The 112,163-nt window shown below is 64.9% G+C and carries 105 protein-coding genes, 1 tRNA gene, 3 pseudogenes and 1 riboswitch (1 of these 110 running past the window's edge); of the genes and pseudogenes, 37 read left to right on the plus strand and 72 right to left on the minus strand.

Annotated elements, in window-relative coordinates:
• Nucleotides 1-194: 194 nt before the first annotated feature.
• The gene (locus tag AB0323_RS11660; protein WP_366177452.1) at nt 195-770 is read right to left on the minus strand and encodes a TetR-like C-terminal domain-containing protein; all 576 of its coding nucleotides are present in this window, start codon (nt 768-770) and stop codon (nt 195-197) included.
• Nucleotides 771-862: 92 nt separating this feature from the next.
• Here AB0323_RS11660 and AB0323_RS11665 point away from each other — a divergent pair, with 92 nt between their 5' ends.
• Complete coding sequence (locus tag AB0323_RS11665) at nt 863-1,357, plus strand: DUF4188 domain-containing protein (RefSeq protein ID WP_366177453.1); 495 nt, start codon at nt 863-865, stop codon at nt 1,355-1,357.
• Between the two features lie 95 nt (nt 1,358-1,452).
• Here AB0323_RS11665 and AB0323_RS11670 read toward each other — a convergent pair whose 3' ends face one another.
• Nucleotides 1,453-2,937, minus strand: coding sequence for a PLP-dependent aminotransferase family protein (locus tag AB0323_RS11670; protein WP_366177454.1), 1,485 nt, complete (start codon nt 2,935-2,937; stop codon nt 1,453-1,455).
• 59 nt (nt 2,938-2,996) lie between these two features.
• Between AB0323_RS11670 and AB0323_RS11675 the strand changes: the two genes are divergently transcribed.
• A complete protein-coding gene (locus AB0323_RS11675; RefSeq protein WP_366177455.1) occupies nt 2,997-3,617 on the plus strand; it encodes a hypothetical protein in 621 nt (206 codons plus the stop codon).
• Nucleotides 3,618-3,710: 93 nt separating this feature from the next.
• Here AB0323_RS11675 and AB0323_RS11680 read toward each other — a convergent pair whose 3' ends face one another.
• From AB0323_RS11680 to AB0323_RS11730, 11 genes are all read right to left on the minus strand, one after another.
• Entirely contained in the window at nt 3,711-4,574 is an 864-nt protein-coding gene (locus AB0323_RS11680; protein ID WP_366177456.1) for a DNA-formamidopyrimidine glycosylase family protein, read from the minus strand.
• Complete coding sequence (locus AB0323_RS11685; protein WP_366177457.1) at nt 4,567-9,561, minus strand: crosslink repair DNA glycosylase YcaQ family protein; 4,995 nt, start codon at nt 9,559-9,561, stop codon at nt 4,567-4,569. Before AB0323_RS11685 ends, AB0323_RS11680 begins: the two co-directional genes overlap by 8 nt.
• 136 nt (nt 9,562-9,697) lie before the next feature.
• Nucleotides 9,698-10,354: a DUF4232 domain-containing protein gene (locus AB0323_RS11690; RefSeq protein ID WP_366177458.1), complete on the minus strand. Its 657-nt coding sequence runs from the start codon at nt 10,352-10,354 to the stop codon at nt 9,698-9,700.
• A gap of 104 nt (nt 10,355-10,458) precedes the next feature.
• Nucleotides 10,459-11,187 (minus strand): YcnI family protein, encoded by a 729-nt coding sequence (locus tag AB0323_RS11695; protein ID WP_366177459.1) that lies wholly within the window; start codon nt 11,185-11,187, stop codon nt 10,459-10,461.
• 85 nt (nt 11,188-11,272) lie between these two features.
• A complete protein-coding gene (locus tag AB0323_RS11700) occupies nt 11,273-11,896 on the minus strand; it encodes a hypothetical protein (protein ID WP_366177460.1) in 624 nt (207 codons plus the stop codon).
• Nucleotides 11,897-12,071: 175 nt separating this feature from the next.
• Nucleotides 12,072-13,301, minus strand: coding sequence for a cation:proton antiporter (locus tag AB0323_RS11705; RefSeq protein ID WP_366177461.1), 1,230 nt, complete (start codon nt 13,299-13,301; stop codon nt 12,072-12,074).
• A gap of 39 nt (nt 13,302-13,340) precedes the next feature.
• Nucleotides 13,341-13,736 (minus strand): hypothetical protein, encoded by a 396-nt coding sequence (locus AB0323_RS11710; RefSeq protein ID WP_364537664.1) that lies wholly within the window; start codon nt 13,734-13,736, stop codon nt 13,341-13,343.
• Nucleotides 13,729-14,301 (minus strand): SRPBCC family protein, encoded by a 573-nt coding sequence (locus tag AB0323_RS11715; protein WP_364537784.1) that lies wholly within the window; start codon nt 14,299-14,301, stop codon nt 13,729-13,731. The genes AB0323_RS11710 and AB0323_RS11715 overlap by 8 nt, the downstream gene beginning before the upstream one ends.
• 93 nt (nt 14,302-14,394) lie before the next feature.
• Nucleotides 14,395-15,546, minus strand: coding sequence for a sulfite oxidase (locus tag AB0323_RS11720; RefSeq protein ID WP_366177462.1), 1,152 nt, complete (start codon nt 15,544-15,546; stop codon nt 14,395-14,397).
• Between the two features lie 501 nt (nt 15,547-16,047).
• A complete protein-coding gene (locus AB0323_RS11725) occupies nt 16,048-16,905 on the minus strand; it encodes a hypothetical protein (protein ID WP_366177463.1) in 858 nt (285 codons plus the stop codon).
• Entirely contained in the window at nt 16,902-17,546 is a 645-nt protein-coding gene (locus AB0323_RS11730) for a SatD family protein (RefSeq protein WP_366177464.1), read from the minus strand. Before AB0323_RS11730 ends, AB0323_RS11725 begins: the two co-directional genes overlap by 4 nt.
• Before the next feature lie 147 nt (nt 17,547-17,693).
• On the opposite strand from AB0323_RS11730, the gene AB0323_RS11735 reads away from it, so the two are divergent.
• Together AB0323_RS11735 and AB0323_RS11740 are read left to right on the plus strand one after the other, a co-directional pair.
• Nucleotides 17,694-18,296, plus strand: coding sequence for a DUF1214 domain-containing protein (locus AB0323_RS11735; protein ID WP_366177465.1), 603 nt, complete (start codon nt 17,694-17,696; stop codon nt 18,294-18,296).
• A 1-nt stretch (nt 18,297) separates the two neighbouring features.
• Nucleotides 18,298-18,951, plus strand: coding sequence for a DUF1254 domain-containing protein (locus AB0323_RS11740; RefSeq protein ID WP_366177466.1), 654 nt, complete (start codon nt 18,298-18,300; stop codon nt 18,949-18,951).
• 57 nt (nt 18,952-19,008) lie between these two features.
• Here AB0323_RS11740 and AB0323_RS11745 read toward each other — a convergent pair whose 3' ends face one another.
• Both AB0323_RS11745 and AB0323_RS11750 read right to left on the minus strand, forming a co-directional pair.
• On the minus strand, nt 19,009-19,650 hold the full coding sequence (locus tag AB0323_RS11745; RefSeq protein ID WP_366177467.1) for a dihydrofolate reductase family protein: 642 nt from the start codon (nt 19,648-19,650) through the stop codon (nt 19,009-19,011).
• Nucleotides 19,651-19,738: 88 nt separating this feature from the next.
• Nucleotides 19,739-20,401, minus strand: a pseudogene (locus AB0323_RS11750) (isoprenylcysteine carboxylmethyltransferase family protein); the annotation flags it as partial.
• 190 nt (nt 20,402-20,591) lie between these two features.
• Between AB0323_RS11750 and AB0323_RS11755 the strand changes: the two are divergent.
• Entirely contained in the window at nt 20,592-21,062 is a 471-nt protein-coding gene (locus AB0323_RS11755) for a MarR family winged helix-turn-helix transcriptional regulator (RefSeq protein ID WP_366177468.1), read from the plus strand.
• Between the two features lie 10 nt (nt 21,063-21,072).
• Here AB0323_RS11755 and AB0323_RS11760 read toward each other — a convergent pair whose 3' ends face one another.
• The 11 genes from AB0323_RS11760 to AB0323_RS11810 all read right to left on the minus strand — a co-directional run bounded on the left by AB0323_RS11760 (nt 21,073) and on the right by AB0323_RS11810 (nt 31,582).
• A complete protein-coding gene (locus AB0323_RS11760) occupies nt 21,073-21,339 on the minus strand; it encodes a hypothetical protein (RefSeq protein ID WP_366177469.1) in 267 nt (88 codons plus the stop codon).
• Nucleotides 21,340-21,573: 234 nt separating this feature from the next.
• On the minus strand, nt 21,574-21,714 hold the full coding sequence (locus AB0323_RS11765; RefSeq protein ID WP_366177470.1) for a hypothetical protein: 141 nt from the start codon (nt 21,712-21,714) through the stop codon (nt 21,574-21,576).
• 104 nt (nt 21,715-21,818) lie between these two features.
• Nucleotides 21,819-22,616: an SRPBCC family protein gene (locus AB0323_RS11770; RefSeq protein ID WP_366177471.1), complete on the minus strand. Its 798-nt coding sequence runs from the start codon at nt 22,614-22,616 to the stop codon at nt 21,819-21,821.
• A 19-nt stretch (nt 22,617-22,635) separates the two neighbouring features.
• On the minus strand, nt 22,636-23,490 hold the full coding sequence (locus tag AB0323_RS11775) for a xanthine dehydrogenase family protein subunit M (RefSeq protein ID WP_366177472.1): 855 nt from the start codon (nt 23,488-23,490) through the stop codon (nt 22,636-22,638).
• A complete protein-coding gene (locus AB0323_RS11780) occupies nt 23,487-25,856 on the minus strand; it encodes a xanthine dehydrogenase family protein molybdopterin-binding subunit (RefSeq protein ID WP_366177473.1) in 2,370 nt (789 codons plus the stop codon). The genes AB0323_RS11775 and AB0323_RS11780 overlap by 4 nt, the downstream gene beginning before the upstream one ends.
• Complete coding sequence (locus AB0323_RS11785) at nt 25,853-26,365, minus strand: (2Fe-2S)-binding protein (RefSeq protein ID WP_366177474.1); 513 nt, start codon at nt 26,363-26,365, stop codon at nt 25,853-25,855. The genes AB0323_RS11780 and AB0323_RS11785 overlap by 4 nt, the downstream gene beginning before the upstream one ends.
• Before the next feature lie 91 nt (nt 26,366-26,456).
• Nucleotides 26,457-27,623, minus strand: a complete 1,167-nt coding sequence (locus AB0323_RS11790) for an XdhC/CoxI family protein (RefSeq protein WP_366177475.1) — start codon at nt 27,621-27,623, stop codon at nt 26,457-26,459.
• A complete protein-coding gene (locus AB0323_RS11795) occupies nt 27,616-28,770 on the minus strand; it encodes a VWA domain-containing protein (RefSeq protein WP_366177476.1) in 1,155 nt (384 codons plus the stop codon). Before AB0323_RS11795 ends, AB0323_RS11790 begins: the two co-directional genes overlap by 8 nt.
• A gap of 3 nt (nt 28,771-28,773) precedes the next feature.
• Nucleotides 28,774-29,682 (minus strand): MoxR family ATPase, encoded by a 909-nt coding sequence (locus AB0323_RS11800; protein ID WP_366177477.1) that lies wholly within the window; start codon nt 29,680-29,682, stop codon nt 28,774-28,776.
• Nucleotides 29,683-29,725: 43 nt separating this feature from the next.
• Nucleotides 29,726-30,787: a GTP 3',8-cyclase MoaA gene (gene moaA, locus AB0323_RS11805; protein WP_366177478.1), complete on the minus strand. Its 1,062-nt coding sequence runs from the start codon at nt 30,785-30,787 to the stop codon at nt 29,726-29,728.
• 108 nt (nt 30,788-30,895) lie between these two features.
• Nucleotides 30,896-31,582 (minus strand): DUF2848 domain-containing protein, encoded by a 687-nt coding sequence (locus AB0323_RS11810; RefSeq protein WP_366177479.1) that lies wholly within the window; start codon nt 31,580-31,582, stop codon nt 30,896-30,898.
• A 147-nt stretch (nt 31,583-31,729) separates the two neighbouring features.
• Here AB0323_RS11810 and AB0323_RS11815 point away from each other — a divergent pair, with 147 nt between their 5' ends.
• Complete coding sequence (locus tag AB0323_RS11815; protein WP_366177480.1) at nt 31,730-33,121, plus strand: MFS transporter; 1,392 nt, start codon at nt 31,730-31,732, stop codon at nt 33,119-33,121.
• Nucleotides 33,122-33,132: 11 nt separating this feature from the next.
• On the opposite strand, the gene AB0323_RS11820 is transcribed toward AB0323_RS11815, so the two are convergent.
• The gene (locus AB0323_RS11820; RefSeq protein WP_364537638.1) at nt 33,133-33,789 is read right to left on the minus strand and encodes a GntR family transcriptional regulator; all 657 of its coding nucleotides are present in this window, start codon (nt 33,787-33,789) and stop codon (nt 33,133-33,135) included.
• Between the two features lie 32 nt (nt 33,790-33,821).
• Between AB0323_RS11820 and AB0323_RS11825 the strand changes: the two genes are divergently transcribed.
• The gene (locus tag AB0323_RS11825; RefSeq protein WP_366177481.1) at nt 33,822-34,616 is read left to right on the plus strand and encodes a carbon-nitrogen hydrolase family protein; all 795 of its coding nucleotides are present in this window, start codon (nt 33,822-33,824) and stop codon (nt 34,614-34,616) included.
• An 11-nt stretch (nt 34,617-34,627) separates the two neighbouring features.
• On the opposite strand, the gene AB0323_RS11830 is transcribed toward AB0323_RS11825, so the two are convergent.
• Entirely contained in the window at nt 34,628-35,173 is a 546-nt protein-coding gene (locus AB0323_RS11830; protein WP_366177482.1) for a DUF2087 domain-containing protein, read from the minus strand.
• A 142-nt stretch (nt 35,174-35,315) separates the two neighbouring features.
• Nucleotides 35,316-37,769, minus strand: a complete 2,454-nt coding sequence (locus AB0323_RS11835) for a glycoside hydrolase family 32 protein (RefSeq protein WP_366177483.1) — start codon at nt 37,767-37,769, stop codon at nt 35,316-35,318.
• A gap of 357 nt (nt 37,770-38,126) precedes the next feature.
• Here AB0323_RS11835 and AB0323_RS11840 point away from each other — a divergent pair, with 357 nt between their 5' ends.
• From AB0323_RS11840 to AB0323_RS11855, 4 genes are read left to right on the plus strand one after another with little or no spacing between them, the layout of a single operon-like run.
• On the plus strand, nt 38,127-38,639 hold the full coding sequence (locus AB0323_RS11840) for a sigma-70 family RNA polymerase sigma factor (protein ID WP_366177599.1): 513 nt from the start codon (nt 38,127-38,129) through the stop codon (nt 38,637-38,639).
• Nucleotides 38,636-39,250, plus strand: coding sequence for a methylated-DNA--[protein]-cysteine S-methyltransferase (locus AB0323_RS11845; RefSeq protein WP_366177484.1), 615 nt, complete (start codon nt 38,636-38,638; stop codon nt 39,248-39,250). Before AB0323_RS11840 ends, AB0323_RS11845 begins: the two co-directional genes overlap by 4 nt.
• Nucleotides 39,247-39,981: a 2OG-Fe(II) oxygenase gene (locus AB0323_RS11850; RefSeq protein ID WP_366177485.1), complete on the plus strand. Its 735-nt coding sequence runs from the start codon at nt 39,247-39,249 to the stop codon at nt 39,979-39,981. Before AB0323_RS11845 ends, AB0323_RS11850 begins: the two co-directional genes overlap by 4 nt.
• A gap of 5 nt (nt 39,982-39,986) precedes the next feature.
• Nucleotides 39,987-40,259, plus strand: a complete 273-nt coding sequence (locus AB0323_RS11855) for an Ada metal-binding domain-containing protein (RefSeq protein WP_366177486.1) — start codon at nt 39,987-39,989, stop codon at nt 40,257-40,259.
• 581 nt (nt 40,260-40,840) lie between these two features.
• Here the strand turns inward: AB0323_RS11855 and mobF are convergent.
• On the minus strand, nt 40,841-44,533 hold the full coding sequence (gene mobF, locus AB0323_RS11860) for a MobF family relaxase (RefSeq protein ID WP_366177487.1): 3,693 nt from the start codon (nt 44,531-44,533) through the stop codon (nt 40,841-40,843).
• 287 nt (nt 44,534-44,820) lie between these two features.
• Between mobF and AB0323_RS11865 the strand changes: the two genes are divergently transcribed.
• Together AB0323_RS11865 and AB0323_RS11870 are read left to right on the plus strand one after the other, a co-directional pair.
• Nucleotides 44,821-46,050 (plus strand): IS110 family transposase, encoded by a 1,230-nt coding sequence (locus tag AB0323_RS11865; protein WP_366177600.1) that lies wholly within the window; start codon nt 44,821-44,823, stop codon nt 46,048-46,050.
• A 499-nt stretch (nt 46,051-46,549) separates the two neighbouring features.
• Nucleotides 46,550-47,065, plus strand: a complete 516-nt coding sequence (locus tag AB0323_RS11870; protein ID WP_366177488.1) for a hypothetical protein — start codon at nt 46,550-46,552, stop codon at nt 47,063-47,065.
• Nucleotides 47,066-47,573: 508 nt separating this feature from the next.
• Here the strand turns inward: AB0323_RS11870 and AB0323_RS11875 are convergent.
• The 4 genes and pseudogenes from AB0323_RS11875 to AB0323_RS11890 form a co-directional block, all read right to left on the minus strand.
• A pseudogene (locus AB0323_RS11875) lies at nt 47,574-48,135 on the minus strand (dihydrofolate reductase family protein).
• Between the two features lie 286 nt (nt 48,136-48,421).
• Nucleotides 48,422-49,678 (minus strand): MFS transporter, encoded by a 1,257-nt coding sequence (locus AB0323_RS11880; protein WP_366177489.1) that lies wholly within the window; start codon nt 49,676-49,678, stop codon nt 48,422-48,424.
• Nucleotides 49,679-49,748: 70 nt separating this feature from the next.
• Complete coding sequence (locus AB0323_RS11885; protein WP_366177490.1) at nt 49,749-51,011, minus strand: MFS transporter; 1,263 nt, start codon at nt 51,009-51,011, stop codon at nt 49,749-49,751.
• A gap of 233 nt (nt 51,012-51,244) precedes the next feature.
• Entirely contained in the window at nt 51,245-52,078 is an 834-nt protein-coding gene (locus AB0323_RS11890; RefSeq protein WP_366177491.1) for an IclR family transcriptional regulator C-terminal domain-containing protein, read from the minus strand.
• A gap of 194 nt (nt 52,079-52,272) precedes the next feature.
• Between AB0323_RS11890 and AB0323_RS11895 the strand changes: the two genes are divergently transcribed.
• Genes AB0323_RS11895 through AB0323_RS11910 form a run of 4 tightly spaced genes read left to right on the plus strand, consistent with a single transcriptional unit; the run spans nt 52,273 to nt 56,357 of the window.
• Complete coding sequence (locus tag AB0323_RS11895) at nt 52,273-53,556, plus strand: Rieske 2Fe-2S domain-containing protein (RefSeq protein WP_366177492.1); 1,284 nt, start codon at nt 52,273-52,275, stop codon at nt 53,554-53,556.
• Between the two features lie 49 nt (nt 53,557-53,605).
• Nucleotides 53,606-54,778, plus strand: a complete 1,173-nt coding sequence (locus tag AB0323_RS11900; protein ID WP_366177493.1) for a zinc-binding dehydrogenase — start codon at nt 53,606-53,608, stop codon at nt 54,776-54,778.
• 32 nt (nt 54,779-54,810) lie between these two features.
• Nucleotides 54,811-55,359: a hypothetical protein gene (locus tag AB0323_RS11905; RefSeq protein WP_366177494.1), complete on the plus strand. Its 549-nt coding sequence runs from the start codon at nt 54,811-54,813 to the stop codon at nt 55,357-55,359.
• Nucleotides 55,356-56,357, plus strand: coding sequence for a PDR/VanB family oxidoreductase (locus tag AB0323_RS11910; protein WP_366177495.1), 1,002 nt, complete (start codon nt 55,356-55,358; stop codon nt 56,355-56,357). The genes AB0323_RS11905 and AB0323_RS11910 overlap by 4 nt, the downstream gene beginning before the upstream one ends.
• 154 nt (nt 56,358-56,511) lie before the next feature.
• Here AB0323_RS11910 and AB0323_RS11915 read toward each other — a convergent pair whose 3' ends face one another.
• The 16 genes from AB0323_RS11915 to AB0323_RS11990 all read right to left on the minus strand — a co-directional run bounded on the left by AB0323_RS11915 (nt 56,512) and on the right by AB0323_RS11990 (nt 73,180).
• A complete protein-coding gene (locus AB0323_RS11915; RefSeq protein ID WP_366177496.1) occupies nt 56,512-57,657 on the minus strand; it encodes an XdhC/CoxI family protein in 1,146 nt (381 codons plus the stop codon).
• A 56-nt stretch (nt 57,658-57,713) separates the two neighbouring features.
• Nucleotides 57,714-59,183: an FAD-dependent tricarballylate dehydrogenase TcuA gene (gene tcuA / locus AB0323_RS11920; protein WP_366177497.1), complete on the minus strand. Its 1,470-nt coding sequence runs from the start codon at nt 59,181-59,183 to the stop codon at nt 57,714-57,716.
• Between the two features lie 117 nt (nt 59,184-59,300).
• Entirely contained in the window at nt 59,301-60,302 is a 1,002-nt protein-coding gene (locus AB0323_RS11925) for an NADPH:quinone oxidoreductase family protein (RefSeq protein ID WP_366177498.1), read from the minus strand.
• Nucleotides 60,299-61,954 (minus strand): class I adenylate-forming enzyme family protein, encoded by a 1,656-nt coding sequence (locus AB0323_RS11930; protein WP_366177499.1) that lies wholly within the window; start codon nt 61,952-61,954, stop codon nt 60,299-60,301. Before AB0323_RS11930 ends, AB0323_RS11925 begins: the two co-directional genes overlap by 4 nt.
• A gap of 32 nt (nt 61,955-61,986) precedes the next feature.
• Nucleotides 61,987-62,583, minus strand: coding sequence for an SRPBCC family protein (locus AB0323_RS11935; RefSeq protein ID WP_366177500.1), 597 nt, complete (start codon nt 62,581-62,583; stop codon nt 61,987-61,989).
• Nucleotides 62,584-62,634: 51 nt separating this feature from the next.
• On the minus strand, nt 62,635-63,630 hold the full coding sequence (locus AB0323_RS11940) for an asparaginase (RefSeq protein ID WP_366177501.1): 996 nt from the start codon (nt 63,628-63,630) through the stop codon (nt 62,635-62,637).
• On the minus strand, nt 63,627-64,562 hold the full coding sequence (locus tag AB0323_RS11945) for a hypothetical protein (protein ID WP_366177502.1): 936 nt from the start codon (nt 64,560-64,562) through the stop codon (nt 63,627-63,629). Before AB0323_RS11945 ends, AB0323_RS11940 begins: the two co-directional genes overlap by 4 nt.
• Nucleotides 64,559-65,509 carry a polysaccharide deacetylase family protein gene (locus AB0323_RS11950; protein WP_366177503.1) on the minus strand — a complete coding sequence of 317 codons (951 nt, stop codon included), beginning with the start codon at nt 65,507-65,509 and terminating at the stop codon, nt 64,559-64,561. Before AB0323_RS11950 ends, AB0323_RS11945 begins: the two co-directional genes overlap by 4 nt.
• 4 nt (nt 65,510-65,513) lie before the next feature.
• Nucleotides 65,514-66,032 (minus strand): 2Fe-2S iron-sulfur cluster-binding protein, encoded by a 519-nt coding sequence (locus AB0323_RS11955; RefSeq protein WP_366177504.1) that lies wholly within the window; start codon nt 66,030-66,032, stop codon nt 65,514-65,516.
• Complete coding sequence (locus AB0323_RS11960; protein ID WP_366177505.1) at nt 66,029-68,365, minus strand: xanthine dehydrogenase family protein molybdopterin-binding subunit; 2,337 nt, start codon at nt 68,363-68,365, stop codon at nt 66,029-66,031. The genes AB0323_RS11955 and AB0323_RS11960 overlap by 4 nt, the downstream gene beginning before the upstream one ends.
• Nucleotides 68,362-69,234: a xanthine dehydrogenase family protein subunit M gene (locus tag AB0323_RS11965; protein WP_366177506.1), complete on the minus strand. Its 873-nt coding sequence runs from the start codon at nt 69,232-69,234 to the stop codon at nt 68,362-68,364. The genes AB0323_RS11960 and AB0323_RS11965 overlap by 4 nt, the downstream gene beginning before the upstream one ends.
• A gap of 34 nt (nt 69,235-69,268) precedes the next feature.
• Nucleotides 69,269-70,255 carry an ABC transporter substrate-binding protein gene (locus AB0323_RS11970; protein ID WP_366177507.1) on the minus strand — a complete coding sequence of 329 codons (987 nt, stop codon included), beginning with the start codon at nt 70,253-70,255 and terminating at the stop codon, nt 69,269-69,271.
• A 46-nt stretch (nt 70,256-70,301) separates the two neighbouring features.
• Entirely contained in the window at nt 70,302-71,108 is an 807-nt protein-coding gene (locus AB0323_RS11975) for an ABC transporter ATP-binding protein (RefSeq protein ID WP_366177508.1), read from the minus strand.
• Complete coding sequence (locus tag AB0323_RS11980) at nt 71,105-71,884, minus strand: ABC transporter permease (protein ID WP_366177509.1); 780 nt, start codon at nt 71,882-71,884, stop codon at nt 71,105-71,107. The genes AB0323_RS11975 and AB0323_RS11980 overlap by 4 nt, the downstream gene beginning before the upstream one ends.
• The gene (locus tag AB0323_RS11985) at nt 71,881-72,681 is read right to left on the minus strand and encodes an ABC transporter permease (RefSeq protein ID WP_366177510.1); all 801 of its coding nucleotides are present in this window, start codon (nt 72,679-72,681) and stop codon (nt 71,881-71,883) included. The genes AB0323_RS11980 and AB0323_RS11985 overlap by 4 nt, the downstream gene beginning before the upstream one ends.
• Nucleotides 72,682-72,778: 97 nt before the next feature.
• Complete coding sequence (locus AB0323_RS11990) at nt 72,779-73,180, minus strand: PaaI family thioesterase (protein ID WP_366177511.1); 402 nt, start codon at nt 73,178-73,180, stop codon at nt 72,779-72,781.
• A gap of 134 nt (nt 73,181-73,314) precedes the next feature.
• Here AB0323_RS11990 and AB0323_RS11995 point away from each other — a divergent pair, with 134 nt between their 5' ends.
• The 5 genes from AB0323_RS11995 to AB0323_RS12015 all read left to right on the plus strand — a co-directional run bounded on the left by AB0323_RS11995 (nt 73,315) and on the right by AB0323_RS12015 (nt 76,452).
• The gene (locus AB0323_RS11995; protein WP_366177512.1) at nt 73,315-74,004 is read left to right on the plus strand and encodes a GntR family transcriptional regulator; all 690 of its coding nucleotides are present in this window, start codon (nt 73,315-73,317) and stop codon (nt 74,002-74,004) included.
• Between the two features lie 226 nt (nt 74,005-74,230).
• Nucleotides 74,231-74,413: a hypothetical protein gene (locus tag AB0323_RS12000; RefSeq protein WP_366177513.1), complete on the plus strand. Its 183-nt coding sequence runs from the start codon at nt 74,231-74,233 to the stop codon at nt 74,411-74,413.
• The gene (gene moaA / locus AB0323_RS12005; protein ID WP_366177514.1) at nt 74,410-75,543 is read left to right on the plus strand and encodes a GTP 3',8-cyclase MoaA; all 1,134 of its coding nucleotides are present in this window, start codon (nt 74,410-74,412) and stop codon (nt 75,541-75,543) included. Before AB0323_RS12000 ends, moaA (AB0323_RS12005) begins: the two co-directional genes overlap by 4 nt.
• 48 nt (nt 75,544-75,591) lie before the next feature.
• Complete coding sequence (locus AB0323_RS12010; RefSeq protein WP_366177515.1) at nt 75,592-75,858, plus strand: MoaD/ThiS family protein; 267 nt, start codon at nt 75,592-75,594, stop codon at nt 75,856-75,858.
• A 162-nt stretch (nt 75,859-76,020) separates the two neighbouring features.
• Nucleotides 76,021-76,452, plus strand: a complete 432-nt coding sequence (locus tag AB0323_RS12015) for a molybdenum cofactor biosynthesis protein MoaE (RefSeq protein ID WP_366177516.1) — start codon at nt 76,021-76,023, stop codon at nt 76,450-76,452.
• A gap of 283 nt (nt 76,453-76,735) precedes the next feature.
• Here the strand turns inward: AB0323_RS12015 and AB0323_RS12020 are convergent, their stop codons facing one another.
• Nucleotides 76,736-77,557, minus strand: coding sequence for an IclR family transcriptional regulator C-terminal domain-containing protein (locus AB0323_RS12020; RefSeq protein WP_366177517.1), 822 nt, complete (start codon nt 77,555-77,557; stop codon nt 76,736-76,738).
• Between the two features lie 421 nt (nt 77,558-77,978).
• On the opposite strand from AB0323_RS12020, the gene AB0323_RS12025 reads away from it, so the two are divergent.
• On the plus strand, nt 77,979-78,593 hold the full coding sequence (locus AB0323_RS12025; RefSeq protein WP_366177518.1) for a carbonic anhydrase: 615 nt from the start codon (nt 77,979-77,981) through the stop codon (nt 78,591-78,593).
• A 504-nt stretch (nt 78,594-79,097) separates the two neighbouring features.
• On the opposite strand, the gene AB0323_RS12030 is transcribed toward AB0323_RS12025, so the two are convergent.
• Together AB0323_RS12030 and AB0323_RS12035 are read right to left on the minus strand one after the other, a co-directional pair.
• Entirely contained in the window at nt 79,098-79,229 is a 132-nt protein-coding gene (locus AB0323_RS12030) for a hypothetical protein (RefSeq protein WP_366177519.1), read from the minus strand.
• Nucleotides 79,230-79,795: 566 nt separating this feature from the next.
• Nucleotides 79,796-79,999 carry a helix-turn-helix domain-containing protein gene (locus AB0323_RS12035; RefSeq protein WP_366177520.1) on the minus strand — a complete coding sequence of 68 codons (204 nt, stop codon included), beginning with the start codon at nt 79,997-79,999 and terminating at the stop codon, nt 79,796-79,798.
• Between the two features lie 47 nt (nt 80,000-80,046).
• Between AB0323_RS12035 and AB0323_RS12040 the strand changes: the two genes are divergently transcribed.
• The 3 genes and pseudogenes from AB0323_RS12040 (at nt 80,047) to AB0323_RS12050 (ending at nt 81,742) form a co-directional block, all read left to right on the plus strand.
• The gene (locus tag AB0323_RS12040) at nt 80,047-80,622 is read left to right on the plus strand and encodes a helix-turn-helix transcriptional regulator (protein WP_366177521.1); all 576 of its coding nucleotides are present in this window, start codon (nt 80,047-80,049) and stop codon (nt 80,620-80,622) included.
• Nucleotides 80,609-80,950, plus strand: a pseudogene (locus tag AB0323_RS12045) (Arm DNA-binding domain-containing protein); the annotation flags it as partial. The gene AB0323_RS12040 and the pseudogene AB0323_RS12045, both read left to right, overlap by 14 nt.
• Nucleotides 80,951-81,079: 129 nt before the next feature.
• Nucleotides 81,080-81,742 (plus strand): site-specific integrase, encoded by a 663-nt coding sequence (locus tag AB0323_RS12050; protein ID WP_366177601.1) that lies wholly within the window; start codon nt 81,080-81,082, stop codon nt 81,740-81,742.
• A 62-nt stretch (nt 81,743-81,804) separates the two neighbouring features.
• On the opposite strand, the gene AB0323_RS12055 is transcribed toward AB0323_RS12050, so the two are convergent.
• A tRNA-Ser gene (locus AB0323_RS12055) sits at nt 81,805-81,894 on the minus strand.
• A gap of 116 nt (nt 81,895-82,010) precedes the next feature.
• On the opposite strand from AB0323_RS12055, the gene AB0323_RS12060 reads away from it, so the two are divergent.
• From AB0323_RS12060 to AB0323_RS12070, 3 genes are read left to right on the plus strand one after another with little or no spacing between them, the layout of a single operon-like run.
• Entirely contained in the window at nt 82,011-83,030 is a 1,020-nt protein-coding gene (locus tag AB0323_RS12060) for a zinc-binding alcohol dehydrogenase (protein ID WP_366177522.1), read from the plus strand.
• Nucleotides 83,031-83,032: 2 nt separating this feature from the next.
• Nucleotides 83,033-83,428: a 6-carboxytetrahydropterin synthase gene (locus tag AB0323_RS12065; RefSeq protein WP_366177523.1), complete on the plus strand. Its 396-nt coding sequence runs from the start codon at nt 83,033-83,035 to the stop codon at nt 83,426-83,428.
• 49 nt (nt 83,429-83,477) lie between these two features.
• The gene (locus tag AB0323_RS12070) at nt 83,478-84,698 is read left to right on the plus strand and encodes a crosslink repair DNA glycosylase YcaQ family protein (protein WP_366177524.1); all 1,221 of its coding nucleotides are present in this window, start codon (nt 83,478-83,480) and stop codon (nt 84,696-84,698) included.
• 56 nt (nt 84,699-84,754) lie between these two features.
• On the opposite strand, the gene AB0323_RS12075 is transcribed toward AB0323_RS12070, so the two are convergent.
• The 3 genes from AB0323_RS12075 to AB0323_RS12085 form a co-directional block, all read right to left on the minus strand.
• Nucleotides 84,755-85,030, minus strand: coding sequence for an acylphosphatase (locus AB0323_RS12075; RefSeq protein ID WP_366177525.1), 276 nt, complete (start codon nt 85,028-85,030; stop codon nt 84,755-84,757).
• Complete coding sequence (locus tag AB0323_RS12080) at nt 85,027-85,413, minus strand: VOC family protein (RefSeq protein WP_366177526.1); 387 nt, start codon at nt 85,411-85,413, stop codon at nt 85,027-85,029. The genes AB0323_RS12075 and AB0323_RS12080 overlap by 4 nt, the downstream gene beginning before the upstream one ends.
• Before the next feature lie 69 nt (nt 85,414-85,482).
• Nucleotides 85,483-86,439 carry a LysR family transcriptional regulator gene (locus AB0323_RS12085; protein ID WP_366177527.1) on the minus strand — a complete coding sequence of 319 codons (957 nt, stop codon included), beginning with the start codon at nt 86,437-86,439 and terminating at the stop codon, nt 85,483-85,485.
• Between the two features lie 105 nt (nt 86,440-86,544).
• Here AB0323_RS12085 and AB0323_RS12090 point away from each other — a divergent pair, with 105 nt between their 5' ends.
• Entirely contained in the window at nt 86,545-87,702 is a 1,158-nt protein-coding gene (locus AB0323_RS12090) for a TDT family transporter (RefSeq protein ID WP_366177528.1), read from the plus strand.
• A 42-nt stretch (nt 87,703-87,744) separates the two neighbouring features.
• Here the strand turns inward: AB0323_RS12090 and tadA are convergent, their stop codons facing one another.
• Nucleotides 87,745-88,254, minus strand: coding sequence for a tRNA adenosine(34) deaminase TadA (gene tadA, locus AB0323_RS12095; protein ID WP_236815026.1), 510 nt, complete (start codon nt 88,252-88,254; stop codon nt 87,745-87,747).
• Nucleotides 88,255-88,277: 23 nt separating this feature from the next.
• On the opposite strand from tadA, the gene upp reads away from it, so the two are divergent.
• The 3 genes from upp to AB0323_RS12110 all read left to right on the plus strand — a co-directional run bounded on the left by upp (nt 88,278) and on the right by AB0323_RS12110 (nt 90,215).
• Nucleotides 88,278-88,913 carry a uracil phosphoribosyltransferase gene (gene upp, locus AB0323_RS12100; protein WP_236815028.1) on the plus strand — a complete coding sequence of 212 codons (636 nt, stop codon included), beginning with the start codon at nt 88,278-88,280 and terminating at the stop codon, nt 88,911-88,913.
• Between the two features lie 192 nt (nt 88,914-89,105).
• On the plus strand, nt 89,106-89,483 hold the full coding sequence (locus AB0323_RS12105; RefSeq protein ID WP_366177529.1) for a VOC family protein: 378 nt from the start codon (nt 89,106-89,108) through the stop codon (nt 89,481-89,483).
• A gap of 54 nt (nt 89,484-89,537) precedes the next feature.
• The gene (locus tag AB0323_RS12110; protein ID WP_366177530.1) at nt 89,538-90,215 is read left to right on the plus strand and encodes an HAD-IA family hydrolase; all 678 of its coding nucleotides are present in this window, start codon (nt 89,538-89,540) and stop codon (nt 90,213-90,215) included.
• Here the strand turns inward: AB0323_RS12110 and AB0323_RS12115 are convergent.
• The 13 genes from AB0323_RS12115 to AB0323_RS12175 form a co-directional block, all read right to left on the minus strand.
• Nucleotides 90,150-91,217 (minus strand): LacI family DNA-binding transcriptional regulator, encoded by a 1,068-nt coding sequence (locus tag AB0323_RS12115; RefSeq protein ID WP_366177531.1) that lies wholly within the window; start codon nt 91,215-91,217, stop codon nt 90,150-90,152. The genes AB0323_RS12110 and AB0323_RS12115 overlap by 66 nt on opposite strands.
• Nucleotides 91,214-92,491, minus strand: coding sequence for a neutral/alkaline non-lysosomal ceramidase N-terminal domain-containing protein (locus tag AB0323_RS12120; protein ID WP_366177532.1), 1,278 nt, complete (start codon nt 92,489-92,491; stop codon nt 91,214-91,216). The genes AB0323_RS12115 and AB0323_RS12120 overlap by 4 nt, the downstream gene beginning before the upstream one ends.
• Entirely contained in the window at nt 92,488-93,651 is a 1,164-nt protein-coding gene (locus AB0323_RS12125) for an amidohydrolase family protein (protein ID WP_366177533.1), read from the minus strand. The genes AB0323_RS12120 and AB0323_RS12125 overlap by 4 nt, the downstream gene beginning before the upstream one ends.
• Entirely contained in the window at nt 93,648-94,412 is a 765-nt protein-coding gene (locus AB0323_RS12130; protein WP_366177534.1) for a sugar isomerase domain-containing protein, read from the minus strand. Before AB0323_RS12130 ends, AB0323_RS12125 begins: the two co-directional genes overlap by 4 nt.
• A complete protein-coding gene (locus AB0323_RS12135; protein ID WP_366177535.1) occupies nt 94,409-95,158 on the minus strand; it encodes a 6-phosphogluconolactonase in 750 nt (249 codons plus the stop codon). Before AB0323_RS12135 ends, AB0323_RS12130 begins: the two co-directional genes overlap by 4 nt.
• Complete coding sequence (locus AB0323_RS12140; RefSeq protein ID WP_366177536.1) at nt 95,155-96,420, minus strand: AGE family epimerase/isomerase; 1,266 nt, start codon at nt 96,418-96,420, stop codon at nt 95,155-95,157. Before AB0323_RS12140 ends, AB0323_RS12135 begins: the two co-directional genes overlap by 4 nt.
• On the minus strand, nt 96,417-97,949 hold the full coding sequence (locus AB0323_RS12145; protein ID WP_366177537.1) for a sodium:solute symporter family protein: 1,533 nt from the start codon (nt 97,947-97,949) through the stop codon (nt 96,417-96,419). Before AB0323_RS12145 ends, AB0323_RS12140 begins: the two co-directional genes overlap by 4 nt.
• A gap of 123 nt (nt 97,950-98,072) precedes the next feature.
• Nucleotides 98,073-100,172, minus strand: a complete 2,100-nt coding sequence (locus AB0323_RS12150; RefSeq protein ID WP_366177538.1) for a glycosyltransferase family 39 protein — start codon at nt 100,170-100,172, stop codon at nt 98,073-98,075.
• Nucleotides 100,173-100,178: 6 nt separating this feature from the next.
• Nucleotides 100,179-102,230, minus strand: a complete 2,052-nt coding sequence (locus AB0323_RS12155; RefSeq protein WP_366177539.1) for a glycosyltransferase family 39 protein — start codon at nt 102,228-102,230, stop codon at nt 100,179-100,181.
• Entirely contained in the window at nt 102,227-103,597 is a 1,371-nt protein-coding gene (locus AB0323_RS12160) for a bifunctional glycosyltransferase family 2/GtrA family protein (RefSeq protein ID WP_366177540.1), read from the minus strand. Before AB0323_RS12160 ends, AB0323_RS12155 begins: the two co-directional genes overlap by 4 nt.
• 160 nt (nt 103,598-103,757) lie before the next feature.
• On the minus strand, nt 103,758-104,432 hold the full coding sequence (locus AB0323_RS12165; protein WP_366177541.1) for a hypothetical protein: 675 nt from the start codon (nt 104,430-104,432) through the stop codon (nt 103,758-103,760).
• 83 nt (nt 104,433-104,515) lie between these two features.
• Nucleotides 104,516-104,712, minus strand: a riboswitch (cyclic di-AMP (ydaO/yuaA leader).
• Between the two features lie 141 nt (nt 104,713-104,853).
• Nucleotides 104,854-106,332, minus strand: a complete 1,479-nt coding sequence (locus AB0323_RS12170) for a HAMP domain-containing sensor histidine kinase (protein ID WP_366177542.1) — start codon at nt 106,330-106,332, stop codon at nt 104,854-104,856.
• Between the two features lie 12 nt (nt 106,333-106,344).
• Entirely contained in the window at nt 106,345-107,085 is a 741-nt protein-coding gene (locus AB0323_RS12175; RefSeq protein WP_364537555.1) for a response regulator transcription factor, read from the minus strand.
• A gap of 239 nt (nt 107,086-107,324) precedes the next feature.
• Here AB0323_RS12175 and AB0323_RS12180 point away from each other — a divergent pair, with 239 nt between their 5' ends.
• From AB0323_RS12180 to AB0323_RS12190, 3 genes are all read left to right on the plus strand, one after another.
• Nucleotides 107,325-108,152, plus strand: coding sequence for a hypothetical protein (locus tag AB0323_RS12180; RefSeq protein WP_366177543.1), 828 nt, complete (start codon nt 107,325-107,327; stop codon nt 108,150-108,152).
• Between the two features lie 666 nt (nt 108,153-108,818).
• The gene (locus tag AB0323_RS12185; protein WP_284984188.1) at nt 108,819-109,688 is read left to right on the plus strand and encodes a winged helix-turn-helix domain-containing protein; all 870 of its coding nucleotides are present in this window, start codon (nt 108,819-108,821) and stop codon (nt 109,686-109,688) included.
• Between the two features lie 145 nt (nt 109,689-109,833).
• Nucleotides 109,834-110,364 (plus strand): histidine phosphatase family protein, encoded by a 531-nt coding sequence (locus tag AB0323_RS12190; RefSeq protein ID WP_366177544.1) that lies wholly within the window; start codon nt 109,834-109,836, stop codon nt 110,362-110,364.
• A gap of 84 nt (nt 110,365-110,448) precedes the next feature.
• On the opposite strand, the gene AB0323_RS12195 is transcribed toward AB0323_RS12190, so the two are convergent.
• A complete protein-coding gene (locus AB0323_RS12195; protein ID WP_366177545.1) occupies nt 110,449-111,408 on the minus strand; it encodes a LysR family transcriptional regulator in 960 nt (319 codons plus the stop codon).
• A 72-nt stretch (nt 111,409-111,480) separates the two neighbouring features.
• Between AB0323_RS12195 and AB0323_RS12200 the strand changes: the two genes are divergently transcribed.
• Nucleotides 111,481-112,163: the 5' portion of an EamA family transporter gene (locus tag AB0323_RS12200; RefSeq protein ID WP_366177546.1), read on the plus strand. 274 nt of this gene lie beyond the right edge of the window; only the first 683 of its 957 coding nucleotides appear in the window; it begins with the start codon at nt 111,481-111,483; its stop codon lies off the right edge, out of view.

The following is a 112,163-nucleotide window of genomic DNA, read 5'->3' on the forward strand; positions in this document are numbered from 1 at the left end:
CCGACGCGCCGGGAAGCTGCGAGAATCGACATCCCACCACACACCAAGTCCACAAACTCGTTGCGGGCACTCTGAGGAAATGACCTGACCATAGAGCGCTCCATCAATCAGAGCGTTGCTACGACCATATGACTTTGCCCCCCGCTAAGCGACAACAACTGCGAGTTAGTTGGGTTGGGGGAGGTGAAACCGGCTCAGGCTGCCCAGCCGCGTGCCACGGCATCCAACGATGCGGCGTAGATCCCTTCCCGGTCGGTCCCGGCGTCGTCCATGTTCGCCAATTCCAGGCTCACCAGCCCGTGGACCTGTCCCCAGATGGACATCGCGATCGTCGTGGCCTCGGCGTCTCGAAGGGTCCCCGTTTTCTGCGCGGAGGTCACCGCTTCCATGAGGGGACGCATGGCTTCCGAGGCGACTGCCGGCGTCGGGCTGCAGTCCACGTAGGTGGAAAGCGCGCCGCCAAACATGAGCCTGTACAAGGCCGGATGTTCCAGTGCCCAGGAGCGGTAGGCGAGGCCCAGGCCTCGGAGCCCCTCGCTTTCGGCGAGGCGTTGCGACTCGCCGAACGAGCGGAATCCGTCGTCGACGGCGGCCGTCAGCAACTGGGCCTTGCCGCCGAAAAGTGAGTAGATCGCAGTGGTCGAGGTCTGGGCGGCGGCGGCAACGTCCCGGAGCGTGAGTCGCGCGGGACCATCCCGGTCCACGAGTTCGGCCGTTGCCTGAAGAAGCCGCTCCCGGACGAGCTGGTCATGAACGATGGGTCTTGCCATGCCTTCAAGTGTTTCATAACATTGTTTCATAACAGCGTTATGAAACACGAAGAGCGGAACTCGAGCTATCGTGCCCAGACCGAAGGATTCACATGGCACAGGAAATCTTCCCCGGACGCTTCACGGCGGATACCGGGCGCGAGTCGGTGACCGTATTCCTTATCGGAATGCGGGCCAACCGTTGGTGGAAGATCGGCAAAGTGGCGCGCGTCGCCTCGGCGATGCCCACCATGCTCCGTCATCTTGCTGCACATCCGGAGTCCGGGATGCTCGGCTGCGAACAGTGGTTCGGGCGCACCACCATGTTGCTCAGCTATTGGGAGAGCCCAGAGCATCTAAGGCGTTTCGCGGCCGACAGGGATTCGCCTCACGTGGGGCCGTGGCGGCGTTTCATGAAGGAAGTCGCGGGAAGCGGAGACATTGGCGTGTGGCACGAAACCTATCAGGTGCCGGCGTCGGGAATTGAGGTGGTCTACAACGGCATGCCGCAGTTTGGCCTTGCCAGAGCCACCTCGCATGTCCCGGTCGGGCCGGGCACCAACACCGCCAAGCAGCGCATGGGCTCCTCTTCCGCGCCGCGAGAGTAGCCCCCGCACCGCCCAACTGACTCGCACTTAATGTCGTTCTGAGCCTTCAAAACGACAACAAATGCGAGCTAGTTGGGTGGGTGGGCGCGGGCGGGCTACGCGACCGCGGCGGCTTCCTTGGGTGCCTTTAGGGTCCTTCGCAGCTGCGGCGACGCGTCGATCCTGGCTTGGGCATCGCGCAGTGCCAGCACCGCCGTCTCGAGCTGGGCCGGCGCGAGGGTGTACGGGACACGCATGAAGTGCTCGAAAGCGCCCCCGACGCCGAAGCGCGGCCCGGCCGCCAGCCGCACGCCGAAGTCCGGGGCGACGACCGTGAGCGCCGTACTCGACGGCGTGGGCAACCTGCACCATGCCGTGAGTCCGCCGCGCGGACGTTCCACATGCCAAGCCGGCAGGTGCTCGGCCAGTAGACCAAGGAGCGCTTCCCGGTTCCGCCGCAGCTCCGCGAGCCTGGCGTCCAGAGGCTCGGTGAAGGCCCGGAGCAGTCGAGCCGCAGCCAATTGCTCGACGACGGGCCCGCCCAGATCCATGGTGGTCCGGGTCTGCACGAAGCGGCTGATCAGCTCCTCTTCAGCGCGGATCCATCCGGTCCTGAGCCCGGCCCAATGTGACTTGCTGAGCGAACCGATGGTCACCACCGCCGGACTGAACGCCGCGAGCGGCGAGGTGCTGACGTAGTCGAGGTTCAGCTCCCGCAGCGTTTCATCCACCACCAGGACAGTGCCCGTCCCTGCGGCCTCGCGGACCAGGCGGCGCCGCTGAAGGTTGGACATGATCCGCCCGGTGGGGTTGTGGAAGTCCGGCACGAGGTAGGCCATTGCCGGGCGTTGGTGCCGCATCGTGGCCACCATGGCGTCGATATCCCAGCCGCCCGAAGCCGGCTCCGCGCTATCGCCTGACGCCGGCTCCGCGGCAGGCGGCATCGGCACCGGAACCGTGCGGGAGCCGGAAGTGCGGATTGCGTCGAGCGCGTTGGGGTAGCTGGGATGCTCCACGAGGACCTTCTGTTGCCGCCCGGCGAGGGTCTTCAAGATGATGTTCAGTGCGTGCTGGGCCCCCGAAGTCACGAGTATCTGCGCGGCCGTCGTGGGAATGCCGGCCGCCGTATAGCGGTCCGCGATGGCTTCCCGGAGGGGCGGGAGGCCGACCGCGTCGTAGCCAAAACCGGGCAGCAGGGCCGGAAGGTCAATCAACGCATCAGCGAATGCGCGGTGCACCACCTCGCCCGTGGCCGGGAGTGAAGCGTAGGCGAGGTCAAGAATCCCCTCCGGGATGGCCAGTCCCGGTCCGCTCACGGGAACCGTCCGGTGCGGAATGCCCGTCCTGCCCCTGCTGCCCTGGCCGCCGCTGAGGAATCCTTGCTCGCGCAGGCTGGCGTACGCGGCGGTGACCGTGGTCCGGCTGACCCCCAGGGAGGCGGCAAGCGCCCGCTCGCTGGGCAGTGCGACGTCGAGCGGGATACGCCCGTCCATCACCAAAAGGCGCACGACGTCGGCAAGCTCGCGATAGGCGGGAGCGTGGCCAGTGTTCCACGGGCCAAGGAGACGCACCATGGCTGTGGGGTTCAGGGATCCGGGCATAAGACCAGTATTGCAAACTGGCTATGGAAAGCAATGCCAGTTTTCGGGAGCATGGTTTCATGATGACCCGCAGAATCACCCAGCTCCTGATCGGCCTCGCAATGTACGGGATCTCCCTGGCCATGTTCATCCGGGCCGGCCTTGGCCTCGACCCCTGGGATGTCTTCCATCAGGGCGTCGCGGGGAAGATCGGGTGGAGCATCGGCACCGTCGTGGTGGTTGTCAGCTTCCTGGTCCTTCTCCTCTGGATCCCGCTGCGGCAGATGCCCGGCGTCGGAACCCTCGCCAACGCCGTGCTGGTGGGTGTCTTCGCGGACATCGGGCTGGCGCTGATCCCCGCGTTCTCACACCTGGGTGGCCAGATCGCCATGCTCGCCGGCGCCGTAGTCCTCAACGGGATCGCCTCGGCGTGCTACATCGGCGCACGTCTTGGACCGGGTGCCCGCGACGGACTCATGACAGGACTTGCCCGCCGCACGGGCTGGTCCGTGCGCTTGTCCCGCACGTTGATCGAGGTTGTTGTGCTCGGTGTGGGTTGGCTGTTGGGTGGATCTGTCGGCGCGGGAACCGTGGTCTACGCCTTGGCCATTGGACCGGTCGTGCAACTGTTGCTGCCCCTGTTCACGGTTCCGGTAAAGGCTCCCAAGGCTGCCCCCGAAGCGGTGCCCGCCGCTCCGTGATGGGGATTCGTCCTGGCGACGCGCGAATTTCCCTACGCACTCGAATTCCGGTTTCGCTGGGGATTTCCCGCGTCGCCGGGGAATGGGGCGGGATCAGCGGGCGGGCTGGCACTTCGGGCAGAAGTAGATCGTCCGGTCTTCCAACCCCGACGCCGGTCCCAGCAGCCCGCGCCGAATGGGCGTTCCGCAGCGAAGGCACGGCTGGTGCTCGCGGCCGTACACCCAATAGCCTGAGCGGGGAATCCCTCGGACTCCAGGGAACGCGGTGCCACGTGTGATCCTTCGCCCGGGTCCTAAGTTGGCTTCGAGCAGGACTTTGGCCTCCCCGAGCATCCCCGCGAGGTCCGGCACAGCCGATACCGGCGCTGCGGGATGCACCCCAGCCAGGAAACACGCCTCGCAACGGTAAATATTGCCGATGCCAGCGAGGTTCCGCTGGTCCAACAGTGCGACGCCGATCGGTGTGTCCGGGGCGGCCCGCAGCCGACGAACGGCCTCTTCTGCGTCCCAACCCGGCCCGAGCACATCCGGCCCAAGGTGCCCTACTACGCGGGACTCGTCCGGGGTCGGGATTACTTCCAGGATTCCCAAGGAGAAGCCGACGACGTCGGCCGTCGCTGTGCGGAGGACGCACCTGGCCGTGTGGCCCGGTTTCCTCCAGCGGCCGCCGGGGGCATAGACCTGCCAGCTTCCCTCCATTTTCAAGTGCGAATGGATGGTCAAGGCGCGCCGGGGCCGTCCGGCCGCCGCCGAACCCGCCGCGTCCGGCGAAGCGACGGGCTCCAGCAAGCGCATGAGCAAGTGCTTTCCGCGCGGCACCACCTCGGACACGGTCCATCCGGCCAAGTTCAGCGTGGCAAACCTTGGCACGCGGAAGTCCGAGGAGACCAGCGTCTGCCCGGCAAGGGCACGGTGCAGCTCCGCGGCAGCCCGCCAGATCGAGTCGCCCTCAGGCACGGATCCTCAAACCCTTCGGCGTGGAATACGCCCCGGCAGCCGCCAGGGCAAAGGCCACGGGGGTGTCCAGGAGGTCATGACCGTTGACCTTTTCCATGATCAATTTGTCGACGGCTCCCCGGCGCACCACGCCTACGAGGGCCGCAGCGGCAGCCGCCAGGACGGCGTCGTCATCGCTGAAAGTGAGCAAGGTCTTCCCGCCGCGTTCGACATACAAAACCAAGGCGCCGTCGACCATCACCACCAGGGCCCCCGCTTTCCGCCCCGGACGGTGACCCGATCCGGCGTCGACTGCCAACGCGGGCCAAGGGAGGGCCGCGCCGTACGGGTTGGCGGGATCCGTTGAGGCCAGGGCCAACGCGACAGGCTCGGCCTTGGCGAGTTGGGCATCCTCCGTGAAGGAACGCAATCGGTCTACGGTCGCCGGCACGGCAAACTGGGCGGCTCCGAGGTGCTCGATGAAGTAGCCGCGGCGGCATCGCCCGGCTTCTTCGAGGCGCGCGAGGACCTTGTACATCAGCCCGAATCCGCCCACGATGTTCTCCACCATGACGGAGCCGCGGGTTACTACGCCGTACCTGTCGAGAAGGAGTTCGGCGGTTCCGCGCGCGTGGATAGTGGGGTCGAGCTCAGGAGCCGGCAATGCCGACCAGCGTCCAACGGCGAGCGGGGGAGTCGGAGCTGTTCCGGTGACCGAGCCGTAGCGTCCGCCCGTCAGCCCGGGCGAACCCATCAAGCCCGTTCCGTGCGAGCGGCCGAGCCTGCTCATGCGCAGGGACCTGGCCCGGGGTGGCCGGGCTGGCTGCTTGTGTGCCGTGCGGCCGCCCGCAATCATGGCGCGGATCGGGGCGAAGGTGTCGCCCGTGATGCGCCCGGCCCAGACGAGGTCCCACAGGGCGGCCACCACGGCGTCGTCGCTGAGGACTGCATCCATGCCCCCGGCGACCTCGGTGAGTTGCCGGAAGAAATAGGCGCCGCCCCCCTGCAGGTATTCCAGAAGGCGGAGCTGCGCATCGCCGGGCTCGTAATCAGGGTCCGGGTTGAGCGTCAGTTCCGCGGCCTCGGCCACATGGAGGCTGATCCATCCGTCGTTCCCGGGCAACGACCCGGCTCCGGACCACAAGACTTCGCCTGCGGCCATGAGCTCGTCCAACATGGCTGGCTGGTAGTCGGAGATACGGCTGGCCAGCACCAACGGCTCCCAGGCCGACGCCGGAACAGGCACGCCGGAGAGTTGATCGATCGCGGTCATGATGCCGTCCAGTCCGCGCAGCGCCGGGGCACCCCTGCCTCCAGAAGAACCAGGGCGGCCGGCAGCGGGAACGGACACGTTTTGCCAGGCGGGCAGGAACCGGCCATACGCAGCGGCGTCCACAGGCTCCACTTCCGCGCGAAGCGCGGCCAGCGAACGACGCCGGAGCTTGCGCAGCACTTCGGAATCGCACCATTCGCTGCCAAATGGGACTCCGTGGAGCGGGACGGCCGGCGCCTCCAACAACTCCGCAGCCGCATCGGGAACCGTGTCCGGTGCACTTGGGTGCGGCCGGAACTCGCCTTCAACTACGCGGCCGTCCGCCGCCAGGCGTTTCAGCGCGGTGCCCACGACGGCGACACCCAGCCCCAGCCTCGCAGCAGCTTCCTCGGCCGTGAACGGTCCGTGGGTTCGTGCATAACGGGAGACCAGATCCCCGAGCGGATCGTGGACGGGCTCGATGAAGGCGAGCGGCACTCCCATGGGCAGCGGAACGCCGATGGCATCCCGGAGCCGGGCCGCATCCTCGATGGCCGCAAATCGTTCAACGCCGCTGAGGGTCACGGTGAGGGCGCGATTGGCCTTGAGCAATGCGGCCAGATGCGATGCGGCCGCCGGATGCAACGCCGCCGGATCCGGGGAAGCATCCGGGGAGGCTTCCACTCCTTCGGGCTGCAAACGGGCAGCCACTTCTTCAACACTCAGGGGGCCCAACAGGCGCAGCAAGTCCGCGACGCCTTCCATGCCGCGGACCTGGCGGTCCGGTGCCAGGCGCTGGAGCTCGAGCTCGGTGGCCTCGATGACCTTCGCGTCCAGGAGTTCGCGCAGTTCCACCCTGCCGAGGAGCTCGTTCAGGAGCGTGGAGTCGAGGGCCAAAGCGGCGGCCCTGCGTTCGGCGAGCGGGGAATCGCCTTCGTACAAGTACTGGGCCACGTATCCAAACAGCAGCGACTTTGCGAAGGGTGAGGGCTGCTGCGTGGTGGTCTGCACCAAGCGCAGTTCCCGGCGCTCGATCGAAGCGGCAATGTCTTTCAGTGCCGGAAGGTCGTAAACGTCCTGCAGGCATTCGCGCACAGTTTCGAGCACGATGGGGAAGGAAGGGTATTTCTTGGCGACGTCCAGCAATTGCGCCGAGCGTTGCCGTTGCTGCCAAAGCGGCTGCCTCTTCGCAGGATTCTGCCGCGGCAACAACAGGGCGCGGGCCGCACACTCGCGGAAGCGGGAGGCGAACAGGGCACTGCCGCCAACCTCCGCCGTCACGATCTGCTCAAGCTCATCCGGATCGAACAGGAAAAGCTCGGCCCCGGGAGGTTCGTCCTCCATCATCGGCACCCGCAGCACGATGCCGTCGTCGGCGGCCATGGCGGAACCGTCCAGCCCGTAGCGCTGCTGGAGCCGCTGCCCGACGGCGAGGGCCCACGGTGCGTGGACCGGCATGCCGAAGTGGCTGTGCAGGACCACCCGCCAGTCGCCGAGTTCGTCATGGAACCGTTCGACCACGAGCGTCCGGTCATTCGGGACCACTTCCGTGGCCTGCTTCTGTTCGCCCAGATACTGGAGCAGGTTGCCGGCGGCGTAGTCGTCCAGCCCGCTCGCCTTGCAACGTTCCAGTGCTGGACCTTGATCCGAAGCGGAGAGCTCACGCACGAATGCTCCGAGTGCGCGGCCGAGATCCACCGGCCGGCCCAAGGAATCGCCCTTCCAGAAAGGGAGTTTTCCGGGTTGGCCGAAGGCAGGCGAGACAAGGACACGGTCGTGCGTGATGTCCTCGATTTTCCAGCTGGTGGCACCCAAAGCGAAGATGTCCCCGACGCGTGATTCGTAGACCATTTCTTCGTCGAGCTCGCCGACGCGTCGGCCGCCTTTGGCAGCGCGCGACGCCGGACTGGGCTCCTGTCCGGACGCCCCACCGCTCTGGCCGGAGCCAGAACCGGAACCAGAGGCAGCGCCCGAACCGGAGACTTCGGTGCCGATGATGTAGACGCCGAAGAGCCCCCGATCGGGGATGGTTCCGCCCGAGGTCACGGCAAGGCGCTGTGCTCCCGGGCGGCCTTCGATGGTGCCGGCGTTCCGGTCCCAGATGATGCGCGGCCGGAGTTCGGCGAATTCGTCCGACGGATACCTGCCGGCCAGGAGGTCCAAGGTGGCTTCGAAAGCGGAACGGGGCAGCGTCGCGAAGGGGGCCGAGCGGCGGACGGTGGCGAACCACTCCTCGACATCGATGCTTCCCAGTGCGGTGGCCGCGACCGTTTGTTGGGCGAGGATGTCCAGGGGGTTGGCAGGGACGTGGAGGCGTTCGATCTTTCCGCTCAGCATCCGTTCCACGGTGATGGCGGTGTGGACGAGGTCCGCCCGGTGCTTGGGGAAGAGTACGCCTTCGGAAATCTCACCCACCTGGTGGCCGGCGCGGCCCACCCGTTGCAATCCGCTGGCCACCGACGGCGGCGACTCGACCTGGATTACCAGGTCCACGGCTCCCATGTCGATGCCGAGTTCCAGGGAGGACGTGGCTACGACGCACCGCAGCCGGCCGGACTTGAGGTCGTCCTCGATGAGTGCCCGCTGGTCCTTGGACACTGAACCGTGGTGCGCGCGGGCCAGGACCGGGTCGGCCCCGCTCGTGCTTCCGGCTTGGGCCATCATGTGCGCCGGTGTCGCCGTCGAGGACGGCAGCCCCGAGGGTGTCGACCCTGCGGATGGCCCTCCGAAATCCGGCAGCCCGGAGTCTGCGACGGCTGAAAACACCTCCACCGCCATGAGTTGGCGCTCCGCGTAGATCTCGTTCAGCCGCGCAGTGAGTCGCTCAGCGAGACGCCGGGAGTTGGCGAACACAATGGTGGATTGCTTTGACAGCACAAGATCAACGATCTTCTCCTCGACATGCGGCCAGATGGATGCTTGCGGCTGGAGCCCGGAGGCTGGCCCGGAGTCGAAGGCGCCGGCCGCTCCCGCGAGGTCCGACATGTCCTCCACAGGAACGCTGACGCTGAGGTTCCAGTTTTTGTGCGACGGCGGTGCGACGATCTCCACGGGTGCTGAGCCAGCGAGGAACTGTGCGACGAGCTCGCGCGGCTCCACGGTGGCCGAGAGGCCGATCCGTTGGGCGGGTTTCGGCAGCAATGCATCAAGCCGTTCCAGCGACACCGCGAGGTGCGCGCCACGCTTGGTACCTGCAACCGCGTGGACCTCGTCGACGATCACGGTGTCCACCTCGCTGAGCGTTTCCCGGGCTTTGGACGTCAGCATGAGGAACAAGGACTCAGGCGTGGTGATGAGGATGTCCGGCGGGTGGCTGAGCAGCGCTCGGCGGTCCGCCGTCGTCGTATCTCCTGAGCGGACGCCGACGCTCACAAGCGGTGCTGGCAACCCGAGGCGTTTTGCGGTCTGCGTGATGCCGATCAGCGGGGAACGGAGGTTCCGTTCGACGTCGACGCCGAGTGCTTTGAGGGGTGAGATGTACAGCACTCGGGTCTTGCGCTTGGGGGCTTTGGCACGGGCGCGGCCGCTTGTTTCCTCAAGCCCTGGAAGGGCGTCGGCCGAAACATGCGGGGACACCGACAAGAGCCGGTCCAGCGCCCACAGGAATGCTGCGAGCGTCTTGCCGGAACCGGTGGGTGCAACCACCAGGGCGTGCGATCCGGAAGAAATGGCTTTCCACGCACCGTCCTGGGCAGGTGTGGGCGCGGAGAAAGCACCGAGGAACCACTCGCGCGTGGCACGGCTGAATCGGTCCATGGCCGTATTGCCAGGACCGCCGTTCCCTGGACCCTGTTGAGGCTCCTGCTCCTGCATTCCTCCATCATGCCTCACGGCACTGACACAATAAGGAACACCGCAAGACAAGGATCAGGGACTAAGCCCCCCCGCCGCCCTACCCCGCCTGGAACGCCTGGACGCTCAGGAGGTTGATATTGGTGTTGCTGCAGGCCGTGCGCTGCTGCGGGATAAACAGCGAGGCAGTGTCCTCGGGCGGGTAGACCCGGAAGCCGGCGGCAGGAACCTGGGTGCATTCGGGGTAGTTGCCGGCTTGGGTGTAGCGGAGCTGGGCGAAACCGGCCTTCCCCGGAGCGAGAACCACTTGTGTCACAGGCTGGGAGTCGTCGCGCGTGGCAGCCGCGCCGATCGGATCGCCCGTGGCTCCGGACGTGAGCGAGACGCCCGGGAAGCCATTCAGGACGCATGGTTCCGTGCCGGAGTTCGTGAGGATGAGTTTCATGTAGACGCTGCCGGCCGCGCCACCGCCTGCGGAGTCGAGGGAAGCTGTCAGCGAACCAGCCTTGCAGAGAGCGACGCCGGATGCCGTCGTCCCTGTGCTTGTTGGGGTGGAACCACCGCTTGAGGTCGGAGTCCCCGAGGTCGAGGTCGAAGCCGAGGTCGAGGCCGACGGTGACGACGAGGCCGAAGCCGTGTCGCTGGGCACGGCTGAGCCCGAGGGCTGGGCCTGGCTTTGGAAACAACCGGAGAGCAGGAATACCGAGGCTGCTGCCATCGTGAGCAGGAGACCGTTCTTGACTCGCATATTCGTCATGCGCACAGCTTTTCGTCGTCATTTGCCGGAGTCAACTGCGGCGCGGCAGCGGCGCCGGATTGGCGTCCGGATCGTAATGTTCCGGACGCCGACCCGCGGAACCGTTACTTGGACACTGAAGCCTTCGCGGAACGGCTGCGGAAGAAGGCCGCGCCACCCAGCCCCAGCCCTGCCACACCGGCGATCAGCCCGGCCCAGCTGCGCGCCTGTGATCCGTCGTCGGTCACGGAAGCTGCCTGCTCAGTGGAGATTGAAGCAGCCATGTGACCATCGCCCGCAGCAGCACCCGCGGCTGTGACTGCCACTGACGGAGCCGGAGCCTTCAGCGAGTGCGGGTCCTGGCCATCCTTCGGGATTTCAGCCCAGTTTGTCTGCCCTTGCTCGCAGTTCTGGAGCGTGGGGAAGTAAAGGGTCTTGCCAGCCGCGTCGGGCAGCTTCACGGACAGGACCAGCGCGTCGCGCAAGTGCGGGTCCAGCGGGGCCTTGGCCGTGTAGACGATCTGGCTGGTGCGTTTGGTGATCGATGTGCCGTCGGCCAGCTTCTTGGGCTCGGGCAGCGTCTGCGTCACCTTCTCGACGGTCCAGTTCGGGTTCACCGTGGGCGTGGCGTCCGTCAGTTCCTCGGGCAGGTTGATGGTCAGCTTGGTGGTGCCCGAGGTGTCGCAGCCGTGCGGGACGCCGAACGTCAGCAGGGCGTACGAGTTGGCCGTGGTCTTGTCCGGGTTGATGGAGACGTGGGCAGATGCGCCTGCGAGCCCGGCCATCATTAGTGCGGCGGTGCCGCCGACGATTCCGGTAGCGGAGAGGGCACGGCGGAGTGAGGACTTGGTCATTGTTGTTGCCTTTCAACGGGCGCGCGAAAGCGCGCCAAAGTGCGGGGATGTGCCCGTCACCAGTAGAAGGCGGTGCCGGGCGGAGTCAGGAGGGTACGACGACGGCGGGCGGGCCGCGTCTGCTGTCTTGCCTGAGGTTCCGCCATGGGCGGGGGATGAACACGGCAGGTCCGCTGAACGCAACGGCTGAGCTGCCGGCGTCGGGCCTGAAGATCAGGCGGAGGAGCTGCAGGAGGGGACGGAGCCAGGCCTCGAGCTGCCATAGCGCCTGCTCGCCCTTGGCAAGGAGCAATGCCGATGCGGCCGTGGCGAGGGCGTGCCCGGCCAGCATCAACCAGCTGAGGGGAGTGTCGACCTCGTGAAAATGCACTGTTTCAGCGCCCAGCGGCGGGGAGAGGTGCTCGGCCGCCAAATGGTGTGCCGGCGACCCCGGAGCCGGAACGGTGAGCGGACCGAACGCGGTGAAGGCTTCGTGCAGGACCAGCTGGCCGGCTCCCAGAAGTGCGGCAATGACCGGGAACCCGAGCCTGAACCGGGTGGCAAGAGTTGTGACGAGCCCGGTCAAGGCGAGGACGGCCAGCAGGACGGGCGCGACGGGAAGCACGCCGCCGGAGAGGACGTGGGCCCCTGCCGCGAGGGCAACAATGGCGACTGCAAGGGCGCTCGAACGCATGGCATGGAAGGGCGTCCGGGCATGCGATGCGCGCACGGGTTCCTCCCTCGGTAGCGTTCAAGCGGTGGTTGACCGTCGAGTTTCCGGCTGGTCAACCCGGTCATTCTACCGGTGGTTCGTGGCTGGTTGCCTGTCGGATGGGTCGTGTGACGCGCTTCCGCTAGCCACCGTGGACCGGGCCCGGTTCGAAGTCGTCTTCCATGGGCGGGAATCACGCAGTGATCGCCGGACCACCTTCCGACGGCTTGCCTGCCGGGCCTTTGCTCGCTGACCCCTCACCTGCTGACCCCTCACCCGCGGGGTCCGGCGCGGCTTCCGAAAAGCTGCGTGCCGCGCGCGAACCCGCGATCGTGCTTGCCCCGATGCTGATGAGGGCACCGAGGATCATGGCGGCGGCTTCACCCGGTTCCAGCAAATGCAATTGGGAGCCGATGGTCGCGGCTGCAACCGGCACTCCCAATTGGGACGAGGCCAGCACAGCGAGCGGCAGGGGTTGGCCGAGGGCCCGGAGGCTTCCATGCACCAGCAGCGTTCCAAAACCAAGGCAGATCCCGAGGAGAATCATTCTCGGGCTGCCCGCGAGCGTCCGCAGGTCAAGCGATGCGCCCAGCCAGACGAAGAACACCGGCCCCAGGAAACCATCGCTCACGGCGAAGAGTTGGTGCGCCAGCCGACGTGGTTCGCCCACCGCGGAGACCACCAGGCCGAAGGAGAACCCGGCCAGCATGATCGAGACGTGGCCCAGGACCGCGAGGCCGGAAAGCGCGAAGAGCAAGGCCAGTTGGATCCGCAGTTCCAACGCGAACTTCCGGTCCTCGGAAATGTCATGCAACCGTCCGCGGTTGCCGCTGTTCTCCAGCCAGCGAAGCACAAAGAACAAGACCAACGCGCAAGCCGCGACGACGGCAGCCCCCACCGCCGCCCGGCCAGCGTTAGGCGGGTCGACGGCTAGCGGAAGCGCCACAATGCATGCGATGTCAGCGATAGCCACTTGCGCCGTCGTCGTCAGGACCTTCGGCCCTGTCAGCCGGAGCGAGTCGACGATCGGCAAGACCAGTGCTGCGGAGGAGGAAGCGAGCAGAACGACGTAGAGAGGAGCATGTCCAGTACCGAAGGCAAAAGCGATGACGACTCCGACGACGGCGGCCAGCACCGCGGCGATGCCGGCGCGCAGGGCGCCGCTACCCAGGGCGGGACGGATGGCTTTGTCCCGCACGGGAACATGCGTTCCGGCGACGAACATGATGAGGGCGAACCCGACGTCGGCCACAAAGCTGAATGTGGGATCCGACGAGTCCACCAGGCCCAGCCCCGTGCGTCCGATGACGATGCCCGCCAGCAACTGTCCCAGCACAACGGGAAGGTGCCATTTCCGGGGGAGCGCCAGAAGCGGCCCGAGGAGCGCGACTGCGGCGATCAGCGCAAGCTGAAAGAACGACACGTTCCTCCTTCTCCGGGCATGGCGGTTGGTCTGCGGTGGTTACCGGGGCGCATCAGCCAGTTTCAGGGGGATGTCCGTGTTCTCGTCGGTGTAGTAGCTTGCGCACACGCGGTGATAGCCATCGGCCACCTGCGCGGCCATGCCCGTGGCCAGATCTCCGCGCACCATCAGGATGGGCGAGAGCTTCTTGCCCTCCTTGATCTTCTTCAGGTCCGAGGCAACGTGGGCGTTATCTTCCGGGAGCAACGCCAACCGGGCTGCCCGGAGGATGTCCTTGGCCTTGCGGTGCTGGATGGGCGCGGACCTGAGGGCGGCGACAACCGAGGCCACCACGTGGTCGGATTCCAGCAGGGAAAGGTAGTCTGCGGCGTTCGGATAGTCCTGGTCCTCGGGCTCCAACAACCAGCGGACTTCGCCCTTGTTCTCGTCAGGCATGCGTTGTACTCCTTGGCCAGCGGTATCGGCTTGCAAACGTTGGCGGCGCCGGACGGGGGACCTTGGAGAGGTCTGTGCCGGGACGTCGTCGTCGCAGTTCCAGGGCGAGGCTTTCTTGGCCGCGTGCCATCGCCCAACGGTGGTTCGCGGCGAAAGCGGGCTTGAGGAGCCAGCTTAGCCGCCGGAGCAGCGGTTTGGACGCGCTGACCCGCCAGTCATAGGTGACCACAGTTTCCGGGCCGTCCTGTTCGAAAGTCCAGCGCCCGGTTCCACGCAGGTCACCGCTCGCCGCGATCGCGAAGCCTCGCTCCGTGATGGGTTCGGTGACCGTGAACCTCCAGCGCAGGGTGTACGGCAGCCAACCTTTCGTGTGCAGGGAGAAGGCTTTTCCCGTACCGTCGGCATTTCCAGGATCCAGCGGAACAACCCTCAGATACACCGAAGGCCACCAGCGGGGCAGTGTTCCGGCGTCGCCCAGAATATCCATGACCTCATGCGGGGTCCCCGCGACGCGCCAGACGGTGAGGAACTCGTAGTCGGCCTTGCTCTTGGAAGTGCCGCCCATTGCTGCCTCCAGGGCGCGGATGGATAGTGGACTCACAGTACTCATGCCGTTGCACACGGTCAACGGCCCGGCTTCGGAGTGCCCGCGGGCCGGTTACTCCCGGACGGTCACAGTCAGCCGTTGGATGTCGTTGTTTCCCATGCCTTGGTAGTTCCACTCCGGCGTGTCTGGCTGGGTCTGCCCGGTGGAATCCGTTGCACGGCATGCCAATTCGTGGGAACCGGGTGTTGCGATCCACGTGAATGTCCATCCGCGCCACGCATGCCTGCCGGTCGGGGCTTGAAGTTGGGCCTGCTCCCAGGCCCCGTCCACGCAGACTTCCACGCTGTCTACGGTTCCCCTCCCGGACCAGGCCCGGCCGCTCAGCTGGACCGGTCCCGCGTCCACGGTGCGTTGCCGGGTGAAGAAATCGGGAACGCCGGGAGGAACCATGAGGGAACGGACTTTGATCCGCTGGACGGGCTCGCCGGGATCGTTTGCATCTTGGGTATAGCGGTAGGAGTGGAGCTGTTGGTAACCGTCGAAGCTGTGGACTATTGCCTGGATGGATTGCAGCCATTTGACGCTCGTCATCCCGTACCAGCCCGGCACCAGCAGCCGGACGGGATAGCCATGCTGCGGTGGTAGCGGCTGGCCGTTGACCTCATAGGCGAGCAGGACGTCGTCGGACATTGCTTCCGCGGGCGACAGGCTGCGTGCGTACTGATGCTCCACACCGCCCTGGATCCCGCGGTCCGCGCCCGTGAAGACGAGCTCGACGGCGTCGGGCGAGACGCCGGCGTCGAGCAGCAACGGAGCGAGCGGGGTCCCGGTCCACTCGGCGGTGCCCACTCCGCCCTGGTCCCATGGCTGGCTCACCGGCCGCGGTTCCAGCCGCGAGCGGCCGTTGCCTGCACACTCCATCGTGACTGCGTGGGTGCGGCGCTCGCGGTGCTGGAGGTCAGGCAGGGTGTACTCGTGCGGATGGTCCACGAGACCGCCGATATTCAGCCGCCACGAAACGGGATCGATCTGCGGAACGTCGAAATGGACCAGAAGATAGTGCATGCCCAGCGGTGTGACGGGCCATCGGAGCATCTCCAACGGCATGGCATGGTTGCGCGAAGCTAGTTGCAGTTCTTCGCGGGTAATCGGACCGGTTGTTGGAGTGGCCGGTGCGGTTGGTTCTGTCGGAGCAGCAGGGGCGGTGGGGGCCGGGGTGGCAACAGCGGCGCCTTCCGCTGTGCGGCGGGTGTTGACGCTCATGCTCCCAGTATGGGCGCCCGGGACTGCTTTTGGGGAAAGTATTCTTCTTTGAGTTGGTGTTCGGTGCTCGCGCTCCTGGACTGAGACAGATGAAAGAAGGAGAGCCTCCATGAAGATCCGAGCACCGCGAGTCGACGTGAGTGGCGTTCTACTTGTCTGGGCCCTGATATTCGGGCTTTGGCAACCATTTGTCTGGTGGCGCGGGATTATCGCTGCGGTATGTTTGATCGTCGCGGTGTGGGGTTTTGTTGCTTGGTACCGGCGTCGTTCCAGGCAAGCGCGTTAGCGCATTTACTTGCAGGGCGGCTGGCGGGTTACCTGTTTTTGACGATCTTCGATGGTGGGGAGTGGAGATGGTTCAGTCCCGGAAGCTGATTCTGATTGGCTATTGGTGGTTCACGCAAGTCGTGGTCCCTGATCTCCGGTTCGATGGGGTTATGCCACACAAAGCAGGCCCTCAAATTGGAGAATATTAGCCATTAGCTAATATTGATCACTCTATTAGCCATTACGCACAAGAGTCAGATAGAGAACTGCGATCGCCGACAGCGTCCAGCTCGCAAGGCTACCGACGAGAAACTCCTCCGCCTTGGAGCCTGAGCCGCGGTCTTCCGAAATTTCCGGGAAGCGAACGATTCCCTTCGCTGCTGCTAATGCGGCGATAATCTGTGGGGCGCCCGCGAAAGCGAGGACCACGATGAGCAGGCGCTCAATTGGCCCGATGAGGCGGCCCCCCTTAAGTGAAGAGCCAGGTTTAGTCTTTTCGCCGGGACGTATGCTGGCTACTCTGCTGCTTCGGATATACAGCTCCCACTTGCTGAGCTGTTCCGCTCCGGCTGGGTCCGCCTTGCCTCTGTCGGCGCTTCCTTGGGCTGCGTCTTCTTGGTGAGCACGACCGAGAGCTGCAAGTGTGACCAAATTGGCACTCTGAACCAGGAAGATGGCTACCGCCCCTGCACTGATAACGGTTTCAAGGGAGATGGACGATGCGGATTTCAGAGCGATCAACGAATAGGCATCAACAAGGAATCCTGCTGCTACTCCAGCGGTCCGGTCGTAAGCGGTGATTCCAAAAACAAGGACGAACAGCACGATGACCGGCCAAAGCCGGGGAGTGGCGAAACTCGGACTGACGTCAGTGGACCGTGCTGGTGGTTTTGAGGGAGACATGGCCAGCGTCCAGCCAAAGGCAAGCGCCGCGCATACGAGAACGGCTGCTGCGCACATACCGAACCCAGTAATCACTAGCACCGATATGGCCGCAAGGAACACCAGCCGGGCTATGAGAGAACGACCCAGGCGAACAGTGCGCACGAGATCCACCAGGCCAACCATAAGGAGAAGGGTGGGCCCGATCATTGCAATTGACCTTTCCGCAGTTCCTGATGCGCAGCCAAGAGCGCCGCTCCCCCCGAACGTCGAAGACTTTGCGACACCGCAGATTGCGTAACCCCCTCCTGACGCGCAAGTTCTGTTTGCGAGTATCCGAGCAGCGCGCCCGCAGTCAGTCGGCGATCACGTGGGCGCATCGAACTGATCGATGCGTCCCGGAGAAGCAGGAAGCCCTTGACGAGCGCCACTGTCCCCGATTCGCCTTCATTCGACACGAACCAGGAGCGTAGGTAAGGTTCGGTCCCATGCTCGCGGCGATGTGTTTCCTCGATTGCCTCTCGCGCGTTCCACCAAGCTGACCCGTCCTGAATGGTGCCGGGAGCCGATTCATCGACGTCGACCGTTTCGCCGCGCCCCAGGCCGAATCTGCAGTCCACGCCTTCGGGAAGCGCGAGGCGTACCAACGAGGTCGTTAGAAGTGCGTCGCCAAGGGTGAAGAATATGGCTTGGAACTCGTCTCCCACAGTAGGCCAGAGCGAACGGCGCATGGGGCGGTCATGGGATGCCCACTCGAAAGCTTCCCGGATGGAACGCTGCGCGCCAAGACGGTCCTTGAGCTCTCGAGATTTCACAATGTCCACTATGAGTGCAACCACTGACTCCGGCATGTAATAAGCATATAGCTTATTTCGAAGGAAATATAAGTTCGAGGACGCGCCCTCCTTTTGATCCTTTAAGGACGCCTCGCGGCGTCCTCACCCGCCGGATCGATGCCGAACACCCCCGCTCACATAGCCCAGTGGTAGTTTGCGGTTATGGCAAATGCCCTCGCGTGGTTCTCACAGTCCGGTGTGGTGCAAGGACTGATTCTCGGTGCCGTGCTGGCATTTTTGACGGCGATCCTCATAATGAATGCCGTAGGCAGGGCCATCACGACGACTGTCAACGGTTGGAGCGCCATCCGGAAATGCGGCCAGCCCGGCAATGGAGTCCTCGTGCGGGCCGCCTGCGCCAAAGCCCTTCCCGTCGTGAATGTGTTTGAAGAGGCCGCGTACTGGACCGCCACTGTGGATGGCTCAGGGCAAACGCTGAGCGGCGCGCATGGATACGTCCTGCATTTTCCTCCCGGGAAACTTCCCCCGACTGACGCCTTCTGGTCGCTCACTCCGACCGACACCGTCGGGTACATGGTGGGCAATCCGACTAACCGCCACAGCATCGGTGACCGTTCCACTCTCGCAGAGAACGCCGACGGTTCTATCGATATCTATCTCCAACATGAGGCGCCGGGCGGGCACGAGCAGAACTGGCTGCCAATTCCTTCCGGGAAGTTCATGCTGATGTTCCGCGTGTATCTGCCTGGCGCGGCGATTCTCGACGGCACGTACCAATTGCCGCGCATTGTCAGGGCGCATTGAAATGAACCGTCTCATCTTGAAATACGGACGTCCCCTTACGGCTGTCATTCTGGCGGTTTTCGCCTGGGTCATCTACCGGCGGATCGCCAACGGGGACGGGATCATTCCACTCGTCATAGCAGCAGTCATCGTCTGGGCGCTCGGCGCACCCGCGTTCATCTACTTCTGGCCGCGGCTCACGGTCAATGGATACAAGAGGGCGATCCTCAAGCATGGGTTCGGTGAAGGCCCGATCCCCGTCAACACGCTGTACGCCGTGCCCGGCACCTCTTCCCCGTCGACGTCGCGCGGGAGTCTTATGGCAACCGGAGCTGACGATTTGCTCTACATCGGCGGCTGGCTCGATGTGAGCAAGGGGCCTCAAGTCCTGCACGTACCGGACATGGCCGGGCGCTACTTCAGCGTGCAGTTCACCGACCCGTCGAAAAGCACAAACTTTGCGTACGTCGGCAAACGCACGACGGGAACCAAGGCCGGCGATTATGTACTCAGCGGGCCCGGTTGGAAGGGCACTGTGCCGGACGGGATGACGCAGATTTCTTCGCCAAGCCATTCCGCGCTCGTCATTGGCCGTGTCTTCGTCGAAAGCGACAGTGATCTTCCGACCGCTTACGCGCTTGCGAAGCAAATACAGCTCGCGCCGCTGAAACAGTAGCGGTCGACGGGACCAGTTCGGACGTACGACGGCGAACGGCTCGCCGCCGAGGTGGGGTTATCGCCGAAAGGTGACGTGGATGATGCCGCTTTCGGCGGTCTCTGACGTGACGGTGTATCCGCTTTCCAGCCCCCGGAGATCGTCCCAAAGCCGTATCCCACTACCGAGCAGGATCGGGGTGATTCCGACGTGCAGCCGATCGACAAGTCCGGCCCTGAGGTAGTCGCGCACCACGGTGGGACCCCCTCCGATACGTACGTCCATTTCACCCGCTGCGTTCAGCGCCTGTTCAAGCACTTCTTCCGGGCTGGCACTTACGAAGTTGAAGGTCGTGCCACCGGCCATAGTGAGGGCAGGGCGGGGCGTGTGAGTCAGGACGAACACCGGGACGCGGAAGGGAGGCTCCTCGCCCCACCAGCCCTTCCAGTCGGGGTCATCGGGGAAGTTATGGAACCCGAACATGCCGGCACCCATGATCTCCGCTCCGACCCCTTCGAAGTAGGCTGCTGCGTATCTGTCATCGACGCCGGTCGTTCCTTCTCCACTGGTGTCGTGCAAGACCCGCTCACGGAACGTGCGGGTGGACGTATACGCATCAACCAGGCGGCCCCAATCCGACCCGAACGGATTCTCCGGAGTTGCGTCGGTGGTCGTGGCGAAACCATCCAGCGAGATATTCAGGTCAACTCGAACAGCCATGGTGAAAGTCCCCTCAGATCAGTGGTTGCGTTACGCAACCACCTTACTGGCGGTGAGATCGTCATCACGGAGGAATTTCTGGAAGAATTCATCGTTTCTGAGGGCGCGGAATCTTCGATACCCGAGGTATCCAGCAGCGCACGGCGTCGCGGTATTGCCGGAATTCCTCGCCGAACCGTTCCTCCATGTCAGATTCCTCGAGCGGCCTGACAATGTAATTCCACACCAGCGAACCCACGACGGCGTAGGCCACCACCAGCCATGACTGCAGGATGACACCAACTGCTGCGCCTTGAAGAATGCCCGCGGCCGCCATTGGATTGCGGATCCAGCGATACGGACCTGCGATGACCAGATGGTTGGGCATTGCCGATGGCAGCGGCGTGCCGTCTCCCAACGTCGACATCACTATTGCCGCCGAGATGCCAAGGGCGCTGGCGAGTACCAGAACCGCGACCCCGACCGGAGTTGCAAACAACGGAAACGGCAGGGCTACCGCCCAGCGCTGTTCGAGAGCCGCTATCACAAACGGAACCATCGCCAGGAAGAACCCCCAGAAGAGGACAATTTGCCCGAAGGTTGAAGCCACGTGGGTTGCGGCGGTCGCCCGGGGGATTGCGGGACGGAATGCGAACGGACCGCGGATGATCCACGCGGTCGGTACGCGCCCTAGCAAAACAAGGCAGAGCGCGAGCAGCGAACCTGCCGTCGCAGCGCCCATGGTGAGTACGCCCCACCCCGCTTCGGTTGTGACCAAACAGCTCCGCCCCGCCGCCTCAAGGGCGTCACCGGCTCAACCCAAACATCAGTAGTCCTGTCGAAGGAAATTCTGGCCTCAGCCTACCGAATTCGAACGCTGCGTCCGTGTAGGGGTATGACCGACGCGCGAGTAGTTAACCCTCCGATCCCCACAAAATCTCCTCCCGGCTACAATGAGAAATATGCCGGACATTGAGCGTTGGCCCACCGGCCGGTTGTTGTCTACAGCGGCGCGGCTAGTTGAACACGCTTGGGATGAGAATCTCAGATCCATCGGCCTTACCCACGCCGGTGTGATTGCCCTTGAGGTCCTTTCAGCCACCGGCCCCATCACCCAGACCATGCTTGCGCAGATCGTGCGCGTGCAGGCCCAGACAATGGGTCAGACCCTCAGCAGGCTCGAAACCCACGGCCACATCAGTCGCCGTCGAAGTTCCGAGGACCGCAGGGTGCACGTCGTTTCTCTGACTGACGCCGGCAGGGAAGCGCTGGAGAGGGCGGTCGAATCGGAGCAACAGGTTCTCGCCCAAGTGTCCATCGATACGTCGATGTTCAGGCAGGAATTAAAAGTGGTCGTGCGCGAACTGGCAGGCCAACAGGCGCCCGGGCGTGTCGCTGCCGGCGTCCCTTATACCGGCGGGCGCGAAGACTAGTCCGAAACCGTCACTCGGGCTTCTCATCGAGGAGGCCCCAACGGGTCTTGGAAACGTCGACGGCGGACTGATCACCGCGCGTGGGCCCCTCACCGCGCGCTGCCAACTCGTCCAGGACCGCGTCGTACCAAGACTTGACCCCGAACTCAGGTTTCCCGACGTCGAGCAGCCTGAAGAGGGCATCAGCCAAGAAGTTGAGTTCGGCAACGGACAACTTCGCGAGCCCCTGCACCGGATCCAGCTCGCCTTCCAAGCATGAGGCCAGTAGCGCGTTCACAGCGCAGCTCCAAGCTTGGGGGTAGCCGCACAAGAAGACTTGGAATCGATGGGGGTCCGGCGGGTCATGGGGTTACTCCATGGAAAGAGTTCCGAGGGCCGGCTGCATAACCCACCTTGATGATATCGACGCTGTGAGGCGCGCCGCAAGCACGCCGCGCCGCGCCCGCGAAGCTGCCGTCAACGCAGACCAGGTGGCGCGTTCAAGGGATATAGGACAAACGTGTGTATGGGGTCAGGCGCTGGTGCCAAGCGAAGAAACGGCCGCGGGTGAGTAGCCTACCGGTGTCTGGGCTGCCGCCGTGGGATTCTGCTGGATCATTCTCTTCGCCGAATGTGCCGGTCCCGTGATTCCGCGGGCCCGGAATTTGTCCATTCGAGTGATTGAGCAGAATCCAACATCCGGGCGGAGCGAAGACGATCCCGGCACGGACATGACGCGCCCGGGATTCACACACGTTTTGTCCTATAACCGGCGGTTCAGTTCCTTCCACGTCGCCGGGCAAGCCAAACCACCACGGCCAGGACAGCGGCGGCGCAAAGCACGGGGCCGAAGCGGCGCACCAGCACCGGCCACACGGCCGAGCCCAAATCCAATTCCGGCGGCGACGCAAACGGCGCGGACACAGCCGCAGGTGCAGCCGCAGCCGCGGACACGGGCGCAGGTGCAGCCGCAGCCGTAGCCGCGGCCACCGGCGCCGCAGGATCCGCGGCGGGAGGACCGACGGCGGCAGGCCCGGCGGCCGGTTCCGCAGGCTCCGTCACCTCGGCGGCCGCCCCGGACTCTGCAGACGCAGCCGAGCCGCCAGCGTCGGGCTCGACATCGCTCGGAGCCCCGCTGCCCGCCTTAGCAATCACGCACTGGACAAACTGCTCCAGCAACTTGTCCGAGATGTCCTGGATGACGCCCCGGCCGAACTGGGCCGGTTTCCCGGTGACGTTCATGTCTGTGGTCACGTCCACGGAGGTGCCGTCGCCGTCCGGGGTCAGCACCGCTGTCACGGTGGCACCAGCCGTGCCGTTGCCGCGTTTGTCCTTCCCCGTGGCCGAAATGACCACCGTATGCGTCTCCTGGTTGCGCTCAAGGAATTCACCGGTGCCGGTGTAAATCATGGCGATCGGTCCGAGCTTGACCTTGACCGTTCCGGTGAACTGCTCTCCGCTCACGGACGTGAGGGTCGCGCCCGGGAAGCAGGGCGCGATGTCTTCCAATTGGTTGAAGGAATGCCAGGTGTCCTCCAGCGAACTGGGAACCACGAAGTGATGTTTGAGTTCCATGTCTTGCGCCTGGATTCCGCTAGAGCCCGGCGGCAGCGATGACGGCCCGCTTGGTCAGGACCCCGGCCAGGTGGCGGCGGTAGGCCGCGTCCCCATTGAGGTCGCTCGCGGGATCGGTCCCTTCGGCAGCGTGTGCGCTCGCGGTGGCAATCGCTTCCCGGGTCAGCGGGGCCCCCACCAGTGCCTGTTCGACGGCGGTGGCCCGCAAGGGCGTGCTGGCCATGTTGGTCAGGCCGATCCTGGCCTCGGCGATCGTGCCGCCCTCCACCCTGACCATCGTAGCCACCGCGACAATGGACCATTGCTGGGCCACCCGGGTGAATTTCTCGTGGTGCGCACCCCACCCGGCGTACTTCGGCACCCGAATATGGGTGAGGATCTCGCCGTCGTCGACGGCGGTGGTGAAGTACCCCTGGAAGAAGTCCGCCGCTGCTACCCGCCGTTCCCCGTTCGGACCTGCGAGGATGAACGTCGCGTCCGCGGCCAGCACCGGCGCGGGCATGTCACCCGCCGGGTCGGCGTGCACCAGAGCGCCGCCGAACGTGCCGCGATGGCGGACCTGCGGATCAGCGACCGTCGCCGCGGCCTTGGCCAGCAACGGCACGTGCTCGGCAATGAGAGGGTCGGTGGCTATCTGGTGGTGCGTTGTCATGGCTCCGATCAGCAGTGCATCGCCGTCGTCGCGGACCCCGGACAGCTCGCCGATACGGCCCAGGTCGACCACCATCGCCGGGTCGGCCAGGCGGAGCTTCATCACGGGGATCAGGCTTTGACCCCCGGCCAGCAGCTTCGCGTCGTCGCCGGCGTCGGCCAACACGCCCAACGCCTCCGCAACCGTAGCCGGAGCAGCGTAATCGAATGCGCTCGGAATCATTGCACACCTCCGGTCGTCTTGGCTTCTTCAAGGGCCGCCCACACGCGAGACGGCGTACAGGGCATCTTGATGTCCTTCACTCCAAGGTGCCGCACCGCATCCAGCACGCCGTTGACAATGGCGGGCGTCGAGGCGATGGTTCCCGCCTCGCCGACTCCCTTGGCCCCCAACTGGTTGGTGGTCGAAGGGGTCTCGGTACGCGCAGTCGTGAAGTGCGGCAGATCCGGCGCACCGGGCACCAGGTAGTCCACGAACGAGCCCGTGACCAGGGTGCCTGCGTCGTCGTGAACGGCCTCCTCGTAGAGGGCCTGCGCGATTCCCTGCGCCACGCCGCCGTGGACCTGGCCCTCCACGATCATTGGATTGACCACAACCCCGACGTCGTCCACGCAAACGTACTTGCGGATGGTGACCTGCCCGGTTTCGGTGTCCACTTCCATGGCGGCCAGATGGGTACCGTGCGGGAAGGAGAAGCTCTGCGGATCAAACGTGGCATCCGAGTCCAGATTGGGCTCAAATCCGTCCGGCAGGTTGTGCGCCGAGAAGGCGGCAAAGGCGATTTCACCGAATGCCATGGACTGATCAGTGCCTTTGACGCTGAACTTGCCGTCCGTGAACTCGATGTCCTCCTCGCTGGCCTCCATCATGTGCGCCGCCAGAACTTTGGCCTTCTCGATCACCTTGTCTGCCGCGGCCAGCACCGCCATGCCGCCGACGGCCAGTGAGCGGGAGCCATAGGTGTCCAGGCCCCGCTGGGAGATCTGGGTATCTCCATGCAGCACCTCGACATTTTCGAACGGCACGCCAAGCCTGTCCGCCACGAGCTGGCTCCACGCGGTTTCGTGGCCCTGTCCGTGGGGGGAAGTGCCGGTGACCACCTCGACGTTGCCAGTCGGGAGCACACGCACCTGGGCGTGCTCCCAGCCGCCGGCCGCGTAACTGAGCGCGCCAAGCACTCGGGACGGAGCCAGGCCGCACATTTCGGTGAACGTGGAGATGCCGATGCCGAGTTGGACGGGATCGTTGGCTTCGCGGCGCCTGGCCTGCTCTGCCCGGAGTTCGTCGTAGCCAAAGAGCTCCAGGGCCTTCGCGGTGGCCGCCTCGTAGTTGCCGCTGTCGTATTCGAGTCCGGTGACTGTGGTGAAGGGGAATTCCTCGTGTTTGATCCAGTTCTTCTTCCGCACTCCCAGGGGATCCATGCCCAGTTCCACGGCGAGTTCATCCATCAGGCGCTCTATCGCAAACGTGGCTTCCGGCCGGCCGGCGCCGCGGTAGGCCCCCGTCCACGCCTTGTTGGTGAAGACGTTGTTGCATTCCAGGCGGTAGGCCGGGAACTTGTAGATGGCGTTGTACATGAACGCGCCAAGGATCGGGATGCCCGAGCCGATCAGGCCCAGGTAGGCGCCCATGTCCGCCAGCAGCTGGATGTCCAGCCCGGTGACGATCCCGTCCTTCGTGGCCGCGAGCTTCACCTTCTGAACCTGTGCCCGCCCGTGATGCCCGGACTGCAGGGACTCGCTGCGGGTTTCAGTGTATTTGCAGGGCTTGCCGACCCGCCGGGCTGCCATAAGCGTGATGAATTCCTCCGGGATCACCGTCAGCTTTCCGCCAAAACCGCCACCCACGTCGGGGGCGATCACACGCACCTTGTTTTCCGGGATTCCCAGCGTCAATGCCAGAATCAGCCGCAGAATATGCGGTATCTGCGTGGACGACCACATCGTGATTTGCTCACTCGTAGGGTCAACCACGATCGAGCGCGGTTCCATGAAGGCCGGGATGAGGCGCTGCTGATAAAAGGTGCGCTCGATGAGGACTTCAGCGCTCGCCAATGCCTCGGCGATCGGCTTGCCTGTGCCGGCCTCGCCCGAGTCAAACACCCACGTCGCCGAGAGATTGGAGTCCAAGCCCGAATGGGCCAGCACCTTGTCCGTGAACGCCTCCTCCAGATCCAGGACCACCGGAAGTTCGTCGTAGCTGACGTCCACGAGTTCGACGGCGTCCCGCGCCGCTGCGGCGCTGCGGGCAACGATGCAAGCCACGACCTCGCCGGCAAATGCCACCTCGTCGACTGCGATCGATGGGAACGGGGGCGCCTTCTGGTCGGCGGTGACGGGCCAGACGTTGGGCAGGCTGCCTTGTTCCGCGGCCAGATCGGCTCCGGTAAGCACTGCGACGACGCCGGGTGAAGACTTCGCGGCGGAGGTGTCGATCGACGTGATCTTCGCGTGGGCGAACGGGCTGCGGACCATGGCCAAATGGAGCATGCCGGGGAGCGTCATGTTGTCTGTGTACCTGGAGCGTCCCGTGATGAGGTGGGCATCTTCCTTGCGGAGGCGGGGCCTGCCGACTTCGGCGATGGTCATGCCACACCTGCCGTTTCCGATTCGTCGCTGTTCGAGGAAACCGTGCCGTCCGCGGCGGCCTGCACCGCGGCAACGATGTTCTGGTATCCGGTGCAGCGGCAAAGGTTCCCCTCGAGGCCGTCCCGGATTTCCTGCTCGGTGGGGTGCGGGTTTTCGGCGAGAAGGGAGGCCGATTGCATGATCATGCCGGGCGTGCAGAAGCCGCATTGCAGCGCATGGCATTGGTGGAAGGCTTCCTGCAGCGGGGCGAGCTTGCCGTCCCGGGCCAGGCCTTCGATGGTGGTGACGTTGTGGCCGTCTGCCTGAACCGCGAACATGGTGCAGGATTTGACGCTGACTCCGTCCAGATGGACGGTGCAGGCGCCGCAGTTGGTAGTGTCGCAGCCGATCAATGTGCCGGTCTTGCCGAGCCGTTCGCGCAGGTACTGGACCAGCAGCAATCGTGGCTCGACATCGTCTGTGTAGCTCACATCATCGACTTCGACGGTGATCGTCTTGGAACTCGCCATTGGGATCTCCTGTCGCGTTGGAAGACGAGCACGACAGCCCGGCATCCAGTCCTGATGTGACACAGGTTACTCCTCGGAGGGGGCGAGCGCCCTAGCCCGGCTTGAGTTCGTACCCCGCATCCTCGTGGTCCGCTTCAACAGTGGGTTCGTGGTGGATCCGGGCCTCCATGGTGCTCAATCTTCCGCCGCCGCCACCCCAGTGCAAGGCAATGATTTCGGCGGCGATGGAGACGGCTGTTTCCTCCGGGGTGCGGGACCCCAGGTCCAGGCCGATCGGGCTGGAGAGCCTGGCCAATTCGACCTCGGTCAGGCCCGCTTCACGCAGCCGTTCCAACCGGTCGTGGTGCGTGCGCCGGGATCCCATCGCCCCCACATAGGCCACGTTGTGGCGCAGCGCCAACTCCAGCAGTGGCACGTCGAATTTCGGATCGTGGGTCAGTACGCAAATCACCGTGCGTTCATCCACTTGGCCTGCACTGATCTGCGCCTGCAGGTAGCGGTGCGGCCATTCCACCACTACCTCGTCCGCCTGCGGGAACCGGGCCGCTGTTGCGAAAACCGCGCGTGCGTCGCATACCGTGACCCGGTAGCCCAGGAAGGTGCCTTGTTTCGCGACGGCAGCAGCGAAGTCGATCGCGCCGAACACCAGCATCCGCGGCTGCGGGGCGAAACTGAGGGCGAAAACGCGCATGCCCTCCCCGCGCCGCTGCCCGTCCGGTCCGTACATGAGCGTGGCGTTGCGGCCTGCGGCCAGCAAGCCTTGGACGTCGTCGGACACCGCATGATCGGCACGCTCGCTGCCCAGCGAGCCGACGAACCCATCAGGGCGGACCACCAGATGGCGGCCCAGCCAGGCCGGATCGGGGTGTTCGATCACGGTGACGATGGCAACCGGGCGGCCCGCACCGACGTCGTCCGCCACTTGCGGCAATTCCGGGAAAATCTCGGTGGAAACCGGCTCCACAAAAATGTCCAGGATCCCGCCGCACGTCAGGCCGACCTCGAACGCGGCGTCGTCACTGATGCCGTAGCGCTGGAGTACCGGCTTGCCGGACTCGACCACCTTGGTGGCCAGTTCGTAGAGCGCCCCCTCAACGCACCCGCCGGACACCGAGCCCACCGCGCTGCCATCGGCGTCGACCATCATGGCGGCTCCGGCCGGCCGCGGTGCGGAGCGGAAGGTGCGCACCACCGTTCCGAGTCCTACTGTGTGGCCGGCCGCCATGGCGGCGACCAGATCGTCCAAGACCTCACGCATTGGCAACCACGTCCAACAACTCCTCGAAGCTCTGCATTGAGTGCCCCCCTATAAAGAAGTCAACGTGCGGCAGCACCGCCCTGATTCCCCGCTGCAGGGGCTCGTACCCCGCCTTGCCGCGGTGCGGATTGGACCAGATGATCCGCCTCGCCAGGTGGTGCAGCCGCTCGGCCTGGCGTCCCAGCAGTGCGGGGTCGCCCCGCTCCCAGCCGTCGCTGGCAATCACGACGACGGCGCCGCGCACCATCACGCGCTGGCCCCAGCGGTCGTTGAACGCTCGAAGCACCTCTCCAAGCCGGGTTCCGCCGGACCAGTCGGGGACTGTGCGGCCGGCGAGGGCCAGGGCATTGTCCGGGTCCGGCACCCGCAGGGCGCCCGTCACACGGGTCAGCCGGGTGCCAATCGTGAACACCTCCACCTGGCGCGGAGCGGCCTCCACTACCCGGTGGGCCAAGCGCAGCAGGCTGTCCGCGTACGGCGCCATCGAACCCGAAACGTCGATCAACCAGACCATCCGGCGGGTTTTGCGCGGCGCCCGGGCGCGGCGCAGCGGCCCCGGTTCCCCGCCGCGGCGCAACTGATCGCGCAGGGTCCGCACGCGGTCCACGTCGCCGTGCCGCTCGAGGTGCTTGCGCCGGGTCTGCCGGGTGGGCAGGCGCACCGGGAGCTCCTCGAACATCCGGTGAAGCACGGCCCGTTCCGCGTCGTCCAAGACGGCTACATCGCGGTGCCGCAGCAACTCGCGGCGGCTCGCGAGCGCCCGCAACTGTTCCCGACCACCTTCCGGACCGCCGTCGTCGCTATCCAAACTGGCAGCGCTGACGGACGTCGTGGAGTTCTCCAGGCGTTGGGCGGCAGAATGTTCCACGGCGAACCAGGCCTCGAACGTCCGCTGGTAGGCGGGCAGATCCTCGGGCGACGCGCACAGGGTGGCGCGGCCGGCCCAGAACACATCCGAGCGGCGGTCCAGTGCGAGCCTGCCAACGGCGTCGACGAAGCTGCGCGAGCGGTCCGCGGTCACCTTCACTCCGGCCGCGCGCACTGCGGCAGCAAAGGCCAAAAGGATCTCTTCGGCGCTGTGCTGCTCTGGTTTCCGACCTGCCGGGGTGCCCTGGCCGGCCAGTGGGCTCTGTCCTGCTGATGGCATGGCTCAGCCGAGTATCCGGGACAGGGCCGCCGAGACGCGCTCGGTGTCTTCGCGGTACTTGCAGAGTGCGCCGATGCTGGCCGCGGCCGAGGCTAGATCAAGCTCGGCCCGGCCAAGCTGGTGTAGAGCACGCGCCCAGTCCAGGGTTTCGGCCACCCCGGGAGGCTTGAGCACGTCATCGGTGACCCGGATCTGCTGGACAGCGCGCACCACCTGCTCGGCCAGGAGCGCGGGCACCTCGGGGAGCCGGGTACGCACAATTTCCACCTCGCGGGCCAGCCCGGGGTGGTCGATCCAGTGGTAGAGGCACCGGCGTTTGAGCGCATCGTGCAGGTCGCGGGTCCGGTTGGAGGTGAGCACTACAATCGGCGGGGTGTCCGCCTTGACCGTGCCGAACTCGGGGATGGAGACCTGGTAGGTGGAGAGCACTTCCAGCAGGAACGCCTCGAACTCATCGTCGGCCCGATCGATTTCGTCGATCAGCAGCACCGCCGGGCTCTGCTGAAGCGCCTTGAGGATGGGCCGGGCCAACAGGAACCGTTTGTCATAGAGCGAACTTTCCAGCTCGGCCACGCTCAATCCTGCGCCCATTCCCGCGCCCATTCCCGCGCCGCCGCTGGCCTCCACGCTGCGCAGGTGCAGGATCTGGGCGGTGAAGTCCCAGTCATACAACGCTTGCGAGGCGTCGATTCCCTCATAGCACTGCAAACGGATCAGCGGCAGCCCGAACCCTTCTGCCAGGGCCTCGGCGAGGGAGGTCTTGCCCGTGCCCGGTTCGCCCTCCAGAAGCAGCGGCCGTTCCATGCTCAGGGCCAGGTAGCCGATCGTGGCCAGGCCGTCGTCGGCGAGGTAGCCGGTGGCGGCAAGCATTTCGGCCAGCGCTGCGGCGGAGCTGATCGACGTCTGCGTCATGGCACCAGCATAGGGTCACTGGCCCGGCTGCGGTCTGCTTGGGCTACCCGCCGATGTACGACATTTCGATCTTGTGTGGCGCGGCGGGGTCTTTAGCTTTACGGGCGCCGTCTTGAGGGGTGTGGGCACCGCGCAGTTCCGAGTAGCGGTCGGTGCGGCCGCCCCAGAGGGCGGACAACGCCGTCGAAAGCTCGACGTCGGACGCGCCGCCTCTCAGGATTGCCCTCAGGTCCGTGCCGGCTGTGGCGAAGAGGCACGTGAACAGTTTCCCGTCGGCGGAGAGCCGGGCCCGCGTACATCCGCGGCAAAAGGCCTGGGTCACGCTGGAAATGACTCCGATTTCGCCGCTGCCGTCCGCGTAGCGCCAGCGATCCGAAGTCTCGCCGGGGTAGTTGGGTGCCGCGGGTTCGAGCGGGAACACCGCTCCGATGCGGGCCAGGATCTCGGCTGAGGGCACCACTTCATCCATTTTCCAGCCGTTGGACGCACCGACGTCCATGTATTCGATGAACCGCAGAATGAAGCCGGATCCCTTGAAATGGCTCGCCATGGGAAGGATGTCCTGGTCGTTCGTCCCGCGCTTGACCACCATATTGATCTTCACCGGCCCCAGTCCGGCGGCCTGGGCAACGTCCGCGGCGTGCAGGACCTTCGCCACGGGATAGCCGACGTCGTTCATGGCCTGGAAGGTCTCCTCCCGGAGGGAGTCCAGCGAGACCGTTACCCGGTTCAGCCCGGCATCCTTGAGGGCTTCCGCCTTCTGCGCGAGGACCGACCCGTTCGTCGTCATGGCCAGGTCCGGAGCCAGCCCGTCAGGAGTGCGCAGCCGGGCCAGCATCCGGACCAATTCCTCGATGTCCTTCCGCAGCAAGGGTTCCCCGCCGGTCAGCCGGATCTTCCGTACCCCGTGCCCCACCGCGATCGACGCCAGCCTGGTGATTTCCTCAAACGTCAGCAGCTGGTCCCGGGGCATGAAGACGAAATCCCGCCCGAAGATCTCCTTGGGCATGCAGTAGACGCACCGGAAATTGCATCGGTCCGTGACGGAAATCCGCAGGTCCCTCAGGGGCCGATGGAAGGTGTCGGTGATGGAATTGGCGTCCATGAGCGCCCTCTCAACGCGGTGGTAGTGCCAACCGCTTGTGCCTCTCCCAGCGTATGCCCGGTCCCGGGCGCCCACAATGGAGGAGGCCGAACGATGGCGGCACCGGACTTAGCCGATAGGCTCCGCCATCTGCTCCACAACATACTGGGCGTCCACCGACGTGCCGGTCGTTGGATCCGTCATTTCCACCCTCCAGCTGCGGGCAAACTGGTCAACCCCATGTTTCATTGCCACCGTGCCTGAAATGAGGACCGTGCCCGGCTGGTTCAGGCCGCGTTCTTCGAGGACCGCCAGCCAGTAGTCGGGGCTGAGGAGCGCCTCCAGCGAACTGTCCTGGATAAGGGTGTCCGGAGTTTCGCCGTCGCCTACCCAGCCCTTGAGCGTGATGGTGTCCAAATGGTCGCGCACATCGTCCAGGCGCCAGGCTTTGCGTCCCAGCACGTCCGGGCTGGCGTTCTTGCTCCAAGCCACGCCGTGGACTTCAAGCTCGCGGTCCGTGTGGTCGCAGGCCACGGTCAGGAGCACGTCTTCATCAGTGATCACCAGCGCCCATTCCGCTTCACCCGAGGTCCGGCCGTGCTGGACGCGGACTTCCGAGACCTGCTGGGCCAGGTACGGCGACACGGGGTACAGCGCCGGCGTGGTTGCGGGGCCGGGAACGCCGAGCTCGGCCAGCTCGGCGATGTGGGCCTGCACTTCTTCCTGCTCGCGCCCCGCGTAGCCGGCATTCAGGAGGTGCTTGACCTGGACGCTCCTTGAGGTGCCATCGGGAAGTTCAAAGTTCAGAGTCGTCATTTTCTGTCCATCCTTTACGTGTCCTGCTGGAGAAATTTTTCAAATCGGAAACCGGAAAAAGTCGCCAATGTACAACCAGTATGCGTAATGTATACATTTAACGCCAGTGTGGCAGGCGTCACCGTAAACTTCTCGTGGAGGAAACCCATGGCCAACGTCCCAGTTCCGGCTTCCGGCCCAATGCCGCGTCCGGGAAAGCCGATGCATCCGAAAGGCCTGTACAAGGCCTTTGCTGCAAGCCTCACCGGCACCGCGCTTGAGTGGTACGACTTTGCCGTCTACTCGGCCGCGGCCGCCGTTGTATTTCCCATTGTCTTCTTCCCGTCATCGGATCCCTTGACCGGGACTATCCTGGCGTTCTCCACCTACGCGGTGGGCTACGTGTCCCGTCCTGTGGGCGGCATCATTTTCGGCAGGCTCGGTGACCGCATCGGCCGTAAGAAAGTCCTGGTGACAACGCTGATGATCATCGGCGTCGCCACCGTGCTGATCGGGGTGCTGCCTGGTTACGGCAGCATCGGCATCTCGGCCCCGATCATTCTGGTGTTGCTGCGGTTCGCGCAGGGCGTTGGCGTTGGTGGCGAATGGGGCGGCGCAGTGCTGCTTTCCAGCGAATACGGCGATCCCCACCGGCGCGGCTTCTGGGCCTCCGCGGCCCAAGTCGGGCCGCCCGCCGGCAACCTCCTGGCCAACGGAACGCTGGCCGTCCTGACCGTCAGCCTCAGCGAAGCGCAGTTCATCAGCTTCGGCTGGCGCATCGCATTCCTGGTCTCGGCCGTGCTGGTCGGGTTCGGTCTTTGGATCCGGCTGAAGCTTGAAGATACCCCTATTTTCAAGGCCATCGAGGCGCACGGCGAACAGCCCAACGCTCCGGTCCGCGAAGTCTTCAGCACGGAACTCCGGCCGCTCGTCGCTGCCACCCTGTGCCGGGTAGGCCCGGACGTGCTTTACGCCCTGTTCACTGTCTTCACCCTGAGCTACGGAATCCAGGCCCTCGGCTATGACCGCAGCCAGGTCCTCACTGCCGTGTTGATCGGCTCGGCGTTCCAGCTGTTCATGATCCCGCTGGCCGGTGCAGTCTCCGACCGCTTCAACCGACGCCTCGTCTACGGGATCGCGGCAGTGGTAGGAGCCGCTTGGACTTTCATCTTCTTCGGCATCCTGGGCGGGCACAGCGAGCCGCTGCTGATAGCGGGAATTGTCCTGGGCCTCATGGCGCACTCCTTCATGTACGGACCGCAGGCCGCCTTCATCGTGGAGCAGTTCTCCCCGAGGCTGAGGTCCACGGGAAGTTCGCTGGCCTACACTTTCGCCGGCGTGATCGGCGGCGCCATTGCACCCTTGATGTTCACGCTGCTGCTGTCCCAGTTCGGCACGTGGATCCCGGTTGCCATCTATGTGGCCGTGGCCGCCGTCGTCACCCTGGTGGGGCTGGCGCTCGGCCGGGACTCGAACACGGTAGAGGACGAGGACTACCGTCTCCTGCTCGAAGGAACGGCGGCAGCAGGCGCGTCGTCCGCCGTCGCGGAATCCCGCTGAGGCTGACTACCTCAAGTGCGGAGCAGGATGTCCCGGGTCACCGCCAGGTGGTGGTCAATGGCTTTCTGAGCCTTCGACGCGTCGCCGGACATCAGGGCGTCGAGTATGTCCTGGTGTTCGGCGCACACCTGCTCGCGGCGGCCTCCGGTGCGGAACAGTGCGGAGACACCCACCAGAATCTGCCGGACGTGGAGCTTGCTGTACGTCCGGGAGATGAGCTCGTTCCCCGCCGCGTCAATGAGCTGCTGGTGGAAGAGGGTGTCCAGGCGGATAAACTCACGTGCCGCTTCCGGGCTCAGGTCCGCGGGAAGCTTTGCCTGCTGGTCAAGGGTTTCCTGCATCGTCCCGGCGGGCACCCGGCCCTGCTCGATGACCAGCCGGGCGGCGTGGCTCTCAAGGACCCCGCGCAGTTCCATCAATTCGGACATCTCCCTGCCGGTCACCGGGGGAACGTAAGCTCCGCGCTGAGGAATCAGTTCCACCAAACCGTCCGAGACCAGCAGCAAGAGTGCCTCACGCACCGGAGTGCGCGATACCCCGATTTCCGCGGCCAGTTCCTGCTCATTCAGGAATTTCCCCTGGACTTCGGGGTCGATCAGGATATTTTCACGCAGGTACGCGTACGCCTTCTCGCGGCCGGACGCCGCAGTCCCCGAACTTTTTCGCATACATCATGTATACAACAATCTGGAGTAAATTCATGCGTTTAGCCGTGGCACAAATCATCACGGGAGCCAATGTGGCAGCCAACCTGGACCTGATCCGAGAATACGCCACCCGGGCCAAAGCCGCTGGAGCCGAACTCGTGGTCTTTCCTGAAGCAGCGATGCGCGCCTTCGGCAACAGCTTGGCCGACATCGCCGAACCCCTGGACGGACCGTGGGCCGCAGCGGTCCGCAGCCTTGCGCGGGAGCTGGGCATCGCCGTCGTGGCGGGAATGTTCACTCCAGGCGAGGGCGGACGGGTTCGGAACACCCTTTTGGTCACCGGCCCCGGGGTGGACACGTCCTACGACAAGATCCACCTCTTTGACGCATTCGGCTTCGCGGAGTCTGATTCGGTCGAAGCCGGCGCCTCGCCCGTAACCTTCGAACTCAACGGCACTGTGTTTGGCCTTGCCACCTGTTACGACGTGCGCTTCCCCGCCCTTTTCACCGCCAGCGCCCGGGCAGGAGCACACGTCAACATCGTCTGCGCGTCCTGGGGCGCCGGCGAGGGCAAAGCCGAGCAGTGGGAACTGCTGGTGCGGGCCCGCGCAGTGGACAGCACCACCTTCGTAGTGGCGTGCGGCCAAGGCAATCCCGCGAGCATCGGCCTGCCCCCTGCCGGCACTTCGCCCACAGGCATAGGGCACAGTGCTGTGATCTCGCCGCTGGGTGCCGTGGTGGCCGCCCTTGGAGAAGTCCCGGAACTCGCCATCGTCGACATCGATACGTCCAGTGTCGAAGAGGTCCGGGGCAAGCTTCCGGTCGTGGCCAATGCCCGGGACCTTTAGCCGCGTGGAGACTAGCGGACGTCCTCGCCGTCGTCCTCTTTGAGGGCCAGCCAGTAGGCCGAGCCGTCGGGCGTGCGGCCCACCATACCGGAGTCAACAAGGTACCGCCGGAGCATTGGCACGTCTCCGGTGAACCGGGCGAGGCGTTCGTTGAGCTCCCGCTCTGTCACACGATCGCCTTTGTCCAGGATGCGCGCGGCCACCCATGCGAGAAGCCTGAGTCGGTCTGCCTCCCGTGCGGGGTAGCGGTCGATGCGGCCGTCCGCAGTCAGGAAGCGCTCGACGCCGGAGGGGCTGGGCGCCGGTGAGAGGCCTGCCAGTGCGTCCCGGAAGACATGTTCGCGAATGCGGTAACGGACGCTGCCTTCGGTCTCGACCGTCTCGACCAGCCCCGCTTGGTTGAGAAGCGTGAGCGCCCGTGCGAGTTTCGCTGGCGGGAGCGAGCTGCCCGGGGTTCCGCCAATGCTGATCTCAGCGAAGACCTTCCGGGCTTCGGCGTTGGCCAATGCCGCGAGGAGGCGCCGCGGATCCGGCGTCGTCAATGAGTCGCTCCCCATGGGCCCAGCATAGGCACAAATCGGCGCGCCGTCCTGACCTTCTTTGGTTTCGGAAAGCGCTTGCGACACGGCGAGTCGCGTCATTCCAGGCATTTCGCGCGGCAAAGAAGGTCAGGACGGACAGGCCGAACGACTCTTCGACTCAGGCGGCCGGGATGTCTTCGAAGGTGACCTGGTCCAACAGGACATGGCCCCAGCTTCCCGTGCCGTTATCGACCACCTGGAGCTGGGCGCTCTGACCGATGAGGTCGGAGACGTTCCACGACGTCCCTGCGAGGTGCTCGCTGTTCTGGCCCGAAGAGGTGCGAACCACCTGCCCGTTGACGACGAGATTCACCGTGGTCTGATGGTCCGGCTCACCGCCAAGCGCGTTCGGCACGCTGCTGAACACGATCTGGTCCACCATGATGTGGCCCCAGGATCCGGTTGCGTGGTCGATGACCTGGATTTGGGCCTTCTGCCCCACGAGCGTGTGGACGTCCCAGTTCACGTTCGACATCGTCGATGAGTACTGGCCCGTTGCCGTGCGGACAACCTGCCCGTTGACGAGGAGGTTCACCGCAGCGGCACCTGACTGGCCCCAGGGGTGGTTTCCTCCCGCGATGAGAAAGTCGATATAGTCCCGCGTGATCGTGAATGTCGGCGACGTAATCGCGCCCGTGGCCGCATCACCTCCTCCGACGTACGTATCGAGGACCTTGGAGCCGAGCTGGTTGGGGAGGGATTCCGCCGTCGGGCCTTGGCCAATGTAACTGCCTGAGGCGGTCCACCCCGCACCCCAGGCCGCGCCCTCGAAGTCGGCGAAGACGTCCGAGGGCCTCGGGTTGCTCCCGCCTCCTACGAGGAAGTTGACGTAGGAATGGCCGATGGTGAACGACGGCGAGGTCAGCGTTCCGGTCGACGCGTCGCCGCCGTTGAAACTGTTAACGAGCCTGTTCCCGAGGTAGCCCGTGACGGGCTGCTGGTTAGGGAGCGCCGCGGTGGCGGGCCCGGAACCGAAGGCCGCTCCCGCCGTCGTCCATGAACCATTAGCGCCGCCCTCGAAGTCCGCGTAGGGCGCCGCGGGATTCGCTTGCTCCGTGATGCTCGCGAATTCCGTGATCGAGAGGTTGGCGAAGTTGGCGCTGCCCCCGATCGTGTAAGGCGAAATCCCCGTGTCCGACGACGTGAAGAAGTCCTGGTTCGAGAGCGCGATCCGGCCGTCGTCGGCGAAGACCTCCACGCTGCCGCGGTCCACGAGGATCCGGAGGTGTACGGACGTTGCACCGGAGGCGAGCGGCGCCTGGGACTGCTGGTAGGTACCGAAGGAGTACGGCACTTGGTCTTGCGCGGAGCGGTCAACGTAGAGGTTGCCGCCGTAGACGCCGATGTTCGTGTGGCGGCTGCCGTCCTTGTTCTCGCCGATCGAGATGCCGACGTTGTTGAGGGTGGTCCAGCTGACGTCCGCGTCGAGCTCGTACGCCGAGCCGTGGTAGTCGAGGGCCGTCCGCCCATTGACGGTGGCGTTCGCGGGCTTCACGGTCTTGGTGGCGTAGTTGGCCAGGCTCGGCGTCGGCTGGGACAGGAGGGTGTAGATACCGTTGCCCTCGGACTTGAGGTTGAGCTGGCGCACCACGGACATCTGCCCGTTGTAGTTGTCGGTGGAGTCAGTCGGCACGGTGTGCGGCGCGTAATGCCAGTTGTTCATCCAGCCGATCGCGTAACGGGAAGTGTCGGGATTCGCGGCGTCCGGCCACGTCACGGAGGCGTACCAGTCATTGCCCCAGTCGAGCCACTGCGGATCCGCCTGGTCGGGGACGAACGCCGAGCCGTTCCACGTGCCGGTCCAATATGCGTATGTGTCCGGCTTGCCGCTGTAGTCGCCCTGCATGCTTCCGGCCATGATCCAATGCCACGAACCGTCGTCGGCCTTCATCTGGAAGATGTCCGGACACTCAACGCCGCCGATGTTCGGGCTGGTGTAGCTGAAGTCGGTCTGGTGGGTCCAGGTCTTGAGGTCCGGTGAGGTGTAGAACGTGATCTTCTGCTGACGGCCGATCGCTGCCACCCACGTCGAATGCGCCGCGTCCCAAACGATCTTGGGGTCGCGGAACCAATCCGAAGCGTCCGGGTTGGCGATGACCGGTGCGCCGTACTGCGTGAACGTTGTCCCGCTGTCGGCCGAATACCAGAGGTATTGCGATTGCTGGAACGCGTCGCCGTCGGTGGGCTGCGTGGCGAGCGCGACGACGGCGCCGGCTCCGAAGCCCGCGGTGTTGTTCGTATCGATCACCGAGGAGCCGGTCCACACGGGGAAATTACTCTGGAGCGGAAGGGCGTCGCCCTGGTCGTTGAACACCACAGTGTCCGACGACGTCGCATGTCGCCACCCGCCGGGGCCGTTGTCCTGGTTGCTGTGAAGGTAATACAGGTTGTACTTGCCGTTGAGATAGATGGGCCGCTGGGGGTCGCTCAGCCATCCCGACGGGGGAGTCATGTGGTACGCGGCGCGCATGGGCGGCGCGGTCGCGCTGCCGACGGCTCCCGCGCCCGGGAGGTCCCCGGCAACTATGGTGGTCGTGAAAAACATCGTGAGCACGGCGAAGAGGGCGAGCATGCCCGCCCTCTTCGACAGCCTCCTTGCTGAGTGGGCCATAAAATCTCCGGGTCTCGGTGAGGGCTACTCGACCGCCGATAGCTCTGCGTCGAGCCTCTGCACACGGCGTTGTTGAGCAGGTGGGGGAGTTCGTGGTGGAGTCGAGGACTTGTGATTAAACGCTTAATCACGGCAAGAATAGCTGGTGGTGGGTCTTTGATCAAGCGTTTAAGCGGAATTGTTTAGCTGGGAGCGCGGATGGCAATGACATCTCACGTTTTCAACCCGGTGCCCGTCTTCACAGCAGACAGAACGGCAGAGACGGAAGGAAAGAGCAATGAACATCACGACAGACTCGCCTTGGCCGTATTCAATGAGATGGACATGAAGGAACCGTTCGAGACAGTGGTCGTCCAGCACGGCGTTACCGTGCTTCGGGTCTGTCGTGCGCTTTTGGAGGTGCATGACGCGGATGACGCGTGGTCGGAGACATTTCTTGCCGCGATGCGTGCCTACCCGGAACTTCCAGAGACTGCGAACGTCGAAGCCTGGCTGGTCACGATCGCGCGCCGGAAAGCCATTGACGTCCACCGGGCCGCGAAGCGAATCCCCTTGCCGGTGGCGGAGCTGCCTGAGGCTCCGACCGCGTTGGGAATTCCCGGTGCGGATGACACCGACGTGTGGATTTACGTTGGCAAGCTCCCTGAGAAACAGCGGCAGGCGATCACTTTCCGCTATCTCGTCGGGATGTCGTACGCGGAGATCTCGACAATTCTCGGCGGTACAGCCGAGGCCGCACGAAGAGCCTCGGCCGATGGCCTCAAGAACCTCAGAAGGAACTATCCAGGCGCGCGGAGCCAGTCAGAGCTGGCGAAAGGGGCAAGATCATGAGTGACATCCAGGGTGATGACACCCTCACGGGCTTGGCAGCGCCCATCGACGCCGAGAAGTTGGCGGTGCTGCATCGCCGACTGGAGGTCGCGGCACACGCGGAGGGCCTCCTCGACGTTGCCTACACGACCGTGGATAGCCCTGTCGGGAAGCTGCTGCTCGTAGCCACGCCGACAGGACTTGTCCGGGTCGCGTACGCGGTCGAGGACCACGACCGTGTGCTCGAATCGCTGTCGGAGAAAATCAGCCCGCGCATTCTGCGTTCCCCGAAACAGCTGGAGGTCGTGGCACGTGAACTGGACGAGTACTTCGAGCACCGCAGGAAGCGCTTCGATGTGCGGCTGGACCTGTCGTTGTCACGTGGCTTCCGCCAGCTCGTCCAGAGGCACCTGCCGGACATCGGCTATGGCCAGACCCGCAGCTACAAGGAGATGGCCCAGATGGTCGGCAACCCGAAGGCAGTCCGTGCCGTCGGCACTGCTTGCGCGACCAATCCCCTCCCGGTCGTCGTTCCGTGTCACCGCGTGCTGCGCACCGATGGGTCCCTCGGTGGCTACATCGGCGGCCTGGAGGCCAAGACGATGCTGCTTGAACTGGAGGCTGCAGCATGACTGGCGGAGAAACCCGGGCGGACAACCCGTGGCGTGATCGAGTCGAGTCGGCCGACTGGTCGGTCGTCGCCGATGAGATAAACGAGTACGGCGGGGCGCTTCTCCCGCAGCTCCTGACGCCCGGGGAGGCCGCGGAGATTCGTGGCCTGTACGAGAGCGACGAACTGTTCCGCAGCACGATCAACATGGGTCGTCACCGTTTCGGCGAGGGCGCGTACCGGTACTTCCGGGCTCCCTACCCCGAACCCATCGAGCGGCTGAAGCAGGCGCTCTTCCCCCGGCTGCTGCCTATCGCCCGCGACTGGTGGACGAAGCTTGGTCGACCAACTCCGTGGCCGGACACTCTCGACGAGTGGCTGCAGATGTGCCACGACGCCGGTCAGACCAAGTCCACGGCGATCCTGCTGAAGTACGGCGAGAAGGACTGGAACGCGCTTCATCGCGACCTTTACGGGGATCTGGTGTTCCCGCTCCAAGTGGTCATCAACCTGAACGAGCCGGGCGTGGACCACACCGGCGGCGAGTTCCTGCTGCTCGAACAACGCCCACGCGCACAATCGCGGGGCACGGCGACCCTGCTGCCCCACGGACACGGCTACGTGTTCACCACCCGCGACCGCCCTGTGAAATCGGCTCGCGGCTGGTCCGCCGCACCAGTCCGGCACGGCGTCTCGGCCATCCGTTCCGGCGAGCGTCACACACTCGCCCTGGTATTCCACGACGCAGCATGAGGATAGTGAAGAACTACATGCTCACCGGGGCCGATGGCCGCCCCTACACATCTCCGATCAAGGGCACGTGGGGCGGTCACCGCGGTGGGAAAATCTACGGACGCCTCGATTGCCCCGCCGCTCTACGCGCGATCGCACGTGGCGGGTACGCCAAGAATCGCCTGTTCTTCTTCGACGAAGCCACCGCACTCGCCGCTGGTTATCGGCCATGTGGAGCCTGCTGCAAAGACCGCCACCAGGCATGGAAGAAAACAACGACCGCCGGGCCCTCGACCTAGTCGGGCTCCATGGCCTGGACGGTGGTTTTCCGGGTTCTGGGGCATTGATGGCGTGAGTGGTCTCTCCGGCAAAGCAAAAGGCCCCCGATTCCTTGTAAACAAAGGAAACCAGGGGCCTTTCAAGTGGCGGTGACGGTGGGATTTGAAACCTTTTCAGCCCCAATGAGGGCATGAAAAATCCCTAGAATTCAAGGATTCTGGTTACCTCAAATCACCCGTTTTTACATGGGATGTGCCCAAAATGTGCCCAAAAGTGCCCACGGGGGTGGCGCTTGATGTATCCGACGTGAGGTCCCGGCAGCCCTGAAACGCCCTGCCTCCAAGGCGGGGGACAAACATTGGAATGCGACAGTCTTCGCCAAGAGTTGCTGTTGCCGGGGAGCGCGCCCCGATATCTCATACGTGCCGTCCACGTGGGCTTTTGTAAGAGGCATCAAATGGGATGCGACCGATGGGCTCCAAAGCACCGACTCTGAGCACGGTCATTTCCGCTGTCGTGAGATTCGTTCGCTTCTCGTTATCGAAAGGATTCCACTTTCTGAGCGGTCGGCACCTTCGGCCAGCGCTGTGGAAAATGACTTCTAACTGTAGATCCGCAGTCCCATGTCCCATGTCGAGGGGGACCGCTGGTAGGGGTACCCTGCTGCCATGGCGGGGCTGGTCCGGGTCTGGGTAGCAGGGGAGAGCTTCGTCTGGAGCCGTTGGCGTTGGCTTTGCATGTCGGGTTCCTCCCAGCTCGCAGGGGTTCCGAGCGGGTTGGTGTTGTCGGTGATGGCCCAGCGGTCCCGGTAGATGAGGATTTCCTGTAGCGTTTGCCGTCGCCGGTCCGGGTCCGGGATGTTCTGGAGTTGTGAGGCGAGGTCCTGCATCCATGGTTCCTGGCTGGTGGGGATGCGTGTGGCCACGAGTTTGGCGCGGTTGCGGATGCGCTGCTCGACCTGGGTAATGAGGTTGCTCAGGTCGGGACGGTTGCTGGGGCACCGGACGAGCCCTTCGGGTGCTTCGTGGAGGTTGGCGGCGGTGCGTAGCCGGGTGTGGATGATGGCGGTCAGGTCGCGGGCTTCGCCGCGGGGCGTCATTGCGTTGAGCACTTCGTGTTCGGCCAGGTTCCGGTTATGTGCTGCCAGCCGCTTCCAGGCGGCGACGGCGGGCCCCCATGCCGGGGAGTGCTGCAGATCATCGGCCGAACCGGGGAAGCTGGCGTTGAGGAAATCCCTGAGGTCGTCGTCGGCGGCGAGTTGGGTGAGGTAGTCGTGCTCGGCGGCGAACTGGTCGAGGGTATCTGTGCTGTCCCGGAGTTCCTGCCGGGTTTCGTGTGCGGTGTGTTCGGCGCCTTCGGCGGCCAGGACCTGGCCGAGGATCTCCGGCCAGCCGGGCAGCCCTGTCGGATCAATCCGTTCGTCCGCGTCGGTGTCGGGTTCGACGATGTAGGCGGTGTTGGTGGTCCGGCCGCGGGTCATGCCGACGTAGAACAGTTCGCGGGTGAGCCTGCCTTCGGTGACGACAATGTGGCCGGTATCGGCGGTGATTCCCTGCGAGCGGTGCGCTGTGGTCGCGTACCCCAACTCCGCAAACCCGGACAGGTAGCTCCGGTCGAGGTTGATGGTGGCGCCGGTGTCGTTTCTGACGCAGGGCACGGTGCCGGCTTTGGTGGGGTGTGCGGTGATGGTCAGGAGGGTGCCGTTGCGGATGAACCCGCCCATGCTGTCCCTGATCCGTCGGTCGTTGCGCCGGGCCAGGATCACGTCCCCGCACCCGGCTTTGAGGCCGTCGGCCAGGGGCACGGTGTGCCGGGTGTCAACGGCTCCGGCGGCGGCCCGGTCGTCCTGGGCGCGGCGGTTGAGGACGGCCACGGTGTCATTGTCCGGGGCGATGAGGATGGAGGCCATCCCTGTTTTCTCGTCGGCGGCCCATCCCGCGTAGGCTGCGTCGATCATCCTGTGGTCGTTGCCGGCCAGGATCCGGCCGTGTCGCTGGTACTCCAGGACCCCGGCCCAGTTCCCGGCCCGCAGCTGGAGCGAGGCGGCGCTTTCCCAAGCATGGGTGAAGCGGTGCAGTGAGGTCAGCCGCACAGCCTGGTCGGTGCGGTCGAGCCAGCCGAGCATCCCGCCGGCGTCGATGGAGTCCAGCTGGGCGGGGTCACCGACCAGCACCAGTTTCGCCCCGGCCGCGGACGCCATCGCGGTGAGGGCGGCGAGCTGGTAGGTGGGGACCATGGACGCTTCGTCGATGATGACGAGCTGGCCGGGGTGGAGCTGCCAGCGGGACTGTTCGGCGGTGACGGTGGCGAGGACCTGTGCCGCCTGCTGCCGCCGCCGCTTCTGGGTCGGGCCAGTAGCCTGAGAGTGTTCCAGGGCGCGTTCGGCGAGGAGGTAGCGTCGGGCGCGGTTGGCTGCTCCGGGGCCGTTGGATTCGTAGAGCCATTTCGTGACGTTCTCCGCTTCGAGTCCCAGCGCGTCGCCGAGGACGTCGGCGGACACGGCGGCCGGGGCGAGGGCGACCACGCTGCCGGGTCCGTGGACCTGCTGCCAGCAGTCGCTGACGGCCTTCATGGTGGCGGTCTTCCCTGCCCCGGCCGGGCCGGTGAGCGCGTCCAGACGGCGCCGGCTGCTCAGAACCCGGATGGCGGCGTCCCGCTGGTCCGCGAACAGGACGGGCCTCGCACTGCCGGGCGTGGCGGTGACGGCGTCGACGGCGTCCCAAGGCTCCAAGCCCGGCGCGTCGGTGGCGCGGCTGGCGGCCATGATGGCTTCCTCATCGGCAAGGATGCGGGAGTTGGTGAAGACCCGGCCGGTGACCGGGTCGAAGACCGTGTGCCCCTCCGTGGCGAGATCGGCCAAGGCGTTCTCCGGAGCGACGTACCGGTAGTCGTTCAGCGGGACTGAGAACGTCTGGGCTTCGTCGGCAAGGGCCTCGATCATCGCCGTGCGTTCGGCCGGGCTGGCCATCCGGACGCCGGCGCAGACGCGTTGGGCCTCGGCGAGCAGATTCCACCGGTTCCAGGTGGCGCGCTTTTGGGCGACCAGGTCCATCACCAGGTGCCCGGTGACCTGCCGCCATTCCGGGGACAGGTCCGCAATCGTGAGGGGCCGGGTGCGGGACTGGTCGACAGTGCCGGCAATCAAGCGTTCCGGCCTGCAGCCAAAGCCTTCGGCCCGGCGACGCCAGGACGCAAGCCGCTCGACCAGCGGTACGGGTTGGGCGTCCTTGGCCGTCCGGGTGGACAGGGTTGCCTGCTGCCGCAGCTTCAGGACGGTGGAGTCGGAGGGATTGGTCCCGTGTTCGAGATTCCAGAGCCGGACCAGCCGGTCCTTCTCCAGTTCGATGATCCGTGCCCGGGCGGAGAACTCCGTGATCAGCCCGGCATCGACCCCGGATAGCTCGCGGCTGGGGTTGCGTTCGACCGAGGCCGGTGCCCGCAGCTCGGTCTCGGTTCCCAGGCTGCGCCGCAGCTCGTCGAAGAGCAGGCCGTTGTAGTGCTCACTGGCCGCGACCACCGCCTTGTACAGGGTCCGGGAATCGATGGTGGTCCACGCCCCGTCGATGGTCCGTTGGACGCGGTTGGCGATGACCAGGTGGGTGTGCAGTTGCGGGTCACCGGCCCGGGATTCCCAATGATCAAACGCGGCGGCGATGGCTCCGCGGACCGGGACGTGCGCCACGCCGTTGCGGCCCGTCCGGGTGCCGATGGCCCGGCACTCGAGCCAGACCAGGGTGTCCTGCACGGCACGGTGATGCGCCGCCAACACCTGATCCCGCACGTCTTGCGGGCTGAGCGCCCACAGGACCGAGACCGACTTCGGAACGCTGAACGTCAAGTCGAACCCGGCAACGGGGTAACGCGTTGTTGTTCCGGTTTTCGGTCCCGGCCCTGCCGGAACGGTGGCCCGCTGCACGTGTCGGCGGCCCAGCGGCTCACCGGTGATCGGATGCAGCGCTCCTTCGAAGACTGCCTTCGCCGAATCATCCGTCAGGGCGGTGCCGGGGGCCAGGCCGATGCCGTCGATGCCGCTGCCCAGCCAGGTCCCGGGCGGGTTCCCGGATTTCGTGTAGTAGTCCGTCAGATTGCGCACGGTCGCATCACCATGGGCCGTGGTCTTCAGCAGGTACTTCACCCCGGCATCCGCAGACAGCCGGGCGATGGACATCGTCACCGCGATGCCCCAGGAACACCCGCGGAATGCGGGCAGCAACCGCACTCCGGGCAGGGGGTGGTGATGGTGTTTCGCCGTTGCTTCACGCCCCTTCATTGACTGCAACGGGTTCAGGGACATGACTACCGGCGGCCTGTCTCTTTTCCGTCGATAATGCCCGCTCCCCGCTTGGATGCCAGAGGTGTAGCTGATGCGGGAGTATCTTCCGCGGGCCGAGGGATGCGAATTGTGGTGCCGCTTGGCGGCGTCTATTCACATTGGTGCGGGTGAGCCCGCAGACGTGTATGACGCGGGGTCCTTGGGTGTGCCGGATTGTTGCCGTAAGAGCACGCGGGTCTGTTTCCTTGTCAGAGGATCCTCCAAGCCGCGCCAGTATTGGTTCTCGCTTGGAAGGATTGGTGATTGTGATGGACGTGATGTTCGAGCGCGTTGCCGGGTTGGACATCGGCAAGAAAACGGTGACTGTGTGCGTGCGCACGCCCTGGCCGGACGGCGGTCGTCACGGGGAGACGCGGACGTTCCGGACCATGACGCGTTCGCTTGAGCTGATGAGGGACTGGCTGGTCGGGCAGGGGGTGACTTTGGCGGCGATGGAGTCGACCAGCACCTACTGGAAACCTGTGTTGTACGCCTTGGAAGAGCGGATGGATTGCTGGTTGCTCAACGCCGCGCACATGAAGGCCGTCCCGGGCCGTAAAACGGACGTCAAAGACTCTGAGTGGATCGCACAGCTCCTGGAGCATGGCCTGCTTCGGCCCTCGTTCGTGCCGCCTCCGCCGGTCCGCCGTCTGCGTCTGCTGACCCGTTACCGGGTGCAGTTGATGGGGAACCGGACCAGGGACGCGGGACGGTTGGAGAAGATGCTCGAAGACGCCAGCATCAAGATATCCTCGGTCGCGTCGTCCGTCACCACGGTCTCGGCACGTGCGATGCTTGCGTCGTTGATCGCCGGGGAGGCTGATCCGGAGGTCTTGGCGCAGTTGGCGAAAGGAAAGATGCGCTCCAAGATCCCTGACCTGGTCGAGGCCTTGACCGGCCACTTCGACGCGGACCACGCCCGGCTAGCTGCGGCGATGCTGGGTCGCCTGGACCGGGTTGAGGCAGCTTTAGTGAGCATGGATGAGGCCATTGCGGCCGCTTCGCGGCCGTGGGCCCACCAGATTCAGTTGCTGCAGACCATCCCCGGGGTAGGACTCAAAACCGCGCAGGTCATCATCGCCGAAACCGGCGGTGACATGTCCCGGTTCCCGTCCGCGGCGCATCTGGCGGCCTGGGCAGGTGTCGCGCCGGCCATTCACGAGTCGGCAGGGCGCAGGACTCCGGCCGGTGCGAGGCACGGAAACAAGTGGCTTACTTCGGCACTGGTGGAGGCGGCGGCGTCGGCGGCTCGGAGCAAGAACACCTACCTCGCCGCACAGCAGGCGAGGATCGCCTCCCGCCGTGGCGCCAGACGGGCGCAGGTGGCTGGCGCGCATTCGATCCTCGATAGCGCCTACTACATGCTTGAGCGCAACGAGCCCTACCGGGACCTCGGACCGGAGTGCCTGCACCGCCGCTACGACCAGGCCCAAACCCGCCGCCTGGTCACCCAACTCGAACGGCTCGGACACACCGTCGTCATCGACCCGGCCGCCTGATTTCCAAACCACCTATTTCCGGCAGGCGACACCTCCGGCCGGTCACCTACGCCCTGCCCGGGTTATTCACGGGTCTGTAAATGTTGCAGTTGACGCGGGAGTTCCTCGTGGTGGGCCGAGGATGAGGTCTTTGGGGTTTCGGGTGGGGGTTCGTGCTGTGTCCCCGCCAGCGAGAAGAGAACTGGAAATCTGCAGGTCCCGTGCGATTCGGCCGCACGGGCATAGACGGGGGACGAAGTAGCACGCAATCCGCTCCGCCCGTCCGCCGAATGCGGTATCGGGGGAGGCCCCCAGACCTCTTGCGCCCAGCATTGGCGCCGGGATCCACGCCATGCACTAGTACAAAGACGTGGACACGATTACTGCTGGCGGTAAATGGCACGCATCAACGATCCGGCAGATTTCGAGCGGTTCAACAGCAACGCGGCTGGCGCTTTCGCCAAGGCCCACGCCAACTGCCCTCACGTGGCATAGACGGCGGGGCACTATCATTCATGCCATGGCTGATGAACCGGGGTACGCGAAATTCAAGCTCGATCCACTCACGGCTCGGATGTCAATCGTGTCGACCAGCGATACACAGCCACCCATTTACGCCACTGCAGAATCCCTTTCTGCTGCGGTTTCGGAATTCCCCACGTCCAACACCGTGCCCGTAGAAGTTGCCGGCTTACTGTCTGTCGCGAGCAAACTTCTTGTCGCCAGTGTCCTTCAATATGAGTTCGCCGCCGTTGCGATGGAAAAGGCGCTCCAAGGTGTAGAACTTGCCGTCAGAATACGTCTGGATTCCACTAGCGCTCGCGTTAAACTATTCGGACTCATCGATAAGCTCCTCGACCTGCCCGGCTTCGCACAAGCCGACATTGACCGTCTGCACGACATGAGGAAGATGCGCAACATCTTTGCCCACCCCAAAGAGGCGGCGGCTCTCCCGTTGGTCATGTGTGTCGGCTGGGTTCGTTTTTGCTCCGAGGTAATTGTCGAGATCTTCGATCAGCCCGACTCCAGCGAATAGCCTTCCGTCTGACCATCTCTTCGCAAGGCGTTCTAGCCCACAACCTATTCAAACCAGTTCCCGGCAGGCAATCCCAGGGAGTCCTCAGCTTAAGGAGAGGCCCAGCCTAAGGAGAGGCGCAGCCTTTCCACGCGGGCCCGCCCTCGGGGACGAGAGCGAGGAGGCCAGAATCGCGGTCGAGGTGGCCAAACATGTTGGCCAGATCGTCCCGCTCGGCGGGCTTGCAGGGTGACGTCGACGCTCCTGGGGATTAGCGTCCGGTTGAAATCTGAGACCCTCGACCGCAGGGTGTCAATAAGCCATGGTCCGGAGCGGGTTCCCGAGGCGACGGAGAGTAAAACCGTGGAGCTAGGGTGGTTTACGGGTGGATCATACGGGGATCTGGAGGGCCGGAATACGAGCGGAGCTGGTCCCCGGGTGGTGAGCAAGCACCATCCGGACTATCTGCTGGCCGCCGCTGGTGCCGTCGGTGGTGGATGTACTACCCCCGACCGCGGAGGAATCGCGCTCAGCGCCTCGTCTCGTATCTGGTCAGGACCACGCCACCGGGAAACGTCCGTGTCTCCACGAGGTCCAGATTCATCCAGCTGTCCAGCCCAGTGAAGAATGGCCTGTCGCCGTCCAGAACCGGATGAGTGACCAGCACGTACTCGTCGATCAGCCCGGCCCGCATGGCCGCCCCGGCGAGCGTTGCGCCGCCGACGCTCATCGGGCCGCCGTCTTCGGCCTTGGGCCGTGTGATCTCGGCGATCGCGTCGCTGGTGACCAGGCGGGTGTTCCCGTCTACCTTGTCAAACGTCGAGGAAAACAATAGCTTCGGTGTGTCTCGCTAGTTCCGCGCGAATTCGATCTCCGCCGGGGTGGCTTTGGGCTGCTGGTCGCCGGTCGGCCAGTAGGAGCTCATTGTCTCCCACAGCTTCCGCCCGTACAGCGACAGGCTGCTCGCCCGCTCCTGATCGAGCCACCACTGGAAGAGTTCGTCACTCGGCCCGCTCCATGCCGATGTCGTCGCCCGGCGCGGCGATGTAGCCGTCCAGTGTCAGATTCATGCCGTAGATCAGTTTCCGCATGGCTCCAGTCTTCCGTCAGTCGGTACTCGGCTGCAGACCGGCACGGCACGGGAACACCGGCGTCCCGCATACCATCACCAGCATCCCGTCCCTCATGGCGCCACCGTAACTGCGATGATCGGGATGCCACAGGAATCCGAAGGCTCCGTGCGCTCTGAGGATACAAGCCGATACTCCTCGGCTGTTTGGAAGGCAGTGTAGAAGCTGGCGACGGGAAATGTCATCTCGGCGATGGACGCCTCCCCAGGCCGTGAACGAAATCAGGGGCCACACTGGTGGATTGGGTTCAGGGCGCGGCTTGTGGAGCGTCTGCCTTGTCGAGGATGGTATGGCTCCAACTCTGGGGGCTTCCCGGCATCCGATGACGAGTAATCGCTGCGAGCAGCCCGCAGGCGAGGTAGACCCCAATCACGACACACCACCCAGCCATGAAGCCGTTGAACGCAGTCAGCAGCCCTCCAACAGCCAGGGGCCCAGCGGCGAAGCCGAGATACAGCCCTACCGCCACCCGCCCGGAGGCTGCGCCCACCTTGCCGGGAGGGGCATCCCGCATCAGGCCCGCCATGACCACGACGTTGATCGCGAGACCCATGGCCCCGTGCAGGAGCACCCCACACCAGAGCAGGACGGCTGACTGCGTCAGGCCGGCCGCCAGCAGGAGGGCCGCGCCGGCGGCGGCACCCAGCCCCAGGGTGAGCAACAGCGTAAACGGGCTGCCCTTTTCCATGATCCGCTGCCCCCACACAATGCGGGACACCACGCCGATGACGCCGGCAACTGCCGCCGTCAGCCCCCCGAGGACGAGGGGGAAACCCACTTCACGCTGTGAAAACAGGGGGAGGTACACATTGGTCGCCTGGATGCCGAAACCGGAAAGCAGGGCGTAAGCCGCATAGGCCCAGACGGTGCCCGGCAGACGGCCCCGTTCCCCCTGTCCCGTGCCGGCAACCTTTGGAGAAGCGGCGGTTCCTCCCAGTACCGTGTCCTCCGACGGAGCTGAGGTTCGCCGGGAGTTCAGAACAGCAGGGCCGGCGGACGTCGGAATCGACCGCCAGGCCACGACGAGCAGGACCAGGGCAAGGGCGCAGCTGAGTCCGGCGACGCCACGCCACCCCGTCACCAGCGCAACGGCCGGGAAAGCGATTCCGGCCAGGAACTGGCTGCCCTGCACGCCGGACTGCTTGACCCCGATCCAGCCGGCGCGTTTGTGGGCCGGTACATGGTCCATCACCAGGCGGTTGGTTGCCGGGTTGGAGAGGGCCTGGGCGGCACCTGAAAGTACCACGGCCAGGACCAACCAGAGGAAGTTGCCGGACACCGCAACCAGCATCATCGCCGCTGCGGCGCCGCCGAAAATCAGGCAGATCTGGGTCCCGCCCCGCATCCGGTCGCTGAAGCGGCCGAACATGCCCGAACTGACCCCGGCGGCCAGGAAACAGACGGCTGCCAGCAGCCCGAACTGCCCGGGGGTGATCTTAAGGCTGTCGATGACGAGGCTGCTGGTTGCGCTCAGCCCATATATCAGGAGGGGCCCGACGCCCATGGCGCAACTGAGCACAAGAAGCAGTCCAGCGCCTGCTTGATTCCGCTTCGGTTGGAGCCGGGTCAAGCTGCTACGCCTCGGCCGTGACGATGACCTTGACCTCGTCGGGGCGTTCGTTGACGAAGTACATGGCCACCATTCCGACGAGCGGGCCCACGGCGAGAGTGCCGAGGGCAGCCAGGAATGAGTTGTGGGTCGCGGCGAAGACAGCTCCGACGGCGATCGGCACCAAGACGCTGCCAACCTGCCAGAGCGCGTTGGTGAGTCCGGCGGCGGTTCCGACCATCTCGCTGCTCACGAGCCGCGGGATCAGGGCCACGATCAGCGGCAGGTAGCAATAGGCGGAAAGTCCCAGCAGCGGAGCTGCGATGAGGAACGCCGGGACGCTGTCCAGCATGCCGAAGACCACGAGCATCACCGCAAATCCACCTAGCACGATCATCGAGGGCACCCTGCGGGCACCGTTGAAACGGTCGGCCACGAGCCCGATTATCGGCTTGCCGAACACACCCAGTGCGGCAAATAGCGCCACAATCACGCCCGCCGTCGCCGGGGCAACGCCGTGTCCTTTGATCATGAGGGCGTTGGACCAGATGACGAAGCCGTAGGTTCCCCAGAACCCGCCAAATCCTGCCAGGCCCACGAGGAGCAGATTGCGGTTGCTGGAGAGGGTGCGCCATGCCGACGGGCGCTTGGGGCTGCCGGCGGGATTGGCAGCGACTGCAACAACGGGACCGGGACGCAATATGAGGTGGCAAACGATGCCGGAAACTATCGAGATGGCACCGAAGAGGTGATAGGAAGCGCCCCAACCGAACTGGGCAATGAGAAACGGCACCGCAAAGTTCGCGATGACGACACCTAAGGATGTAGCGGAAGTGAAGATGCCCATCACCTTCCCGAGCTCCTCCGGACGGAACCAGCTGGAGAGGAGCTTGATTCCGGCGGCATAGTCAGCACCGGCGAAGAAGCCGACCACGCCCTGTACGGCGATGCCTAAGACGGCGGAAGTGGTCGAACCGAAGACCATCATGAAAGCACCTGCGCCGATCATCGAGATAGTGATCAGGCGCCGGCCTCCGATCTTGTCGGTGAGGAATCCGCCGCCTGCGTTGGAAACGACGTACCCGATGTAATAGGTCGTGGCGAAGATACCGAGGCTGGCGAGGGGAACCGCCAGGCTTTCACCGACGAAGACCGAGGACGGCCCCCACGCGGAGCGGTCCACGGACGTCATGGTGAAAGCGAACCAACAGAGGAACAAGACCATCCAGCGGTATGGGTTCCGGAGCTGTGGCGGGGACGAGAGAGACGGGTTCAGGGCTGTTGTCACGTCGAAACTTCCTGTCAGCTATGCGGCACTGAGCGTGGAAAGGCGCTCTTGTGCGGAGGATGTGCGACCGTTCCGGGCTGTCTCCGACGGTGGAGGTGTTTCGCGGGGCTTCATCGTCCCCGCGGTCCCGTACTGGCGTCACAATGGCGAATCTAGCAACGGTGATTCATCTCACGCAAGAAAAATGTCCATTTAGAGACTAAATGCGCGCAAAGCGGACGTTCCGCGTTGTTCTATTGGGATTCGATCCCGGTCCGAAGCTCAAGGGAAATTCGTGCAGCGCATTCCTGTAGTCGGGGGACGAACTCGGCGATCATGGCCCGCTTCGGCACGGCCGCGCTGTGTAGGGACGCACTCAGTGCCGCCACGACAGAGCCGTCCCGGGCGTAGAGGGGGACGGCGACAGCGCGGACGCCTACGTCGAGTAGTTGGTCCACATAACTCCAATGCTGCTCCCGGACGGCCTCCAGTGCGAGCGTGAGCTCTTTCTGTTCGGCGGAGCTGAGCTGGTATTCGCCGTGGGCGTGCGCCGAATCCTCCAGGTAGGCGGCCAGCCTCGCCGCGGGCAGTGATGCCAGCAGCACCCGGCCCAGCCCCGTCCGGTGGGCGGCGATCCGCGATCCCACTCTGATAGAGACTGCCAGGGCGCTGGGCGCATTCACCCGGTGAACGTAGCGGACGTCTCCGCCATCCAGTACGGCCACCGAGACGGAGGCACCCAGCGCGCGGGCCAGCCGCTCCGTGTGGGGCCGCACGACGTCGGCCAGCGAGAGCTTGGGCAGGTAGGAATATCCCAGCTCCAGGACCTGTGGCGTGAGCTCGAACTGCCGTCCGGAGGCGGTGACGTAGCCGAGGTCGGCGAGGGTGTGCAGGAAGCGGCGAGTCGCGGACCGGGGGAGTCCGCAGCGCTTGGCCACCTCCGTCAGGTTCATCGTGGGGTGGTCGGCGTCAAACGCGGTCAGCACGGCGATGCCGCGCTCCAGCGACTGGACCAGATCCTTGGGCCGGCCCCCCCCGGGCCCGGCTCCGGTGGGGTCTTCCGGGGCGGGGGAGCCTTCGTGACGCATGCGGTGCACTCTTTCGGTTTGGGGATCGCTGGATCGAGTGTACCGGGGTGCGGGCTTGACGCCTTCGGGTAAGCAGTGTCACAGTTCTACATGACGCGCAGTTGCGCGGCATGCGGACGCCAAGGCATTTCCCTCCCACGCTGCAGAACGTACGCCGCGCCTGCCGTTCCGTTGATTCTCCTGAAAGGGCCATCATGCTGACCGAAGAACAGAACATCCTCCTGACCCAGACTGGAGCCGATACGCCGATGGGCCGGCTCTTCCGCCGCTACTGGATTCCGGCGCTGCTGGCCGAAGAGCTGCCGGAGCCCGATTGCCCGCCGGTGCGGGTGAAGCTGCTCGGGGAACAGTTGATCGCCTTCCGCGACACCCAGGGTCGACTGGGCCTCCTCGATGAGTTCTGTGCCCACCGCACCGCGTCTCTCTTCTTCGGCCGAAACGAGGAATGCGGCCTGCGCTGCGCGTACCACGGCTGGAAATACGACGTCGAGGGCAACCTGGTGGACATGCCCTCGGAACCGGAGGACTCAAAATTCAAGTCCCGCATCAAGCAGAAGGCATACCCCTGTGTGGAGCGCGGCGGCGTCATCTGGACCTACATGGGTCCGGCTGAGCTGCAGCCCGAGCTGCCCGAATTGGAATGGGCCATGCTCGGAGAAGGCCAGCGGTTCATTTCCAAGCGGCTGCAGGAGACCAACCACATGCAGGCCATGGAAGGCGGCATTGACTCCAGCCACGTCTCCTTCGCGCACCGCTTCAACCTCGACGACGATCCGATGCACTCGGGCACCGAGGGCAACAAATACCTCAAGGCGGACACCCGCCCGAAGTTCGAGGTGGTCGAAAGCGATGGCGGGCTGCTCATTGGTGCACGCCGAAACGCCAACGACGACGAATATTACTGGCGAATCACGCAGTGGATCATGCCCTTCTACACGATCATTCCCCCTTTCGGCACGCACAACCCGCTCGGCGGCCACGCCTGGATCCCGATCGATGACGAAAACTGCTGGGCCTGGAGCTGGAACTACCACCCCACCCGCGACCTCACCGAGGCGGAGCTGGAATCCATGCGCAACGGCGACGGCATCCACGCCAAGTACATCCCGGGTACCTACCGGACGCTCGCGAACAAAAACAATGACTACCTGATGGACCGTGAGGCCCAGCGGCAGAAGAAGTCCTTCTCCGGAATCGAAGGGATCGCCGCGCAGGACTTCTCGCTGCAGGAAAGCATGGGAAGCATCGCCGACCGCACTAAGGAGCGTCTAGGCACCTCGGACGCGGCGATCATCCTCGCCCGCCGCCGCCTGATCGCGGCCCTTGACCTCCTCGATGAGGAGACGCTGCCGGGCATGGCCGTGGAGGACCAGCGGGTCCGCTCCGCCTCCGTCCTGCTGCCCAAGGAAACCCCCTTCCATGAGGGCGCCCGCGATGCGCTCATCGTGGTCGAGGGTGAGAACTTCGTCTCCATCTAGTCCGTCAAACCCCCGTTCATCCCGCTTATTGGAAGAGGCGCTACCTGCCGTGAAGAACCACCACTCCACCTCCGTTGCCCTGACCGGGCCCGGACCTGCTGCCGGTACGCTGCAGGGGCGTCCGGACCAGGTCCGGGCCGCTGTTTCCCTGCCCGAGGCGGCGACCGAGGTCCGGTATCTGGACACCGCCGGGGCCATCGGCGCCGTCGGCTGGCTGCGGGTGGAGTCATCCGCCGTGTGCGGCACGGATGTCAGCCTTTACCGGGCAGGGCTGGACTGGCCCACGGTGATGGGGCACCATGTGGTGGGCCGAATCACCGCGCTGGATCCGAAGCGTGCGCTGGCCTGGGGCGTGGCAGTGGGGGACCTGGTGGCACTGGAGGAGTACCTGCCGTGCCAGAGCGCCGATTGTGCAGCATGCTCCATCCCGGGCCGATACCGCATGTGCCCGGAGTCGGACCTATGGAAGGGCCGGCGCAGGGTGGGGCTGATCTCGGCCGAGGAGGGCTCCGGCCTGTACGGGGGCAACGCCGAGTACATGCAGCTGAATGCGAACAGCATCGTGCACCGGCTGCCCGGGGATCTGGATCCGGACCTCGCGTCCTGGACCCAGCCCTTTGCCAACGCCGTGGACTGGACGATCAACGCGGGCGGTGCCCGCGAGGGCTCCACCGTCGTTGTCATCGGCCCGGGCTACCACGGCGTTGCGGCCGTGGCCGCGGCGCGGGCCGTGGGGGCAAAGAAGGTCATCGCCGTCGGCCGTTCGTCCGAACGGCTGGAGATCGCCGAAGCCCTCGGCGCTGTGCCTGTCACTAACGACGACGGTACGGACCTGGGAACCGTGATCGACTCTGCGACCGGCGGCAACGGTACGGACCTCATCCTGGACACGGTCGGGCTGGGCCGGGCAGTGACATCCGCCGCGGCCGGAACGCTGCGCAAACTCGGGCGGCTGGTCCTCGCAGGCCTCGGACCGGTACCGGTCTCCGAGGTGGACCTCAAGGCCCTTATCCGCGGCGCCAACAGCATCACCGGGGTCCGCGGTCGCTCACCCGAGGCCGTGCGACAGAGCATCGAGCTCCTCGCCGCGGGCGCCTCGGGACTCGAACTGGTCCCCACCACCCACGTGCCCCTGGAGGAGGTCAGCGACATGCTCGACCGCCTCGCCACCGGCAACGGCCCGGTGAGCCCGCACGTGGTCATCCGGCCCCAACTCCGCTGATTTCTTCCAAGCCTCACAGATAAGGAACCCCTATGCCTTCCACACCCACACGGCTCTCCTACGAGGCGCGGATCCTGGTGGTCCCGCTTGGCGCGTCCGGGGATGATCTCGTACAGACTATGGCCGCAGGCGGCCCCACCAACGTGCGCATCGTGGCGGACGCCGGCCAGTCCGCAGCCTCTGTCCGGGATATCCGTGCAGCCGTCGGAAGCGAGGTCACGGAAACCGTGGCCGATCTGGCCGCCTCAGCGGACATGATGATCCTGCTCGGCTCAGACCTGACCCAGCTGCCCTCCGCCTTCGTCGCGACGCTGGCCAAGGCGGCTCGCGCCAACGGCGTCCTTCTCGCCGGCGTCTTGGTGGACCAGCAGAACTGGGAATCCGCCCGGGGGGCCTACGCCTTGACCGTGCTGCGCCGGGAACTGGACATGCTCGTCTCTGTCCGGGACGTCGGCTTGGCCACCGCCTTCATCGACGTACTCAAGGGCGGACGCCGCAAGCCGGAGGCTGATCTGGCCACAACCGAAGCAAGTGCGGCAACCGCATCAAGCGAGGAGAGCACCAGAAAGGGAGCATCATGAGCACCGGGACCACCGAACTGCTGGTCCGGCAGCAGCGCCTGGAATCCGACGGCGTCTTGTCCCTAGTCCTGGAACATCCGGACGGCAGGGAATTGCCCGCCTGGACCCCCGGGGCGCATATCGACGTCGTCCTGCCCTCGGGCGCCGTGCGGCAGTACAGCCTCTGCTCGGATCCCATGGAAAGGACCCAGTACCGGATCGCCGTGCTCAACGATCCCAACAGCCGTGGCGGATCCCGTGAAATCCACGAGACCGTACGCACCGGCGGCCTGCTGCAATTCCGGGGGCCGCGCAACCACTTTGAGCTCGAACCGGCGCAGCATTACCTGCTCATCGCAGGCGGCATCGGCATCACCCCGATCCTGGCCATGGCCCGGCAGATCGCGCAGGGCGACGCCGGACTGACACTCCTCTATGGAGGCAGAACCCGGCGGTCCATGGCTTTCGTGGACGAGCTGGCACGGCTCGGCGGAACCGTGAGCATCATTCCGAAGGATGAATGCGGCTACGCAGACCTGGAGGGCGCCATGGCCTCCGCGCCGGCCGGAACTGCCGTGTACTGCTGCGGGCCGGAGTCGCTTATCCGCGCCGTTGAGGAGGCGTGTGAGCGCCATCTGGGGGCGGACGCTATGCACGTCGAACGCTTCGGCGCCTCGGCTTCTCTCGCTGCGGCGAGGAATGCCGCATCCCCGGCCGGCAGCCCCGAGGGCAATACGACGGATGAGGGCCTGGCGGAATTCGAGGTGGAACTCAAGCAGAGCAACTGCGTCCTGAAGGTGCCCGCGGACCGCACCCTGCTCGACGTCGTCCGTGACGCGAACCCCTCGATCCTCTTCTCCTGCGAGGAGGGCTTCTGCGGATCGTGCGAAACCAAGGTGCTGGCCGGAATTCCGGACCACCGCGACACGATCCTCAGCAAGGCGGACCGCGAAAGGAACGACACCATGATGCTGTGCGTCGGCCGGTCCAAAACGCCGCTGCTGGTGCTGAACGCCTGAGCTAGGCCCCGGAGAAGAACAGGCTGCTTGCCGCGTCAGAGTACGACGTCGGCTTGCCAATTACCCGCCGCCGTCAGCCCAGGTGCCGACGGCGGCGGGCCCATCCGTGTTCGCATCATCGCGCCTGTCCGTCCCTAAACCCTGTTTCCAAACCTTATTTCGGAGTCAGCGCCGCTGGTATCACAGGGGGATGTGATGCCAGCGGCTCACGGTGGATGGGTTCGGTAGTGTTGCTCAGCGGACGTCCGCTGCCGCCCCACATCGCGGAAATGATCTCTGCTGCGATTGATACCGCCGTCTCCTCCGGTGTCCTGGCGCCGAGGTCCAGCCCGATCGGAGAGCACAGCCGGGCGAGTTCTTCCTCCGACAAACCATTTTCCCGCAGCTTGGCGAGCCGGATTCCGTGGGTCCGGCGGCTTCCCATAGCTCCGACGTAGCCCGCCGGCGTGCGCAGCGCCAGCTCGAGGAGGGGAACATCGAACTTGGGGTCATGGGTGAGGACGCAGAGGACCGTCCGCTCGTCGACGTCCGTTTCCGCCAAGTAGTGATGCGGCCACGCGACCACGACGTCGTCGGCTTCCGGGAACCGGGCCTTGGTGGCGAAGAGGGGGCGGGCGTCGCAGACGGTCACGTGGTATCCGAGGAACTTCCCGATGCGCGCGACCGCAGCGGCGAAGTCGATGGCCCCGAACACAATCATGCGCGGGGGCGGCGACAGGGACACGACGAAGACGGACACTTGGTCCGACCGGCGCTCTCCCTGCCGCCCCACATGCAGTATTCCGGTGGTTCCGTGCTCCAGCATCCCGCGCGCATCGCTGGCCACGGCTTGGTCCAGGCGCTCGGAGCCCAGCGAATCACGGGTGGCCGACGGTGTGATCACGAGACGGCGTCCCACGGACTCGGATCCGTCGATGACGGTGGCGACGGCGATCGGGCGCCGCTCCCGCACCGCCTCAACCACCATTGCCAAGTCGGGAAAGATCTCGGCGTCGACGAGCTGGACGAAGAGTTCGAGGATCCCGCCGCACGTCAGGCCGACCGAATATGCGTTGTCGTCCGAGACTCCGTACCGGACGAGTTGCGGAACGCCGCTTTCAAGGACCTCCCGGGCCACCTCGTACACCGCGCCCTCAACACATCCTCCAGACACGCTGCCGATGACCTCTCCGGTGTCGGCTACGGCCATGGATGCACCGATGGGGCGCGGCGACGAGTTCCAGGTGCGTACCACCGTGGCTACCGCGAAGCGCCTCCCTTCGCGGTGCCACGGCTCGATGTCATCGAGAATATCGCGCACGGTTGCTCTCCCTCCGGCTCGCCCGGTTCACGTTGTCCAATCCGGCGGCGTATCCGCTAGGCAAGCGAGCCGGCGCGGCGTCCGAACACCGCACCAGAGGTCAGCCCGGAACCGCCAGGATAGTTGCCACTGAACAGTCCGCCCAGCATTTCGCCGCAGACATACAGGCCCGGAATCCGGGCGCCGTCGTCCTTGAGCACCCTGCCATGGTCGTCCGCCCGCAGCCCGCCGAAGGTGAAGGTGATTCCGCATGTCACCGGGAAGGCGTGGAAGGGCGCGTTCTTGATCTCGACAGCCCAGTTGCTCTTCGGTGGCTCCACGGCCGACGAACGGCCGTCCTTGATGCTGGCGTCGAAGGGCCGGGCAGTGTCAATGTTGGCATTGAAAGCCTCAACTGTGCGCACGAAGGTGTCGGTGTCAGCGCCGATAGAGACGGCAAGTTCCTCGAGAGAATCGGCCACGTGCACGCTGGCGCCGTCGCTGTCGTACTCTTCGGTGCGCAGCATGGGCCTGGTGGTCGAGTCGTAAATCTGGAAGGCCCGGCCTTCGGGCTGCTTGAGGATCTCGGCGCCGTACTTCGCGTAGGTGTAGTTGCGGTAGTCGCTTCCCTCGTCGATGAATCGTTCGCCGTTGATGTTGACCACGATCCCCAGGAAGTAGCCGCCCCGCGTCAGCTGGTTGGTGAGGACACGGCTGCCGGTCTCGGGTGCGTTTGCGTCCCATGCCACGCTGTGGCAGGTGGTCCAGTCTCCGTAGGGGGCTGCGCTGGCGTCGAGCGCGGCACGCAGCATGTCGCCGGTGTTGAGCGGGTTGCCGCGGACTTTCGCGCGGTCCCAGCCCTCGCCGAGGTATTTGCGCCGCATCCCGGCATCTGCTTCGAAGCCGCCTGCCGAGAGGATCACAGAGTCGGCTCGCAGTTCGGCCCGCTGTCCGGAGGCATCCCGGTAGACGACGCCTACGGCGGCGCCATCCTCGACGATGAGGGATTCGCCTGCGGCCTCGTAGCGGACATCGATGCCGAGCCGCTCGGCTGCGGCGACGTGCTGCTCGATCAGGCCAACGCCTCCTCCCACGGATCCCACAGCCAGGCCGCCCCAGAAGCGCTGCCTTCCTGTGGCGTCGGGGTAGGCCTGGCGCTCATACATCAGGCGGAAGCGAAGTCCGTGGCTGTGCAGCCAACGCAGCGTCTCCGCACTGTTTTCGACCAGCACGTCGGTCAACTTCTGGTCGTTACCGCCGTTGGTTACCCGCTTCATGTCCAGCTGGAAGTCCGAGGCGGTGTAGCTCGGCAGGTCCGTAACGGCATGCCTGGGATCGGGTTCGACCAGGTCGCCGAGGCCGTTCAGTCCGTCATGGGTGATCCGGAAGGCGCCTGCTGTGTAATAGCTGTTGCCACCGCGGGCGCACTGGGGTGCTTTTTCCAGCAGGACGACGCGTCGGCCTCGCTCGGCCGCGGCGATGGCGGCGCTGAATCCGGCATTGCCTCCGCCGACAACTACAACATCTGTTCGATCTTCAAGGGACACTTGGCGCTCCTTCGGGGCTTTCGTATGATATACGTTTGGATATTTATGTATAAATCGACGGACACACATTGCTTCTCCGTCAAGTGGTGGTGGGGTGTCCTGGAAGAGCCAGGGCGTTCAGGGGGTGAGGATGAGCCGTGACCTGATGGATTTGTTGCTGAGCGCGTCCACCGCGGTACGCCACTCGTCCAAGGCGAACGTTTCGCTCCGGGGCGGAGTGAGGCGACCCTGTGAGTAGAGCTCGAAGATGTTATCGAAGCAGCGCTGCATCAGTTCCGGCGCACGTTTCCGGTAGTCGCTGATCTGTAGCCCGGACACCTCGATGTTCTTGAGCATCGGGTAGTTCATTTTGAGTGTGGGGATCCGGCCAGCCGCGAAGCCCACGATGACCAGCCGTCCGCGCCAGGCAAGTGCTCGGACCGCACCGTCGAAGGCGTCGCCCCCGATGGCGTCGATGACGACGTCGACCCCACGGCCGGCGGTCAGCTCCAGGACACGGTCCCGGATACTGTCGCGCAGGTTCGGTCCGGACTGAAGGACATAGTCGTCGGCTCCGAACGGTTGGACCTCCTCGAATTTCGAGGCGTCTGAAACTCCGGCCAGCACGGTGCCGGCTCCGAGTGCCTTAGCAAGCTGGACTGCCGCCCCTCCCACTGCTCCGGTGGCCCCGAGCACCATCACGGACTCGCCTTGGGTCAGCCTTCCCCGTTCGACGAGGCTCATCCACGCCGTGTCGAACGCCAAGGACATGGCAGCTGCGTCCACGAATCCCAGGTCGGGGGGAAGGAGGTAGGCCTGGCTGCCTTGGATCACGCATTTCTCGGCGTAGCCGCCATACTCGGCCATGCCGAGCACGCGGTCACCAACCTTGGGGTGCTCGACGCCCTGGCCGACGGCGCTGACGTGTCCGGCAGGACCCTTGCCGGGCGTGTAGGGCAGTGTCGGGCGGAATTGGTAGGCTCCGCGCATCGTGACGAGGTCGACGTAGTTGACCGGTGCCGCCGCGACGTCGATCACGATTTCGCCGGGCCCGGGGACAGGGGCATCGATGTTTGCCAGCTCGGCTTCGTCCAGTTCGTCGAACACTCGGATCTGTACGGCCCGCATTGTCGCGCTCATCGGACCGCCGCCGTGAAACGGATGGGTGTGGGCGTCATTTCACCGGAGTGCAGGCGGGTGATCAGTTGCCGCTTGTCGAGCTTGCCCGACGGCAGGAGCGGAATCGAATCGACAACTTGGAGGAATTCCGGCATGTCGTACTTCGACAGTCCTTCCCGGTCGAGGAACCGCAACAGTTCGTCAGGCTCCGGATCGGACAGGCCTGCGCGGGTCACCACAAGGCACACCCGCTCGCCGAGGCGGTCGTCCGGCACGGGAATTGCGGCGGCCTTGCCCACCGCGTCGAACCGCGATGCGAGGTTTTCAATCTTTGCCGGGAAGATATTGTGCCCTCCTCGAATGATGACGTCCTTCTTCCGTCCAGTGATCCGGATGTATCCGTCTTCGTCGGCCCAGCCTAGGTCGCCGGTGAGGAACCAGCCGTCGGCTGTAAAGGAAGACTCCGTGGCGGCCTGGTTGTCGAAATAGCCGAGCATGACGCTGGGGCCGCGCCCGGCAATCTGTCCGATGGTCCCGGGAGGGACGTCAAGGGAGGCGTCCTCCCGGTCGAGGATCCGGACGTCGTGCCCAGCGAAGGGCCGGCCCGAGCTGCCGACGATACGTTCGGCGCTGTCGTCCGGGAGTGTGTAGTGGTGCGAACCGGCCTCTGTCATTCCGTAGCCGCTCTGTGGCACGACGCCGGCGGCGATGAGTCGCGCGGCCACGTCGCCCGGGATGGCCGCGCCGGAGATGCGGAACCCTTTGAGCTCGGGCAGGGACTCGATGTCCCCGCGCTCGAGTTCGGCCAGAAGGTCGATGGCATGGGTCGGCACTCCGAAGACGAAGGTCGAGCCGGTTTCGGCGATGCGACGCGCTACGCTCTGTCCGCGTGCAAGGTCGTGCGCCACGAGCGAACCTCCGCCTGTCAAAGCCAGAAGCATGGCGCCGAAACCCAAGTTGTGGCTGAGCGGCGAGAGGGAGTAGATGACCATGTCGGCGTCGAGGTTCCAGTCGACGGCCAGTGCGCGAACAGGCGCCAGCATGGTGTTGCTTGAATGCATGACCCCTTTCGGCTGGCCAGTGGTGCCCGAGGTGAAGGCCAAGTAGACGATCGATTCGGGGTCCCCGTGAGGGACATCGTCCCTTGCACCAGGGCGGCAGTCGGGGAACAGTACCTCGTCGGAGCCGGCAGGCTCGAGCGGGATGCGGACCCGGACGGACTCGACGTCGTCCATGCGTGAGAAGATGTCCGCGCGGTCGCTGTCGGCACCGTATCCGGGCTGTCCAATGAACGCCTTCGCGCCGATCCGCTCCATGAGGGTGATGACGTCTCCCACCGTGTGGTCGCGGTGGAGCGACGGGCACGCGATGTAGCCGTTGCGCGAGCAGGCGAGGAGGGCCGCGGCAACCTCGGCTCGGCTCGGGAGCCAGATTGCCACCCGGTCCCCACTCGTCAAGCCGGCGTCGGCAAGGTGGGCGGCGAGGCGGTCCGCCGCATCCAGCAGGGAACGGTAGCTGATGTTCCGGGATCGCTCCATCACGGCGACCTTGTCGGGGAAATTGGTGGCGGCTTTCCGGGCACGTCCGTAGATTGTTTCGTCCTGCCAGTAACCCGCGGCGTAGTATTCACGCGCTTGCGGCAGGTCGAGGCGGGTAAGCATTCGATTTGTCATCGTTGTCCTTCTTGGGTCCGCGCTGGCCGGGCTTAGCTCTTGTCGCGGCTGAAAATGCCGGGAACGCTGCGGCCGACCGAGCGCGTCAAGGCACCGACTACCAAGCCGATCCCGCCGATGGCTTCCGCGGGCTTCGCACCAAGGGAAGCTGCGGATTGGGCGGCCAGTTCGGGATCCGCCTCGGCGGAGATACGGGCTTCAAGGTTCCTGGCGAATTCCTCGGCGATGCGCTGGGCGACGTCTTTCATGACGCCCCGGCCAAACTGCGCGATTTTGCCGCTGACCCGGAGATCGGACACGATGGCTACCCGCGTGGAGTCTTCCGATGCGGCGTGGACCCGGGCGGTGACCGTCGCGTCGGTGGCGCCGCGTCCCCGCTTGTCCTTCGCCTTGCCGGAAATGACGAGGGTCATCTGTTCCTGGTTGCGCTCGCTGATGGTGGCGAGGCCTTCGAGGGTGAGTGTAAGCGGGCCTACCTTGATGGTCACGTGGCCCTTGTACTCATCGTCCGAGAGCTTTTCGTCGATCGCTGCTCCCGGGATGCATTCCACGACTTCCTCGGTGCGTTGCAGGTAGTTCCATACCTCGCGGTGCGGGGCGGCAACGGTGAACTCTGTGTCGATTTGCATAGCGCTCCTAGTTCTTTGTATACAGCGGTATTAGTGAGTATACATATGTGCTCATAGGGCGTCCAGAGTGATCTGGACCTCATCAATATCGTTCGTGCGCTGGAGTGTCAGGGCCAACGCGATCCGCGCTTGCCAAGGGGCCATGGCTGGCGCTGTGACGCGCCGTGCCGCACGCATGGCCGGTGAGCGGGAGACGCGACCGGAGAAGACCCGGGTACCCTGGCACACCACCACGCCCTTGGCTGCGGCTGCGTCCAAGGCCTCGCTCTCCGCCGGCGTTGGACGGCCTGCGCCGGTGCCGGCACTGACAATGCCCCGCGCCCCGGCATTGACTGCCGCCTCGATCAGCGCCCCGTCGGCGCCCACGTAGGAGAGGACGACGTCGACCCGCGGCATTCCGGCTATGTCGCCGACGCCGAAGGCCGGGACGGCATTCGTGGCGTGCACGTGGCTCAGCCGGATTTCGCCGTCGGCATCCACGTGGCCAAGGGGGCCGAAGCCGGGGGCCGTGAAGGCATTGACCCGGAAGGTCGAGGTCTTGGTGGCGTCGCGGGCCGCGAAGACAGTGTCGTTGAGCATCACCAGGACGCCCTGGCCGCGTGCCTGCTCCGAGGCCGCCAAGCGCACAGCCTGGAAGAGGTTGATGGCGCCGTCACTGCCCAGGCCGTTGGCCGGCCGCATTGCTCCGACGAAAACAACCGGGATGGCAGTGCTGACTGTCAGGCTCAGCAGGAAGGCGGTTTCTTCCAGGGTGTTCGTCCCATGGGTGACCACGATCCCGTCGTATCCGCGGCCGGCGGCCAGGTCCTGGACGGTCGAGGCGAGCAGGGACCAATCAGCGGTGGTCAGCGCATAGCTGGGCATCCGCGCGAAGGGCACCTGGACGACGTCGGCGATCATCCCGAGTTCGGGAAGCGCGGCCAGCAGGCCGCCGTCGGGAAGCCGGTCCTTGGTCTCGGTATACCACGCGAGATCCAGCCGGGACGCGCCGACGGCGTCGATTGTGCCGCCCGTCGAGATGAGGGCGACGCGGGGCCGGCGCGTCATCGCTGCCCCTTCCGGCCGTGTTCGACAACGACGCCGGGCGCAGCCCACCACACGTCGGTACGGGAGGCCAGCTCCACCAGGAGATCACGGACGGCGCGCGCCCTGAAAGGCTCCCCGCTCACCCAAGGATGCAAATGCAGGCACAACATCCTGGGCGAGCCGATGCTGTCCGCGGCCAGGACATCGACCGCTTCGAGCACCGCACTGGCGTACGCCTCCGGACCGACGCCCCGGACGAACATCGCGGACAGGTCGCTCAGTTCCCAAAAAACCGGCAGGCTCCACAGATCGCCCGCGCCTGTGACGGCGTACGGCTGCTCATCGTTGGCCCAGTCCGCCATATATTCCACGCCGTTGGCGGCGAGGATGGCGGGAGTGCGGAAGGACTGGGAACCTTCCGGGCTCATCCATCCCCGGGGCCGGGCCCCGAGTGCACCTTCCAACCGCTCCATGGTCTGTGCCACGTAGTGGTCTTCCTCAGCTTCCGACATCCGGCTCGTGATGGCGCGGCTGCCGCTCAAGCCGCCGGCTAGGATCTCCGCTGCTTCGTCCTGAAGCAGTGACAGTGCACGGGGGTAGTGTTCTGCCGTCAGCACATCCAAGGCGGCGGCCCACGGTATGCCGGCCTCGCGGAGGATCGCCGAGAGCCGGAACACGCCTACCCTGTGCCCGAACTCGCGGTGGGACATGCGCGGGAAATCGGGATAGGGTGCCAGGCCGCGGCCTCCGGGGACGCCGACGGCGGGAGCATGGCTTTCCCATTCGGCCGCCCGCACGTCGACGATGACGCTGAGGGCCAGCCCGGTCTGCCCGGCCTGCCCGGCTGAGGGCCCGCGCCTGGCGGGGAGCGGCGAGTACGGGAACCAGCCATGGTCGTAGCCGGGTTCGGCTGCCAAGGGCGGACGAACGAGGTTGAGTTCGGGCAGGCTCATGCGGGTACCGCCTCCGTCGCGCGGCGCAGGTCGTCGTCGTAGGCTGTCCGCCGGTAGTGGGCCACAATCTCCGACGCCGTTGCGAACCATACGTCGTCATGGGAGCGCAAGTGCGCCAGGACGCGATCGAGGTGGGCGGCCCGGTGCGGCTGTCCGATGGTGAAAGGGTGCAGGGAAAGGCACATCATGCGTCCGATGTTTTCCTCGCGTTCGTGGAGTTCGTCAAATTGGGCGATGAGGTAACGCGCATAGTCCGGGCCTTCCACGTGCGAACGCATCAGCAGGGGCGCGTCGTTGAGCGCGTAGGTGTACGGCATGGCGACCAGGGGGTGGCCGGAGCGCGTGATGAGGGGGGCCGGGCGCTCGTCATGGACCCAGTCGGCATGGAATGTCATCCCGAGCTCGGCCATCAGGTCCGGTGTCCAGGCGTTCCCGGTGATGTTCGGTCCGAGCATTCCGGCGAAATTGCGGCCGGTATGCCGCCGGAGCACCCCGTTGCACTCCTCGAGGAAGGCCCGCTCTTCCGCCTCGTCCATCCCCGTCAAATACTGGGTGTTATAGAGCCCGTGGCTCATGTGGTCCCATCCGCGCTCGACCATGGCCTCGGCGACTTCCGGATAGTGGTCAAGAACCGCCACGTTGAGGGAAGTGGTGCACGGGATCGCGTGGCGGTCCAGGACCTCCAGCATCCGCCAGAAACCCACGCGGTTGCCGTAGTCGTGGTAGCTAAATTTCCGCACGTCCGGGTGCGGCGTGCGCGGATACGGGTCCACGGCGCCGCCCGGCGGAAGGTACTCATAATGCTCGATATTGGGTACAACCCAAACGGCGAGCCGGGCGCCGCCCGGCCACAAAGGGGCCGGGCGGTCGACGATGGCATCGTACGGAAGGCGGTCGTGGATCGGCGCAAAAGGCCGTTCGTGGTCCCAGGTCAATGTTCCTCCCATCCGTTCAGGATGCGGAGCAGCCAGCAGCGGTGCCCGGAGCGCAGTCCCGGTTGCGACTGCAGATCCGTACGGCCTCGTTGATCGCCTCGTAGGATCCGCAGCGGCACAGGTGGCCCTGCAGTCCGTCCTCCACCTCTTCCCGCGTCAGCTCGCCCTCGCTTTGGTCCAGCAGGGCCTGGGCACTAGCCAGGAAGCCGGGCGTGCAAAACGAGCACTGGAAGGCCTGGGATTCAATGAACTGCTGTTGCAGGCTGCTGAGTGTTTCTCCGGAGGCTGCACCCTCTACTGTCTGGACGTTTCGTCCGTCCAAGGCATAGAGCGGCAGGATGCAGCTGCTCACAGGCTCGCCGTCAAGAAGTACCGTGCAGGTGCCGCAGACCCCGAGGCCGCAGGTTTCCCGCACTCCATACAGGCCGCGGGCGCGCAGGGCCGAGACGGTAGACCCGGCTGGGTCGCCTTGAAGCGCGGCCTCTCCACCATTGATCCGGCACGTGACCGTGATTTCGTCGTTCAATTCATTCATCGTGCCTCCATGGCGTCGATCACTCGTTCCGGTGTGATGGGGAGCCGGCGCACGCGGTGACCGGTTGCGTTCGCGACGGCGTTGCCGATTGCCGCGATGACCGGCGGAAGCACGGTCTCGCCGAGACCATGCACGGTGGCCTCGCCGTCGTCCTCCAACAGCGCGATCTCCAGCTTGCGCGGCATGTCGCCCATGGTCGTGATCGCGTAATCGGAGAGGTTCGGGTTGGTCACGAAGCCGTCCTCGAAAATCAGCTCCTCGTACAGGGCGTGGCCGATGCCGAAGACGATGCTGCCGTGCATCTGCAGCCTCGCGAGCTTCGGGTTGATCACCGTGCCGGCATGCGCGGCGGCGTAGATGTGCTCGAGGTAGATCTTTCCGGTGCCAAGATCCACCTCCAGCTCGACGGCGGCGCTTCCCTGGTGCCAGTGGTCGCTGGCCAGGCCCTGACCCGTCTCGGGGTCAAGTCCGCCGGAGGTGAGCACCTCACCCTCGCCCTGGATGCTGCCGGTCCGGGTCTCGTGGAAGACCTCTTGGATGCTCAGGCTGGTTTCCGGCACGTCGATGACTTCGACGCGTCCATTGCGAAGCCGTAGCTTGTCCCCGGTGAAGCCAAGAATCGGGGCGGCGCGTGCGATGAGCTTGTCGCGGACCTCGTGGGCGGCCTTCGTCACCGCCCCGCCCATCGCCCGGGTGGTGCGGCTGGAACTGGTGGTCTGGTCGTACGGGGTGTATGCGGTGTCCGCGGTGGCCACGTTGACGCGGTTGACGTCCACCTCCAGCGCCTGGGCGGCGAACTGGGCCAGCACCGTGTGGGCTCCTTGGCCCATTTCGATGGCGGAGGTGAGCACCTGGACGGATCCATCGGCGTCGAGCCGCACCGAGGCATGGGTTGTTGACGGCGTGATGGTCGACTTCAGGATGACCGCGATGCCCTTGGCACGGACCCGGTCGGGAGAAACGACCTTGCGAACGCCTTCTTTCCAGGAAATGGCTTCTGCCGCCATGTCGAGGAGTTCAGCGTAGCTTGCCTCGGTCATGACCTCTCCCGTGGCGAATTCGTCGCCGGGACGGAGCAGGTTCCTGTGCCGCAACTCAACCGGATCCATGCCCAGGGCCACGGCGATCTGGTCCATCTGGCTTTCGTATCCCCACGCGGCCTGGGAGACGCCGTAGCCGCGGTAGGCACCTGCCGGCACCTGGTTCGTGTACAGCGCGTATGAGTCGATGCGCACATTGGGGATGCGGTAGGGGCCCACGGTGCTGTAGCCGCCGTTCTTGATGAGCCGGGGGCTGATGTCGGCATAGGCTCCGCCGTTGAAGTAGACAACCACGTCGCGGCCGATGATGCTTCCGTCGTTCATCACGGCCGAGCGCATGTGGATCTGTGCTGCGTGCTTGGTGGTGGTGGCGGAGAACTCCTCCTCCCGGGAGAGGACGAGCTTGACCGGGCGGCGGCATTTCCAGGCCAGGGCGGCGGTGATCGGCTCGAACTTCGCATAGGTCTTGCCTCCGTACCCGCCTCCGATGGGCGGTACGGTCACCCGGACCTTGGAGCTCGGCAGCCGGAACATCTCGCAGAGCGTGTCGCGGACGGCGAAGGGCGCCTGGCTGCTGGTGAGGACGTCCAGCTTGCCGTGGGCGAACGTCGCCAACACCACGTGCGGCTCCATCGTGACGTGGTCGACGGCGGGGCTGTAGTAGACGTCCTCGACGATCAGATCCGCTTCGGCGAAGGCCTTGTCCACATCTCCGCGACGCACTTGGAACTTCGTGCAGACGTTTCCACCGCGCCCCAGGAGTTTGATGTCCGAATAGCTGCGTTCATTCGGACGCGGGGGAGTGTCGTGCACGAGCACTGCGTCGGCGGCGAGTGCGTCGTCTATCGAGGCGACGACGGGGAGCTCGTTATATTCCACTTCGATGAGTCCAATGGCTTCCTGCGCGAGCTCCGCGGTCTCGGCGACGACGGCGGCAACCGGGTCTCCGACAAAGCGGACTTTGCGGCCGCAGACAACGGGTTGATCGTTGATGACTGGCCCGAAATGGCGGAGGGGGGCTCCGGGTGCGTCGAAGTCTGCCGCCGTGAGCACGGTAACGACCCCGTCCAGTGCCTCCGCGGCCGAAACATCGATGGAGAGGATTTCGGCGTGCGGCACCGTGCTGCGCAGGATGGCCGCGTGGACCATTCCGGGTACTTCGGCGTTGAGGGCGAAGTTGATGCTTCCGTCCACGCGGTCACGGGCCTCATACATGTTGATCGGGGTACCGATACTGGAACCAGGCGCAACCCTGACAGCCCCCGCTTCATTGATCGCAGCGTGATTGGTCACAGCTTCGTCGCTCCGTTCACATAGTCGTCGTTCATCTCGCGCAGCGCCCGCTCGATCAGGACTCGGGCGACGCGCCTGCGGTAGCCCGCCGAGCCCCGTACATCGTCAATCGGCTCGATAGCCTGGGCGTAGGACCGTGCGATGTGCTCCCAGCTTTCCTTGCCCGGTTCCGCTCCTTCGCATTCCTTGAGGACGGAAGGGATGCTGAAGGGCGTCGCTGTGGCGCCGGCGATCTGCACGTCCACACTGCGGCACCGGCCTGCATCGTCGGTTGACAGCGAGGCAGCGACGCCGACGCAGGGCCGGTCTTCCGAGGAGCGGCTGACGTACTTGAGGTAGTTCGTCCTGGTACCGGCATCCGGCCGGGGGATGATCACCTCCACTGCAAGTTCGTTGTGCTCGAGGCTTGTCTCGTAGTAGTCCACCAGCAGCTCGGGCAAGGCGATCAGCCGTTCACCCTCCGGGCCCTCGACGCGCACCTGGCAGCCGAGGGTTGTCAGGATGGCGGGCGGGTCGGATGCGTAGTCCGCCTCGCAAACATTGCCGGCGATCGTCGCCCGGTTGCGTACACGATGGTTGGCCACCATGCCCAGCGCCTGGGTGAGGGTCGGCAGCAGCGCCTGCAACTCGGCCGAACGCTCCATCGTGCGGAGGGTCGTGAGAGCGCCGATGCGGATCTCGGCGTCGTCGGCCTTGATGTAGTCCAGGCCCTCGATGCGATCGAGTGCGATGAGCCCGCTGGGGAACACCAAGCCGTTGCGGAGCATGAGCATGAGGGCCGTGCCGCCGGAGATGATTTTCGCGTCTTCGTCCGAGGCGTCAAGCAGTGCCAACGCCTCGGTGACGCTCGTCGGTCTCAGGACCTGCATGCCGGTTCCCTTTCGTCTGAGTTTGGGTGTTTCGTCATTTGGTCCGCGCCAGGATGTCGGTGGGGTTCTTGAGGGCGTCCTTGGCGAAGATGCCATACTTGACGCACGCGTCGTACCAGGCCTGCAGGGAAGCGTCGCTCGGCATCCCTGCGGGCCAGTTGCCCATGGCGATTTCCTTGGCCACCGTGGCGTCCATCTTGAGGAACGTGGGCATATAGGCACGGACCTCATCAGTGTGCTTGACGGCGTAGGCCCGGGACTTTTCCAGCGCGCGCTGGAAGGCGGCCACCCTGTCGGGCTTCTCGGCGATCACCTTCTCGCTCGTGAACCATGAAGACATAAAGACGTCGGGCAGGACCTCGCGGTAGGGCGCCGAGAGGATGCGCGCCCCGCCTTTGACGGCCTGGCTCAGGAAGGGCTCGGCGACATGGGCGACGTCGATGCGTCCGCTGGCGAGCGCCGCAGGCATGTCCGGGAAGCCGACTTCGACGAATTTGACGCTTCCGAGGTCGACGCCCGCTTTCTCGAGTGCGACCCGGTCGGCGACTTCCACCATGTTCTTCAGGCCGTTGACGGCGACTGTGCTGCCGTTCAGCTCGGCGAGGGATTTGGCGTTGCTTTTCGGTCCGGCAACGATGGCTTCATCCGGCGGGGTCGGGTTGGTCCCGGCACTGCTGGCCGCGGCTACGATCTTGATGGGCAAGCCCCGGGCGCGCGCCGTTAGCAGGGACACGTTGTTCGAAAAGGCGAAGTCGTACTGGCCGCTGACTACTGCAGGCACGAGTGCGGCGCCGCCTTGGGCGCTGGCGAGCTTGACGTTGAGCCCTTCTTCCTTGAAGAAGCCCTTTTCGACGCCCAAGGCGAGGACCGTGTTCGTAACGATCGGCAGCGTTCCGACAGTAATGTCGGCGAGGGCACCGGTCCCTTTGTTTCCGCCGTCGGAGGCGGCCGGGCCGCCGCAACCGGCGAGGAACAGGGAGGCCGCCCCCAGCGCGGCCGTGAGCGCAAATCGTTTTTTCATCTGTGTAGCCTCTCTAACGGTGGGGTGGATGCCGGGGACGCCGACGCTAGTGTTCCCCGACGATCTGGTTGTAGACGTGGTTGCGCAGCCGGCTGTATTCGGGCAACGCTTTGGTTTCGGTCTGGCTGCGGGGCCGGGGCAATGGGACATTCAGGTATTCCCGGACTACGCACGGCGGTTCGCTCAGGACCACGATGCGGTCCGCGAGGTAGACCGCCTCGTCGATGTCATGCGTGACGAACACGATGGTGATCCCGTACTTGGCCTTGAGGTCGAGCAGCAGGTCCTCAAGTTCGATGCGGGTCTGCGCATCGACGGAGGCGAACGGCTCATCCATGAGGAGGATCTCGGGCCGGTAGGCAATGGCGCGTGCGATAGCGACGCGTTGCTGCATGCCGCCCGAAAGCTGCCAGGGGTACTTTTCCTCATGGCCCTGCAACCCCACGGCGCTGAGCGCTTCCTGGACCGCAGCTGCCCGTTCCGCGCCGCGGAAAAGCTTGCGGAGCGGCAGCTCGACGTTCCGGCGCACGGACATCCAAGGGAAGAGCGAGCGGTTGTACTCCTGGAAGACGAGGCCCATCTCGCGCGGAGGCCCACTGATGGGCTTGCCGTGCAGGTTCACTGATCCGCCTGTCGGTGGCATCAGGCCCGAGAGGCAGCGGAGCAACGTAGTCTTGCCGCATCCGGAGGGCCCGACGATGCAGACGAATTCGCCCTCCGCGGCTTCGAAGGTGACGTCCTTCACCGCGACATGCGCGGTGGTGCCGGAACCGTACGTCTTTTGCAGGTTTTTGACATCGATGATCATCGTGGTTCGTTCCTGCTTCGCGGTTGTTTCGTGTATAGCTGTCATGCGTCTCGTGTGCTCGCTTTCAGGCCGTGGTGCCACTGCAACGCAAAGTGCTCGACACCGAGGAAGATAAGGTTGACGACGTAGCCGACGATGCCAAGCATGAGCAATCCGGCCCACATGTCGGTAATGACAAACATCCGTTGCGACTGCAGGATCGAATAGCCGATCCCGTCTGTGCTGCCGACCATTTCGGCTACCACCATGAGGATGAGTGCCAAGGCGAGGCTTGCCCTCAATCCCGCGAAGATGCTCGGGGCAGCAGCGGGAAGCACAACGCGGAAGAGCCGCTCTGCCCGCGAGAACTGGAAACTGCGGGACACATCGTGCAGGATCGGCTCCACGGACGCCGCGCCCGCGGCGGTGTTCAGAATGATGGGGAAGGAGCAGCCGAGCGCGATGACGAAGATCTGCATCGGGGCGCCGACGCCGAAGGCGATGAGGCCGAACGGCACCAGGACGACGGCGGGCAGGGCACGCAGGAAGTCGATACTCGGGCCGAGCAGCCGGCGGGCCCACGATGAAATGCCGATCGCAAGCCCGAGGCTGATGCCGGCGACCGCTGCAATGAGGTAGCCAGCCAGCATCCGGCCGAGGCTCGGGATGACGTGCTCGGCGAAACCTTGCCCGATCCATACTTCGCGGAAGCTTTTCACGATCGCGGCGAGGGGAGGGAAGTAAAGGGATGTGGATCCGGCCGAGAGCACATACCACGCTCCAAGCACCGCCACGGTGGTGGCTATTTCGAGCCCGATCAGCTTTGCTTTGCGCCGTCTCATACGACTGCCTTCCGGTGGCTCGGGTGCCAGCGCAGGAGCCGGCGTTCGAGTGCGACGATGATTGATCCCGTGATGTAGCTCAGCAGTCCTGCTGCGAAAATCAACGCGTACATCCGGACACTGGATCCTGCGCTCTGGGCTGCCAGGATGGCGGTGCCGAGGCCGGGGCCTCCCGCGATGAGTTCCGCCGTCACTGCGATCACGATGGCAAGCGCCGAGGCCAGGCGAACGCCTGTGGCGATTGATGGCGCGGCGCTGGGCAGGGTGACGTGCCAGAAGACTTCGGCACGGGTGAAACCGAAGGATCGTGCCGTATCCCTGGCCACTGAATCCGTTTCGCGGACGCCGTAGACGGCCTGGAACAGGATCGGCCAGAAGGTCGCGAAAACCACCAGGAACACTTTCATATCGGTCGTGATGCCGAAGATCAGCACTGCCAGGGGGATCAGTGCCACGGCTGGGATCGGCCGAAGAAATTCGATCAGGAACCGGGTGGCGCGGTATGCGTAAATGTTGCTGCCGATCAGGATTCCTGCGGCGACAGCTGCGACCATTGCAAGCACCAAGCCTACGGCCCAGGCCAGCATGGTCGACTGGACGTCAGCCCAAAACGGTCCGGTTACGAGCATCGAGGCGAATTCCACCAGGACCTGTGACGCCGGCGGCACAAAGCTGGATGGCACCAAGCCGGTCCGTGGTGCCATTTCCCAGACGGCCAACGCCATGACAATGCCCGGCCAACTGGCTGTCCGGGCGGCTGCTCCTAGCCGTCCTAACATGCTTTCCGAAATTCTCATGCGGACACTGTATACACATGGATGCCGAAAAATGCATAGTTTTTCCGGAAAAATTTTTGCGGCGCAGAGTTAAGTTTCCCGTAACTGCCGACCGCGGTTAAGGCGTGCTGTCGAGGACAAGTTGCGTGCAGGTAAACCAGGCAACGCTTCGCGCCCCGGCAGCCCTCAACCGCTGAACCTCGACCTTCACTACCACCGTGCGCCTCCCTTGGTGCGCCACTGAGGCGCGGGCCCTGAGCAGGTCTCCTTCTACCGCGGCCCCCGTGAGGTTGCAGGAAAAGTCCAGGGTCACGTATCCGGGCGAACCCAATGTTGCTTCCGTTGCCCATCCTGCGGCGGCGTCTGCAAGCACTGCGTACACGCCACCTTGGACACTGCCTTGCTGATTGAGGTTATCCGGCCCGACGGTCATTTCCGCTTCTGCGGAACCCGGGCCCCAGGTGGTCAATTGGATCCCGTGGACGGCAAGCGCACAATTGTTGGGAATAGCGGAATTCATGAGCGTCGCTCCTTGTCATTGCGAAGAATGGATACTACTGTACACAGCAGGCCCAAGCGGTGCCTCCGGGGGCATGCCCGCGGATGCGCGCATGGCTTTCCCTATCCGCAGACAACCCAACGGGGGATATCTTCATGGCAGCCAAAACCGGGGCGACCGCTTCGGGCCTAGGCCATACACCGCCAATCGATCGACGCCGCAGTGCCTACGAACGAATCAAGCAGGCAATCGTTTCCGGAGACTTGAAGCCGGGAGAGCCATTGGTTGAGACGGCACTGGCCGAATGGTGCGAAGTCAGCCGGACCCCGATCCGTGAGGCTCTCACGCGGCTGGAACAGGACGGAATCGTCGTCCGGACCGATCGCGGCCTTATGGTGCGTGATGACAGTCCTGAGGACGTCCTCGATCTTTACGAGACGCGCATCGTGCTTGAGGCGACGGCCGCCCGGGTGGCGTCCGAACGGCGCACTTTCCACGACCTGCTTCAGATGCGGGAGCTGGCGGACCACATGAAGACGATGGACACCAGCGATCCGCAGGCGATGGCTGCGGCGAACGATCGTTTCCACCGCTCGGTATGGCGGGCGAGCCACAACCGCTCGCTTGTGGATTTGCTCGACCGCTTGAGTCTCCATTTGGGCCGCTATCCTGCCACGACGCTCTCTTTTCCGGGCCGTTGGGAACGGGCCAACGATCAGCACAGTGCGATTCTGGACGCCATCGAGGCGCGCGACGGCGATCTGGCAGCCGAGCGGGCCGCTGAGCACTTCACGGAATCCCGCAACATCCGCCTCAAACTATGGACCAGCCGGGCGCCGGAATAGGGCCGCATCCCGTCCAGGCGTCCGAATCCCATATCGGCCAAGTCAAAGGATCATGTTCATGAAATCGTGCAACGCCTGGATATGTCGGTGCCATGATTCCGCGACCATGGCGGTCATGCGACGCCGGGCTGAACACCGTCCGGGCAGGATCACGGTCCTTCTTTTCCCTCAGCAGCCGGGCCATCCGGTCCTGTTGGATCCCGTCCTTGTGCGGAAAGGAGCGGCCGTGACAACCGGTGATGTGGGAGCTCGAAAATTCATGCAAAGGCATCCGGAAGCAGGGACCTATGTCGATTGGAGAAACCCTGGATCAGGGATGGACATCGACACCCCGAAGGACCTGCAATTGCTGGCCGGAGATCTCTGCCAGCGGCAGGATCCCTGTGTCGGGGGCGGTGGCCAGATATGAAAATTTCCCTGGGACTGCCGCTGCCGAGCGCTGGCGCGCTTGCTACCGTTATCTCTGGTTCTCGCACCACGCCTCTCGTTCCGGCGTCGTCCGTCGGCCTCAGGGACAGGTATGGGAGGCGTGCGACGGATATGCGGCTCTCCTTAACGGACAAGTGCAATCTGCGCTGCACCTACTGCATGCCGGCCGACGGCTTGAACTGGCTGACCAAAAAGCACCTAATGACGGACAATGAGATAGTCCGGCTCGTCCGCATCGGCGTTGAGCAGCTCGGCATCCGAGAGCTGCGGTTGACCGGTGGCGAACCGTTGGTCAGGGCGGATTTAGTGGACATCATCCGAGCCATCCGGACCAGTCACCCCGACCTTCCCATATCCCTGACAACTAATGCCCTAGGCCTCGAAAACAAGGCCCAGGCTCTCAAGGACGCAGGCCTGAACCGGATCAACATCTCGTTAGATTCACTGCATCCGGACACCTTTGCCCAGCTGACCCGCCGCCCCCTCCTCCTGAACCGCGTACTGGCCGGTGCTGAAGAAGCTGATCGAGTGGGACTGGGGCTCATCAAGATCAACGCGGTGCTGGTGCGCGGTGTCAACGACCACGAGGCCCCCCAGCTGCTTGACTGGGCGCTGACCCGTGGCTTCGAACTCCGGTTCATTGAGCAGATGCCGCTGGATGCCGATCATGGTTGGACCCGGAAGGGCATGATCTCCGCTGCGGAGATCCGGCAACGGCTGGAGCCCGGTTTTGTCCTCACGCCGGATCCGCGACAGCGCGGTGGCGCCCCCGCTGAACGATGGGAAGTGCGACGGAGGACAGCGGGCGGCGCGCCAAACGCCGGAGTCGCAGGAACCGTGGGAATCATCGCTTCCGTCACCGAACCGTTCTGCTCGGACTGCCGCCGAACACGCATTACGGCCGAAGGCAAAGTGCGCAGCTGCCTCTTCTCGCACGAGGAGACCGACTTGCTGGGCCTGCTCCGGACGGATGCAGACGACGGCGCTGTAGCACGCCGTTGGCAGGAAGCCATGTGGGGTAAGCCGAAAGCCCATGGCATGGACAATGCAGGATTGGACACGGCGGACTATGTACAGCCAGAACGGACGATGAGCGCGATCGGCGGCTAGATATCAGGGATGGCAACAATTGCATTGCATCGACGGAGTGGAGTGGAAATGTTGATCAGGTACTTCGCCGCGGCGAAAGCCGCAACCGGCGTCGAGCAGGAAACGCTGGAGTTTTCCGACGGGGCTGTCCTTACGGAGGTAGTCCGCCATCTCATAAAGTTGCACCCCGGAACGGAAGTGGGTCACGCGCCGACCTTGGCCAAAATTCTTGCGAGGAGCAGCTTCCTGCGCAACGAAGTGGCGCTGAGGGACTTCGACGAGCCGTTGGGTCACGCCGACGTGATCGACATCCTTCCGCCCTTCGCCGGCGGGTGAAGACAGCGGGCATATACCTGAGGACAGCGGCAAAAACGGATATTCCACCAGATGCGTAACCGCCAGCATGACTGCGGGCAGGCTAAGGCGCGCCTAGACCCCACGTGCGACGTTAGGGCTGAGGGCCACTCTGCAATATCTGCGGACAACCGGAGGAGCGAAATGAACGTCAGCGTTGTAGTGGAGGCCACGATCTCCGAGGCGCCGCTGAGAGTGGAGACGGCGCTGGCCGCGGTGCAGTCGACAGACTGCGGCGCGGTGGTCTCCTTCAGTGGGGTCGTGCGTAACCACGACGGCGGCCGGGACGTGGACGCGCTGACATACATCGCCCACCCCAGCGCCCCGGAGGTCATTGGAGAGGTTGCGGCTGAGATCGCAGCCAGGCATGATGGCGTGCGGCTGTGGGCAGCGCACCGTGTAGGCCTGTTGGCCATCGGGGAGGCAGCCTTGATAGCCTCAGCTGCGGCGCCACACCGCAGCCAAGCATTTGCTGCCTGCTCCGATCTCGTGGACACCATCAAGAAACGCGTGCCGATCTGGAAGGAACAGTTCTTCAGCGACGGCCGCGCAGAATGGGTTGGCGCGGGCGAATAGCGCAACTGCCATTAACGCAGAGGAACACCAGGATCGGCGTGACCTCGGAGATGACGTGGCGGATGTTGCTATCAGCACGAAGGGTGACTCTCCTGCGAGGAGGGCTTCTGCGGATCGTGCGAACAAAGGTGCTGGCCGGAATTCCGGACCACCGCGACACGATCCTCAGCAAGTTGGACCGGAGAAGAACGAGACGATGATGCTGTGCGTCGGCCGGTCCAAAACGCCGCTGTTGGTGCTGGACGCCTGAGCTGGACCGGAGGACAGCAGGCTGCCCGCCGCGTCAGAGTACGACGTCGGCTGGCCAATCGTCGTCGGCGAAGTCCTTTTCGACCGCAGCTGCCGCCGTCAGTAGGCGGGGCAGAACAGTGTCGCGCAGGCTTTCGGAGCTCACGCGGGTCGCGTGTGCCGAGACGTTCAGCGCTGCGATGATGCCGCCACCCGCATCCCGTACCGGGACCGCGATGGACCGCAGACCCTCGGCCAGCTCCTGGTCGGCCAGCGACCATCCTTGCTCCCGTGCCACGGTGATCCTCTTCCGGATTACCTCGCCGTCGATCGCCGTATACCCGGTCAGGCTTTCCGGCACCAGCGATTCCAGATACTCATCAAGCCCCTCGTCGGTGAGCCCGGAGAGAAGGACGCGGCCTGTCGCCGTCGCGTAGGCGGGTAGGCTGGTGCCGATGATGATGTTTGCGGTCAGGACGCGGTCGGCATGGACCCGGTCGACGTAGATCACCCGGCCCTGGTGCAGCACCGTTAAGGATGCTGTCTCGCCGACCTCCTGCACCAGTGACGCGAGGTGCGGATGAGCCACCGCAAGCAGATTGTGGCTAAGTAGATAGGCGTCCCCGATCTCCAGCACCGCCGGCCGCAGCGAATAGCCGCTGGCGTCATAGGACAGATAGCCCAAGTATTCCAGAGTGAGAATGAAACGCCGCGCCGCGGTTCTGGTGATCCCGACGAGCTCGGCAACATCCGAGACCGACAATGGCCTGTCGTGGGCGCTGAAGGCCTTCAGCACGGACAGACCCCGGGCCAACGCCTCGACATGGTCCGGGTCGTTTTTCTTCAAAAGGGAGGCGGTCTCCGGGAGGCTTGGCACTATTCGAATCTATCTCATCAGCGGCGCGCTGGGCTGCAGGCGGTCTGTTGGTTCAACGAGCTCAGGCCGATCCAGGACAAAGCCCTCACCCAAGCGGCCCAGTTGGCACGCTTTAGCCCATCGAGAGCCTTGTATCAGGGACGCGAGCCAGGTTTTCGCTGACTTCGGCCGCGTTCTGGCGCACTATGTAGGCGGGGCGGTCCTAGCCATCCCTCGGGTAAGTACGGCGTTGAGTCGGCGGCGAGGGCGCCCCACGGAGCCGTTCGTGCATTTCCAGCGCAGTGCCCGAGCACGTCAGTCCGCCAGCTGGCGCAGTGATCTTAGCCACGGCTATCAGGCGGGTGAGGGACGGCGTGGTCCCGGTGCTCCGGGCGTGGGACGGCGTCCGTGCACGCTTGGGCGACGCCGTAAAGTAAGTAGGGTGACTAATGCGATCAGCCCGTCCGAAGCATGGCATCGCCTGCTTGAAGGCAATGCGCGTTTTGTTTCCGGAGACGCCGTGCACCCGAATCAGGGAGCGTCGCGCCGCAGCGAACTGGTGAACACCCAGAACCCCTTCGCGGTCATCTTCGGCTGTTCGGACTCCCGCCTCGCCGCGGAGATCATCTTCGACCTCGGCCTCGGTGACGCCTTCGTGGTCCGCACGGCCGGGCATGTGCTCGACGACGCGGTCATCGGGTCCCTCGAGTACAGCGTTTCCGTGCTCAATGTCCCGCTGATCGTTGTCCTGGGTCACGACAGCTGCGGCGCCGTCACTGCCACGAAGGACGCAGTGGAGACCGGACGGATGCCTCCGCGTTTCATCCGGGATCTGGTCGAACGCATTACCCCCTCGGTGCTGACGTCGCTGAGGGAGGATAAAGCGGAGGTAAACGACATGGTTGTCGAGCATGCCAAGCAGACCGTGGACCGGTTGCTGGAAAGGTCCCAGGTGATTGCCTCCGCTGTGAACGATTCCTCCATCGTCGTGATCGCCGTTGCGTACAGGCTTGAAGAAGGCCGTGCGCAGCTCATCTCGGAATCCGGCCTGGTCTAAAGGGAGGGGCGCCACGCCGGCATCACTGCCCTCAACTTCTACGTGAACATCTCCCATGACGCCGTGGTCAGTGGCCAGTGATATATGCGCGGAGCCAACTGCTGGCCGCTATTGACCTGACCAACTTTTGGACTGAGAGTGGACGCATTCCGCCCTGGGCCCCGGCGGAATGACTGTTTGAAACCTGCAAGAACCGCAGGAGCAAGCCCAGGACCGGGCCATCGTCGCCCGATTTATGGTCGAAATCCGCCCCACGTTTACCCCACGAAAACGATGAAGAACGTTGATATGCCACCCACCTGGTCTAGTTCCAAGAACCCGTAGAATCCGCGGATTTTCGGGACAACACAAGGCCTTGAAAGACGTCAAAATATGACCTCCTCTGAGAAGAGGAACTGGAGTCCAAGCAGCGCGGCGAGGACGCCTGCCCATTTGACGCCGGCGACGAACAGGGCGGACCGGAAACACGGTCTTCCCGGGCCTTACCCCGCCAGCTTCGCGGAACTACCGCCACGCCACGGTCTTGGACAGGCCATCAATCTCTGCCGCATAGTCCAGGACCAAGCCCGACGGATCCCAGCCCAGAACGCCTCCGGACATCGATCGGCAGACCCGGCCCCACACGGACCACCGCATCCCATGCACGGTGTTGCGGTGAGTGGTTGAATCCGCCCACCTTCGTCTCCCCGAAGCGGATGAAGCTGACCGCAAGCTTCAGGGGCGCCCGGCGTCCTCGCGTATCGGCGGGAATCCAGTTGTGCGACCTGTTAGAGCCGTCTCAGTCTTGCCCGCATCCCGATAAAGGCCGTCGTGTCCGTCCTCGTCGCGCTCTCAAGGGTGGGCCGTAGGCCCATCACGTAGTGACGCGGACGCGCCCTTGACTGAGCGGCGGGGACGACGAACATGTGAGGCCGGGATGCGATGCCAAGCCCACGGAGGCTGTGTTCGTCCGCCGAAACATTGGTGACGTGTGCACGCGATGGCGCCCGTCTGATGGGTGGTTCGCGCCCCGCGAATCTGTCTGCGCATGCGTGTCACCAGAGGATCGACGGCGGGCGGCCACAAGACTTGTTGGCGGGCCGCGTCGCCTACACTTCCAGGCCCGAAGCCAACCACGAGCTGAAGTCGCTCCGACTGATCCTTAAGGGGCCCGATGCGATAGGCGCCAAGGGGTAGATCGTCTTCCCCCAAGAATTGCGGTCCTAGATGCTCGGCAATACCTGGCCCGTCTGAGAGCGTGTCTGTGCGTCAAGCCATGCCTCCACATCGCTGGCGCGATAGCGGACGCCGCTGCCTAATTTCACGAACTTAGGGCCCATCCCTCTATAACGCCATTGCGCCAATGCGGGCGCCGTCTTGTGAAGCTTGGCTGCCAGCTCTGCCGGCGTCAGCAGTTCCGATTCCATGAAGCCTCATTCCCTTCCGTGAACGCCTCGTCATATTAGATGCAAAGTTGCTAATTACCCTTGTTGTCTATATAGCGTGTATCGTTTCTTATATGGTACATAGCGGAGAGCGGCTGCGAGGACATGACATTGGCCCAACCGGCAAGACCGTCGCTCGGAACCTGAAGCGTTTGCGGGGGAATGTCACTCTGCGGGAGCTTCAGCAAAGGCTTAGGGGCGTCGGGCACGAAATTTCCGCGAGCGGAATACAGAAGATCGAGGCCGGCGTCAGGCGGGTTGATGTTGATGATCTCGTGGCCCTGGCGGTAGTCCTGGGCGTGAACCCAAACGCACTGTTGTTCCCCAAGTCACTCGACGACCCGGTGGCCGTGACCGGAGCTGATCCGGCTGACCTGACAAGGGTTTGGCAGTGGGCGGACGGTATGGCCCCGATCGACAGCGGGGTCGGCGGCGATGACTACATACGGGGGCTGCGCCCCGACTTCATCCCGGCCGGGAATACCAAAATTGGTCCCGTGACATTCGAGGACCTCAATTTACGAGTGGACGAGCTAAGCGCGATTATCAAGATTCTGGTTGATCAGAACGCAGCGAAAGAACAATCCGGCGATGGCAACGATTGAACCCTATGAGACACGGGCCGGGCGCCGGTATCAGGTTCGCTACCGGAAACCCGACCGGGTACAGACCAAGAAACGTGGATTCAGGACAAAGAGGGATGCCGAGCTCTTCCTCGCCAGCGTTGAGGTATCCAAGGCCCGCGGGGAGTTCATAGATGCGGCAGCCGCAAAGGCCCTGATCGGTCCGCTTGGGGAAGCGTGGTTGTCGCGACAGACTCATTTGAAGCCATCTTCATTGCGCCCGGTGGAGTCGGCTTGGCGTAATCATGTGCTGCCGGTGTGGGGCGGTACGGCAGTCTCTGATATCCGAAAGACAGATGTGCAGCAGTGGGTCTCAGGTTTGACGAAGGGGGATCAGAGCGCTATCCCGCCCCGGAAACCGAAGGGGGCAACGCTTGTAATCCGCGCTTACGGAGTCTTGGCGGCCATTCTGGATGACGCCGTGAGCGACCGTCGAACATTGAGTAATCCAGCACGGGGCGTAACCTTGCCGCGCAAGATCAAGAAGCCGCACGTCTACCTGAGTCACGAGCAAGTGCATGCACTCGCCGCAGCCAGTAAATATCCGACTCTGGTTCTCGTGCTTGCCTACTGCGGGTTGCGATGGGGTGAGGCGACTGGATTGCGAGTCAAACATCTGGACATGTTGCGGCGGCGATTCGTGATCGAAGAAAACGCGGTCCAGGTCGGTTCGATCATCGAAGTAGGTACGCCCAAGAACCACAAGAAACGAACCGTGCCGTTCCCGCGATTCCTCGCTGAGCCCCTGGCTCAGCAGTGTGAGAACAAGGACAGAAACGATCTCGTGTTTCCCGGCGAGAACGGCCACCACCTCCGCCTCGCACGCGTGCACGATGACAACATGAGCTGGTTCGCAGGGGCCGTGAAGAGAGCGGGAGTGCCACGAATCACGCCTCACGATCTCAGGCATTCCGCCGCGAGCTTTGCCGTATCGGCCGGTGCGAACGTCAAAGCGGTGCAAAGAATGCTCGGTCACAGCTCGGCAGCCATGACCCTGGACATCTATGCGGACCTGTTTGACGGGGACTTGGACAACGTTTCGGACGCCCTGGACCTTGCGGTGTCCCTGGCGAATGTGCCCAAAATGTGCCCAAAACCCTGATTTCGCCAAAGCAAAAGGCCCCCGATCCCTTGTAAACAAAGGGAACCAGGGGCCTCGCTATGTGGCGGTGACGGTGGGATTTGAACCCACGTTGGCTTTTACACCAAACAACATTTCGAGTGTTGCACCTTCGGCCGCTCGGACACGTCACCAACTGAAATAGGGTACCGGAGTGGAGGCCTGTTCCCCAAAACGGTCGGGCGCCACCCACTTAGTAAGTAACCTTCCCTTCCCTAATCGCAGCCGCAGGACTAGATTCGCAAGCACGATGACACAACACGCACCGCAGAAAACACACACACAAACGGCCTTGGCCTACTGGACGGTCGGCCCCTGCCAAGGTGAACTCCGGAGCGAGGAACTTCCGGCTCCAGCCGAGGGCTATGCTCTGGTCCGGGCCCTGTACTCGGGAATCAGCAGGGGAACCGAGCTCGTGGTCCATGAAGCGCACGTCCCTCCCCGGATTGCGAAGAAGATGCGGGCACCCCATCAAACCGGGGATTTTCCCGCGCCGGTCAAGTTCGGCTATCTATCGGTTGGCATCGTTGAAGAAGGCCCCGAGGACTGGATCGGCCAGAACGTCTTCTGCCTGCACCCGCATCAGGACCGCTACGTCGTGCCGCTCACGTCACTCACGCGAATACCCGACGGCGTGCCGGCCCGCCGGGCGGTGCTCACGGGGATCGCGGAGATCGCCCTCAACGCCCTGTGGGAAGCCGGCCCCCGCCTCGGTGACAGGATCGCCGTCGTCGGCGCCGGACTGGTGGGCGGCATGACCGCAGCACTGCTGCGTGGCTTCCCGTTGGAACGCTTGCAACTGGTTGAGACGGATCCCGGGAAGCGCGGGTTCGTGGAATCCCTGGGTGTGGAGTTTGTGCTTCCGGAAGATGCAAAGCAGGACTGCGACATCGTTTTCCATTGCTCGGCCACCGACGGGGGACTGGCGCACAGCCTCCAGTTGGCCGGGGATGAGGGCGAGATTATTGAGATGTCCTGGTACGGGGACCGGAAGGTCTCCCTGCCACTGGGGGAGGACTTCCATGCCCGGCGCCTCTCCATCCGAGCCAGCCAAGTCGGAGTGGTTGCCCGCTCGCGCCGGCACCGGAGGACGTCCAGCGAGCGGCTGGAGCTGGCAGTGTCCCTATTGCGGGACCCCGTATTCGACGCGTTCCTCACGGGCGAGTCGCAGTTCGAGGAGCTGCCGGAGGTCTTCCGAGGTTTCGAAAACGGCGAACTGGACGATCTTTGCCGAGTCATCAACTACCCCGAAAAAGGCAGGAAAGCGTAGCGATGTTCAGCCTCACCGTCCGCCGGCACTTCATGATCGCCCACAGCCTTCCGCGGGAGTCGTTCGGCCCTGCCCAAGGACTGCACGGAGCCACCTTCGTGGCCGAGGTGACGTTCCGCCGCGCGGAACTGAACGACGACGCGATCGTGCTCGACATCGGCGCCGCCGGAACCATCCTGGAGGAGGTGCTGGCCGGCCTCAACTACAAGAACCTCGACGAGCACCCGGACTTCGCCGGACAGCTCACGACGACGGAAGTGCTGGCCCGTTTCATCGCTGAGGCAGTCGCGGCGAAAGTCCGCGAGAGCGACGACGGCGGTGCGCTCGCCGGCGTCGAGGTCGTCCTCCGGGAACATCCCGACGCCTGGGCGGGCTTCTCCCTGGATTTCGAGCGGTAGCTCGCGCGGGACTGCCCCGGATAGCCGGTAAACGGTGCAGAATGGGGCCATGACGTCCGCCGTGCTTTCCACCCAAACGCTCACCCCGGAACTCCTGCGCGCCTGGGCGTGGCATCGGCAGGGCCTGGACGGTTCCCTCCCGGGCAAGACGTCCGAGGAAGTCCTGGACCGCGCCGGCTGGGCCCGTTCCGTGGGCGGCGCCAACCCCTACCTGACACTCTTTGCCCGGGCCGGGATCCGGCGCGAACAGGTGGACCGGGACGTCGCCGAGTTGAGGATCCACGAGCTTCCCACGGCCCGTGGCTGCACCTACGTCCTCGGCCGCGAGGACTTTGCGTGGGGCCTCCAAGTAGGCCGGGACGCCGCAGCGGCGCCATTCAAGGTCCTGGCCCGGCTCGGCGTCGAACGCGGTGAGATCACCTTGCTCGAAGAACAAGTGCTCCACACCCTCATGGAATCCAGCGACCCCATGGACCCCAAGCAGCTCCGGGACGAGCTCGGCGAATCCGTCCGCAGCCTCGGCGAAGAAGGCAAGAAGAAGGGGGCGTCCACCACCCTCCCCACGGCCTTGGGCCTCCTGCAAGCCGACGGACGCATCCGCCGCGTCCCCGTCAATGGCCGTCTCGACCAGCAGCGCTACGCCTATACCTCGTGGATGCTGCCGCCCAGCCCCCTCGACGACGACGCCGCCCGCGCGCGCTTGATTGAACGGTACCTGCGCTGGACCGGCGGCGCGACCTTCAAGCAGAGCCAATGGTTTACGGGCTTCACCGTCGCGCAGAGCAAGGCGGCGCTGGCCGCCGTCGGCGCCGTCGAAGTGGCCACTGCGGCGGGCGAGCCGCTCTGGATGCTGCCCGACGACGTCGAGCACCTTTCCGCGTTCAGGGCACCGCAGGAGGAACAGATCCAGCTTCTGGCCGGGACGGACTCTTTGGTGCTGTTGCGCAGGAACTCAGCGGACATGTTGGCTGAAGCGGATCGGCGGCGGAAAGTGATGGACACTACGCTGGCGCTGCAGGCCGACCTGTCCGACCACCCGATCCTGGACCGGGGAAGAATCATCGGACTGTGGCAATACGATCCGGGCAAGGAACGGATCGCAGCCTGGACGTTCGACAAGCCCAGCGCGGCGGTCACCCGGCGGATCAGCGAGGTGGAGGCCTGGATCCGCGAGGACCTCGGGGACTTCCGCTCGTTCAGCCTGGACTCGCCGGCGTCGCGGCAGAAACGTATCGACGCCCTGGATGAGGCGAACGCCGCGAACGCCTAGGTCTGGGCCCGGTCTTGGGCGGGATCAGGCCGGGGCGGAACCAGGCCGGGGCTGGTTCAGTCCACCCAGAATCCGGAGAACTCGCCGGTGGCTTGCGTGAACGTGGCATCTACGTGTTTTACGCGGCCCGGGGCATCCCGGGATTGCAGCCATTCCAGCAGGGAGTCGACGGCTTCGCGATCTCCTTCAGCGATCACTTGCACCGATCCATCCATCTGGTTGGCCGCCTCTCCGGTCAATCCCAACAATCGGGCCTGGTGCATTGTGGAATAGCGGAAACCGACGCCCTGGACGCGGCCGGTCACCGTGGCAACGACGCGTACTTGGCTCATGCGGCACCCGATCCATACGGCCGCGTGATCGCCTCCAGGAAATGCCCGTCCGGATCCGCGAAGTAGACCCCGCGTCCGCCGTCGTTGTGGTTGATCTGCTGGGGGCGGGAACGCGCAGGGTCCGCCCAGTAGGGGATACCCTCGGCCTGGATCCGGGCGAAGATCCCGTCGAAGTCGTCCTCACTGACCAGGAAGGCATAGTGCTGGGGCGAGATGGGACGGTCCGCCGTAGCGAAATCGAGGGCTACTCCATGGTCAAAGGACACAGTCACGAAGGACCACATGGGTTGCGGCCTCGGCAATCCAAACATGTTGGCAAGGAATTCCGCGGAACGGCGTTTGTCGGTTGCGTAGACGATGGTGTGGTTGAAAGAGACGGTCATGAGGTCCTCCCCAGGCGTGCTGTCTGAAACCATCTGACGTCCAACACCCCACAATTTCAAGAGTCCCGGCTAGGTCCGCGGTTTCACCGGAGTGGCGCCGGGAAGCGGCCGGGCGGCGATCGCCGCGAGGTCCCGTGCGGGGCCCGGGGGCGGGACCCTTCCGCTCAGCCAGACGGCGGTCAGTGTGCGGCGGAGCAGCACGCCGCGTACCGGCACAACGACCAGGCGCTGAAGCGTGACGTCGTCCCGCACCGCCAGCGCACTGAGCACGGCAGGCGCCGTTCCGGCAGCTACCGCGGAACGCACGGCCGCCGTCGTCGGCAGCTCCACCAGGGGAGGGACCGACGGCGGTGCGCCGGCCGCCGTAAGCACATGTTCCAAAGCGTCCCTCGTCCCGCTGCCATGTTCCCGGGTGACCAGCGCCGTACTGGCCAGTTCGGCGGCGGTGACTGCTGACTTTCGCCGGGCCCACGGATGGTGCGGCGAAACTACCAAAACCAAATCGTCTTCCTGGACGCTGGCGGTGCTCAGGCCCTGTGGGAGACGCGGGCTCTCTATGAACGCGATATCGGCGTCGCCGGAACGGACGTGTGCCGCCGCGGTCTCGCTGTTGGACACCGTCAGTTCCACGACGGTGGGCGTGGTGCCGGCGGCCTCCTGTTGCCGCCGCAAGGCAACCAGCCAATGGGGCAGAAGGTGCTCGGCGATGGTCTGGCTGGCTGCGACGTGCAACTGGCGGAGACTGTCCGAACGGATCGATGCGATTCCGGCGTCGAGCCGTTCCGCTGCGGCGAGGACCTCGGCCGCCCAACCTGCCACCAAAACGCCGGATTCCGTGAGCGTGGAGCCGCGGGGCGTGCGGTTCAGGAGTGGCGCGCCAATCCGGGCCTCAAGGGCCCGCATCCGGGACGAGACAGCCTGTTGGGAAAGCCCCAGCTGCTTGCCGGCTGCCGAGAGGCTCCCCAACTCGTGCACTGAGGCGAGCATTTCGAGGGCGGAAAGCTCGGGAACACCGGGGCTGAGCACAGCTTCCCTCCTGGGGCGATGACCATTCAGATACAAGTGCGGCTTGTACCCTGCCAAGTCTATGCCCACTACTGCGGGGAAACGGGAACCGGAAACATGGACGGCATGGGAAAACTTTCTGAGCTCTTCGCCAACCTGACGCCGAACTGGTTTGCGAGCATCATGGGCACCGGAATCGTCGCGACTGCAGCAGTGACGCTTCCGATACAGTTTCCTGTTTTGCGCTCAGCTGCGACCGTTATTTGGGGCGTGGTCTTCCTCCTCTTGATCCTCCTGACTGCTGCGACTGTGGTCCACTGGGTCCGGCACCGCGAAACGGCACGCAGCCATCACAACAACCCGGTCATGGCGCACTTCTATGGCGCACCGCCCATGGCTATGCTCACCGTTGGTGCGGCGACCTTGTTGCTGGGCAAGGACGTCATCGGCGAGCGGCTGGCTCTGGGCATCGATGCCGGACTATGGGCGCTCGGCACCATACTTGGGCTGGCAAGCGCGGTTGCCGTGCCGTACGTGCAGTTCACCCGGCACAACGTCACTGCGGCGGATGCCTTCGGCGGCTGGCTGATGCCGGTGGTTCCTCCCATGGTCTCGGCGTCCACGGGGGCTTTGCTGCTGCCGTATGTTCCCGCCGGGCAACTGCGGTTGACGATGCTCATGGCCTGCTACGCGATGTTCGGCCTCAGCCTCATGGCCTCGCTGATCATCATCCCCTTGATTTGGTACCGGCTAGCCGTTCACAAGAACCTGGCGCCATCCGCCGTTCCTACCCTGTGGATCGTCTTGGGACCGCTGGGACAGTCCATCACAGCGGCCAACCTGCTGGGCTCCAATGCGCATCTTGCTGCTTCCGGGGCGCTCGCATCCGGGCTGGAAGTATTCGGGGTCCTCTATGGGGTGCCTGTTTTGGGTTTTGCGCTGATGTGGGCGGCTATGGCGGCGGTCATCACGGTGCGGATCGTGCGCAGGGGTTTGCCGTTCTCGCTGACCTGGTGGTCCTTTACCTTCCCGCTCGGGACGTGCGTCACGGGCTTGAACGGACTCGCTGCGCACACGCACTTGGCTGTGTTTGGGGCGATGGCCGTCGCGGGCTACATATTGCTGCTTGGCGCGTGGGCCGTGGTCGCAGCCCGGACGTTCCACGGAAGCGTCGTCAAGGGGGTCCTCTTCCAGGCGCCCACGGGTCCGGCACCAGCCGTTCCCGCGGGTGCGGCGCCCGTGGGGGCGAGTCCATCGACTGTGTCCCGCGCGGCCGCGGCCTAAGCGGCAGCTATTTCCGGTGGGCTGCTATTTCCGGTTGGGCTGCTATTTCCGGTGGGCAGCGAAGAAATCGCGCAACAGGGCCGAACATTCCTCTTCGCGCACGCCCGCGTAAACCTCCACCCAGTGGTTGAGCCGGCGTTCGCGCAGGATGTCGAACACGGATCCGGCGGCACCGGCCTTCTCATCCCAGGCCCCGAAGACCACCCGCGGAATCCGGGCCAGCACGATGGCTCCGGCGCACATCGCGCACGGCTCCAGCGTCACCACGAGCGTGCAGTCCTCGAGCCGCCAGCCGTCTCCGCCTTCGCCGAGCTCAAGGGCGTGGCGTTGCAGGGCGGCGGCCGCCTCGCGGATGGCGACTATCTCGGCGTGCGCGGTTGGGTCGCCGTGCGCCTCCCGTTCGTTCCGCCCGGCACCCAGCACGCCGCCGTCGGGCCCTAAAACGACAGCGCCGATCGGCACATCCTCCGTATCGAGCGCCCGCCGGGCCTCGTCCAGGGCCAGGCCCATCCAGGCCGCGTGCTCCGCGTGGTAAGGCTCGTTGGTGCTCATGCCTCAATGATAGTTTTGGAGTCATGCGCACACTCGTCGTGGACCACCCGCTGGTCGCTCACAAGCTCACCGTTCTGCGGGATAAGAACACTCCTTCTCCGGTCTTCCGGCAACTTACTGAAGAACTCGTCACCCTGCTGGCCTACGAGGCCACCCGCGAGGTCAGGACCGAAGCGGTAGAGATCGAAACCCCCGTCACCAAGGCGATCGGTACCGCCTTCACCAAGCCGACGCCGTTGGTGGTCCCCATCCTGCGCGCAGGCCTCGGCATGCTCGAGGGCATGACCAAGCTGGTCCCCACCGCCGAAGTGGGCTTCCTGGGCATGGCCCGCGACGAAGAGACCCTGGACATCATCACCTACGCCGAACGCCTCCCCGAGGACCTCACCGGCCGCCAGATCTTCGTCCTGGATCCCATGCTCGCCACCGGCGGCACCTTGCGCGAAGCCATCAAGTTCCTGTTCAAGCGCGGCGCGTCGGACGTCACGTGCATCTGCCTGCTCGCCGCGCCGGAGGGCCTGGCCAAGCTCGAGGAAGAACTTTCCGACGCCAACGTGAAGATCGTTCTCGCCTCGATCGACGAGAGGCTCAACGAAAAGGCCTACATCGTTCCGGGGCTGGGCGACGCCGGAGACCGCCTGTACGGCGTAGCCGGATAGCGGGTCCGTCCGCGCGGCCGAAGCCGAATCAGAAACGGAAGCGGTCACCGCCGTCGAGCCTTCCCTGCATCACCGGCTTCGTCAACGCGGGGTCACTTACGGCCCATTTCGAGCAGCAACATGGGCCGTAAGTGACCCCGCGTTGCGCTCCGCCCCTACCGGTTTTCCGGCTCCGCCGATAGCCTTTGGCGCATGGACTGGAAACTTGAACTCGTGTTTGTCCCTGTGTCCGATGTGGACCGCGCCAAGGATTTCTACGTCAACAAAGTGGGCTTCAACGCCGACTACGACGAGCGGCCCATGGACGGCATCCGCTTCGTCCAACTGACTCCGCCCGGCTCGGCCTGCTCCATCTGCATCGGCGAGGGCCTCAACGACGCGCCTCCCGGCACCGCCCCCAGCCTGCAGATGGTGGTGAGTGACATCCAGGAGGCCCACAGCCAGCTCAAGGCCAACGGCGTGGAAGTCAGCGACATCGACGTCCAGGATTGGGGCCACTTTGTCTACTTCTCCGATCCGGACGGCAACAAGTGGGCCGTCCAGTACATCCCCCACAGGCCCAACGGCTAGGACTCACACTGTAAAAGTTGGGCCGCAGACCAGATTCAACGGCAGGATGGATGCATGAACCTGCCTGCTGAAGCCGTGAAAACCCTGACCGTCCGGGCTGTCCTCTTCGATATGGACGGCACCCTGGTGGATTCCACGGCGATCGTGGAGCAAGTGTGGAGCGAATTCGCCAGCCGATATGGACTGGATATCGAGGAGATCCTGCGGACGTCACACGGGGTCCAGGCCAAGGACACCGTGCGTCGCTTCGCCCCTGCCGGAGCCGACATCGACGCGCTCGCGGAGGAACTCGGCCAGATGGAGCGGACCCGGACGGATGGGATCGTGGCGTTGCCGGGAGCCGCGGAGCTGCTGCGGTCCTTGCCTGCCGACGCCGTCGCGATGGTCACCTCGGCCGATCGGATCCTCGCAGGGGTGCGCATGCAGGCAGCCGGACTTGAGATGCCTGCGACCTCTGTCACCTCTGAGGCCGTGACCCGCGGCAAGCCTGACCCGGAAGGCTATCTCACGGCAGCCGCGCTGCTGGGTGCCGAGCCGGCCGACGTCGTCGTCTTCGAAGATGCTCCCGCGGGCATCGCTTCCGCCCGCGCGGCTGGCATGCGGACCGTGGTGGTGGGCGACGCCGGCGGCGAGGCGGCGGATGGGCTGTGGCAGATCGCGGATTACTCAGCTGTCACTGCGACGGCCAGTCTGGACGCCTCGGGCCGCAGGGTGATCGAGCTCCGGTTCTAACGTTAGTGGGCTGGATGCAGGCCGGACCGCTCCTGTTGTTCCCCTGAGGACGAGGGTTCCCTCGAAGATGATCCTCGCGCCGGTCAGGCTGGTTGAGCCGGGGTTTTCGGAGAGGGCGGCCACGGCGCGCCGGGCTGCGGCACCGACATTGACCGCGATCGTGGAAAGGGCAGGAAACGTTGTGGTCGCCAGGGTGTCGTCGCATCCGATGACGCTCAAGTCCTTCGGGACGTCCACGCCCGCGGCGGCGAATCCGCCCATCAAGCCGTGCGCAATGACGTCGTCAAAAGCAATGACAGCGGTGACGCCGGACGCCGCCACCGAATCGGCGAGAGCTTTCGCGGCGTCGTAGGTGCCGGGATCCGCACTGAAGTGCGTGACCTCGAGCGCATGGACCTTCGAGAAGTTGTCCACAGCCGAGTGACGCTGCTTGTTTGCCCATGATTGCGGTGGACCGCCGACGTAGGCGACGCGACGGTGGCCGAGCTCGGACAAGTGCGTCAGTGCGGAGCGAATGGCCGCAGAGGTGTCCAGCAGTACCCGGTACGTCTCCGCAACATCGCGGTTGATGAAGGCCACGCGCTGGGAATCGGCGATTTGCCGGATGCGGGCCGAAGGGAGCCGGGATGAAACCACGATCAGCCCTTCAACCTGGGGCGCCATCCGCGAGATGAGACGGTCTTCCCGATTGGCATCTTCATCCGTGTCCGCCAAAAATACCGATAGTCCGAGATCGCTCGCGTAGTTTTGAGCCGCCCGGACCAGCGGAGGGAAGAACGGGTTGGCGATGTCCGGCACGATGAGTCCGATCGCGCCGGCGCGTCCGGTCGAGAGGGCGCGTGCGTGATGGTTCGGTACGTAGCCGGCGGCTTCGGCTGCCTTTTGTACGAGTGCCACGGTCTCCGGTTTGAGGAGGTTTGGCCGGGTAAAGGCCCTCGACACCGTTGAGGGGGCGACGCCGAGTTCGGCCGCCAATTGCGTGATGGTTGGACGGCCTGTCATTGGAGTCCACCTACGAGTTCCAACGCGGTCTGGATCAGCGCTTCGGCACTTCCAGGCGCGAAAGGGGCCGGCATGCCGTAGTAGCGGTGCGCGTCCTCCACTTCGTATCCTCCGAAGTCATATTCATCGGCGGCCGGAAAGTACCCTGGACAGCCGTTGGTGTAGCCCGTGACGAGTACCGGCCCCTTGACCCCGGAGGCGATGGCTTCCGCTGTGGCCAGGAACGGTTCTCCCGGTAATCCTACGAGGGTCAGGCCCTCCCAGTTGAAGACACTCACTGGCGCCTCCCAGGACATTTCTTCTTCGGGACGGCGGTCCATGGCCCACTGCTTCCACGCGTTGAGAAGGGATCCTCGGCCTGGATCGGCCGACACCGCTTCGGCCTCCCACTGCCGGCTCAACTCCGCCGGGGAAACCGCATCGCGCGGATCCATTGCGACGCTGACGGTCCTCCTGGCGGCGGAGGTCTTCGCGGAATCGGAGACGGGCAGGAGGCGGGTCCCCAACACGGACGCGGCCACATGTTCTCCTATCTTGCGCGCTTGCTCCATCGTCCTGCCGGCTGAGCCGGAGAGCGTGTACGACGCGTCGGCGGGATGGCCTGAGTTGATGTCCCCAGCGGTCCCGGGCAGGAATAGGGCCACTGAGCCGGGGAAACGTTCCTCCAGGACCCTCCTGGTGAACGCCGGATAGTCGCCGCTGATGAGGCGGTTCTCCGGGCCCAGGACCACAGGGTGGCAGGGATAGAGGACGATCCAGGCAACCACTTCTCCGCTTGCGTCGCGGAAGGTGGCGACCTGGACTGGCGGATCAACGGCGCGTTCGGGATGGCGTCGGTTCCTGGCAACGTCCACTCCGCGCGATTCGCCGTACTGCAGGGTCGCAGGCCGCTGGGAGGCCACCGCAGCCTCCGTGGCCTCGCGGCAAGCCAGGACGATTTCCACCAGGAGCCGCGGGTCATGGCCCCCGAGCCGGCCCGGCATGACGCACGGACCTGCGTGCGTATGCGTGGCGGTGATCGCGACACGTTCCGGCAGAAGGGGCAAGCTCCCTGCGATGCGGGTGCAGGTGTCTTCGTGGAGGCCGCACACATCCACGGTGATCCAGCACGTGTCATCGACGGCCAGCGCCCGAACGGTCAGGGGGTCGTGGACGCCGGTGCTCGGTTCCGTCCTTGCTGCGAATCCGGCCATTGGCGTACCTGGGGGCGGGGAAATCTCGACGACGGCGGCGCCCACGCGCAGGGCGGCCGGCCCTGGATGGCTGGTACTCATTCCGGTTCGCCCGATACTTTTCGACCGCCTTGGATCACCGCGGTAATGGTCCCTGCTTCGGGTCCGTCCCCGGTGATCTGGACAAAATCCGCCGGGGAACCGACTTGAAGGTGGCCGAGCCCCGGTCGGGTGCCCGGGATCACCCGGGCGGGAGTGGACGTCACCATTTTGAGGGCTTCCGGAAGCTCCAGTCCGACGTCGTGGATCACGTTGCGGAAACCGTCCGGCAGCGTAGCGGCGGCTCCTGCGAGCAGATCCGTGCCGACATGCGAGAGCCTCCCGCCAGGGGAAAGGTCCACCAGGCCGCCCACGGAAGTACGGTGGCGGCCAGGCTCGCTGCCGGCCAGCGCTGTGCTGTCCGAAACCAGGTATGCGCGTTCGGGGGTCTTGGCCCTGATCATGACTTTCAGCGTATCGCTGGGCAAGTGGTGGCCGTCCGCTATGAGTCCTGCCGTGAGCCGGTCGTCAGCGAGTTGAGTCCACAGGGCATTGGGGTGCCTGGGCAGGGTAGTGGCGATGCCGTTGCCAAGATGGGTGGCCAGGCCGGCGCCCGCGGTGATGGCCGCCGTGATTTGTTCAGGACTCGCGTGCGTGTGTCCGATAGCCACTTGGACGCCCAGTTCGCGGATTTGGGCGATCTGGGCCGGCGCGTCGGGCGTATGCGGAGAGACGGTGACGATGCCGACCATTCCGCTTGCGCGAAGCCAGCGCCGGACCTCCTGGACGTCCAAGGGGCGAACGAAGCCGGCGTCGTGGACGCCCCGGGGACCGTCCTGTCCCGAGATGAAGGGGCCTTCGATGTGGACGCAGGGGATGGCTGCCCTGGTGACTGGATCAATTTCACAGGCCCGTTTGATCTGTTCGAGCGCGCCGGTGATTGCCTCTTCCGATGCTGTCACGATGGTTGGCACCCAGGTAGTGACGCCCAGCTTCGCCAGCTCCGCAGTCATGTTGATGACCGTTTGCGGCGTGATGTCAGCGGTGTTGACGTCTAGTCCGCCGTAGCCGTTGACCTGGCCATCGATGAATCCCGGTGCGATGACAGGCAGCCTCTGGCCAGAATCTATCTCCCGCAACGACAGGATGGTCGTGTCGTAGGCGACTTCTATGTTGATCCCCCGGTGGGGGTCTTTGCCCACAATCGTTTTGGGGTGTGTCACAGCTTGCGTACCCGTCCTTTGAAACGTGAAATGAATTGCTGGTTGGCCTCGTCCCCTCCGGCGGCGTTTCCTGATCTCCACAATGGCGGCTCAATCCCGATGTCGTTCAGCTTGCTGATGGTGGACATCATGAGCCAGTTCAGGGTGAAAGCGTTGGCGAAGGTGGACACGGCGGCCGTTTTCTCCTTTGCCCCGGGGACCTTCATGACGGCGTCTCCGACGGGAACCTTCGTGTCGATGTGATGGTCAACCACATCGTGCAGATTCAGCTTTTGCGGATGCCGTGCGGGATGGTCACTGGCTGTTTCCTCTGCGTGCTCCCGCGATGAAACGCCGATGGTCCTGACCGACAGTTCACGTGCAGTCACGGCGGCGTCGATGAGGGCGCTATTGATGCCGTACGCGTTGACCAGGATCAGGACGTCCCCTGCTCCGATGCCGGCGTCCTCGATAACAATCCGGCCGTAACCCGGAGTCCGTTCCATGGCCATTGAGCGGAGGGCGCCGCTGGAGAGCAGGGTGCCTTCGTCCAAAATGGCCGAGACGTGCATCAGTCCGCCTGCCCGGAAGAACACTTCCTGGCTTGCCAGGTTCGAGTGGCCGCCGGGGCCGTAGATGTGTACCAGTTCGTCCTTGGCCACCTGGGCCGCAAGAATGTCCGCGGCAATGCTGATGTTTTCGGCCTCTTCCAGGCGGATGCGCTCAAGGAGCCCGGTGATTGTTCCGAGGTAGTCCTGCGCGAGCTGTTCACTGGCGTTCATCGCGGATCGGATTCGGCGTCGAGGTAGATGGTGACGTTGGGGTGCGTGCGCAACGCAGTACCGGGATGGTCTCCACTGATCGGCTGGCTCAGCGTGTTGTGGACGGCCGCCCTTTTGGCACGGCCGGGCACGGAAGCGATGATTTCGGAAGCGTGCAACAACCGCGGAATGGAGACGGTGATGGCGCGCTGGGGAACGTCGTCGACACTCGCGAAATGCCCTTCGTCCACCTGTTGCTGGCGGCTTACTTCGTCCAGGTCGATGACGCGGGCGGGCAGCGGGTCAGCGAGGTCGGCCGGAGGATCGTTGAAGGCAAGATGTCCGTTGACTCCCAATCCGAGCAGGACGAGGTCAAAGGGATCCTGGCCCATCAGCGTGCCATAGCGCTGCGCTTCCTCTTCGGCGGGGTTCCCCGGGTTGATGCGGTGAAAGGTGGTCGGTGGAAGGTGGTTGAAGAATTTGCGTTGCAGCCAGTTTCCGAATCCCTGAGGTGCGTCCGCCTCGAGCGCGAGGTAGTCGTCCATATGGAAACAGGTTATGCGGGCCCAATCGATGCCGGGTTCCTGGACGAGTGCCTGCAGCGTTGCCTCCTGGCTGGGAGCTGCTGCGAGCATCAGCCGGACTTCCTGCTGATTCCGCAGCGCCCTGCGTAGCGTTTCCGCTGCATGCTTCCCGGCGTGTTTGCCCAGGGCGGCCCGGTCCGGGTGGGTGGAAACGGCGGGGCTGTAAGTAGTCAGTGCTGTCACGTGTGCGTCCTTCGGGTTTCTAGTTCAGTAGTGAGGAGAAGTGATCGGGCTATATGGAAGGGGTCCTTGACCGGCAGCGCCACCACTTTGTCGAGGGGTTTGCCCTCGCGGTCGCGTATTTGCAGCCACTCCTGGCCGGAGGGGTCGGGAAATGTGTCGAGGGTGTAGGACCAGATTCGCTCGTGCCAGTCCAGGAGATCGGGACGCCCGAAACGTTCGGCGAGCAGCCTGCTCGCGTAGAGGGCCTCAACCTGGACCCACCACAGCTTGGTGTCCCACGTCTGGGTCACCAGTGTTTCGTAGGGGTCGTTGCCAAGGAGCCTGCCCCGGGGTTCTGCTCCGGTGCTGTCGACGTATCGGAACATGCCGCCGTGCTGGTCGTCCCAGCCGTCTTCCAGGGCCCGGACGGCAAGGTCCGGTAGCCAGTCCGGAATGCGAGGTGCCAGGACAGGCATGATCTCGACGGCCTCCATGACCATCCAGAGCATCTCCAGCAGATGACCGGGGGTTCGGTGGCGGGCCAGGAGCGTGTCCAGGTCGTCGGTGCTGTCCGGCCGGTATTCCCACCAGGAGTCGGCCTTCCACATGCCTTCTGAGTTTCCGTCGCCGAGCAGCTGGGAAAGCGCGGCACCGGCTGTGTCGGCGCTTTCAGCAGAGCCGCTGGCCAAATGGAGCTGGGCGCCCACATGCAGCAGCAGCATCAGCCCGGCCGCGTCCTTGAACCCGGCCCGGACGGGGTATGGCTCGGACGGAGCGCTCCGCGCCTCGATCCTTTCTTCGGCGTGGGCGAGAAGTGCATGGGCTGATTGCAGCCACTCTTCACGTTCCCGGCCTGCGGCTTGGGGGAGCCGGGCTGCACCCGCGAGGCCCAAGGCCGCAAAGAGGTCAGCCAATACGCTCACCGCGATCTCCCCTTGCGGCCCGGACGGCAGCGCCTGCCCTTCAGCCGATGTGCGGTATGCCGTGACATTGCCGTCCATGATGGCGTGGGCTTGGATGAACCTGGCGGTTTCAATCGACAGAGTGGCCCACAACTGGGGATTTTCCGCGATGATTCCGGCCTCGCTGTCCAGCGCAATCCTTGAGCAGAGCCAAGCCCAGCGGCCTTGGGACCACGTATATTTTTCGTTCGAAAGCAATCGCCCTGAGTTGGAAAAGCAAGTGAAAACGCCGCCGTCTTTCCTGTCGACTCCGTTCTCGAGCCACCAAGGCAGGACGCCCTTGAGCAGCTGATCCCGTATTTCGGATCCGGTTGCGCTCATGCCACGGCGCTTTCAACTGGAATCGATGTAGCCGGCTCATGGTCACGGTCAAGGGACTCGACAAGGGCGTCGGAAGCTTCGTTGTGCCAAGGGCGCAGCCAGCCGAAGACGCAATACACGATCGCGGAGGCGACCACCGGGGCAGCCACGTTGATAGTCTGCGCACTGGCCGTGCCCAGGCTCGCGATGGGAGCGGCCAAGGCGTACTTTGCAAGCGCGAAAACGAGCAAACCGGTGGCCCAGGAGAACAAGGCTGCCGATGGGCCGCAGCGCCGGAACGGCCGCAACATCCCCAGCAGCATGGGAACGGCGATCGGCCCCACCAAGGCCCCGAACCAGAGGATTATCAGGCCCAGGACGCCGCCGAAGGAATCCGCGCTCAGGGCAATGACCATGGACAAACCGATGAAGAGGAACGTGGAAATCCGGCCACCCAGTAGTTCCGCACGCGACGTCAGGGGCTGCCGGGAACCGCGCAACGCAGGGATGATGTCCCGGATGACGACGGCGGAAATAGCGTTGGCGTCCGAAGAGGTCATAGCCATGGTGTGAGAGAACATTCCCGCGACCACCAAGCCAACCAGCCCGGCCGGCAGCAGCTGCTGGGTCAGGAGCGCATACGCCTGATCCGGGTGCGTCAGATTGGGCAGGATGAGCGGCGCGGCCCACATGGGGAAGAAGAGCACGAGCGGCCACACGAGATAGAGCGCGCCCGAAAGCAGGACCGATTTGCGGGCCGCTGAGCCGGACGGTGCGGCAATGAAGCGCTGAGCCAGGTTCCAGGTTCCTCCGTTGTAGGAAATAGTGCTGATCAGGCAGTACGCGAGGAAGAATCCGATGGTGTAATCGCCGGCGAACAGCTGCGAGTGGGAGGCCGGCAACCGGGACCAGATTCCCGCAATCGAGGAAACGCCCCCAAGCTTGGCCACGGCGAAGATGAGCATTGCAATGCCCGCGACGGACTGGATGATGAATTGGCCCATGTCGGTCAATGCGTCCGCCCACAAGCCGCCGATGGTCGAATAGATGAGCGTGACCCCGCCGACGATCAGGATCCCAACGGCGATCGGAACCCCGGCGAACACGTTCAGGAGGATCGCACTGGCAGCCCACTTGGCCGCAACATCGAAGACTTTCAATGCGGCACCGGACCAAGCCAGTACTTGCTGGGCGGGCAGGTTGTAGCGCGTGGCCAGGTATTCGAGCGGGGAGATGATTCCCAAACGCTGCCTGAGGCGGGGCCAGCGCGGGGCGAAAAAGGCAGCGCCGATGAGGCAGGCGATCGTGATCGTGAGCGACCACCAGACATACAGTGCGAAACCGGTGGTGTAGGCGATGGCGGCGTAGGCCACGAAGACAGCTGCCGAATAGCCGGACATGTGGTGGGAAATCCCCGCCAGCCACCACGGCATCTTCCCACCGGCTGTGAAGAAGTCGGCGGCGTTTTTCACTCGGCTCTTGGCCCACCAACCGATACCTATCATTACTACGAAGTAGGCCCCTAAAACGAGCCAGTCGGCGAAATACATACATCCTCCTTGATGCAACGCAAGCTTGGAAATGGATCTGCAGTGGCGTCCACTTTTCTCTGCAAACGTTTGCAAAACAAGAGTCTTTTGGAAAGATTTCTCCTGCGGACTTCCTCAGCCCACTCAGCCAGCCAGTGCGTACACCGTGGTCCCGCCAATGTCCTGGGCCGGGAAGTTCGCAGCCACCCATTGCGCGATCCGGGCAGGAGCTTCCGATCCGCTGTTCGCCTGCATGGTCCCGCCGGCGATGAAGTAGTGGATCTTGCCTTCTGCCACGAGCTGCTGGAACTGTTCGAGCGTCGGGGACGGGTCGGTGCCGTTGAAGCCACCCACCGCCATGACGGGCAGTTCGGTGGCCAGCTGGTAGCCGGCGGCGTTGTTGGAACCCACGACGGCGGCCGCCCAAGTGTAGTTCGAGGCGCCGGTTTTCAGTGCGGCAACCATTTCCGACGACGGCGTGGTGGCGCCGAGCAGGCCGCCCATCCCACCGCCTTGCCGGTTCGCGCCAAAGCCACCGCCCTGGATGCCCGGCTGCCGGAGGGCTTGCGGGGGAGTGTTTTGGCCGTTGTTCTGGCCTGTGTTTTGGCCGTTGTTCTGGCCTGTGTTTTGGCTCGCGCCGTTTTGTCCGAAGCCGCCCCGGCCGCCGAAGCCGAAGCCGCCGAACGTCGTCGTGGGACCGGCGCTGGGGATTGCGCCGCTATGCGTTACGGAGGCGGTTGAGATCGAGTACGCCAGCGGGCCGGCGAGGGAGGCCGCGAGGGCGAGCACCGCCGTCGTGCGCTGAAGGATCGTGGGCTGAAGGATGCGGGACGGGAAGCGTCCCGAGAGCATCAGCCCGGCCGCGGCTGCCAGGGCGCCCAGCAGCACCGCCCAGCGCAGCCACGGACCATACGCGGTGGTGCTGCCCAGGAGATCGAAGGCCAGGAATCCCGCTGCGGCCACGGCCGCGGCGAGCGCTACCGCGGCGACGAGCTGCGCGCGGTTTTGCCACAAGAGCGCTCCGCCCAAGCCAGCAAGCCCGGCGATGCCCGGGGCCAGGGCTACTGCATAGTAGGGATGGATGATGCCGGCCATGAAGCTGAACACCAGCCCGGTGACAAGCACCCACGAGCCCCACACGATCACCGAGGCACGGACGCCATCGGTGCGCGGGGCACGGCGGCCCAGCCACAGCAGCCCGGCCCCGAGAACCAGCACCGACGGCAACAACCATGCGATCTGGCCGCCGAACTCGCTGTTGAACATCCGGAACAGCCCTGGAACTCCCCAACCGTTGCCGCCCCCGACGCTGCCGGTTTCCTGTCCGCTGAGCCGACCCAGGCCGTTGTAACCGAGCGTCAATTCCAGGATGGAGTTGTTCTGGGAGCCGCCGATGTACGGCCGCATGTTCGCCGGAACGAGTTCGACGACGGCGAGCCACCAGCCTGCCGAAACCACCATGGCTGCCCCAGCGCCTAGCAGCCGAAGCAGGCGACGCCCCACTCCGCCCGGCGCGGCAACCACGTACGCCACCGCGAATCCAGGAACCACCAGCAGGACCTGGAGTTGCTTGGTGAGGAAGCCGAAGCCCAGGAGCACCCCGGCCAGCAGGAGCCAGCGCAGCTTGTCGTCCTGGATGGACCGCAGCGTGGCGTAGCCGGCGGCCGTCATGAGCAGCACCAGCAGGGCGTCCGGGTTGTTGAACCGGAACATGAGGGTGGCTACCGGGGTGATGGCCATGACGACGGCGGCCAGCAACCCGGCCCGGTGCGCGAGCCGCGGGTCGCCGGTGGCGGGGGCCGCGGCCCGCCGGACCGCAAGATACAGCAGCCATGCCGTGGCAACGCCCATGAGTGCCTCGGGAACCAGGATGCTCCAGGAGTTCAGCCCGAAGATCCGTACCGAGAGGCCCATGATCCAGAGGGACGCCGGCGGCTTGTCCACCGTGATGGAGTTGGCGGCATCGGAGGATCCGAAGAACCAGGCCGCCCAATCCTGCGAACCGGCCTGGGCTGCGGCGGAATAGAACGGGTTGGCCCAGCCGGAAGCGCCAAGGTTCCAGAGATACAGGACCGCCGTTGCGAGCAGGACAATGCCGAGCTCCCCGCGGTGCCGCAGGGCATGCGGGTCACTGTTGCGGCGGGGTTTTTGCCTCAGGCCGGGCGGGACCCGCTCCACCAAACGCGACGGCGGGACGGGCTGCGCTGGTTTGGAACCGGTGTCCGTGGAATAGGAAGCGGTCATCGGAATCTACTTTGTCAGCTTGTAGACGGTGGAGCTGCCCGCCGTCTGGGCTTGGAAGTTGGCCTGTACCCAGGAGGCTACCTCGGAATTGCCGCCTTGGCCTCTGAATCCGCCGCCGCCACCCATGCCGCCTCCTGCAATGTAGTAACCGATCTGTCCCTTGGCCACCATGTCCTGGAATTGTGCCAGCGTGGGGTAGGGATCGCCACCGTTCCAGCCACCGAGCGCGATCACGTTGGTGTTGGTGGCAAGCTCAAGGCTTGCGGCCTGGCTGGCGCCGGAGACGATCGCCGACCACTTCGTGGTGGTGGACGTCAGCAGCGCGGTCAGTCCTGCGTCGGCCGTTCCCTCCGAACCCGGCCCTCCGGCCTGGCCCGCGCCACCAGCTGCGCCGAACCCTCCGGCGCGGTTTCCGAAGCCACCCATGGCGGAGCCGGCGGGTCCCGACGTCGGGATGGAACCGGAGTGCGCGGTTGCCGCCGTCGCGAGCGTCCACGCCGCGGTTCCCAGGCAGCCGGCCAGAAGGGAAACGACGACGACGGCTGCGGCCGTGGCCTTCCGGAACCGGCCGGCCGGCTTGAGCGAGTCGAGGCGGAGCAGGATTGCCGCGGCCGCCACCACGCCCAGGACGACGATCACGATGCGCAACCAGGGAAGCCACGAGGCGTCGCGGCCCAGGAGAACCGCGGACCAAGCCGAACTTCCGAGGATTACCACTGCCAGGACGATCCTGGCAGGCCAGTACCCGCGGCCACGCCACAGCTCAACGCTGCCGATGCCCACCAACGCTGCGATTGCCGGTGCGAGCGCTACCGCGTAATAGGGGTGGACGATGCCGCCCATGAAGCTGAAGACCCCCGCTGTGACCAGAAGCCAGCCACCCCAGAGGATGAGCGCGGCGCGGGTGCGGGAGGCTCGCGCTTCCCGGCGGGTGAACCACAGGCCGGCTGCCAGCAGAATGAGCGCCGCAGGAAGAAGCCAGGAGACCTCGGCGCCGAAGCTCCTGCCAAACATGCGGGCGATCCCGGCAGCTCCACCGAAACCGGCGTTGCCGCCACCACCGCCGTCGAACGCACCCAAACCGCCAGCGGGCGCTCCAGCGCCCCCTCCGCCGGGCGTCCCTTCGCCCGAACCGGTGATGCGGGACAGCCCGTTGTAGCCGAAGGTCAGCTCGAGGAAGCTGTTGGTTTGCGAACCTGCCATGTAGGGCCGCGCCGAAGCCGGAGTCAGCTGGAAGAGAGCCACATAGCTGCCTGCCACCACAGCGATACCTGCCAATGCGCCCAGCAAGTGCAGCAGCCTCCGCCGCAACGGGGTAGGTGCGGCCCAGAGGTACGCGAGTCCCAGGCCCGGAACAATCAGGAAACCCTGCAGCATTTTGCTCAGGAATGCCAGGCCCACCACGGCGCCGGCCGCGGCGAGCCACTTCCAGCCTGCCCGTTCGATAGCACGGGTAGTGAAGTACGCCGCGAGCACCAGGCACAGGGTCAGCATGGCGTCGGGGTTGTTGAAGCGGAACATGAGCGCGGCCACCGGGGTCAGTGCCAAAGCACCACCGGCCAACAAGCCAGCGCCCGGTCCGGAGATCCGCTTGACCGTCAGATAGAGGAGACCGACGGCGGCCACGCCCATGAGCGCCTCGGGAACCAGCATGCTCAGGGGTGAGAAGCCGAAGATCCGGCCCGCCAAGGCCGGGATCCACAAGGAGGCCGGCGGCTTGTCCACGGTGATGGCATTGCCGGCGTCGAGCGAACCGAACAGGAACGCCGTCCAGTCCTTGGTGCCGGCCTGGATGGCGGCGGCGTAGAAGGAGTTTCCGTAGCCGGTGGCTGCGAGGTTCCAAAGATACAGGAAGGCCGTGGCTACGAGGAGCCCGGCGGCGGACGGCCGCACCCAGCGGGGCTGCCGGCCAAAGGCGTATCGCGTCCAATGGGGCGTGGCACCGGGGGTTGACGGGCCTGTCGAGTGCCCGCCCTGCGGTGACTGGGTAGTTCCGACGGCGTTGGGCGAGTCGGATCCGGCCGGTCCTGTGCTTGCGGGAGTAATCGTGGAAGTCATGATGCTGCCGTTTCTGTGCGCGATGTGGCTTGTGTGGCGGGTGCAGTCGCCTGCGCGACAGGCTGTCGGAAGACCCAAAGCCGGAACAAGAGGAAGCGGACCGCGGTGGCGGCGAGGTTCGCCGCAACGACGGTGAGGAGCTCGCCCCAGCGGTCCGGCGTCGTCGTACTGTGCACCAAGGCGAGTGCCCCGGAGGTGAGCGCGAGGCCGATCCCGAAGACGATCAAACCCTCGAAGTGGTGCCGTACGGGGTTCCCGCCTTGGATGCCGAAGGTGAAGCGCCGGTTGGCTCCGGTGTTGGCGATGGCCGTGACGAGCAGCGCCAGGAAGTTGGCCAGTTGCGGGTCCATGAAGCCGCGGCAGAACAAGAAGATGAGCACATAGGCGAGGGTGGACGCAGCGCCGATTGCGGCGAACCGGACCAGTTGCCCGAAAAGGCTGCTGCGCGGGCTCTGCTCGGCGGTGCGGGACGACGCCGGGAGCGGCCCGCGTGCAAGCGCTGCGCGCAGTTCCGGAATGGGGATGCGTCCCGAGACGAGATCCCGGGTGAGCCGGACCATGCCGCGGATGTCGGCCAAGGCGGTGCGCACCAAGTCAACGCTTGAATTGGGATCGTCGATCCAGTCAACCGGAACCTCGTGGACCCGGAGGCCGCAGCGTTCGGCGAGGACCAGGAGTTCAGTGTCGAAGAACCACGAGTTGTCCAAGGTGTGGGGGAGGATCTGCTGCGCAACGTCGGCCCGGATCGCTTTGAAGCCGCATTGGGCATCGCTGAAGCGGGCGCCCATGAACGAGTGCAGCATCAGGTTGTAGCTGCGCGAAATGAACTCGCGCTTGGGGCCGCGGACAACCCTGGAATCGCGGGTCAGCCGTGTTCCAATCGCGAGATCCGAATGGCCGGAGATCAGCGGGGCCAAAAGGGGAGCCAGTGCGGCGAGATCCGTGGACAGATCCACGTCCATGTAAGCCAGAACCGGCGACGGCGACGCGAGCCACACCCTGCGCAGGGCGTTGCCGCGTCCCTTCTCCTCAAGATGGACAACCGCGAGCTCAGGCAGTTCCCTGGCCACACGTTCGGCGATTTTCAAGGTGCTGTCCGTGCTTGCGTTGTCCGCCACGGTGATGCGGAAGCCATGCGGGAAGGATTCGCGCAAATGGCCGTGCAGCCTGCGCAGGCACTCTTCGAGGTCGCGTTCCTCGTTGAAGACGGGGATGGTGACATCGAGCACGGGGATGGCGGTGTGGGTGTCCACGGGGGCGCGCCGCACCGTGCTGCGTTGAATGGGAGTGCTGGCTTGGATGGGAAGGCCCGGCGGCACCACCGCGGGGTCCTTCAGGGTTCCGGAGGTGGATTCGATGAGCGTCATGTATCCAGAGTGCCGTTGCAGAATATGAGGGCTTTAGGCGGAACCTGTGACGTGGCTGTGGATGTATGACCGGCGTGGCGAATCGCCTGCCTCGTCGAAAAACGCAGAGGTCCGCCCCCTGAAGGGGACGGACCTCAACGCATTTTTGCGTGGCTTCGGCTTAGTACCAGTTGTGGGCCAAGTGGAAGGACCACGCCGCGGACGGCGATCCGTAGCGTTCCTTGATGTAGTTCAGGCCCCAGCGGATCTGCGTCTGGTAGTTGGTCTGCCAGTCGGCGCCTTCTGATGCCATTTTGTCGCCCGGCAGAGATTGCCCGATCCCGTAGGCGCCACTGGAGGCGTTGGTGGCAGTGGTGCGCCAATCCGATTCCTTGTTCCACAGGGTGATCAGGGCTGACATTTCGCCCTGGCCCCAACCGTAGGAGGGCAGGATGCTTGCGGCATAAGCCTGGGCGCCGGAGGGATCATCGACGGCGACGGGCGCGGCCGGGGCTGCCGGAGCAGGGGGTGCAACGGGGGCCGGGGGCGCCACGGCGGCCGGGGGCGCCACGGGTGCGGCCGGTGCGGCAGCCTGGGGCGCGACGGCGGCCGGAGCGGGGGCGGGTGCCTGGCTCGGCGTCGGCGTGGCGCTCGGCTTGGGGCTTGCGCTCGCGCTCGCCGGCGGCGTGGCTGCGTGGTCCGTCGCGCGGGATTCGGACGTGCGGCTCATGTCCTGGGCATTGATGGCTTGTCCGGCGGCCTGGGTGGCGGCGCCTGCGCCAAGGAACACGGCAACGACGCCGGCAACAACTGCCATCCGCTGGCCGGTGCCAAGGTTCGAGGCGGCTCGCCTCAAGGTGGAACGTGACTTGTTTCTCCGGGCTGGTTCGCCGCGGTGGCGCGCAACAGAGCGCGACTGATTCCTGGAATCAGACATGGTGATTGCCTCTCGACGCCTGCGGAGTTAGCTGTCGGATTCGGATGAGGTCATCCGGCCGTGGCCACAGGGAATCGTGGCTGTACGGCTTCACCCCTAGGGCTGGCTCAACATGAGCGCTTGCCCGGAGACCTGGGTCCCCCGTCTCTGCCTGGACTGTTGGGCACCGGGGAGGGGCAGAGCTCGGCGCCTACCCGGCGGTGGCCGGAATTATCCAGCGCACCTATTCGACGGTACAGGAGGATTCCGCTCAAGTCACATTTAGGTAACGGAGATCACGACGCCGGTGGGTCAACTTGCGCTCGCCGCGCACCGGCGTCACGCCCTCCTGGGTTGCCGTTCAGGCCGTGGCGGTCCTGAGCGCCGGAAGCCGCACCGCAAATTCCGTTCGGCCGGCCCGCGATGCCACTTCGACGGTTCCACCATGCGCCTGGACAATGGATTCCACGATCGACAAGCCGAGCCCGGACGTGCCCTCGGAACCCGAGCGGGCGGCGTCGGCACGGGCAAAACGTGAGAAGATCCTGCCCTGGAATTCAGGCGGGATGCCCGGCCCGTTGTCGGTCACCGTCACCACGGCGCTGCCGTCGGCCGAACGCATGACGCTTGTGACCACGGTGGTTCCCGCCTCCGTGTGCTTGCGGGCATTGGAGAGCAGATTCGCCAAAACCTGATGGAGTTGAGTGGTGTCGCCACGGACCATGAGGGGCTCGTCCGGAAGCTTGAGCTGCCAGATGTGATCCGGGGCCATGACTTTCTCGTCGCTGGCGGTCTCGATCACCAACTGCGTGAGGTCCACATCGGTGAACTCCGGGGCCTTCCCTTCGTCCAGCCGGGCCAGCAGGAGGAGGTCTTCGACGAGGGTGGTCATGCGTTCTGACTGGCTCTGCACACGGGCCAGTGACTTGCGACCGTCCTCGGTGAACGTCTCCGTCATGCGCAAGAGCTCGGTATAGCCGCGGATGGCGGTCAGCGGAGTGCGTAGTTCGTGTGAGGCGTCGGCCACGAACTGGCGCACCTTTGTTTCGCTTTGCTGGCGCGCCTCGAGGGCTCTGGAAACATTGTCCAGCATCAGGTTCAAAGCATGGCCGACGCTTCCCACTTCCGTGCTCGGATGGGCCGCCGACGCCGGAACGCGCACCGCGAGTGCCACCTCACCGGCGTCGAGCGGAAGTTTCGATACCTTCGTAGCGACGTCGGAGAGCTGCTCCAGGGGGCGCATGGTGCGGCGGATGAGCACGGTTCCGGCCAGCCCGATCAGGACCAGCCCGCCCAAGGACACGAGCACCATGGTCCAGACGAGCGAGGCCTCGGTGTCCTGCTTCGAGGCGAGCGGCAGCCCCGTGATGACAACATCGCCGTAAGGAGTTTCGGTGGCCACGAGCCGGTAACCGCCATTGGACAGGGTGCGATCAACCGGTCGGCCATCGGGGGGGAGCGCCGAGAGGATTTGAGCGTCGCTGGGCGTCAGCGGAGCGCGGGTGGCATCCGAGGACAAGAATCCTGCATCGCTGCTCACCCGACCGGCAAGAATGCGGGCATTCAGCGTGCCGATGCTCTGGCCCCTGGGATCCAAGGGGTCCGGGCGGCCGCCAGGATTGCCTTGCGGCGGGCGGCCATGGGAGGCCTGCATCAATTGCTGGTCCAGCTGCTTCGTGAGGAACACATCCATGGAGGCGTAGCTGACCACCCCGACGGCGCCGCAGATGGCCACGAGGAGTGCCATCGAGAGAAGGATCAAGCGCGTGCGCAAGTGCCAGGTTGAAGGATTGAACCAGCTGTGGTCGGTCTGGCGGGGGATACCCGAGAGTGCGGACATTCGGAGCCCCGGCTATTCGGCGGGCTTGATGACGTAGCCTGCTCCACGCACAGTGTGGATCATGGGCGGGTGGTTGGCCTCGATCTTCTTGCGCAGGTATGAGATGTAGAGCTCTACGATGTTGGCTTGCCCGCCGAAATCGTAGTCCCACACGCGGTCCAGGATCTGGGCCTTGCTGACCACGCGCTTGGGATTTTCCATGAGATAGCGCAGGAGCTCGAACTGGGTTGCCGTGAGCGGGATGTCTTCGCCGGCGCGGGTGACTTCACGGGTGTCCACGTTCAGGGTCAAGTCACCCACCACCAGTTCGGCCGTGTCCATCGCGGCCACGCCCGAGCGCTGGACCAGCCGGTGCAGGCGCAGCAGGACTTCCTCCATGCTGAAGGGCTTGGTGACATAGTCGTCGCCGCCGGCGGCCAAGCCGACGATCCGGTCCTGCACGTCATCCTTCGCGGTGAGGAAGAGCGCAGGCACCTCAGGCGCAAAGGCGCGGATCCTGCCCAGCAGCTCCACGCCGTCGAACCCCGGAAGCATCACATCCAGTACCAGGACATCCGGCCGGAAGTCCTTGGCGAGCTTTACTGCGGCGGGACCGTCGCCGGCCACCGCCACCGACCAACCCGCCATGCGCAGGCCCATGCTCATGAGCTCGGCGAGGCTGGGTTCGTCGTCCACCACAAGGGCACGGATGGGGGAACCGTCCGGGTGGCTGAGTTGCGGAAGGTTGTTGGTCATGGAGTGCGAGGATGCCATGGGACAACTCTCCAATCTGCGGGTTTGCCAGTGCTTTGCCGTTGCTGTGAGCACCCTGTGAGTCCCAGCCTAGCCACCTGTCCAGAGGTTGTGCCGGTTCGGGGAGCATCCGACCCACTCTGCGGGAGGTCACAGGCAAGCCTGCAGTTCGACACAGCCAATGCACAGCAAAGCGGCTGACGCTGTTTGGGACAAGCACTACCACGACCAACAGTCTCGATTTCGATGGAGAACACACCATGGATCAGCAAAACAACCCCTCTGTACCTGGTTCCGAGCCGGGGAACGGGCACCCGCAGCCGGTGATCCGCCCCCTTGATGATTCCGGGCAGCCTTTAGCCGGGGAACCTGCCGCCGGGTGGGGCGCCCCGCAGCCGCCGGCGAGCCAGCAGCCTGCCGCGGGGTGGGGTGCCCCGCAGCCGCCGGTGAACCAGCAGCCCGCCGCGGGGTGGGGTACCCCGCAGCAATACAACTCCGGACAAACGCGCCCCTCGTTTTTCAAGAATTGGAGCTTGAAGAAGGGGATCATTGTCGGCGGCGTAACGGTCGTGGTCGCTGCGGCGGCAGGGGCCGGTGCCTACGCCGCGGGCAACGGGACCGTGGCGGCTGACACCAGCAGTGCGCAGGCGCCGGGCGCCGGGCAGAACGGCCAGGGCGGATTCGGCGGCCCAGGCGGCGCGAACGCAGGTCCGGGCGGCCTCGGGGTGGGGATGGGCGGTCTGAATGCGGCGATCCACTCGGAATATGTGGTCCTCCAAAGCGGCACCTACGTCACCATGGCGGGCCAGCTGGGAACGGTTACCGACATCTCGGCGAGCTCCATGACCGTCAAGAGCGAGGACGGGTTCACGAAAACCTATGCGCTGGGAACGGACGTCGTGGTCGCGGAAGGCATGCGGCAGCGCGGAAGCGGAACCACCGCCACCACCCTGACGCTCGCCGATGTGAAATCCGGATCCAGCGTGAGGGTCACTTCGCTCAAGGAATCCGACAAGTACACGGCCCAGTCCATCCAGATCGTGACGGCCACCAACTCAAGCACCCAAGGAACCGGCACTACCAACTAGCGATGGGTGCTGCTTGCCTCCGTCCTGACCTTCTTTGTCGCGCTTTGGCCTCAGAATGACGTGACTCGCCGTGTCGCAAGCGCTTTCCGGATTCAAAGAAGGTCACGACGGCGCGTCGCGCTTGCACTGCAACGAGGCCCGTAGCAGACGAATTGGCAAAAAATTTCCATGAGATGCAGACTCACGATTGGACAAGGGTTGTTTCATATCTCGAGATTCAAAGGCAAGCGCGTGACGTGACTTAATATTCAGAAAACGGTCATTTCATCAAACCTGCTTCGAATATTGTGCTCATAAAGGCCAGTGTGACGAACGAGAATGGGTCACATTTGGACATGTCTGAATTGTGATGTGCGGCACAATAGTCCGATTCGTCTCAAAATGTGGACGGTCCGGTCCTTTGTTACTTGCAAGTTCCCTTTGTTACGTTGCACACTTCAAATGTGAACAAGAACTCAACAGCATCTGCAGCCGCAGCGATCGAGCCCAGCGCACCCGCTGGTCCTTCGATGAGCTGTTGTCGAATGCATGCCTAACTTAAGACCCCAAGAAGTTTCAGGCATTCGCCCCCTGCCCAGCGTCGGGCGCCCCTCCCCATCTCATTGCGGGGACCAGACCAGCATTCGAAGCCGCGATGACGGCTATTCACATTGAGGTAAGCAATCCATGTCAGTTGCATCCGGATACGTCCACATCTCCGTCCGTAACGCCAACAAGGCCGCGTCGAACGCTGGCCTGCGTCCCGGCTTCGGCAACCGCCCGGCCTACGCCCAGCCCGCACCGCAGGGTGGCAGCCAGGCACCCGGTTATGTCCCCCAGGGCTACAACCCGAACTCCTACGGCCAGCTCCGCGCTGTTCCCGCCAACGAGGCCTCGCCGATGACCGCACCCACGCCTGTCCTTGCTCCAGCGGACCGCTCCATCCGTCCCGTTGCCAACGACAATGTGGCCCGCGGGTTCGTGCTCTACATGGGCATCGACGAAGATACCGCCGCGGCCGCCGGAACATCCATCGCCAAGCTTGCCCAGGAAATCCGGGCCTACGCGCAGTCCCTCGTTTCCGGCGCCGAGAGCTACGCCGCCGTCGCGGTAGCCCCGGCCAGCGCGCCCGGTTCCGCGCTCGACGTCGTCCGTTCGACTTTCGGTGACCCCACCGTCGGCAACCGCCAGCGTTCCGAGGCGCTCCGTCCGCAGCCTGCACAGGAAGCCCGCCCGTCCGGCGTCTTGATCGACCTCGCCCGCCGCGAAGTGCACCTCGACGGCGAATCCCTGAACCTCACGTTCAAGGAGTTCGAGCTTCTCAACTACCTCGTCGAGAACGGCACCCGAACCGTTGGCCGCGACGAACTCCTCGAGGGCCTGTGGCGCAACGCCGAAGAGGTCCCCAACGAGCGCACCATCGACGTCCACATCCGGCGCCTCCGCTCCAAGCTCGGCCGCCTCGCAAACACCGTCCGCACGGTACGGGGCCAGGGCTACCGCTTCTACGAGCACCCCGAGGTCATCGTCTGGGCCGCTCCGGAATACTCGATCTAGTCTCCACGCGCTCAAGGCGCCCGCTCCCTGCTTGGGGGCGGGCGCTTTCGCTTCCGCGGTCTACCCAACTGACTCGCATTTGTTGTCGTTTACGGGCCCCAAAACGACACCTAATGCGAGCTAGTTGGGATAGTAGGGTGGGGGGATGAGCGAGCATCACATCAAGCGGCTGGTGATCATGCGGCATGCGAAGTCGGACTGGCCCCTTGGGGTGCCGGATCATGAGCGACCCCTTGCCGAGCGTGGCCACCGGGAGGCACCCCTTGCCGGGAAATGGCTCCTCAGGCACCACGTGATTCCTGACTTCATCCTGTGTTCGTCGGCGCTGCGGACCCGGCAGACCTGCACGTGGGTGTGCAGCGAGCTGGGGGACAAGGCCCCGACGCCGAAACTCGAGGACGGCCTGTATGCCGCCTCCGCGCAGCGGATGTTGACCGTCATCAACCACGTGCCGGAAACCGTCACGACACTCATGATCTTCTCGCACATGCCCGGAGTGCAGGACCTCGCGATGCACTTGGCTTCCCGCGACTCCGACCATGACGCCTACATGGATGCCGCGACGCGTTACCCCACCAGCGCCTTGACCGTGATGGAACTCGAAAAGCCGTGGGCTGAACTCGACGGGCAGGATGCCCGCCTGACCCACTTCGCGGTTCCCCGCCCCAGGAAGTAAAATCCTCGGCGCGACTTGGCAGCTAATGCCCCTTTTTGCGCCGCCAGAGGGCATTTGCTGCCAGTTCGCGCGGCCGGCGGGCAGCTAGCCGACGTCGAGGCCCGCGGCCACCTCCTGCAGCAAGCCCACCACGTGGCGGATGCTGGGGCTTGCCGTCATGGTCTTCCGGTACACGATTCCCACTTGGCGTTGCTGCATCGGGTTGACCACGGGCACCGCCACAACTCCGGCGGGGAGTTCGGGCCTGCCGAGCCGCGGCACGAGGGCCACCGCAACCCCCTGCTGAACCATGGCGATATGAGTGGAAAAGTCGGGGTCGAAAATGCGGATGTCCGGCACGCGCCCGAGGCCTGCGAAGATGGCCAGCAACGCCTCATTGCAGATGGCACCTGCCGGGGTGCTGATCCATCGTTCGTCCACCAGGTCTGAAGGCTCGACGGCGGTCCGGCCGGCCAGCGGGTGCGCTGAGTTCAGCAGGACGTCGGCGGTGTCCAGGCAGAGGTCCTCGTGGACCATGTTCTCCGGAATCACCAAAGGCACCGAGTGCCAGTTGTGTACGACGCCGAGATCGGCTTCACCGGTTGCGACCCTTTGGACGGCCTCGCGCGGGTCCTCGGCCACCACCCGGATTTCAAGCCCGGAGCCGTCAAGCCTGGAGCTCGCCGCGGCCGAAGAGGCGGGGGCAACAGCCCCGGCCGCGCCCAGTTTCCCCAGCATCGGACCAACCAGGCCGCGGCAGGCCGTCGAGAACCCGACGAGCCGAAGCACTCCGCTCGGCTTCGCGGGGTCGGCGAGCAGGGTGGCCTGCAACTCCTCCAATTCGCCCAGGATCCGGCGTCCGTACTCGGCCAATGCCATGCCCCGGTCGGTGAGCAGCACGCCGCGGCCGTGGCGCTCGAGGACGGTCACACCACTTTGCTTCTCGAGCTTCTTGATCTGTTGGGAGACTGCCGACGGGCTGAAGCCCATGGCCTCCGAGGCCGCCACCACGGATCCTTGCTGTTCCACTGCTACGAGGGCCCGTAACGCCGCAATCTCAATCATGAAGCAAACGTACATGATTTGATGCAGAACTCAACGCTGGTGCTTCATCCGATTGGCTGTCAGAGTTGAATCGTGAATATCCGACACTCAGCACTCGCCGTCCTTGTCGCCATCCTTTGGGGCCTGAATTTCGTCGCGATCGATTTTGGCCTCCATCCCGCAAGCGGAATTGGCGGCCACGGGAGCGGTGGCGCGGCGGACGTGCCGCCGCTGCTGTTCGTGGCCATCCGCTTCGTGCTGGTGGTGTTCCCCTGCATCTTCTTCGTCCGCAAACCGGACGTGAGCTGGAAGGCGATCATCGGCGTCGGGCTGTTCATGAGCGCCGGGCAGTTCGGCCTCCTCTACCTTGGCATGGCCCTCGGTATGCCGGCCGGGCTCGCTTCGTTGGTGCTGCAGGCGCAAGTGCTCCTGACGGTGCTGTTGGCCGCCCGGTTCCTGGGGGAGCGGCCGAGCAAGCGCCAACTGACAGGGGTGGTGCTCGGTGTGGCCGGACTGGCCCTCGTAGCGGTGGGTCGAAGCTTGGTGGCCCCGGTGGTGCCGCTCATGATCGTGCTCGCAGCGGCGTCGTCCTGGGCCGCGGGAAACATCATCGCACGCAAGGCGAAGGCGGCCTCGGGACTGGGGCTGGTGGTCTGGTCCGGGGCCGTGGTTCCGTTGCCCCTCGCAGGCTTGTCGCTCATCGTGGACGGCCCGGCCGCCGTCGTCGGGACCCTCACCAACCTTCAGCCGGCGACCATCCTGAGCGCCATCTACAC

Origin of the sequence: Arthrobacter sp. NPDC080031, from assembly GCF_040702485.1 — a bacterium.
GTDB lineage: Bacteria > Actinomycetota > Actinomycetes > Actinomycetales > Micrococcaceae > Arthrobacter.

Bases quoted from the DNA above. Each gene is read 5' to 3' on its own strand.
- AB0323_RS12155 (WP_366177539.1), bottom strand. From the start codon at position 102,230: ATGACTTCCACGATTACTCCCGCAAGCACAGGACCGGCCGGATCCGAC.
- AB0323_RS12180 (WP_366177543.1), top strand. From the start codon at position 107,325: ATGGATCAGCAAAACAACCCCTCTGTACCTGGTTCCGAGCCGGGGAAC.
- AB0323_RS11980 (WP_366177509.1), bottom strand. From the start codon at position 71,884: ATGAGACGGCGCAAAGCAAAGCTGATCGGGCTCGAAATAGCCACCACC.
- AB0323_RS11935 (WP_366177500.1), bottom strand. From the start codon at position 62,583: ATGCAAATCGACACAGAGTTCACCGTTGCCGCCCCGCACCGCGAGGTA.
- AB0323_RS11815 (WP_366177480.1), top strand. From the start codon at position 31,730: ATGGCCAACGTCCCAGTTCCGGCTTCCGGCCCAATGCCGCGTCCGGGA.
- AB0323_RS12150 (WP_366177538.1), bottom strand. From the start codon at position 100,172: ATGACCGCTTCCTATTCCACGGACACCGGTTCCAAACCAGCGCAGCCC.
- AB0323_RS11925 (WP_366177498.1), bottom strand. From the start codon at position 60,302: ATGAGCGCGACAATGCGGGCCGTACAGATCCGAGTGTTCGACGAACTG.
- AB0323_RS11985 (WP_366177510.1), bottom strand. From the start codon at position 72,681: ATGAGAATTTCGGAAAGCATGTTAGGACGGCTAGGAGCAGCCGCCCGG.
- AB0323_RS11845 (WP_366177484.1), top strand. From the start codon at position 38,636: ATGAGTGACATCCAGGGTGATGACACCCTCACGGGCTTGGCAGCGCCC.
- AB0323_RS12115 (WP_366177531.1), bottom strand. From the start codon at position 91,217: ATGACAGGCCGTCCAACCATCACGCAATTGGCGGCCGAACTCGGCGTC.
- AB0323_RS12190 (WP_366177544.1), top strand. From the start codon at position 109,834: ATGAGCGAGCATCACATCAAGCGGCTGGTGATCATGCGGCATGCGAAG.
- AB0323_RS11890 (WP_366177491.1), bottom strand. From the start codon at position 52,078: ATGCGTCACGAAGGCTCCCCCGCCCCGGAAGACCCCACCGGAGCCGGG.
- AB0323_RS11975 (WP_366177508.1), bottom strand. From the start codon at position 71,108: ATGACAGCTATACACGAAACAACCGCGAAGCAGGAACGAACCACGATG.
- AB0323_RS12120 (WP_366177532.1), bottom strand. From the start codon at position 92,491: ATGAGTACCAGCCATCCAGGGCCGGCCGCCCTGCGCGTGGGCGCCGCC.
- AB0323_RS11810 (WP_366177479.1), bottom strand. From the start codon at position 31,582: ATGACGACTCTGAACTTTGAACTTCCCGATGGCACCTCAAGGAGCGTC.
- AB0323_RS11765 (WP_366177470.1), bottom strand. From the start codon at position 21,714: ATGGACAAATTCCGGGCCCGCGGAATCACGGGACCGGCACATTCGGCG.
- AB0323_RS12035 (WP_366177520.1), bottom strand. From the start codon at position 79,999: ATGGAATCGGAACTGCTGACGCCGGCAGAGCTGGCAGCCAAGCTTCAC.
- AB0323_RS11790 (WP_366177475.1), bottom strand. From the start codon at position 27,623: ATGCGTGAGGTCTTGGACGATCTGGTCGCCGCCATGGCGGCCGGCCAC.
- AB0323_RS12130 (WP_366177534.1), bottom strand. From the start codon at position 94,412: ATGAACGCCAGTGAACAGCTCGCGCAGGACTACCTCGGAACAATCACC.
- AB0323_RS12145 (WP_366177537.1), bottom strand. From the start codon at position 97,949: ATGTATTTCGCCGACTGGCTCGTTTTAGGGGCCTACTTCGTAGTAATG.
- AB0323_RS12070 (WP_366177524.1), top strand. From the start codon at position 83,478: ATGACGTCCGCCGTGCTTTCCACCCAAACGCTCACCCCGGAACTCCTG.
- AB0323_RS11850 (WP_366177485.1), top strand. From the start codon at position 39,247: ATGACTGGCGGAGAAACCCGGGCGGACAACCCGTGGCGTGATCGAGTC.
- AB0323_RS12170 (WP_366177542.1), bottom strand. From the start codon at position 106,332: ATGTCCGCACTCTCGGGTATCCCCCGCCAGACCGACCACAGCTGGTTC.
- AB0323_RS11785 (WP_366177474.1), bottom strand. From the start codon at position 26,365: ATGGCGAGTTCCAAGACGATCACCGTCGAAGTCGATGATGTGAGCTAC.
- AB0323_RS11965 (WP_366177506.1), bottom strand. From the start codon at position 69,234: ATGCAGGTCCTGAGACCGACGAGCGTCACCGAGGCGTTGGCACTGCTT.
- AB0323_RS11755 (WP_366177468.1), top strand. From the start codon at position 20,592: ATGCCGGACATTGAGCGTTGGCCCACCGGCCGGTTGTTGTCTACAGCG.
- AB0323_RS11940 (WP_366177501.1), bottom strand. From the start codon at position 63,630: ATGACGCGCCGGCCCCGCGTCGCCCTCATCTCGACGGGCGGCACAATC.
- AB0323_RS11735 (WP_366177465.1), top strand. From the start codon at position 17,694: ATGGCAAATGCCCTCGCGTGGTTCTCACAGTCCGGTGTGGTGCAAGGA.
- AB0323_RS11690 (WP_366177458.1), bottom strand. From the start codon at position 10,354: ATGACGAATATGCGAGTCAAGAACGGTCTCCTGCTCACGATGGCAGCA.
- AB0323_RS11715 (WP_364537784.1), bottom strand. From the start codon at position 14,301: ATGGGCGGCACTTCCAAGAGCAAGGCCGACTACGAGTTCCTCACCGTC.
- AB0323_RS11840 (WP_366177599.1), top strand. From the start codon at position 38,127: ATGGACATGAAGGAACCGTTCGAGACAGTGGTCGTCCAGCACGGCGTT.
- AB0323_RS12015 (WP_366177516.1), top strand. From the start codon at position 76,021: ATGAACGTCAGCGTTGTAGTGGAGGCCACGATCTCCGAGGCGCCGCTG.
- moaA (WP_366177478.1), bottom strand. From the start codon at position 30,787: ATGGACGCCAATTCCATCACCGACACCTTCCATCGGCCCCTGAGGGAC.
- AB0323_RS12030 (WP_366177519.1), bottom strand. From the start codon at position 79,229: ATGCGGTGGTCCGTGTGGGGCCGGGTCTGCCGATCGATGTCCGGAGGC.
- AB0323_RS11820 (WP_364537638.1), bottom strand. From the start codon at position 33,789: ATGCGAAAAAGTTCGGGGACTGCGGCGTCCGGCCGCGAGAAGGCGTAC.
- AB0323_RS12195 (WP_366177545.1), bottom strand. From the start codon at position 111,408: ATGATTGAGATTGCGGCGTTACGGGCCCTCGTAGCAGTGGAACAGCAA.
- AB0323_RS12080 (WP_366177526.1), bottom strand. From the start codon at position 85,413: ATGACCGTCTCTTTCAACCACACCATCGTCTACGCAACCGACAAACGC.
- AB0323_RS12175 (WP_364537555.1), bottom strand. From the start codon at position 107,085: ATGGCATCCTCGCACTCCATGACCAACAACCTTCCGCAACTCAGCCAC.
- AB0323_RS12065 (WP_366177523.1), top strand. From the start codon at position 83,033: ATGTTCAGCCTCACCGTCCGCCGGCACTTCATGATCGCCCACAGCCTT.
- AB0323_RS11775 (WP_366177472.1), bottom strand. From the start codon at position 23,490: ATGATTCCGAGCGCATTCGATTACGCTGCTCCGGCTACGGTTGCGGAG.
- AB0323_RS11870 (WP_366177488.1), top strand. From the start codon at position 46,550: ATGGCTGATGAACCGGGGTACGCGAAATTCAAGCTCGATCCACTCACG.
- AB0323_RS11995 (WP_366177512.1), top strand. From the start codon at position 73,315: ATGGCAGCCAAAACCGGGGCGACCGCTTCGGGCCTAGGCCATACACCG.
- AB0323_RS11710 (WP_364537664.1), bottom strand. From the start codon at position 13,736: ATGCCTGACGAGAACAAGGGCGAAGTCCGCTGGTTGTTGGAGCCCGAG.
- AB0323_RS11830 (WP_366177482.1), bottom strand. From the start codon at position 35,173: ATGGGGAGCGACTCATTGACGACGCCGGATCCGCGGCGCCTCCTCGCG.
- AB0323_RS12160 (WP_366177540.1), bottom strand. From the start codon at position 103,597: ATGACGCTCATCGAATCCACCTCCGGAACCCTGAAGGACCCCGCGGTG.
- AB0323_RS11825 (WP_366177481.1), top strand. From the start codon at position 33,822: ATGCGTTTAGCCGTGGCACAAATCATCACGGGAGCCAATGTGGCAGCC.
- mobF (WP_366177487.1), bottom strand. From the start codon at position 44,533: ATGTCCCTGAACCCGTTGCAGTCAATGAAGGGGCGTGAAGCAACGGCG.
- AB0323_RS11945 (WP_366177502.1), bottom strand. From the start codon at position 64,562: ATGAGCCTGCCCGAACTCAACCTCGTTCGTCCGCCCTTGGCAGCCGAA.
- AB0323_RS11910 (WP_366177495.1), top strand. From the start codon at position 55,356: ATGAGCACCGGGACCACCGAACTGCTGGTCCGGCAGCAGCGCCTGGAA.
- AB0323_RS12110 (WP_366177530.1), top strand. From the start codon at position 89,538: ATGAACCTGCCTGCTGAAGCCGTGAAAACCCTGACCGTCCGGGCTGTC.
- AB0323_RS11930 (WP_366177499.1), bottom strand. From the start codon at position 61,954: ATGACAAATCGAATGCTTACCCGCCTCGACCTGCCGCAAGCGCGTGAA.
- upp (WP_236815028.1), top strand. From the start codon at position 88,278: ATGCGCACACTCGTCGTGGACCACCCGCTGGTCGCTCACAAGCTCACC.
- AB0323_RS11685 (WP_366177457.1), bottom strand. From the start codon at position 9,561: ATGGACCGATTCAGCCGTGCCACGCGCGAGTGGTTCCTCGGTGCTTTC.
- AB0323_RS11795 (WP_366177476.1), bottom strand. From the start codon at position 28,770: ATGCCATCAGCAGGACAGAGCCCACTGGCCGGCCAGGGCACCCCGGCA.
- AB0323_RS11740 (WP_366177466.1), top strand. From the start codon at position 18,298: ATGAACCGTCTCATCTTGAAATACGGACGTCCCCTTACGGCTGTCATT.
- AB0323_RS11665 (WP_366177453.1), top strand. From the start codon at position 863: ATGGCACAGGAAATCTTCCCCGGACGCTTCACGGCGGATACCGGGCGC.
- AB0323_RS11770 (WP_366177471.1), bottom strand. From the start codon at position 22,616: ATGGAACTCAAACATCACTTCGTGGTTCCCAGTTCGCTGGAGGACACC.
- AB0323_RS11670 (WP_366177454.1), bottom strand. From the start codon at position 2,937: ATGCCCGGATCCCTGAACCCCACAGCCATGGTGCGTCTCCTTGGCCCG.
- AB0323_RS11675 (WP_366177455.1), top strand. From the start codon at position 2,997: ATGATGACCCGCAGAATCACCCAGCTCCTGATCGGCCTCGCAATGTAC.
- AB0323_RS11835 (WP_366177483.1), bottom strand. From the start codon at position 37,769: ATGCTCGCCCTCTTCGCCGTGCTCACGATGTTTTTCACGACCACCATA.
- AB0323_RS12060 (WP_366177522.1), top strand. From the start codon at position 82,011: ATGACACAACACGCACCGCAGAAAACACACACACAAACGGCCTTGGCC.
- AB0323_RS11905 (WP_366177494.1), top strand. From the start codon at position 54,811: ATGCCTTCCACACCCACACGGCTCTCCTACGAGGCGCGGATCCTGGTG.
- AB0323_RS11865 (WP_366177600.1), top strand. From the start codon at position 44,821: ATGGACGTGATGTTCGAGCGCGTTGCCGGGTTGGACATCGGCAAGAAA.
- AB0323_RS11800 (WP_366177477.1), bottom strand. From the start codon at position 29,682: ATGACGCAGACGTCGATCAGCTCCGCCGCAGCGCTGGCCGAAATGCTT.
- AB0323_RS11990 (WP_366177511.1), bottom strand. From the start codon at position 73,180: ATGAATTCCGCTATTCCCAACAATTGTGCGCTTGCCGTCCACGGGATC.
- AB0323_RS11950 (WP_366177503.1), bottom strand. From the start codon at position 65,509: ATGGGAGGAACATTGACCTGGGACCACGAACGGCCTTTTGCGCCGATC.
- AB0323_RS12090 (WP_366177528.1), top strand. From the start codon at position 86,545: ATGGGAAAACTTTCTGAGCTCTTCGCCAACCTGACGCCGAACTGGTTT.
- AB0323_RS11720 (WP_366177462.1), bottom strand. From the start codon at position 15,546: ATGAGCGTCAACACCCGCCGCACAGCGGAAGGCGCCGCTGTTGCCACC.
- AB0323_RS12185 (WP_284984188.1), top strand. From the start codon at position 108,819: ATGTCAGTTGCATCCGGATACGTCCACATCTCCGTCCGTAACGCCAAC.
- AB0323_RS12075 (WP_366177525.1), bottom strand. From the start codon at position 85,030: ATGAGCCAAGTACGCGTCGTTGCCACGGTGACCGGCCGCGTCCAGGGC.
- AB0323_RS11745 (WP_366177467.1), bottom strand. From the start codon at position 19,650: ATGGCTGTTCGAGTTGACCTGAATATCTCGCTGGATGGTTTCGCCACG.
- AB0323_RS11970 (WP_366177507.1), bottom strand. From the start codon at position 70,255: ATGAAAAAACGATTTGCGCTCACGGCCGCGCTGGGGGCGGCCTCCCTG.
- AB0323_RS11695 (WP_366177459.1), bottom strand. From the start codon at position 11,187: ATGACCAAGTCCTCACTCCGCCGTGCCCTCTCCGCTACCGGAATCGTC.
- AB0323_RS11660 (WP_366177452.1), bottom strand. From the start codon at position 770: ATGGCAAGACCCATCGTTCATGACCAGCTCGTCCGGGAGCGGCTTCTT.
- AB0323_RS11780 (WP_366177473.1), bottom strand. From the start codon at position 25,856: ATGACCATCGCCGAAGTCGGCAGGCCCCGCCTCCGCAAGGAAGATGCC.
- AB0323_RS11955 (WP_366177504.1), bottom strand. From the start codon at position 66,032: ATGAATGAATTGAACGACGAAATCACGGTCACGTGCCGGATCAATGGT.
- AB0323_RS12140 (WP_366177536.1), bottom strand. From the start codon at position 96,420: ATGAGCGCAACCGGATCCGAAATACGGGATCAGCTGCTCAAGGGCGTC.
- tadA (WP_236815026.1), bottom strand. From the start codon at position 88,254: ATGAGCACCAACGAGCCTTACCACGCGGAGCACGCGGCCTGGATGGGC.
- moaA (WP_366177514.1), top strand. From the start codon at position 74,410: ATGAAAATTTCCCTGGGACTGCCGCTGCCGAGCGCTGGCGCGCTTGCT.
- AB0323_RS12105 (WP_366177529.1), top strand. From the start codon at position 89,106: ATGGACTGGAAACTTGAACTCGTGTTTGTCCCTGTGTCCGATGTGGAC.
- AB0323_RS12010 (WP_366177515.1), top strand. From the start codon at position 75,592: ATGTTGATCAGGTACTTCGCCGCGGCGAAAGCCGCAACCGGCGTCGAG.
- AB0323_RS11725 (WP_366177463.1), bottom strand. From the start codon at position 16,905: ATGATCGGGCCCACCCTTCTCCTTATGGTTGGCCTGGTGGATCTCGTG.
- AB0323_RS11895 (WP_366177492.1), top strand. From the start codon at position 52,273: ATGCTGACCGAAGAACAGAACATCCTCCTGACCCAGACTGGAGCCGAT.
- AB0323_RS11730 (WP_366177464.1), bottom strand. From the start codon at position 17,546: ATGCCGGAGTCAGTGGTTGCACTCATAGTGGACATTGTGAAATCTCGA.
- AB0323_RS11880 (WP_366177489.1), bottom strand. From the start codon at position 49,678: ATGGGCGTCGGGCCCCTCCTGATATATGGGCTGAGCGCAACCAGCAGC.